Source organism: Bordetella petrii (assembly GCF_017356245.1).
Lineage (GTDB): Bacteria > Pseudomonadota > Gammaproteobacteria > Burkholderiales > Burkholderiaceae_B > Bordetella_A > Bordetella_A petrii_D.
In genome coordinates, this window is the sequence record NZ_JAFMZZ010000001.1 from 3,243,866 (window position 1) to 3,355,127 (window position 111,262).

The 111,262-nt window shown below is 69.1% G+C and carries 109 protein-coding genes and 1 pseudogene (2 of these 110 cut by a window edge); 61 read left to right on the top strand and 49 right to left on the bottom strand.

What is annotated here, in order from left to right:
- On the bottom strand, positions 1-341 hold the beginning of the coding sequence (locus J2P76_RS15550) for a UbiD family decarboxylase (protein WP_207408585.1). Its footprint begins 1,204 nt before the window's first position; the window shows 341 of its 1,545 coding nt (coding positions 1-341); it begins with the start codon at positions 339-341; the stop codon falls past the left edge of the window.
- 83 nt (positions 342-424) lie between these two features.
- On the opposite strand from J2P76_RS15550, the gene J2P76_RS15555 reads away from it, so the two are divergent.
- Positions 425-1,261: a lytic transglycosylase domain-containing protein gene (locus J2P76_RS15555; protein ID WP_207408586.1), complete on the top strand. Its 837-nt coding sequence runs from the start codon at positions 425-427 to the stop codon at positions 1,259-1,261.
- A gap of 601 nt (positions 1,262-1,862) precedes the next feature.
- Here the strand turns inward: J2P76_RS15555 and J2P76_RS15560 are convergent.
- Entirely contained in the window at positions 1,863-3,017 is a 1,155-nt protein-coding gene (locus J2P76_RS15560; RefSeq protein ID WP_207408587.1) for a pyridoxal phosphate-dependent aminotransferase, read from the bottom strand.
- Between the two features lie 31 nt (positions 3,018-3,048).
- Here J2P76_RS15560 and J2P76_RS15565 point away from each other — a divergent pair, with 31 nt between their 5' ends.
- From J2P76_RS15565 to J2P76_RS15580, 4 genes are all read left to right on the top strand, one after another.
- A complete protein-coding gene (locus J2P76_RS15565; protein WP_207408588.1) occupies positions 3,049-3,918 on the top strand; it encodes a hypothetical protein in 870 nt (289 codons plus the stop codon).
- Positions 3,919-4,186: 268 nt separating this feature from the next.
- Positions 4,187-6,475: an NADP-dependent malic enzyme gene (locus J2P76_RS15570; RefSeq protein ID WP_207408589.1), complete on the top strand. Its 2,289-nt coding sequence runs from the start codon at positions 4,187-4,189 to the stop codon at positions 6,473-6,475.
- Entirely contained in the window at positions 6,456-7,685 is a 1,230-nt protein-coding gene (locus J2P76_RS15575) for a patatin-like phospholipase family protein (RefSeq protein ID WP_207408590.1), read from the top strand. Before J2P76_RS15570 ends, J2P76_RS15575 begins: the two co-directional genes overlap by 20 nt.
- The gene (locus J2P76_RS15580; RefSeq protein WP_207408591.1) at positions 7,682-8,146 is read left to right on the top strand and encodes a barstar family protein; all 465 of its coding nucleotides are present in this window, start codon (positions 7,682-7,684) and stop codon (positions 8,144-8,146) included. Before J2P76_RS15575 ends, J2P76_RS15580 begins: the two co-directional genes overlap by 4 nt.
- 125 nt (positions 8,147-8,271) lie before the next feature.
- On the opposite strand, the gene J2P76_RS15585 is transcribed toward J2P76_RS15580, so the two are convergent.
- Entirely contained in the window at positions 8,272-9,003 is a 732-nt protein-coding gene (locus J2P76_RS15585) for a 16S rRNA (uracil(1498)-N(3))-methyltransferase (RefSeq protein ID WP_207409229.1), read from the bottom strand.
- 191 nt (positions 9,004-9,194) lie between these two features.
- Here J2P76_RS15585 and tkt point away from each other — a divergent pair, with 191 nt between their 5' ends.
- From tkt to J2P76_RS15600, 3 genes are read left to right on the top strand one after another with little or no spacing between them, the layout of a single operon-like run.
- Positions 9,195-11,231, top strand: coding sequence for a transketolase (tkt, locus tag J2P76_RS15590; protein ID WP_207408592.1), 2,037 nt, complete (start codon positions 9,195-9,197; stop codon positions 11,229-11,231).
- A 14-nt stretch (positions 11,232-11,245) separates the two neighbouring features.
- Positions 11,246-12,256: a type I glyceraldehyde-3-phosphate dehydrogenase gene (gene gap / locus J2P76_RS15595; protein WP_207408593.1), complete on the top strand. Its 1,011-nt coding sequence runs from the start codon at positions 11,246-11,248 to the stop codon at positions 12,254-12,256.
- Positions 12,257-12,261: 5 nt separating this feature from the next.
- A complete protein-coding gene (locus J2P76_RS15600) occupies positions 12,262-13,455 on the top strand; it encodes a phosphoglycerate kinase (RefSeq protein ID WP_207408594.1) in 1,194 nt (397 codons plus the stop codon).
- Between the two features lie 223 nt (positions 13,456-13,678).
- Here J2P76_RS15600 and J2P76_RS15605 read toward each other — a convergent pair whose 3' ends face one another.
- The 6 genes from J2P76_RS15605 to J2P76_RS15630 all read right to left on the bottom strand — a co-directional run bounded on the left by J2P76_RS15605 (position 13,679) and on the right by J2P76_RS15630 (position 18,701).
- The gene (locus J2P76_RS15605) at positions 13,679-15,937 is read right to left on the bottom strand and encodes a DUF3141 domain-containing protein (protein WP_207408595.1); all 2,259 of its coding nucleotides are present in this window, start codon (positions 15,935-15,937) and stop codon (positions 13,679-13,681) included.
- A 169-nt stretch (positions 15,938-16,106) separates the two neighbouring features.
- Positions 16,107-16,532, bottom strand: a complete 426-nt coding sequence (locus J2P76_RS15610) for a VOC family protein (RefSeq protein ID WP_207408596.1) — start codon at positions 16,530-16,532, stop codon at positions 16,107-16,109.
- On the bottom strand, positions 16,532-17,185 hold the full coding sequence (gene yfcF / locus J2P76_RS15615) for a glutathione transferase (RefSeq protein WP_207408597.1): 654 nt from the start codon (positions 17,183-17,185) through the stop codon (positions 16,532-16,534). The genes J2P76_RS15610 and yfcF overlap by 1 nt, the downstream gene beginning before the upstream one ends.
- Positions 17,186-17,282: 97 nt before the next feature.
- The gene (locus J2P76_RS15620; protein WP_207408598.1) at positions 17,283-17,612 is read right to left on the bottom strand and encodes a DHCW motif cupin fold protein; all 330 of its coding nucleotides are present in this window, start codon (positions 17,610-17,612) and stop codon (positions 17,283-17,285) included.
- Positions 17,609-18,178, bottom strand: a complete 570-nt coding sequence (locus J2P76_RS15625) for a DinB family protein (RefSeq protein WP_207408599.1) — start codon at positions 18,176-18,178, stop codon at positions 17,609-17,611. Before J2P76_RS15625 ends, J2P76_RS15620 begins: the two co-directional genes overlap by 4 nt.
- Before the next feature lie 37 nt (positions 18,179-18,215).
- Complete coding sequence (locus J2P76_RS15630; RefSeq protein ID WP_207408600.1) at positions 18,216-18,701, bottom strand: GNAT family N-acetyltransferase; 486 nt, start codon at positions 18,699-18,701, stop codon at positions 18,216-18,218.
- Between the two features lie 124 nt (positions 18,702-18,825).
- Here J2P76_RS15630 and J2P76_RS15635 point away from each other — a divergent pair, with 124 nt between their 5' ends.
- Together J2P76_RS15635 and J2P76_RS15640 are read left to right on the top strand one after the other, a co-directional pair.
- Complete coding sequence (locus J2P76_RS15635; RefSeq protein ID WP_207408601.1) at positions 18,826-19,545, top strand: AzlC family ABC transporter permease; 720 nt, start codon at positions 18,826-18,828, stop codon at positions 19,543-19,545.
- Entirely contained in the window at positions 19,542-19,892 is a 351-nt protein-coding gene (locus J2P76_RS15640; protein WP_207408602.1) for an AzlD domain-containing protein, read from the top strand. Before J2P76_RS15635 ends, J2P76_RS15640 begins: the two co-directional genes overlap by 4 nt.
- A 213-nt stretch (positions 19,893-20,105) precedes the next feature.
- Here the strand turns inward: J2P76_RS15640 and J2P76_RS15645 are convergent, their stop codons facing one another.
- Positions 20,106-21,584 carry an inorganic phosphate transporter gene (locus tag J2P76_RS15645; RefSeq protein WP_207408603.1) on the bottom strand — a complete coding sequence of 493 codons (1,479 nt, stop codon included), beginning with the start codon at positions 21,582-21,584 and terminating at the stop codon, positions 20,106-20,108.
- A gap of 359 nt (positions 21,585-21,943) precedes the next feature.
- On the opposite strand from J2P76_RS15645, the gene mog reads away from it, so the two are divergent.
- The 3 genes from mog to J2P76_RS15660 are packed head-to-tail and all read left to right on the top strand — an operon-like array spanning position 21,944 to position 23,844.
- Entirely contained in the window at positions 21,944-22,579 is a 636-nt protein-coding gene (gene mog / locus J2P76_RS15650) for a molybdopterin adenylyltransferase (RefSeq protein ID WP_207408604.1), read from the top strand.
- A gap of 57 nt (positions 22,580-22,636) precedes the next feature.
- Entirely contained in the window at positions 22,637-22,975 is a 339-nt protein-coding gene (locus J2P76_RS15655) for a hypothetical protein (protein WP_207408605.1), read from the top strand.
- A gap of 23 nt (positions 22,976-22,998) precedes the next feature.
- A complete protein-coding gene (locus J2P76_RS15660) occupies positions 22,999-23,844 on the top strand; it encodes a M23 family metallopeptidase (RefSeq protein ID WP_207409230.1) in 846 nt (281 codons plus the stop codon).
- On the opposite strand, the gene J2P76_RS15665 is transcribed toward J2P76_RS15660, so the two are convergent.
- Positions 23,831-24,724 (bottom strand): LysR substrate-binding domain-containing protein, encoded by an 894-nt coding sequence (locus tag J2P76_RS15665; RefSeq protein ID WP_207408606.1) that lies wholly within the window; start codon positions 24,722-24,724, stop codon positions 23,831-23,833. The two genes, J2P76_RS15660 and J2P76_RS15665, sit on opposite strands and share 14 nt — an antisense overlap.
- 95 nt (positions 24,725-24,819) lie before the next feature.
- On the opposite strand from J2P76_RS15665, the gene J2P76_RS15670 reads away from it, so the two are divergent.
- Genes J2P76_RS15670 through J2P76_RS15680 form a run of 3 tightly spaced genes read left to right on the top strand, consistent with a single transcriptional unit; the run spans position 24,820 to position 27,318 of the window.
- Positions 24,820-25,821: a Bug family tripartite tricarboxylate transporter substrate binding protein gene (locus tag J2P76_RS15670; protein WP_207408607.1), complete on the top strand. Its 1,002-nt coding sequence runs from the start codon at positions 24,820-24,822 to the stop codon at positions 25,819-25,821.
- 55 nt (positions 25,822-25,876) lie between these two features.
- Positions 25,877-26,596: a PIG-L deacetylase family protein gene (locus J2P76_RS15675; protein WP_207408608.1), complete on the top strand. Its 720-nt coding sequence runs from the start codon at positions 25,877-25,879 to the stop codon at positions 26,594-26,596.
- A complete protein-coding gene (locus tag J2P76_RS15680) occupies positions 26,593-27,318 on the top strand; it encodes a 4-carboxy-4-hydroxy-2-oxoadipate aldolase/oxaloacetate decarboxylase (RefSeq protein ID WP_207408609.1) in 726 nt (241 codons plus the stop codon). The genes J2P76_RS15675 and J2P76_RS15680 overlap by 4 nt, the downstream gene beginning before the upstream one ends.
- A 22-nt stretch (positions 27,319-27,340) precedes the next feature.
- On the opposite strand, the gene J2P76_RS15685 is transcribed toward J2P76_RS15680, so the two are convergent.
- Both J2P76_RS15685 and infA read right to left on the bottom strand, forming a co-directional pair.
- Positions 27,341-27,616, bottom strand: coding sequence for a hypothetical protein (locus tag J2P76_RS15685; RefSeq protein WP_207408610.1), 276 nt, complete (start codon positions 27,614-27,616; stop codon positions 27,341-27,343).
- Positions 27,617-27,660: 44 nt separating this feature from the next.
- Positions 27,661-27,924 carry a translation initiation factor IF-1 gene (gene infA / locus J2P76_RS15690; RefSeq protein WP_207408611.1) on the bottom strand — a complete coding sequence of 88 codons (264 nt, stop codon included), beginning with the start codon at positions 27,922-27,924 and terminating at the stop codon, positions 27,661-27,663.
- A 431-nt stretch (positions 27,925-28,355) separates the two neighbouring features.
- Between infA and J2P76_RS15695 the strand changes: the two are divergent.
- A pseudogene (locus J2P76_RS15695) lies at positions 28,356-28,709 on the top strand (YciI family protein); the annotation flags it as partial.
- Positions 28,710-28,751: 42 nt separating this feature from the next.
- Here the strand turns inward: J2P76_RS15695 and J2P76_RS15700 are convergent.
- Positions 28,752-29,159 carry a GFA family protein gene (locus J2P76_RS15700; RefSeq protein ID WP_207408613.1) on the bottom strand — a complete coding sequence of 136 codons (408 nt, stop codon included), beginning with the start codon at positions 29,157-29,159 and terminating at the stop codon, positions 28,752-28,754.
- A 183-nt stretch (positions 29,160-29,342) separates the two neighbouring features.
- Here J2P76_RS15700 and phnC point away from each other — a divergent pair, with 183 nt between their 5' ends.
- The 3 genes from phnC (at position 29,343) to phnE (ending at position 32,067) form a co-directional block, all read left to right on the top strand.
- On the top strand, positions 29,343-30,185 hold the full coding sequence (gene phnC, locus J2P76_RS15705; RefSeq protein WP_207408614.1) for a phosphonate ABC transporter ATP-binding protein: 843 nt from the start codon (positions 29,343-29,345) through the stop codon (positions 30,183-30,185).
- 36 nt (positions 30,186-30,221) lie between these two features.
- On the top strand, positions 30,222-31,205 hold the full coding sequence (gene phnD / locus J2P76_RS15710; RefSeq protein ID WP_207408615.1) for a phosphonate ABC transporter substrate-binding protein: 984 nt from the start codon (positions 30,222-30,224) through the stop codon (positions 31,203-31,205).
- A gap of 67 nt (positions 31,206-31,272) precedes the next feature.
- Positions 31,273-32,067: a phosphonate ABC transporter, permease protein PhnE gene (phnE, locus tag J2P76_RS15715; protein WP_207408616.1), complete on the top strand. Its 795-nt coding sequence runs from the start codon at positions 31,273-31,275 to the stop codon at positions 32,065-32,067.
- A 109-nt stretch (positions 32,068-32,176) separates the two neighbouring features.
- On the opposite strand, the gene phnN is transcribed toward phnE, so the two are convergent.
- The 4 genes from phnN to phnF form a co-directional block, all read right to left on the bottom strand.
- Complete coding sequence (gene phnN / locus J2P76_RS15720; RefSeq protein WP_207408617.1) at positions 32,177-32,788, bottom strand: phosphonate metabolism protein/1,5-bisphosphokinase (PRPP-forming) PhnN; 612 nt, start codon at positions 32,786-32,788, stop codon at positions 32,177-32,179.
- Positions 32,785-33,519: a DUF1045 domain-containing protein gene (locus tag J2P76_RS15725; protein ID WP_207408618.1), complete on the bottom strand. Its 735-nt coding sequence runs from the start codon at positions 33,517-33,519 to the stop codon at positions 32,785-32,787. Before J2P76_RS15725 ends, phnN begins: the two co-directional genes overlap by 4 nt.
- A gap of 6 nt (positions 33,520-33,525) precedes the next feature.
- Positions 33,526-34,719, bottom strand: a complete 1,194-nt coding sequence (locus J2P76_RS15730) for an alpha-D-ribose 1-methylphosphonate 5-triphosphate diphosphatase (RefSeq protein ID WP_207408619.1) — start codon at positions 34,717-34,719, stop codon at positions 33,526-33,528.
- Positions 34,720-34,798: 79 nt separating this feature from the next.
- On the bottom strand, positions 34,799-35,524 hold the full coding sequence (phnF, locus tag J2P76_RS15735) for a phosphonate metabolism transcriptional regulator PhnF (RefSeq protein ID WP_207408620.1): 726 nt from the start codon (positions 35,522-35,524) through the stop codon (positions 34,799-34,801).
- A gap of 187 nt (positions 35,525-35,711) precedes the next feature.
- On the opposite strand from phnF, the gene phnG reads away from it, so the two are divergent.
- The 9 genes from phnG to fba all read left to right on the top strand — a co-directional run bounded on the left by phnG (position 35,712) and on the right by fba (position 43,307).
- Positions 35,712-36,176, top strand: coding sequence for a phosphonate C-P lyase system protein PhnG (gene phnG / locus J2P76_RS15740; RefSeq protein ID WP_207408621.1), 465 nt, complete (start codon positions 35,712-35,714; stop codon positions 36,174-36,176).
- Position 36,177: 1 nt separating this feature from the next.
- Complete coding sequence (phnH, locus tag J2P76_RS15745; protein WP_207408622.1) at positions 36,178-36,789, top strand: phosphonate C-P lyase system protein PhnH; 612 nt, start codon at positions 36,178-36,180, stop codon at positions 36,787-36,789.
- A 1-nt stretch (position 36,790) separates the two neighbouring features.
- Positions 36,791-37,954 (top strand): carbon-phosphorus lyase complex subunit PhnI, encoded by a 1,164-nt coding sequence (locus J2P76_RS15750; protein ID WP_207408623.1) that lies wholly within the window; start codon positions 36,791-36,793, stop codon positions 37,952-37,954.
- Positions 37,951-38,841 (top strand): alpha-D-ribose 1-methylphosphonate 5-phosphate C-P-lyase PhnJ, encoded by an 891-nt coding sequence (locus J2P76_RS15755; RefSeq protein WP_207408624.1) that lies wholly within the window; start codon positions 37,951-37,953, stop codon positions 38,839-38,841. The genes J2P76_RS15750 and J2P76_RS15755 overlap by 4 nt, the downstream gene beginning before the upstream one ends.
- Positions 38,838-39,614 (top strand): phosphonate C-P lyase system protein PhnK, encoded by a 777-nt coding sequence (phnK, locus tag J2P76_RS15760; RefSeq protein ID WP_207408625.1) that lies wholly within the window; start codon positions 38,838-38,840, stop codon positions 39,612-39,614. The genes J2P76_RS15755 and phnK overlap by 4 nt, the downstream gene beginning before the upstream one ends.
- A gap of 5 nt (positions 39,615-39,619) precedes the next feature.
- Positions 39,620-40,336: a phosphonate C-P lyase system protein PhnL gene (phnL, locus tag J2P76_RS15765; protein WP_207408626.1), complete on the top strand. Its 717-nt coding sequence runs from the start codon at positions 39,620-39,622 to the stop codon at positions 40,334-40,336.
- Between the two features lie 2 nt (positions 40,337-40,338).
- Entirely contained in the window at positions 40,339-41,526 is a 1,188-nt protein-coding gene (locus J2P76_RS15770; protein ID WP_207408627.1) for an alpha-D-ribose 1-methylphosphonate 5-triphosphate diphosphatase, read from the top strand.
- A gap of 113 nt (positions 41,527-41,639) precedes the next feature.
- Entirely contained in the window at positions 41,640-42,074 is a 435-nt protein-coding gene (locus J2P76_RS15775; RefSeq protein ID WP_207408628.1) for a hypothetical protein, read from the top strand.
- A 168-nt stretch (positions 42,075-42,242) separates the two neighbouring features.
- Positions 42,243-43,307 (top strand): class II fructose-bisphosphate aldolase, encoded by a 1,065-nt coding sequence (gene fba / locus J2P76_RS15780; RefSeq protein WP_207408629.1) that lies wholly within the window; start codon positions 42,243-42,245, stop codon positions 43,305-43,307.
- 57 nt (positions 43,308-43,364) lie between these two features.
- Here the strand turns inward: fba and J2P76_RS15785 are convergent, their stop codons facing one another.
- Positions 43,365-43,793, bottom strand: coding sequence for a GFA family protein (locus J2P76_RS15785; RefSeq protein WP_207408630.1), 429 nt, complete (start codon positions 43,791-43,793; stop codon positions 43,365-43,367).
- Positions 43,794-44,176: 383 nt separating this feature from the next.
- Here J2P76_RS15785 and J2P76_RS15790 point away from each other — a divergent pair, with 383 nt between their 5' ends.
- The 7 genes from J2P76_RS15790 to J2P76_RS15820 all read left to right on the top strand — a co-directional run bounded on the left by J2P76_RS15790 (position 44,177) and on the right by J2P76_RS15820 (position 50,169).
- The gene (locus J2P76_RS15790; protein ID WP_207408631.1) at positions 44,177-45,058 is read left to right on the top strand and encodes a phosphoribosylaminoimidazolesuccinocarboxamide synthase; all 882 of its coding nucleotides are present in this window, start codon (positions 44,177-44,179) and stop codon (positions 45,056-45,058) included.
- Positions 45,059-45,189: 131 nt separating this feature from the next.
- Positions 45,190-45,342: a DUF5993 family protein gene (locus tag J2P76_RS15795; protein ID WP_207409263.1), complete on the top strand. Its 153-nt coding sequence runs from the start codon at positions 45,190-45,192 to the stop codon at positions 45,340-45,342.
- Positions 45,343-45,360: 18 nt separating this feature from the next.
- Complete coding sequence (locus J2P76_RS15800) at positions 45,361-45,933, top strand: disulfide bond formation protein B (RefSeq protein WP_207409231.1); 573 nt, start codon at positions 45,361-45,363, stop codon at positions 45,931-45,933.
- Positions 45,934-46,036: 103 nt separating this feature from the next.
- Positions 46,037-46,558, top strand: a complete 522-nt coding sequence (gene purE, locus J2P76_RS15805; RefSeq protein WP_207408632.1) for a 5-(carboxyamino)imidazole ribonucleotide mutase — start codon at positions 46,037-46,039, stop codon at positions 46,556-46,558.
- A 38-nt stretch (positions 46,559-46,596) separates the two neighbouring features.
- Complete coding sequence (locus tag J2P76_RS15810; RefSeq protein WP_207408633.1) at positions 46,597-47,787, top strand: 5-(carboxyamino)imidazole ribonucleotide synthase; 1,191 nt, start codon at positions 46,597-46,599, stop codon at positions 47,785-47,787.
- A 5-nt stretch (positions 47,788-47,792) separates the two neighbouring features.
- Positions 47,793-48,851, top strand: a complete 1,059-nt coding sequence (locus tag J2P76_RS15815; RefSeq protein WP_207408634.1) for an L-threonylcarbamoyladenylate synthase — start codon at positions 47,793-47,795, stop codon at positions 48,849-48,851.
- Positions 48,852-49,146: 295 nt separating this feature from the next.
- Positions 49,147-50,169 (top strand): amino acid ABC transporter substrate-binding protein, encoded by a 1,023-nt coding sequence (locus J2P76_RS15820; RefSeq protein ID WP_207408635.1) that lies wholly within the window; start codon positions 49,147-49,149, stop codon positions 50,167-50,169.
- A gap of 11 nt (positions 50,170-50,180) precedes the next feature.
- Here the strand turns inward: J2P76_RS15820 and J2P76_RS15825 are convergent, their stop codons facing one another.
- The 5 genes from J2P76_RS15825 to J2P76_RS15845 form a co-directional block, all read right to left on the bottom strand.
- Positions 50,181-51,008 carry an IclR family transcriptional regulator domain-containing protein gene (locus J2P76_RS15825; RefSeq protein WP_207408636.1) on the bottom strand — a complete coding sequence of 276 codons (828 nt, stop codon included), beginning with the start codon at positions 51,006-51,008 and terminating at the stop codon, positions 50,181-50,183.
- Entirely contained in the window at positions 51,008-51,664 is a 657-nt protein-coding gene (locus J2P76_RS15830; protein ID WP_207408637.1) for a 3-oxoacid CoA-transferase subunit B, read from the bottom strand. The genes J2P76_RS15825 and J2P76_RS15830 overlap by 1 nt, the downstream gene beginning before the upstream one ends.
- Positions 51,665-51,670: 6 nt before the next feature.
- Positions 51,671-52,351, bottom strand: coding sequence for a 3-oxoacid CoA-transferase subunit A (locus tag J2P76_RS15835; RefSeq protein WP_207408638.1), 681 nt, complete (start codon positions 52,349-52,351; stop codon positions 51,671-51,673).
- Between the two features lie 24 nt (positions 52,352-52,375).
- Entirely contained in the window at positions 52,376-53,386 is a 1,011-nt protein-coding gene (locus J2P76_RS15840; RefSeq protein WP_207408639.1) for a Bug family tripartite tricarboxylate transporter substrate binding protein, read from the bottom strand.
- 178 nt (positions 53,387-53,564) lie between these two features.
- Complete coding sequence (locus J2P76_RS15845; RefSeq protein WP_207408640.1) at positions 53,565-54,482, bottom strand: LysR family transcriptional regulator; 918 nt, start codon at positions 54,480-54,482, stop codon at positions 53,565-53,567.
- 122 nt (positions 54,483-54,604) lie between these two features.
- On the opposite strand from J2P76_RS15845, the gene J2P76_RS15850 reads away from it, so the two are divergent.
- Complete coding sequence (locus tag J2P76_RS15850; protein ID WP_207408641.1) at positions 54,605-55,888, top strand: MFS transporter; 1,284 nt, start codon at positions 54,605-54,607, stop codon at positions 55,886-55,888.
- A gap of 146 nt (positions 55,889-56,034) precedes the next feature.
- A complete protein-coding gene (locus J2P76_RS15855; RefSeq protein WP_207408642.1) occupies positions 56,035-57,594 on the top strand; it encodes an acetolactate synthase large subunit in 1,560 nt (519 codons plus the stop codon).
- A 154-nt stretch (positions 57,595-57,748) separates the two neighbouring features.
- Here the strand turns inward: J2P76_RS15855 and J2P76_RS15860 are convergent, their stop codons facing one another.
- The 4 genes from J2P76_RS15860 to J2P76_RS15875 are packed head-to-tail and all read right to left on the bottom strand — an operon-like array spanning position 57,749 to position 62,309.
- The gene (locus tag J2P76_RS15860; RefSeq protein ID WP_242697385.1) at positions 57,749-58,222 is read right to left on the bottom strand and encodes a LysR family transcriptional regulator; all 474 of its coding nucleotides are present in this window, start codon (positions 58,220-58,222) and stop codon (positions 57,749-57,751) included.
- Positions 58,219-59,274, bottom strand: coding sequence for an HlyD family secretion protein (locus J2P76_RS15865; protein ID WP_207408643.1), 1,056 nt, complete (start codon positions 59,272-59,274; stop codon positions 58,219-58,221). The genes J2P76_RS15860 and J2P76_RS15865 overlap by 4 nt, the downstream gene beginning before the upstream one ends.
- Positions 59,275-59,283: 9 nt before the next feature.
- Complete coding sequence (locus J2P76_RS15870) at positions 59,284-60,822, bottom strand: MFS transporter (protein ID WP_347565324.1); 1,539 nt, start codon at positions 60,820-60,822, stop codon at positions 59,284-59,286.
- Positions 60,819-62,309 (bottom strand): efflux transporter outer membrane subunit, encoded by a 1,491-nt coding sequence (locus tag J2P76_RS15875; protein WP_207408644.1) that lies wholly within the window; start codon positions 62,307-62,309, stop codon positions 60,819-60,821. Before J2P76_RS15875 ends, J2P76_RS15870 begins: the two co-directional genes overlap by 4 nt.
- 88 nt (positions 62,310-62,397) lie before the next feature.
- Between J2P76_RS15875 and J2P76_RS15880 the strand changes: the two genes are divergently transcribed.
- Positions 62,398-63,054 (top strand): TetR/AcrR family transcriptional regulator, encoded by a 657-nt coding sequence (locus J2P76_RS15880; RefSeq protein ID WP_207408645.1) that lies wholly within the window; start codon positions 62,398-62,400, stop codon positions 63,052-63,054.
- Positions 63,055-63,076: 22 nt separating this feature from the next.
- Here the strand turns inward: J2P76_RS15880 and J2P76_RS15885 are convergent, their stop codons facing one another.
- Genes J2P76_RS15885 through J2P76_RS15925 form a run of 9 tightly spaced genes read right to left on the bottom strand, consistent with a single transcriptional unit; the run spans position 63,077 to position 72,177 of the window.
- A complete protein-coding gene (locus tag J2P76_RS15885) occupies positions 63,077-63,787 on the bottom strand; it encodes an ABC transporter ATP-binding protein (protein WP_207408646.1) in 711 nt (236 codons plus the stop codon).
- Entirely contained in the window at positions 63,775-64,533 is a 759-nt protein-coding gene (locus J2P76_RS15890; RefSeq protein ID WP_207408647.1) for an ABC transporter ATP-binding protein, read from the bottom strand. The genes J2P76_RS15885 and J2P76_RS15890 overlap by 13 nt, the downstream gene beginning before the upstream one ends.
- Positions 64,526-65,581 carry a branched-chain amino acid ABC transporter permease gene (locus tag J2P76_RS15895; protein WP_207408648.1) on the bottom strand — a complete coding sequence of 352 codons (1,056 nt, stop codon included), beginning with the start codon at positions 65,579-65,581 and terminating at the stop codon, positions 64,526-64,528. Before J2P76_RS15895 ends, J2P76_RS15890 begins: the two co-directional genes overlap by 8 nt.
- Before the next feature lie 4 nt (positions 65,582-65,585).
- Positions 65,586-66,467 carry a branched-chain amino acid ABC transporter permease gene (locus J2P76_RS15900; RefSeq protein WP_207408649.1) on the bottom strand — a complete coding sequence of 294 codons (882 nt, stop codon included), beginning with the start codon at positions 66,465-66,467 and terminating at the stop codon, positions 65,586-65,588.
- A 22-nt stretch (positions 66,468-66,489) separates the two neighbouring features.
- A complete protein-coding gene (locus J2P76_RS15905; protein WP_207408650.1) occupies positions 66,490-67,653 on the bottom strand; it encodes an ABC transporter substrate-binding protein in 1,164 nt (387 codons plus the stop codon).
- Positions 67,654-67,689: 36 nt separating this feature from the next.
- Positions 67,690-68,526, bottom strand: a complete 837-nt coding sequence (locus J2P76_RS15910) for an alpha/beta fold hydrolase (RefSeq protein ID WP_207408651.1) — start codon at positions 68,524-68,526, stop codon at positions 67,690-67,692.
- The gene (locus J2P76_RS15915) at positions 68,523-70,082 is read right to left on the bottom strand and encodes a benzoate-CoA ligase family protein (RefSeq protein WP_207408652.1); all 1,560 of its coding nucleotides are present in this window, start codon (positions 70,080-70,082) and stop codon (positions 68,523-68,525) included. Before J2P76_RS15915 ends, J2P76_RS15910 begins: the two co-directional genes overlap by 4 nt.
- Positions 70,083-70,121: 39 nt before the next feature.
- Complete coding sequence (locus tag J2P76_RS15920; protein WP_207408653.1) at positions 70,122-71,684, bottom strand: 3,4-dehydroadipyl-CoA semialdehyde dehydrogenase; 1,563 nt, start codon at positions 71,682-71,684, stop codon at positions 70,122-70,124.
- 22 nt (positions 71,685-71,706) lie between these two features.
- Positions 71,707-72,177, bottom strand: coding sequence for a DUF4863 family protein (locus J2P76_RS15925; RefSeq protein ID WP_207408654.1), 471 nt, complete (start codon positions 72,175-72,177; stop codon positions 71,707-71,709).
- A gap of 183 nt (positions 72,178-72,360) precedes the next feature.
- Here J2P76_RS15925 and J2P76_RS15930 point away from each other — a divergent pair, with 183 nt between their 5' ends.
- On the top strand, positions 72,361-73,269 hold the full coding sequence (locus J2P76_RS15930) for a helix-turn-helix transcriptional regulator (protein ID WP_207408655.1): 909 nt from the start codon (positions 72,361-72,363) through the stop codon (positions 73,267-73,269).
- Between the two features lie 187 nt (positions 73,270-73,456).
- Here the strand turns inward: J2P76_RS15930 and argH are convergent, their stop codons facing one another.
- The gene (gene argH / locus J2P76_RS15935) at positions 73,457-74,872 is read right to left on the bottom strand and encodes an argininosuccinate lyase (RefSeq protein ID WP_207408656.1); all 1,416 of its coding nucleotides are present in this window, start codon (positions 74,870-74,872) and stop codon (positions 73,457-73,459) included.
- Between the two features lie 108 nt (positions 74,873-74,980).
- On the opposite strand from argH, the gene J2P76_RS15940 reads away from it, so the two are divergent.
- From J2P76_RS15940 to J2P76_RS15950, 3 genes are read left to right on the top strand one after another with little or no spacing between them, the layout of a single operon-like run.
- Positions 74,981-76,324, top strand: coding sequence for a mechanosensitive ion channel family protein (locus J2P76_RS15940; protein ID WP_207408657.1), 1,344 nt, complete (start codon positions 74,981-74,983; stop codon positions 76,322-76,324).
- 38 nt (positions 76,325-76,362) lie between these two features.
- Complete coding sequence (locus J2P76_RS15945; protein ID WP_207408658.1) at positions 76,363-77,997, top strand: NAD+ synthase; 1,635 nt, start codon at positions 76,363-76,365, stop codon at positions 77,995-77,997.
- A gap of 42 nt (positions 77,998-78,039) precedes the next feature.
- Positions 78,040-78,378: a P-II family nitrogen regulator gene (locus J2P76_RS15950; protein ID WP_012249775.1), complete on the top strand. Its 339-nt coding sequence runs from the start codon at positions 78,040-78,042 to the stop codon at positions 78,376-78,378.
- A 152-nt stretch (positions 78,379-78,530) separates the two neighbouring features.
- On the opposite strand, the gene gspF is transcribed toward J2P76_RS15950, so the two are convergent.
- Positions 78,531-79,736 carry a type II secretion system inner membrane protein GspF gene (gene gspF / locus J2P76_RS15955; protein WP_207408659.1) on the bottom strand — a complete coding sequence of 402 codons (1,206 nt, stop codon included), beginning with the start codon at positions 79,734-79,736 and terminating at the stop codon, positions 78,531-78,533.
- Between the two features lie 124 nt (positions 79,737-79,860).
- On the opposite strand from gspF, the gene gspD reads away from it, so the two are divergent.
- Together gspD and gspE are read left to right on the top strand one after the other, a co-directional pair.
- A complete protein-coding gene (gene gspD / locus J2P76_RS15960; protein WP_207408660.1) occupies positions 79,861-82,470 on the top strand; it encodes a type II secretion system secretin GspD in 2,610 nt (869 codons plus the stop codon).
- Positions 82,467-83,897 (top strand): type II secretion system ATPase GspE, encoded by a 1,431-nt coding sequence (gene gspE / locus J2P76_RS15965; RefSeq protein WP_207408661.1) that lies wholly within the window; start codon positions 82,467-82,469, stop codon positions 83,895-83,897. Before gspD ends, gspE begins: the two co-directional genes overlap by 4 nt.
- Positions 83,898-84,029: 132 nt before the next feature.
- Here gspE and gspN read toward each other — a convergent pair whose 3' ends face one another.
- The 9 genes from gspN to J2P76_RS16010 all read right to left on the bottom strand — a co-directional run bounded on the left by gspN (position 84,030) and on the right by J2P76_RS16010 (position 89,799).
- Complete coding sequence (gene gspN / locus J2P76_RS15970) at positions 84,030-84,779, bottom strand: type II secretion system protein N (RefSeq protein WP_242697386.1); 750 nt, start codon at positions 84,777-84,779, stop codon at positions 84,030-84,032.
- The gene (gene gspM, locus J2P76_RS15975) at positions 84,779-85,390 is read right to left on the bottom strand and encodes a type II secretion system protein GspM (RefSeq protein WP_207408662.1); all 612 of its coding nucleotides are present in this window, start codon (positions 85,388-85,390) and stop codon (positions 84,779-84,781) included. Before gspM ends, gspN begins: the two co-directional genes overlap by 1 nt.
- The gene (locus J2P76_RS15980; protein ID WP_207408663.1) at positions 85,387-86,469 is read right to left on the bottom strand and encodes a GspL/Epsl periplasmic domain-containing protein; all 1,083 of its coding nucleotides are present in this window, start codon (positions 86,467-86,469) and stop codon (positions 85,387-85,389) included. Before J2P76_RS15980 ends, gspM begins: the two co-directional genes overlap by 4 nt.
- Positions 86,448-87,386 (bottom strand): type II secretion system minor pseudopilin GspK, encoded by a 939-nt coding sequence (gene gspK, locus J2P76_RS15985; RefSeq protein ID WP_207408664.1) that lies wholly within the window; start codon positions 87,384-87,386, stop codon positions 86,448-86,450. The genes J2P76_RS15980 and gspK overlap by 22 nt, the downstream gene beginning before the upstream one ends.
- A complete protein-coding gene (locus tag J2P76_RS15990) occupies positions 87,383-87,982 on the bottom strand; it encodes a PulJ/GspJ family protein (RefSeq protein WP_207408665.1) in 600 nt (199 codons plus the stop codon). The genes gspK and J2P76_RS15990 overlap by 4 nt, the downstream gene beginning before the upstream one ends.
- Positions 87,982-88,377, bottom strand: coding sequence for a type II secretion system minor pseudopilin GspI (gene gspI, locus J2P76_RS15995; protein ID WP_207408666.1), 396 nt, complete (start codon positions 88,375-88,377; stop codon positions 87,982-87,984). Before gspI ends, J2P76_RS15990 begins: the two co-directional genes overlap by 1 nt.
- Complete coding sequence (gspH, locus tag J2P76_RS16000) at positions 88,364-88,855, bottom strand: type II secretion system minor pseudopilin GspH (protein ID WP_207408667.1); 492 nt, start codon at positions 88,853-88,855, stop codon at positions 88,364-88,366. Before gspH ends, gspI begins: the two co-directional genes overlap by 14 nt.
- Positions 88,827-89,255, bottom strand: coding sequence for a type II secretion system major pseudopilin GspG (gspG, locus tag J2P76_RS16005; RefSeq protein WP_347565325.1), 429 nt, complete (start codon positions 89,253-89,255; stop codon positions 88,827-88,829). Before gspG ends, gspH begins: the two co-directional genes overlap by 29 nt.
- Before the next feature lie 73 nt (positions 89,256-89,328).
- Complete coding sequence (locus tag J2P76_RS16010; RefSeq protein WP_242697387.1) at positions 89,329-89,799, bottom strand: type II secretion system protein N; 471 nt, start codon at positions 89,797-89,799, stop codon at positions 89,329-89,331.
- 196 nt (positions 89,800-89,995) lie between these two features.
- On the opposite strand from J2P76_RS16010, the gene J2P76_RS16015 reads away from it, so the two are divergent.
- Positions 89,996-90,145, top strand: coding sequence for a hypothetical protein (locus tag J2P76_RS16015; protein WP_207408669.1), 150 nt, complete (start codon positions 89,996-89,998; stop codon positions 90,143-90,145).
- 38 nt (positions 90,146-90,183) lie between these two features.
- Entirely contained in the window at positions 90,184-92,358 is a 2,175-nt protein-coding gene (locus J2P76_RS16020) for a phosphocholine-specific phospholipase C (RefSeq protein ID WP_207408670.1), read from the top strand.
- Between the two features lie 137 nt (positions 92,359-92,495).
- Here J2P76_RS16020 and J2P76_RS16025 read toward each other — a convergent pair whose 3' ends face one another.
- A complete protein-coding gene (locus J2P76_RS16025) occupies positions 92,496-93,398 on the bottom strand; it encodes a LysR substrate-binding domain-containing protein (protein WP_207408671.1) in 903 nt (300 codons plus the stop codon).
- A gap of 111 nt (positions 93,399-93,509) precedes the next feature.
- Between J2P76_RS16025 and ggt the strand changes: the two genes are divergently transcribed.
- The 14 genes from ggt to eno all read left to right on the top strand — a co-directional run.
- Positions 93,510-95,138 (top strand): gamma-glutamyltransferase, encoded by a 1,629-nt coding sequence (gene ggt, locus J2P76_RS16030; RefSeq protein WP_207408672.1) that lies wholly within the window; start codon positions 93,510-93,512, stop codon positions 95,136-95,138.
- Positions 95,139-95,219: 81 nt separating this feature from the next.
- The gene (locus tag J2P76_RS16035) at positions 95,220-96,734 is read left to right on the top strand and encodes an ABC transporter substrate-binding protein (RefSeq protein WP_207408673.1); all 1,515 of its coding nucleotides are present in this window, start codon (positions 95,220-95,222) and stop codon (positions 96,732-96,734) included.
- A gap of 88 nt (positions 96,735-96,822) precedes the next feature.
- A complete protein-coding gene (locus tag J2P76_RS16040; RefSeq protein WP_207408674.1) occupies positions 96,823-97,767 on the top strand; it encodes an ABC transporter permease in 945 nt (314 codons plus the stop codon).
- Positions 97,764-98,642: an ABC transporter permease gene (locus J2P76_RS16045; RefSeq protein WP_207408675.1), complete on the top strand. Its 879-nt coding sequence runs from the start codon at positions 97,764-97,766 to the stop codon at positions 98,640-98,642. The genes J2P76_RS16040 and J2P76_RS16045 overlap by 4 nt, the downstream gene beginning before the upstream one ends.
- Entirely contained in the window at positions 98,639-100,504 is a 1,866-nt protein-coding gene (locus J2P76_RS16050; protein WP_242697388.1) for a dipeptide ABC transporter ATP-binding protein, read from the top strand. Before J2P76_RS16045 ends, J2P76_RS16050 begins: the two co-directional genes overlap by 4 nt.
- Before the next feature lie 36 nt (positions 100,505-100,540).
- A complete protein-coding gene (gsiB, locus tag J2P76_RS16055; protein ID WP_207408676.1) occupies positions 100,541-102,103 on the top strand; it encodes a glutathione ABC transporter substrate-binding protein GsiB in 1,563 nt (520 codons plus the stop codon).
- A 78-nt stretch (positions 102,104-102,181) separates the two neighbouring features.
- Positions 102,182-103,102, top strand: coding sequence for a glutathione ABC transporter permease GsiC (gsiC, locus tag J2P76_RS16060; protein ID WP_207408677.1), 921 nt, complete (start codon positions 102,182-102,184; stop codon positions 103,100-103,102).
- A gap of 7 nt (positions 103,103-103,109) precedes the next feature.
- Positions 103,110-103,994: a glutathione ABC transporter permease GsiD gene (gene gsiD / locus J2P76_RS16065; protein ID WP_207408678.1), complete on the top strand. Its 885-nt coding sequence runs from the start codon at positions 103,110-103,112 to the stop codon at positions 103,992-103,994.
- A gap of 9 nt (positions 103,995-104,003) precedes the next feature.
- A complete protein-coding gene (locus tag J2P76_RS16070) occupies positions 104,004-105,083 on the top strand; it encodes a P1 family peptidase (RefSeq protein ID WP_207408679.1) in 1,080 nt (359 codons plus the stop codon).
- A 41-nt stretch (positions 105,084-105,124) separates the two neighbouring features.
- Positions 105,125-105,943 (top strand): M55 family metallopeptidase, encoded by an 819-nt coding sequence (locus J2P76_RS16075; protein WP_207408680.1) that lies wholly within the window; start codon positions 105,125-105,127, stop codon positions 105,941-105,943.
- A gap of 8 nt (positions 105,944-105,951) precedes the next feature.
- Positions 105,952-107,754, top strand: a complete 1,803-nt coding sequence (locus tag J2P76_RS16080; RefSeq protein WP_207408681.1) for an aminopeptidase P family protein — start codon at positions 105,952-105,954, stop codon at positions 107,752-107,754.
- A gap of 224 nt (positions 107,755-107,978) precedes the next feature.
- Complete coding sequence (locus J2P76_RS16085; protein ID WP_207408682.1) at positions 107,979-109,625, top strand: CTP synthase; 1,647 nt, start codon at positions 107,979-107,981, stop codon at positions 109,623-109,625.
- On the top strand, positions 109,626-110,480 hold the full coding sequence (gene kdsA / locus J2P76_RS16090) for a 3-deoxy-8-phosphooctulonate synthase (protein WP_207408683.1): 855 nt from the start codon (positions 109,626-109,628) through the stop codon (positions 110,478-110,480).
- Between the two features lie 50 nt (positions 110,481-110,530).
- A protein-coding gene (gene eno, locus J2P76_RS16095) for a phosphopyruvate hydratase (protein WP_207408684.1) crosses the window boundary here: on the top strand, positions 110,531-111,262 show its 5' portion. 555 nt of this gene lie beyond the right edge of the window; only the first 732 of its 1,287 coding nucleotides appear in the window; the start codon lies at positions 110,531-110,533; its stop codon lies beyond the right edge, outside the window.

Consider the following 111,262-nt stretch of genomic DNA (forward strand, 5'->3'; position numbering starts at 1 on the left):
ATGGCCACTTTGCCCAGCGCATCGCGCAGCCCGCGCGGCGCTTCGGGCTCGCGCAGCGAGGCCAGCAGCTCGCCCGTGTCGCGCAGCGCGCTGACGTCGTCGGCCCCCATGCCCCAGGCTACCCGCTGCGGCGTGCCGAACAGATTGGTCAGTACCGGCATGGCCGCCCGCGCGCCGTTGTGCGTGGCGTGCTCGAACAGCAGGGCGGGGCCCTGGGCGCGCAGCACGCGGTCGGACAGCTCGGTCATTTCCAGGTGTGTCGAGACAGGCGCGGTAATGCGCTTGAGCTGGCCGCGCAGCTCCAGTTGCTGCAAGAAGTCTCTAAGGTCGCGGTATTTCACTACAGATCCCGGTCAATTCGTTACATTTTTGGGGTTGAACAGAGGTTAACATCCAGACCTTCTTTTCCACGCAGGAGGTCTCCATGCCCGATGCGTCAGTGGCAGGCCTGTTCCGTCAGACCGCCCAAGGAGTGCACCACCATCTTGCCGAATGGCTGCGCATCTGCTGTACCTACCTGGGTATCGCGGTGATCGTCACGGTAAGCATGGGCTTCGCCATGCCTGGTTTGCGCGACCAGGCCCTGCAGGTGCACAAAGCCTTGTTGACCGCCTTAGCGCCTACATCTGTGTCTTCCGGTCCGTTTGCCGACTCGGGATACGACCCCGCCTATGACACCCCTTCCGCGGTAGCCATGGCGATTCCGGCTGCGCCGTCCAGTAATGCCACCGGCTTCCTGGGCCCGCTGCGCAGCGACCTGCCGCCCGCCCCGCCCAGGAAAAAGGCGCGCAGCACCGTATCCGGGCCGCAGATCGAGGCGCTGCGCAACTATATCTCGCGCAAGTACCGCGTGGCTTATGACGCGACCGCCGTGCTCGTGAACACGGTGTACAAAGTCGCGCGCGAAAAAGAGCTGGATCCGCTGCTGCTGCTGGCGGTGATTGCCATTGAATCGCGCTACAACCCGTTCGCCGAAAGCTCGGTGGGCGCGCAGGGCCTGATGCAGGTCATGACGCGCGTGCACCAGGACAAGTTCGACAAGCTGGGCGACGGCATGAACAATCCGCTGGATCCGATCGCCAATATCCGCGTCGGCACCACCATCCTGCGCGACTGCATCGACCGCCGCGGCTCGATCGACGGCGGCCTGGCCTGCTACGTGGGGGCCACCGGCCCCAGCGACGGCGGGTACGGGGCGAAAGTGCAGGCCGAGAGGCGGCGACTGGCGTTGGCGGCTGGGATCGCGTTGGCGCGAGAGTGATTCGCGGGGTGTTGCAGTTCATTCTTCTGGCGTCGAATCCGGCTTGCCGCGCCGCTGGGGCGAATCGAGTCCTTAAGTGCTTGGCCGCGACCTTTTGAGAAGAAAAAATCGTACGGAGCCGGCCATCCACGCCGCCCTGCGCGGCGCGGATGGCCATTCGGCCGATGGCACGCGTATGCCGGGTACTGCAGGTGTCTATTCCAGGTGTCTGGCTCCCGTCAGGGTGCCAGACACCGTGGAACGGAGACAGTCGTTGCACGTAGCGGTGTCAGGCACCTGCGGAGCCTGACACCTGGGCGAATTACCGAACCACGCATGCTGCCGAGCGAATGGCTGTTCAAGCCGCGCTGGGCGGCTTGAACAGCCGGCCCTGCAAGATTTTTTTCCTTTCCAGGGGCGCGGCCAAGCATTCAAGAACTCAGCCGGTCCCGGCGATGCCGGATATTGCATCCATCGCGAGCCGGCGTGGCGTGGCGTGAGTGCCGCGGCGCCTCGGAGCCGGACCCGGGCGCGCGGGGCGCCCGGACGGCTTCGTGAAGCCAAGGCGCTCACGCCACGCCGGCGCCAGAAGAAAGACCAGAGCAACAACCCCCCCTCCGTTCTACAGCACCGCCCCCATCCTCCGCACCGCTTCTTCAAGCCGATCCAGCCCCGTCGCATACGACACCCGCAGTGTGTGGTGGCCGTGCGCGGGGCCGAAGTCCAGGCCGGGGACGGCGGCGACGCCGGCTTCGTGCAGCAGGCGGTGCGACAGCGTGGCGCTGTCCATGCCCAGCGCGGCGATGTCGGCGTAGATGTAGAACGCGCCGTCCGGCCTGACCGGCACATGCAGCCCCAGGCGCTCGAACTCGGGCAGCAGGTAGTCGCGGCGCTGTTTGAAGGCGTCGCGGCGGTGTTCGTAGATTTTCAGCGTGTCGGGCGCGAAGCAGGCCAGCGCGGCATGCTGCGCCAGGGTGGGGGCGCAGATGGCCAGGCTGGCCGCCATTTTCTCGATGAGGCCGGCCAGCCGCTGCGGCACGATCATCCAGCCCAGCCGCCAGCCGGTCATGTGGAAGTATTTGGAAAAACTGTTGATGACGATGATGTCGTCGTCCAGCGTCAGGGCCGAGCGCGGCTGGCCTTCGTAGCTCAGGCCCAGGTAGATTTCGTCGACGATGGCGAAGCCCTGGCGTTCGCGCACCGCGTGCAGCAGCGCGGCCAGTTCGTCGCGCGCGATGGACGTGCCGGTGGGATTGCTGGGCGAAGCCACCAGCACGCCGCGGGTGGCGTCGGTCCAGTGGTCGCGCACGTCTTGCGCCGACAGCTGGAAGCGCTGCGCGGCGCTGCTTGGAATCAGGCGCGGGCGGCCGCCGGCGGCCAGGATGAAATTGCTGTTGGCCGGATAGGATGGGTCGGGCATCAGCACTTCGGCGCCGGGGTCGACCAGCGCCGCGCAGGCCAGCGACAGCGCGCCCGAGGCCCCGGCGGTAACGATGACCCGCGCCGGATCGACGGCGGCGCCGAATTCGGTTGCGTAGAATCTGGCGATGGCCTCGCGCAGCCCGGCCAGGCCGGCCGGGGCGCTGTAGCCGCTGAGCCCGGCCTGCGCGGCGCGTTCCAGTGCTTCCACCACCTGTGGGGGCGCGGTAAAGTCCGGTTCGCCGATGCCCAGGCTGATGATGTCCCGGCCCGCCGCCTGCAGCGCCTGCGCTTCTTTGAAGAGTTCGACGACGTGGAAGGTCAGGAAGTCCTGGGCGCGTGAGGCAAGGCGCGGCATGATGGTTCTCGAAACGAAAAAGGAATTGTAGATGCAGCCATCGCGGCGCGCATTTTTGTTCGGCCGGCGCCTGCCCCGCACGCCGTGGGACACCTTCCGGCAGCGCCTGGAGCGCGCGGCGCAGGGCCAGGTCCACGAGCTCGAAGCCGGCCCGCCGGGCCGCGCCCGCCTGGTGCCGGCGCGCGCCGAAGACGTGCGGCATGCGCGCGCCCTGTGCGTGGAGTACGGCGTGGCCCTGCTGCTGGACGGCATGGACCAAACCAACGACGAGCTGGCCGGCCGCCCGGTGCTGCAGGTCGACCCGTCCGGCCTGGCCGGCCTGGAGCCCGGCCCCCAGCCGCGCCAGTGGCTGGCCGGGCCCGGCTGCCCGGTGGGAGCGCTGGCCGAGGTGGGGCTGGAACAATTCCGCGATGCGCCGGCCGCCATCACGCTGGCGGCCTGGCTGGCCGGCCCCCACGCCTGGCCGCCGGGCGCCACGGCCGCCAGCGGGGTGCTGGGGGCCGACGTGCTGCTGTGCGACGGCACGGCCGAGACCCTGGGGCCTTTCGGCCAGGGCGACCTGCGCCCGCTGCGCTCGGCCACCGTGCAGCGGCTGGTGCCGGCGCTGTTCCAGGTGTCGGCCTCGGCCGATGCCGCCGCCTGCCGCGCGCACGCAGACTGGCCGTGCCGATACCGGCTGGATGCATTGCTGCCGGCCGCGCCGGCCGACGTGAATCTGGCGCAACTGCTGCTGGGCCACGGCGGCACGCTGGCGTGGGTGGAACAGGTGCTGATCGGCCCCGGCGCGCCGCCGCCGGCCGCGCCCGCCGCGCCGCCGCCGGCAGAACTGGCCGGCCCGGCGCGCCGGATTGAGGTGCGCGTGAAAGACGCCTTCGATCCGCTCGACCTGTATGCGCCCTGAGGCAGCCGCCCAGGCGTCAGGCTGCGCAAGGCGCCTGGCACCGCAGTGTGCCCTGGCTGTCTCAGTCGTACGGTGTCCGGCACCCTGCGGGAGCCAGACACCCGCGGCCCTGCGGGCGCCGGCCGGCCAGCGCGCCGCAACACCTTGATCGCTCAATTGTTTCGCCGGCCTGCCGCGTGGCGGACTGTAAGTAAGGCCGGAGTAAGATAGGCGCCTCGCTAAGCTAGAATCCGCACTTTCGTGTACCTACCCGAGTAGCCAAGCCCTTATGGATGCCAACCTTCGCAAAGCCGCGCTTGAATATCACGAGTCCGGCCGTCCCGGCAAAATCTCTGTCACGCCGACCAAGCAGCTGTCCAATCAGCGCGACCTGGCGCTGGCCTACTCGCCGGGCGTGGCCGCGGCCTGCGAAGAGATCGTCAACGACCCGGGCAATGCGGTGCGCTACACCGCGCGCGGCAACCTGGTGGGGGTGATCACCAACGGCACCGCCGTGCTGGGCCTGGGCAACATCGGCGCGCTGGCCTCCAAGCCGGTCATGGAAGGCAAGGCCGTGCTGTTCAAGAAGTTCGCCGGCCTGGACGTGTTCGACATCGAGATCAACGAAACCGATCCCGACAAGCTGGTCGAGATCATCGCCGGCCTGGAAGCCACCTTCGGCGGCATCAACCTCGAAGACATCAAGGCGCCCGAGTGCTTCATCGTCGAGCGCAAGCTGCGCGAGCGCATGAAGATCCCGGTGTTTCACGACGACCAGCACGGCACTGCCATCTGCGTGTCGGCCGCCTTCATCAACGGCCTGAAAGTGGTGGGCAAGTCGCTCGACCAGATCAAGGTGGTGACCTCGGGCGCGGGCGCCGCGGCGCTGGCCTGCCTGGACCTGATCGTCGACCTGGGCGTGCCGGTGGAAAACATCTGGGTCACCGACATCGAGGGCGTGGTGTACGAGGGCCGCACCGTGCTGATGGACCCCGACAAGGCGCGCTTCGCCCAGAAAACCGACAAGCGCACCCTGGCCCAGGTCATCGAAGGCGCCGACGTGTTCCTGGGGCTGTCGGCCGGCGGCGTGCTCAAGCCCGAAATGGTGGCGTCGATGGCGGCCCGTCCGGTCATCCTGGCGCTGGCCAACCCCAATCCCGAAATCCTGCCCGAAGACGCGCATGCCGTGCGCGACGACGTGGTCATGGCCACCGGCCGTTCCGATTACCCGAACCAGGTCAACAACGTCCTGTGCTTCCCGTACATTTTCCGCGGCGCGCTCGACGTGGGCGCCACCACCATTACCCGCGAAATGGAAATGGCGGCGGTCCACGCCATTGCCAAGCTGGCCCAGGAAGAGCAGAACGAAGTCGTGGCCGCGGCCTATGGCACGTATGACATCAGCTTCGGCCCCGAATACCTGATTCCCAAGCCGTTCGACCCGCGCCTGATCACCCGCATCGCGCCGGCGGTGGCCAAGGCCGCCATGGACGGCGGCGTGGCGACCCGGCCGCTGGCCGACCTGCAGGCCTATACCGAGCAGCTGCAGCAGTTCGTGTACCACTCGGGCGCGTTCATGAAGCCGCTGTTCACCGCCGCCAAGACGTTCGTGCGCGACGGCGGCAAGGCCCGCGTGGTGTTCACCGAAGGCGAAGACGAGCGCGTGTTGCGCGCCGTGCAGGTGGTGGTCGACGAAGGCCTGGCCAAGCCCATCCTGGTGGGTCGTCCGGCCGTGCTGGCGGCCCGCATCGAAAAATACGGCCTGCGCCTGCGCCTGGGCCAGGATGTCGAGGTCACCAACCCCGAATACGACGAGCGCTTCCACCGCTACTGGACCACGTACTGGGAAATGATGTGCCGGCGCGGCATCACCAAGGAAATGGCGCGCGTGGAAATGCGCCGCCGCCTGACCCTGATCGGCGCCATGATGGTGCACCTGGGCGACGCCGACGGCATGATCTGCGGCACCGTCAGTTCGTACGCCGAGCACCTGCGCTTCGTCGACCAGGTCATCGGCCAGCGGCCCGGCTCGAAGGTGTACGCCGCGATGAACGTGCTGCTGCTCGACGAGCGCATGGTGGCGCTGGTCGACACCCACGTCAACGACGCCCCCACCGCCGAGCAGATCGCCGAATTCACCATTGCCGCCGCCGAAGAAATGACGCGCCTGAACCTGGTGCCCAAGGTGGCGCTGCTGTCGCGCTCGAATTTCGGCACCGGCAGCTCGTCGTCCGGCGCCAAGATGCGCGAGGCGCTCGAACTGGTGCGCGCCGCCGCGCCCCAGCTGGAAATCGACGGCGAAATGCACGGCGATTGCGCGCTCGATGAAGGGCTGCGCATGCGCATCCTGCCGTCGTCCACCCTGAAAGGCGAGGCCAACCTGCTGGTCTGCCCCAATGTCGACTCGGGCAACATCGCCTACAACCTGCTCAAGACCGCCGCCGGCGGCAATGTGGCGGTAGGTCCGTTCCTGCTGGGCGCCAATGCGCCGGTGCACATCCTGACGTCCAGCTCCACTGTCCGCCGCATCGTCAACATGACCGCCCTGGTCGTCGTCGATGCCAACGTCCCCAGGTAGCGTCCCGCCCGCTACCGGACAGGCCGGCCCGGTGACCGGGCTGGTCCTTACCGGCGGCGGCGCGCGCGCCGCCTACCAGGTGGGCGTGCTGGGCGCCGTTTTCCAGATACTGGACCCGGCCGAGCGGCCGGGCTTCCGCAATCCTTTTCCCATCATCTGCGGCACCTCGGCCGGCGCCATCAACGCCGCGGCTCTGGCCTGCCGCGCCGACCGCCCGCACCTGGCCGCGCGGCGCATCCGCCGCCTGTGGGAATCGCTGGGCACCGACATGGTGTACCGGGCCGACGCGCCCGGGCTGATCAAGACCGGGGTGCGCTGGCTGGGCCTGCTGGCGCTGGGCTGGATGTTCTCGGGGCTGGCGCGCAAGCGGCCCCAGTCGCTGCTGGACAACCGCCCGCTGGCCGACCTGCTGACCCGCGTGCTCGATTTCAAGCACCTGCAGGCCAACCTGCAGCGCGGCGAGCTGTCGTCGCTGGCCATTACCGCCTCGGGCTTCACCAGCGGCGAGCACCTGACGTTCTATCAGTCCAACCACAGCATCGAGCCGTGGCGCCGCTCGCTGCGGCGCGCCGTGCCGGCCCGCATCGGCGTCCAGCACCTGATGGCGTCGTCGTCGATCCCGTTCGTGTTTCCCGCCCAGGCGGTGGATGTGCATGGCCAGACGGAGTGGTGCGGCGACGGCTCGATGCGCCAGCTGGCACCTATCAGCCCGGCCATCCACCTGGGCGCCGACCGGGTGCTCGTCATCGGCACCGGCTACCGCGACGACACCCACCCCGAAAAACGCGAGCAGCAACCGCCGTACCCGTCGCTGGCGCAAGTGGGCGGGCATGTGCTGTCCAGTATCTTCCTGGACGGCCTGTCGATGGACGTGGAGCGCCTGGAACGCATCAACGAACTGGTCAGCCACGCCACCTACGATCCGGCCAACGGCACGGGTGTCCGGCGGGTGAACGTTCTGACATTGACCCCCAGCCAGTCGCTGGATTTGCTGGCGCTCGACTATCTGCAAGAAATGCCTCTCGAGGCCCGTACCCTTTTTCGCGTACTCGGTGTATCGTCCGACCCAGACCGTTCGGGTGGCGGCGCGCTGATGTCATATCTGCTGTTCGAAAGCGCTTACACGCGGCGATTGATCGAACTAGGTTATGCCGATACGATGCGGCGTATCGAAGAAGTGGTTGGCTTTTTCAAGGAGGGCCAGGCATGACGCGAAATGGCCAGTCTACGCTGCAGCGCCAATTGAACCGGGGCGGCGCGATCGAACACGACGGCTTGCAGAAAGAAGCTGTAGTCGAGGCAGCGCACGAGCTCGGGCTGGCGTTGCTGGTGGCCGATTGCGACCGGGCGCGCAGCCGTTCGGCCGTGCTGCGCGCCATTGCCAAGGCAGTGGATTTTCCCGAATATTTCGGCGGCAATCTCGACGCCCTTTACGATTGCCTGTGCGACACCGTGCTCGACCAGAAAACCGGCGTGGTGCTGTGGCTGTACAAGCTGCATTCGGGCGACCCGGCCCTGGAAGAAGACGCCGCCCAGATCGAAACCGTGTGCGCCGACGCCGCCGAATTCGCGCGCGAAAACGGCCGCGTGTTTTCCTTCGTGATCGAGCACGCCGGCAAGCACCCCGACCCCGAACCCGGCGTCGCCGCCGCGCCCTACGGCGAAGGCTAGCCTCAGGTGTCTGACTCCCGCAAGGGTGTCAGACACCTGCAAATTTCAAACCGGGGCGTCTGCCCGCAACAGTGTCAGGCACCTTCGGAGCCTGACACCTGGCAACACTTCCCGGCGCACTTTCTTCACCATCCCAGCAAGGCCGTTGCCGCGGCCATCAACGCCAGCCCCGCGGTTTCGGTACGCAGCACCCGCGGCCCGTAGCGCACCGCCTGCACGCCGTGCCGGGCGGCCAAGGCCAGTTCGGCGTCCGACCAGCCCCCTTCGGGCCCCACCAGCAGACTGAGCTGCCGCAGGCCGGGCTGCGCCGCCAGCGCCTCGCCCAGGCTGGGCCCGGCTTCCGGGTGGCACAGCAGCCGCAGCCCGTCGGCCGGCTGTTCCAGCCAGGCGCCCAGGGCGGCCGGCGCGTCTACCGCCATCAGGCGGTTGCGGCCGCATTGTTCCGACGCGGCCTGCGCAATGCGCGACCAGTGCGCCACGCGTTTTTCCAGGCGCGCGCCGGCCAGCTGCAGCACGCTGCGCTGCGCCGCGATCGGGCTGACCCGGCTGGCGCCCAGTTCGACGGCTTTTTCCACCACCCAGTCCATCTTGTCGCCCGACGGCAGGCCCTGCACCAGAATGATGCGTCCGGCCAGTTCTGCGTCGCGCGGATCGAAGAGGCCCAATTGGGCCCAGGCGTCTTTGCCGTCGATTTCGAGCGTGGCTGGGTACTCGCCGCCGGCGCCGTTGAACAGCACGATGGCGGCGCCCGCGCGCAGGCGCAATACACGCACGGCGTGGTGGGCCAGGGCCGCGGGCAGGGGCAGGCGGGCGCCGGGAGACAGCGGGATGTCGCAGAAAAAGCGCGGCAGGGGCATGGCGGGCAGGCAGGGCGCGGCAAGGCGCCGGGAACCGGTCAAGCGCGTAGCCTACCATCCGGCCGGCGGCCCGGGGGCCGCCCCGGCCATGGCGCGAGCCGGACATGGCCCGGATGCTAAAATCATGAGCTTCGCAACCCCTCTTAACTGGCCCCGTTTTCGGGCCGCCAGCGCCTACGAGCCATTTCCGCATGAGCCAATCCACCGCCCAACTCCCAGCCCTGGCGGATGCCATCCGCGTCCTTGCAATGGACGCCGTCCAACAAGCCAACTCGGGGCACCCCGGCGCGCCGATGGGCATGGCGGAAATCGCCCAGGCTCTGTGGCTGGGCCACCTGCGGCATAACCCGGCCGATCCGGCATGGGCCAACCGCGACCGCTTCGTGCTGTCCAACGGGCATGGCTCGATGCTGATCTACGCGCTGCTGCACCTCAGCGGCTACGACCTGCCCATCGAAGAACTCAAGCAGTTCCGCCAGCTGCATTCGCGCACCCCCGGCCACCCCGAAGTCGGCATCACCCCTGGCGTCGAGACCACCACCGGCCCGCTGGGCCAGGGCCTGGCCAACGCGGTCGGCATGGCGCTGGCCGAGGCGCTGCTGGCGGCCGAATTCAACAAGCCCGGCCTGCCCATCGTCGACCACCACACCTACGCCTTCACCGGCGACGGCTGCCTGATGGAAGGCATCTCGCACGAAGCCTGCTCGCTGGCCGGCACGCTCAAGCTGTCCAAGCTGGTGGTGCTGTACGACGACAACGGCATTTCCATCGACGGCCACGTCGAGCACTGGTTCGGCGAAGACACCGCCACCCGTTTCGAAGGCTACGGCTGGAACGTCATTCGCGGCGTCGACGGCCACGACGTGGCGGCGGTCGACGCGGCCATCGCCCAGGCGCGCGCGCAGTCCGACAAGCCCACCCTCATCGTGTGCCGCACCATCATCGGCAAGGGTTCGCCCGCCATGGCCGGCACCCACAACGTGCACGGCGCTCCGCTGGGCGCCGAAGAAGTCGCCGCCACGCGCGTGGCGCTGGGCTGGACGGGCGCGCCGTTCGAAATTCCGCAGGCCGTGCGCGAAGGCTGGGATGCCCGCCAGGCGGGCGCCCAGGCCCAGGCGGCCTGGCAGGCCGGCTTCGACGCCTACGCCGCCAAGTACCCGGCCGAAGCCGCCGAATTCACGCGCCGCATGAAAGGCGAGCTGCCGGCCGATTTCGCCGAGCAGCTGCAGGCCTTCATCCAGGCCACCGATCAAAAAGCCGAAACCGTCGCCACCCGCAAGGCTTCGCAGTTCGCCATCACGGCGCTGGCCGCGCTGCTGCCCGAGCTGCTGGGCGGCTCGGCCGACCTTACCGGCTCGAACTACACCGACTGGAAGGGCGTGGCGCCAGTGCGCGCCGGCGAACAGGGCATCCAGTTCGGCCGCCACATCAACTACGGCGTGCGCGAATTCGGCATGGCCGCCATCATGAACGGCATTGCGCTGCACGGCGGCTACCTGCCGTTCGGCGGCACCTTCCTGACGTTCTCCGACTACTCCCGCAACGCCATCCGCATGGCGGCGCTGATGAAACAGCGTGTGGTGCACGTTTTCACGCACGATTCCATCGGCCTGGGCGAAGACGGCCCCACCCACCAGTCCATCGAGCACGCCGCCAGCCTGCGGCTGATTCCCAACCTGTCGGTCTGGCGTCCCTGCGACACCGCCGAAACCGCGGCGGCCTGGGGCGCGGCCGTGTCGCGCCCCACCAGCATCGGCATGGACGTGCACGACGGCGGCCCCACCGCGCTGCTGCTGTCGCGCCAGAACCTGCCGTTCGTGCCGCGCGACGCCGCCACCCTGAAAGCGATTGTCCGCGGTGGTTACGTTCTGCGAGACGCCGAAGGCGCCCGCGCCGTTATCATCGCCACGGGTTCCGAAGTCGCCATCGCGCTGGCCGCGCAAGAACAGCTGGCCGGGCAGGGCATCGCCGTGCGGGTGGTGTCCATGCCCAGCACCGACGTGTTCGACCGCCAGGATGCCGACTGGAAGCGCGCCGTGCTGCCGCGCGGCCTGCCGCGCGTGGCCGTCGAGGCGGGCACCACCGGGCTGTGGCACAAGTACGTGGGGCTGGACGGCGCCGTGGTCGGCATCGACCGCTATGGCGAATCCGCGCCCGCCGGGGCCTTGTTCAAGTTCTTCGGTCTGACCGCCGACAAGGTGGCCGAGGCCGTCAAGCAAGTTTTGTAAAAGGAGCTCTAGTCATGACTATTCGCGTCGCCATCAACGGGTACGGCCGCATCGGCCGCAACATCCTGCGCGCCCACTACGAGGCCGGCAAAAAGCACGATATCGAAATCGTGGCCATCAACGATCTGGGCGATCCCAAGACCAACGCGCACCTCACGCGCTACGACACCGCCCACGGCAAGTTCCCGGGCACGGTCGAAGTCGATGGCGACTACATGGTGGTCAATGGCGACAAGATCCGCGTGCTGGCCAACCGCAATCCGGCCGAGCTGCCCTGGGGCGACCTGAAGGTCGACGTGGTGCTCGAATGCACGGGTTTCTTCACCTCGAAAGAAAAAGCCGGCGCCCACCTGAAGGGCGGCGCCAAGAAGGTCATCATCTCGGCGCCCGGCGGCAAAGACGTCGACGCCACCATCGTGTACGGCGTCAACCACGGCGTGCTGAAGGCCTCGGACACGGTCATTTCCAACGCCTCGTGCACCACCAACTGCCTGGCCCCCCTGGTCAAGCCCCTGCACGACAAGCTGGGCCTGGAAAGCGGCCTGATGACCACCGTGCACGCCTACACCAACGATCAGGTGCTGACCGACGTCTACCACGAAGACCTGCGCCGCGCCCGCTCGGCCACCATGAGCATGATTCCCACCAAGACCGGCGCCGCCGCCGCGGTGGGCCTGGTGCTGCCCGAACTGAACGGCAAGCTCGACGGCTTCGCCATCCGCGTGCCCACCATCAACGTGTCCATCGTCGACCTGTCGTTCGTGGCCAAGCGCGAAACCTCGGTTGACGAAGTCAACAGCATCCTGAAGGCCGCCTCCGAAGGCGAGCTCAAGGGCATCCTGAACTACAACACCGAACCCCTGGTGTCGGTCGACTTCAACCACAACCCGGCTTCCAGCACCTACGATTCCACGCTGACCAAGGTGTCGGGCAAGCTGGTCAAGGTGTCGTCGTGGTACGACAACGAGTGGGGCTTCTCGAACCGCATGCTCGACACCACCGTCGCGCTGATGTCGGCCAAGTAAGCAGCATGGCCAAGGTCAACACCCTGTCCGCGCTGGCCAAGGCCGGCGCGCTGCACGGCAAGCGCGTCTTCATCCGCGCCGACCTGAACGTGCCGTTCGGCGACGCCGGCCAGATCAGCGAAGACACGCGGATCCGCGCCTCGGTGCCGGGCATCCGCCTGGCGCTCGACGGCGGGGCTGCCGTCATGGTCACCTCGCACCTGGGCCGGCCCACCGAAGGCACGCTTACCGAGGCCGACTCGCTCGACCGCGTGGGCCAGCGCCTGTCGCAGTTGCTGGGCATGCCCGTGCAGCTGGTGAAAAACTGGGTCGACGGCGTCAACGTCGACCCGGGCCAGGTGGTGCTGCTGGAAAACTGCCGCGTCAATCCGGGTGAAAAGAAAAACGACGAAACGCTGTCGCGCAAGATGGCGGCGCTTTGCGACGTCTACGTCAACGACGCGTTCGGCACCGCGCACCGCGCCGAGGCCACCACGCACGGCATCGCGCGCTTCGCGCCCATCGCCTGCGCCGGCCCGCTGCTCGAGGCCGAACTGCAGGCCCTGGGCCGTGCGCTGCACGATCCCAAGCGCCCGCTGGTGGCCATCGTGGGCGGCTCGAAAGTGTCGACCAAGCTGTCCATCCTGCAGTCGCTGGCCGACAAGGTCGACCAGCTGGTGGTGGGCGGCGGCATCGCCAACACCTTCATGCTGGCGGCCGGGCTGTCCATCGGCAAGTCGCTGGCCGAGCCCGACCAGGTCGAGCAGGCCCGCGCCGTGATCGACATGATGAAGGCGCGCGGCGCCGACGTGCCCATTCCCACCGACGTGGTGTGCGCCAAGTCGTTCGCGGCCGACGCCCAGGCCACCGTCAAGGCGGCCGACGCGGTGGCCGACGACGACCTCATCCTGGACATCGGCCCGCAAACCGCGCAGCAGCTGGCCGGCATCCTGGGCAAGGCCGGCACCATCGTCTGGAACGGCCCGGTGGGCGTGTTCGAGTTCGAGGCTTTCTCGCACGGCACCGAAGTCCTGGCCAAGGCCATCGCCGAGTCGCCCGCCTTCTCCATCGCGGGCGGCGGCGACACCCTGGCGGCCATCGCCAAGTACGGCATCGCCGACAAGGTGGGCTACATCTCCACCGGCGGCGGGGCGTTCCTGGAATTCCTGGAAGGCAAGTCGCTGCCGGCGGTCGCCATCCTGGAAGAGCGCGCCGGCTGAATGCGGCGATAGCGGAAGCAGTGCCCAAAACCAGGCCCCACGGGGCCTGGTTTTTTTTGTGCATACGAGCCCGGCCGTGCCAGCCAGGTCCAGCCAGGTGTCTGACTCCCGCACGGCGGGTGTCAGACACCGACGTGTGCGGCGGCTATCTCAACAGGGCGGTGTCAGGCACCTGCGGAGCCTGACACCTGGTTATCTGTCGATCGAGGCCGGGCGCCGGGCTTCAGCGGTTTTGCTTGCGGGCGGCCTTGCGGGGCGCCGCGGGCTTGCCGGCTGCTGTTTTTTTCTCGCGCGCCAGGGCTTTTTGCGCGGCATCGCGGAAGATCTGTTCCATTTCTTCCAGATGCGCGCGCGCCCGCTCGTTCAGCGGCCCGGTGGCCTCGAGCACATGGCGCATCGTGCCGAACCCGTCGCGGATCTCGGCGGCCGACGCCTGCGCCAGCAGGGTCGGCATGGCCCGCAGGGCGGCCTCGCCATCCAGGCGCATCATCAGCGCCTGGTCGCGCGCCACGTTCTTGAATTCCTGCAGGGCCAGGCCCGAGTCGGTGTCGGCGCGCATCTTGCGCAGCATGGCGAAGCTGCGTTCGTCGATGCCGCCTTCCGCGCTGGCCACGTACAGCAGCATGCGCATCGCGGCCTCGCGCACGCCGCCCTGGTCCATCAGGGCGCGCAGCTCGTCGGCGCGGCTGGCCATGAAATGGCGGTGCTCGGGTGACACGCCGGGGTGCTTGCGCGGCGCTTCGGCCCTGGCGCTCAGGCCGGCCCAATCCTGCACCAGGGGCGAGCCGTAGACATTCATGAACAACTGCTCGCCAGCCGCGTCGCGCAGTTCCTGCCACATGTTCAGGCCGGCCTCGATGGTGTCCGACGCCATGCGTTCCAGCACGGCATAGGGGTTGTCCGGCGCCACCGGCTGGCGGTGCCGGCGGGCCTGGTCGGCCACTTGCGCCACGGGGGCCACCCACGGGTTGCGGTCGGAAATCAATTCGTAGGGCAGGCGCAGCGGGTGCATGCGCTGCATCCATTCAGCCGACTGCGGCGTGACGGCGGCGCGCACCCAGGGCTGCACGAAGCTGCGGTACAGGCCCAGGTTGATGTCGGAAATGCGTGCCACGGCGGCGAAGCGGCGGTCGTCTTCTTCGCGGCGCGCCACGATGGCGCGCACGTCGTCGACCTTGCGCCGCGCGAACGACAGCACGTAGTCGCCCGGCGCCAGGTCGGCATTGGGCGTGTCGGGCGTCTTGTCGGCGATCTCGGCCTGGTAGATGCCGGCGGGCAGCACGTCGATCAGATCGATGTTGGCGGTGAATTCCTGGTGTTCTTTGCGGGCCACGCTGCCCGACACGAAAATGCCCAGGTGGCCGATGCTTTCATGTACGGCGTACACGATGGTCTGGCCATGCGCCACCACTTCGGCGTCGTCCTGGTACAGGTCGGGAATCCAGCCCAGCGCCTGCGGCGGCGGGGTGATGTTGTCGCCCTTGGAGCAGAACACGATGATGGGCGAGCGGATATTGCGCAGGTCGATGCGGATGCCGTCCGAGGTCACCAGCCCGGCGGTGGCCAGCCGGTTGCCGATGAACAGGTTGTCGACGATGTACTGGATTTCCGGCGCGTTCAGGAACACATGCCCGCCCCACCATTTCTCGAAACTCAGGTAGCGCGACGCTTCGGTGTCCACGTTGGAGTACAGCTTGTACTGCTTGGCCCAGAGCGTGTTGGCGGGGTTCAGATTCTCGAAGTTCTGCACCAGCCACGCGCCGTCGAAGCGGCCGTTGCCGAGGTCGCTGGCCAGCTCGGTCAGCCAGCTGCCTCCGGTAAGCCCGCCGCTGTAGCGCATGGGGTTCATGCCGCGCCAGCCGGCCCAGTACGACAGCGGAGCGCCCGCCACCACGATGGGGCCGAACAGCTCGGGCCGCATGGCGGCCGTCATCATGATCTGCCAGCCGGCCTGGCAATTGCCCACTACCACCGGCTTGCCTTCGGATTCGGGATGGCGGGCGATGATCTCTTCCAGAAAGCGCGCCTCGGCGCGCATCACGTCTTCGACTGCCTGCGTGACAGTGGGCTGGGGCAGGAATGACGCGAAATAGCAGGGGTGGCCGGCCCGCACCGCCACGCCGATTTCGCTTTCGGGCTTGAAGCCGCCGATGCCCGGGCCGTGCCCGGCGCGCGGGTCCACCACCAGGAACGGGCGCTTCTGCGGATCCACCTCGACGTCCGGCGGCGGCACGATGCGCAGCAGGCCGTAATTGACGGGGCGGGCAAATTCGCGGCCGTCCAGCACCAGTTCGGATTTCATGCTGAGCACGTTGGGCGCGCGCTTGGCCATGTGGCTGTGGTACTGGTTGCCGCGCTGGCGCATGACATCGGCATACAGCACGCTGCGCTGCAGCGCGTCGACGGCATACTCGTAGGCGGCGGCCCAGGGGTTGGCGGGCTGGGCAGGCGGGGCGCTGCGGACAGAAGCGGGTGCGGCCACGGGGGACTCCGGTAGACGATGCCCGCCGCGCGAGGGGGCGGGTCTGGGAAAGCAGAATGATCGGCATCAACCACAGTGATGCCACCCATTACAGCGCAATAAATGTTGCAATGCAACATCCGTACGTGCCTGCTTTCCGGGCCATGGCCGGCCAGGCCCCGCTGTGCGGCTAGGCGCCGCCGCCCAGCGTGCCGGCGGCCGGGGCCGGCAGGTGGCACACCGCTTCCAGGCGGTTGCCGGCCGGGTCCGCGATAAACGCGGCGTAGTAGTGCGGGTGGTAGGCGGGGCGCAGGCCCGGCGCGCCCTCGTCGCGCCCGCCGTGCTGCAGGGCCGCGCGATGGAAAGCGTCGACCGCGGCCCGGCTGGCGGCTTTGAAGCACCAATGGCGCCGCGCGTCGGTATTGGGCGCCGCCGACAGGAACACCGACAGGTAGGTGTGCTGTGTTGCCGTGGCGCTGCAGCGTTCGCCGTAGCCCAGGGCATCGGGCCGGTCGTAGACCTTGGCCGCGCCCAGCGCCGCCATCGCGGCATCGTAGAACGGGCGCGCCGCGCCCAGGTCGGGCACGGCGATGGAAACGTGGTCGAGCAATTGCATCAGGCGCGCGCGTCGTGGTTGAACTGCAGCCAGGTCTGCACGGTGGGGCGCTGCCACTGCGCGTCGGCGTAGGCGCGCAGCCCGGCGGGCAGGTCGTCGGCGGGCCCTGCCAGCCGGCGCAGCATCAAGGCCAGTTCGGTGTCGGCAATGCACCAGGCATCGAACAGCTGCGGCCGGCCTTCGGGCAGCAGGGCCTGCGCCACGCGCACCAGTTTGGCGGCCGCCGCCTGGGCCGCATCGCCCAGCGGGGCGCCGGCCGCGCCATGGAACACCACTTCGGTGGGGCGTTCCGCGCGCAGCGCGGCCAGGTCGCTGCGCAGCCAGGCCTGGATCTGACGGGCGCGGGCCCGCTGCTGCGGCGCCGAGGGATACAGGGCGGGGTAGTCGGGCGCCGGAAAGACGTCTTCCAGGTATTCGATGATGGCGCTGGATTCGGTCAGGTGGAAGGCGTCGTGGGCCAGGGCCGGCACGCGGCAGGTGGGGGCGCGGCTGGTATAGGGCTGCATGCGCTGCTCGCCGGCCTGCAGGTCGACCAGCCGCAGTTCCACGGGCAGGCCTTTTTCGGCCAGGGCGATGTAGGCCGCCATGGCATAGGGGCTGAGCAGCAGCGCATCGACGTAAAGGGTCAGCGGCGAGGCAAGCGGCGCGGGCAAGGGATGGCTCCGTGTGGCGGTTGAATGCCGGCGGCCGGGCCACGCCGGCCGCCGCGCGCATGCCACAGCGTACCGCAATCGCGCCGCGGCGGCACGGTCAGTCGACGATGAACAGGCGCGCGCCGCCGGTGGTGGATGAGCGGTGCGCTTCGGCCTGGTCGGCCACCTGGTAGCTCATGCCCGGCGTCAGCACGAAGCGGCGGCCGTCTTCCAGTTCGGTATGCAGCTCGCCTTCGAGGCACAGCAGGATGTGGCCCTTGCTGCACCAGTGGTCGGCCAGGTAGCCGGGCGAATATTCGACCATGCGCACGCGGATGTCGCCGAACTGGCGCGTGCGCCAGTACGCCGTGCCGGTGTCGCCCGGGTGTTCGGTGGGTTCGATGGTTTGCCAGTCGGTGGTGCCGAAGGGGATGTCGCGCATGTTCATGCGGAGGGCTCGCTGGTGGGATGCGGGGGCGCGGCCGGCAGGTCGGGCACGTGCAGCAGCAGGTCGGTGGCGCCGATGTCGATGCCGGCCTGGCTGAGCAGCGTGGTGGCCTGCCCGCGGTGGTGGGTTTGATGATTGAAGAAATGCAGAATCACGCCGCCGAAGTCGCGCCGCGACGCGACGCCGCGCGAGCTGGTGTAGGCCAGCACATGCGCCAAGTCGGGGTCGGCCACCTGGCCGGCCCAGGCGACGATGGCCTGGTCGAGTTCGCGGCGCAGCGCGGCCAGGCCGGCCAGGTCGGGGCGCAGCAGGCGGTCCAGCCCCGCGGGCATGGGCAGCGCGGTAACGGGGGCCAGCGCCGTGTAGCCGGCCGGATGCGTGGCAAAGCGCTTGAGCCACAGGATATCGCCCACGGCGATGTGGTTCAGCGTGCCCAGCAGTGAGCCGAAAAACGCCCCGCGCGGCGCGGCGGCATCGGCGGCGGGCAGGGCGGCGGCCTGGTAGACGCGCTGGTTCATCCAGGCGTTGTAGCCGGCCAGCAGGCGTATGTCGGCAGCGGTGGGCATGACGGATTGGCGGTGGCAGTGGCGGGCGGCGCGCCGGCTAGGCGGCCAGCTTCTTTTGCCAGAACATGGCCTGGCCGGCGTCGCCCGCCAGTTCGTAGCCCTGGTAGCCGATCTTGCGGTACAGCGCCTTGGCGGGCTCGTTGCCCTGCAGCACTTCGAGCGTGATCTTGCAGCAGCCCCGGCGCGCGGCCGCGTCTTCCAGCGCCTGCAGCAGGCGCTGGGCGATGCCCTGGCGCCGGTAGCGGTCCGACACCATGAAGTCGTGCAGGTTCAACAGCGGCTTGCACGCGAAGGAAGAAAAACCTTCGAAGTAGATGGCCAGCCCGGCCGGCATGCCGTCGCACAGCGCGACCAGCGCGCCGGCGGTGGGGCGGCGCGCCAGCTCGGCGATCAGGTTGGCGCGCGAGTAGTCGGACAGGGGTTCGCCGCCGCCCATGGGGCCGCGGGCGTATTCGTCGAGCAGCGCCACGACCATGTCGCCATGGGCGGGGTTGTTGAAGTCGGCGTCGATGATGTCCAGCACGATCGGGTTCCGTGGTTGCGGCCGCCGCGCGGACGGCCTGGTAAAGGCGGGAAATTGATGGCTATTATGCCGCGCCATGCACGCCATGGGTAAACTGCCGGCAGTATCAACGCAGGGGTCATCCATGAACCGTCCGTCCTCGGCGCCGCACCTGGCCTTGCCGGGCGGGGCCGGCCTGGCAGGCCTGCGGGCCTGCCTGCCCGTGATGATCGGGTATTTCCCGGTAGCGGTCACCTTCGGCATTGCCGGGCTGGCCACCGGGCTGTCGCCGCTGCAGGTCGTGCTGATCTCGGTGCTGGTCTATGCCGGCGCCAGCCAGTTCCTGCTGCTGGCCTCGATCAAGGCCGGCACGCCCTGGCTGTGGGTGGTGGCGCTGTGCTCGCTGCTGAATGCGCGGCATCTGCTGTACGGGCCGCTGCTGTCGCGCATGCTGCCGCAGCGGCTGCGGTCGCGCCTGAAAATCGCCTTTCTGCTGACCGACGAGGTGTTCGCCACCGCGTTCAGCCGCATCGAGCAGGTGGCGCCGGCGCACCGCAATCGCTGGATGACGCTGCTGGGCCTGGGCGCCTGGCTGACCTGGATCGCCGGCACCGCGGTGGGCGTGTACGCCGGCGACGGCCTGGAGCGCCACTATCCGATGCTGTCGCAGGTTATGCGCTTCGCCCTGCCGGCGCTGTTCCTGGCGCTGGTGTGCCAAAGCACGACGCGTGCGCTGCGCTGGCCGGTGATGGCGGCGCTGGCGGTGGGGGCGGCGTTCGCCGCGTCCGGCCACACCACCCCGGCCATCCTGGCGGGGGCCGTGGCCGGCTGTGTCTGCCAGCGGCCCCGCAAGGAAACGACATGACCGGCAGCGGCCTGGAATTCTGGGTGGCGGTGATCGCCATGGCGGTCATTACCTACCTGACGCGCGCCTTGCCGTTCCTGTTGTCGGCGCGCAGCCGGCTGCTGCGGCGCATGGCCGAGGGCTCGTCGCTGGCGGCGCTGGGGCCGGCGCTGCTGGCGGGCATCGCCGCCGCGGTCATCGTGCCCGACATCATGGCTTTGCGGGGCTTGCCGCAATGGCTGCCTTATGCCGGCGGCCTGCTGGCCACCGCGCTGGCCGCCCGCCGCCTGGGCAACGCGGGCGTGGCGGTGATCGCGGGGGTGGCGGTGTACGGGGTGCTGCTGGCGCTGGCGCGCCACGCGGGGTAGCGTCGGCGAACCAGGTGTCTGACTCCCGCAGGGTGTCGGACACCGTACGACTGAGACGGCTGCGGCCTACAGCGGTGTCAGGCACCTGGCGGAGCCTGACACCTGGGCAAAGCGGGTGCGGCCCGAGCGGGGACGCAGCGGAGCTGGCTTTGCCAGTCCGCCAGCGTCGCCCCCTTTGAGGGGGGAACGCGTAGCGCTTCGGGGGTGGGACCTTCAGCCGATGATGGTGACGCCCAGCCAGAACAGCCCGGCGGCCAGCAGCATGGATGCGGGCAGGGTCAGCACCCAGGCCAGCAGGATGGTGCGCACGGTGCCGTGGTGCAGGCCGCTTTTGTTGGCGATCATGGTGCCGGCCACGCCGGACGACAGCACATGCGTGGTGGACACGGGCAGGCTGAATACGTTGGCCATGCCGATGGCGGCCACCGCGGTCAGCTGCGCCGACATGCCTTGCGCGTAGGTCATGCCCTGCTTGCCGATTTTTTCGCCCACCGTCAGCACCACGCGGCGCCAGCCCACCATGGTGCCGGCGCCCAGCGCCAGGGCCACGGCCACGATCACCCACAGGGGCGCGTATTCGGTGGTGGCGGTCAGGTCGGCGCGCAGCTGGTTGAGGTCGGCGCGGTCGCGGTCCTGCAGGCCGTCCAGGCTGGCCACTTTCTTGGCGGTGTCGTCCAGGCACAGCAGATAGCGGCGGATGTCGACGCGCTTGGCGGGCGGCAGGTCGCCATAGTGGGTGACGCCGCGCAGGTCTTCGAGCAGCGCGTCGATGGTGGCCAGCGTCAGCTGCGGATGGCAGCGGAAATGCTTGGGCAGTTCGGTGCCGTTATTGCGGCTTTTGGACAGCGCCAGGTAGTCGTCCAGCGTGGCCTGGTTGCGATGGTAGAAGGCCGACAGGTGTATGGCCGCATCGCGCGTGCGGTCGATCTGGTAGGTGGTGCTGGTTTCGTTCAGCACGAATTGCGCGGGCACGATGCCGATCAGCACCAGCATGATCAGGCCGATGCCTTTCTGGCCGTCGTTCGAGCCGTGCACGAAGCTCACGCCCATGGCCGACAGCACCAGCACCAGGCGGTTCCAGAAGGGCGGATGTTTTTTCGAATCGACTTCGCGGCGCTGTTCCGGCGTCTTGTGCATTTTGGAGGTCGGCCACCAGCGCTTGAACAGCAGCAGCAGGCAGCCCGCCACGATGCAGCCCGCCAGGGGCGAAACGACCAGCGACAGGCCGATGTCGATGGCCTTGTTCCAGTTGACGCCGTCGCCCAGCGGCAGGTCGGTCAGCAGCGCATTGGCCAGGCCCACGCCCAGGATAGAGCCGATCAGGGTGTGCGAACTGGAGGCCGGGATGCCGAAATACCAGGTGCCCAGGTTCCAGGCGATGGCCGCCGTCAGCATGGCGAATACCATCGCCAGCCCCTGTCCGGTATCGACGTTGATCAGCAGCTCGACCGGCAGCAGGTGCACGATGGCATAGGCCACGCCCACGCCGCCCAGCAGCACGCCCAGGAAATTGAACAGGCCCGACAGCATGACCGCCAGGTGCGGCGGCATGGCCTTGGTGTAGATGACGGTGGCCACCGCATTGGCGGTATCGTGGAAACCGTTGATGAATTCGAAGGCCAGCACGAAGGCCAGGGCTAGGACCAGGCTGACGCCGATCCAGAAGTCCAGGCCGGAGAAGAGATGGAACATGAGGGGGGGCGGGAAGGGGTGGGCGGTGTGAAGTAGGGGGGATTATTGCAGATTTGTGACGGGGGCTTCTTTGAGGGGAGTGGTCTTTTTCTGGCCTTTGGAGTCCATTCTTGCCCCGTCCCGCGGCGGCCGGACGGGCGGTGGCCGGCGCACGTGCGTCGGGCTCGGGCGCATGCAGGCGCCCTCGGCCCGCTGCGCGGGCTGCCCCGCCGCCCAACGCGCCGGCCACCGCCCGCCCGGCCGCCGCGGGACTGCGACAGGGTGGATTCGGACTTTCCGCAAGCAGATCCCGTATGGAGACAGGCCCCCCGCCATCCCATAATGCGATAGCATCAAATTTTCCTTTGCCGGTTACCGCCATGCCTACCGCTACGCAGCCTGTTGCCCGCCGCCATCCCGACGATCTCATCGTGGGGCTGGTGTCCATTTCCGATCGCGCGTCGTCGGGGGTGTATCAAGACCAGGGGCTGCCGGCGCTGCGCGACTGGCTGGGCGCGGCCCTGTCGTCGTCGTGGCAGGCGGTCGAGCGGCTGGTGCCGGACGAGGCCGCGGCGATTTCGGCGGCGCTGGTCGAACTCGTGGACACCTGCGGGTGCGACCTGGTGCTTACTACCGGCGGCACCGGGCCGGCGCGGCGCGATGTCACGCCCGAGGCCACGCTGGCCGTGGCCACCAAAGAAATGCCCGGCTTTGGCGAACAGATGCGCCAGGTCAGCCTGAAATTCGTGCCCACGGCCATCCTGTCGCGCCAGGTGGCCGTCATCCGCGAAACCGCCGGCCACGCCGCGCTGATCATCAACCTGCCCGGCCAGCCCAAGGCCATCCGCGAAACCCTGGAAGGGCTGCGCGACGACAGCGGCGCGGTGGCGGTGCAGGGCGTGTTCGCCGCCGTGCCCTATTGCATCGACCTGATCGGCGGGCCTTATGCCGAAACGCACGAGGCCGTGGTCAAGGCGTTCCGCCCCAAGTCGGCGCTGCGCAAGCCCGCGGGCTGAGGCCTCGGTGCGTTATAGTTGGCCGGGTCTTTTCGTCTGTTTCCGGGAAACCCTTCCATGAATTTACGATGCATCGCGGCGCTGGCATTGGCCGGCGCGCTGGCCGGTTGCGCAAGTGTCAAAGACATCCGCGAACGCGATCCGGTGTTCTTCGGCTCGACCGCGCGCAGCGCCGACCAATACGTCACCTGCGTGGAATCGGCCTGGCAGGGCAACGGTACCACCGCCGAGCGCCAGACGGTGCGCAACGGCTACGAGCTGATCGTGCCCGGCACGATGGGCGTCGAAGCCGTGCTGACCGCCACGACCTGGAAGGGCAAGACCGACGTGCGCCTGTCCACCCGCATTCCGCGCTACGGCACCGCGCTGGTCGAGGCGGCCAACCTGTGCATGTAGCCGGCCTGCCGCTGCGCCGGCGCCTGGCCCGCGCGGCCAGGCGGCTGGCCCTGCTGGCCGCGGCCTGCGGCATCGCCGCCGCGGCGCAGGCGCAGGGCTATATCAGCCGCAAGCTCGACGTGCCCGTGCCCGGCGGCGTGGCGGTGGTGGCGCTGGGCGCGGCCGAGCGCGCGCCGCAGGCCAGCTACGACGGCCACCGGGTCATGGTCATACGCGACAGCGACGGACAATGGATTGCCGTGGTGGGCATTGCGCTGGACGCCAAGCCCGGCCGCCACACGCTGCAAGTGCAGGGCGGCGCGCCGGTGGCCTTCCAGGTGGGCACTAAAGAATATGCCGCGCAGCACATCAAGCTGAAAAACCGCCGGCAGGTCACCCCCAACCCCGACGACCTCAAGCGCATCGAGCACGAGCTCGACCTGCAGCTGGCCGCCTACGCGGCTTTCCGCGAGGGCGTCATCCCCAGCAACGTCATGCTCGACCGGCCTGTCGACGGCCGCCTGTCCAGCCCGTTCGGGCTGCGGCGCTTTTTCAACGGGCAAGAGCGCAATCCGCATTCGGGCCTGGACTTCGCCGTGCCGGCCGGCACGCCGGTCAAGGCGCCGGCGGCCGGCCGCGTGGTGCTGGTGGGCAATTACTTCTTCAACGGCAATACGGTGTTCGTCGACCATGGCCAGGGCTTCATCAGCATGTTCTGCCATTTGTCGGCCATCGACGTGAAAGTGGGCGACGAAGTCGCGCGCGGCGCCGTGGTGGGCAAGGTGGGCAGCACCGGCCGCGCCACCGGGCCGCACCTGCACTGGAACATCAGCCTGAACGCCACGCGGGTGGATCCCGCCATTTTCATCGGCGCCGTCACGCGCCCTTGAGAGCCATTTCCCGGAAGCGCCGCAACAGCGGCGCGGCATCGTCGGCGCGGTAGGCCAGCAGCACGCGGCTGGCCGCGTCGCGCGTATCCAGCGCGCAGTACGCCACCCCGGGGATGCCGGTTTTCATGTAAGTGTCGGGCAGCACCGAGATGCCCATGCCCGCCGCGACCAGGCCGATGATGGTGGCGCCTTCGCGGGCCTCTTGCCGCACGTGCGGCGCGAAGCCGGCGCGGCTGGCCAGCACCGTGACGTGTTCGAACAGCCCGCAGCCCAGCCCGCGCGGGAACAGGATGAACGATTCGTCGGCCAGCGCCGCCATCGGCAGCGGCCCTGGCCGGCCGGCCAGGGGGTGGCCCGCCGGCAATACCGCCATCAGCCGGTCGGCCCACAGCTGCGCCACGGCAATGTTGGCCGGCGGCTCGAACAGGGGCGAGGGGCGCAGGAAGCCGATGTCCACGCTTTTGTCGGCCAGGGCGCGCAGCTGCTGGCCGGTGGACAGGTGGATCAGGTCGGCCCGGGCGCCTGGGTGGCGGCCGCGGAACGCCTGCACGATCTGCGGAAAGGCCTCGAACATGGGCACCGAGGCCGTGAACGAGATGCGTAGCTCGCCGGCTTCGCCGCGCGCGGCCTGGCGCACCACGTCGCCGGCGCGTTCCAGGTGGGCCAGGGCATGGCGCGCCTGTTCCAGGAACAGCGCGCCCGCTTCGGTAAGCGCCACCTTGCGGTTGCTGCGGTTCAGCAGTACCGAGCCCAGTTCTTCTTCCAGGGCCTTGACCTGCAGGCTGAGCGGCGGCTGGCTGACGTGCAGGCGGCGCGCGGCGCCGCTGAAGCTGAGTTCCTCGGCCACCGCGACGAAATAGCGAAGCTGGCGGAAATCCATGGTTATTTGGTTTTTAAATAAATAGAAGCAAAAAACGGTATTGGACGATATTAATCGCGCGGGCCATCATTTCCAAACCACAACAGGAGACTCCTATGGCAAACGCACGCCAGAAGAATACCTACATCAGCGCCTGGCGCGGCCTGGCCGCTGCCCTGGGGCTGGCCGGCGCCCTGGCGGCCCCGGCCGCCCATGCCGCTGACTTCCCGTCGCACCCGATCCGCATCGTGGTGCCCTATGCCGCCGGAGGCGGCGTCGACATCGTGACCCGGCTGGTCGGCGAAAAAATGGGCGAAGCGCTGGGCCAGCCCATTATTGTCGACAACCGCCCCGGCGCCGCCACCAATATCGGCATGGGCGCGGTGGCCCAGGCCGACCCCGACGGCTATACGCTGCTGACCGCCTCGAACACCCTGGCCAGCAACGCGTCGCTGTTTTCCAAGCTGAACTTCGATCCCGCCCACGACTTCACCCCGGTGGGCAGCATCGGCTACGCGCCGCTGGTCGTGGTGGTGCCGCAGCCGTCGCCGGCCAAGACCCTGAAAGACCTGGTCGCCTATGGCAAGGCCCACCCCGGCAAGCTGACGTATGCGTCGGCCGGCAACGGCAGCTCGGGCCACCTGGCCAGCGAACTGCTGAAGGCCGAAGGCGGCTTCGACGCGCTGCACGTGCCATACAAGGGCGGCGCGCCCGCCATTACCGACCTCTTGGGCCAGCGCATCGATTTCATGTCGATCAACCCGCTGGAAGTGATTTCGCACATCCAGGCCGGCAAGCTGCGCGCGCTGGCGGTGCTGAACGCCCAGCCGGCGGCGCTGCTGCCCGACGTGCCCACCACGGCGTCGCTGGGCCTGCCGCAGGCGGTGGCCACGGTGTGGTGGGGCCTGATCGGCCCGCGCGGCCTGCCCGAGCCGGTGGTGCAGCGCCTGAACGGCGCCCTGCAGCAGGCGCTGAACGACCCCGCGGTGCAGAAGCGCCTGGCGGAACTGGGCGCGGTGCCCACGCCCGGCAGCGCCGCGCAGTTCGGCACGTTCGTGGCGGGCGAGACCGCGAAATGGAGCAAGGTGATCAAGCAGGCCGGCATCAAGGCCGATTGAGCGGGCAACCCGAAGGCGGCGCCGCGCCGCCTTCGACTAGACGAGAGACTCTGTAATGCAAACATCGAAGCACGGCCTGGTGGTCAGCGCCCATTCGGCCGATTTTGTGTGGCGCGCCGGCGGCGCCATTGCCCTGTATGCCCGGCGCGGCTGGACCATGACCGTGGTGTGCCTGTCGTTCGGCGAGCGCGGCGAATCGGCCAAGCTGTGGCGCCAGCCCGGCATGACGCTGGAGCGCGTCAAGCAGGACCGCCGCGCCGAGGCCGAGCGCGCCGCCGAAGTGCTGGGCGCGCAAATCCGTTTCCTGGACCTGGGCGATTACCCCCTGCGCGTGTCCGATGAGGCCCTGTACCAATTGGCGGATATCTACCGCGAACTGCGGCCGGCCTTCGTGTTGACGCATTCGCAGCGCGATCCGTACAACTTCGACCACCCCCTGGCCACGCACGTGGCGCAGGAAGCCCGCGTCATTGCCCAGGCCCACGGCCATGCGCCGGGCCAGCCGGTGCTGGGCGCGCCGCCGGTGTTCCTGTTCGAGCCGCACCAGCCCGAGCAATGCGAGTGGAAGCCGCAAGTGCTGCTGGACATTACCGAGGTGTGGGACAAGAAGCGCCAGGCATTCGAGCTGATGGCGGCGCAGGAACATCTGTGGGAATACTACACGCGCGTGGCCTTGCAGCGCGGCGTGCAGGCATCGCGCAATTCGGATGCGAAGATCCGCTATGCCGAGGCCTACCAGCGGGTGTTTCCGCAAGTGACCGGAGAACTGGCATGAGCGGGGTGCCTGCGCGCCAGGTGGCCGTGCGGCACATCGAACGCGCCGACGCCGCCGTGGTGGCGCGCCTGGCCCAGGCTGGCGTGGCCACCGCGCACGAGGCGCAGGGCCGCGCCGGCCTGCTGCAGCCCGGCATGCGCCCCATCTACGCGGGCGCGGCCATCGCCGGCAGCGCGGTCACGGTGCTGGCGCACCCGGGCGACAACTGGATGCTGCATGTGGCGGCCGAGCTGTGCCAGCCCGGCGATGTGCTGGTGGTGGCCTGCAGCGCCGAGAACCGCGACGGCATGTTCGGTGAATTACTGGCCACGTCGCTGCGCGCGCGCGGCGTGGCCGGGCTGGTCATCGACGCGGGCTGCCGCGATGTGCAGGCGCTGACGGCCATGGCCTTTCCGGTGTGGTCGCGCGCGGTCTCGGCCAAGGGCACCATCAAGGCCACGCCGGGCTCGGTGAACCTGCCGGTGGTGTGCGCAGGCGCGTTGGTGCATGCGGGCGACGTGGTGGTGGCCGACGACGACGGCGTATGCGTGGTGCCGCGCGCTCAGGCCGCGGCAGTGGCCGATGCCTGCGATGCGCGGCTGCGCAAAGAGGCCGTCAACCGCGCGCGCCTGGCGGCGGGCGAACTGGGACTGGATATCTATGGCATGCGCCCGGCGCTGGAGCGGGCGGGCCTGGTCTATGTAGACCGGCTGTCCGACCTGGACGCCGCGCCGCGGCCGTAGCGGCGGGCGGGCCGCCGGCCCGTCAGGCGTCGGCGGTAGAAGGCGACAGGCTCTGGTAGCGCCGTTCGGCGTATTGCAGGTCGTGTACGGCCGCCTGGTGCAGGCGGCGCTGCTCTTCCAGGCAATTGTCGTATTTGATGCGAGCCTGGGCGTAGGTCAGGCCGGTGGCGCGCAGGCTGTGGATGAACGCAGCGCGCGATTGCCGCAGCAGGCGCAGGCCCTGTTCGCCCTGTTCGACCACGCGCTGGGCCTGGGCCACGCGCTGGGCGGCGGCCTGGGGCGATTCGGGCGTATCCATGGCAATGCAATAGGCGTGCGCGGCGCGCCGTGCCCGGCGGCGCTTTAGCGGCGGCGCTGCGGCGGACGCGAGGTGCTGGGCGCGCGTTCGTCTTTGTGGCGGAAGTTGATGCGGCCCTTGGTCAGGTCGTAGGGCGACATTTCCAGGGTGACGCGGTCGCCCGCCAGGATGCGGATGCGGTGCTTGCGGATGCGGCCCGAGGCGTAGGCGCCCACTTCGATGCCGTTGTCCAGGGTGACGCGGTAGCGGCTGTCGGGCAGCACTTCGTCAACGATGCCATCGAGTTCGATCAGTTCTTCTTTTGCCATATATGACTCTCCTTGGTCGTTGCGCGCGCGCACCGTCGTGGCACGGTGCGCGTGCCGCCGGCAGGCGGCATGCGCGGGACCCAAGCGGGCTTGGGCCAGCGGTGGAACGTAAAACGTCCCGGCTGGTGGATGGGTACACGGCCAGGGAACCTGGGCGGGTACTCACGCCGCTGGGGCGATATGCGCGCTGGGCGCGGCTTGGTCGCGGCACTACGCCAGGCGCAACACCGGAAGAAGCGGGAAGGGCCGTGCCGATAGAGCAAAACTTATGCACGGAACAATCAAAGATAGTACTCCAATCGCGCTTATTTGACCAGGGTTTTCCCGGATTTTGGTTTTTTTACCGGGATTCGTGTCGATTTTGCCCGGATTCGGCCGTCGTGGCTATAGAAAGGCCGATTGGCCTCTCATCAACTCCTGGGAGAACAACCATGCGTGTAATGGTCATCGTGAAGGCAACGGAAGATAGCGAAGCCGGCGTCCCGCCCTCGGCCGAACTGCTGCAGGCCATGGGACAGTACAACGAAACCCTGATCAAGGCCGGGGTGATGCTCAACGGCGACGGCCTGCGCCCCTCGTCCCAGGGCAAGCGGGTGGCCTTCGACGGGGCCGACCGCCATGTCACGGACGGGCCGTTTGCCGAAACCCGCGAGCTGGTGGCGGGCTTCTGGGTGTGGCAGGTCAAGGACATGGACGAAGCCGTGCAATGGGTAAAGCGGTGCCCCAACCCCATGCCCGGGCCCAGCGATATCGAGATCCGCCCGCTGTACGAGGCCTCGGACTTCGCCTGATGGCGGCCCGGCGAGGGGTGGGCGGGGCCCGCGCGCCTACTCGTGGCCAGGCCCCGCTTGCGGATACTGCGGCAGGTCGTCGGTGATGTCGTACCACGGCGCCTTGTTGGCCACGTGCACGTGGCAGGCGGCCTTGATGCCGGGGTTGTCGTCCAGGGCGCCCAGCGGCAGGCCGTAGGTGTCGGGGGTCTGGTCGAAGCGCGACAGCAGCGGCGTGCCGCAGGCGCCGCAAAAACCGCGGTAATTGCCGGGCGACGAGCTGTACCACGTGACGTGGTTCTCGCCGCGCGTCCAGGCGAAATCTTTCGACTGCACGGTGGCGCGCGTGCGGAAGGCCGCGCCATGAGCCTTGCGGCACATCACGCAATGGCAATTCATCGCCTGGGTCAGCGGGCCCGAGATCTCGTAGGCCACGCGGCTGCACAGGCAGGAACCTCTCAGCATGTCGTGCTCCGGGGTCAGAGAAAACCCCAATATATACCGGCGCCGTCCGGCCGGTTTGTGACGATTCGGTTGCAGGACATCCGCCCGTCACCATTTCGCCGGGCAAGGGCGGCGCGCGCCGGTCATCACCCTGTCACCCCCCTTCCACAGAATGCCGTTCATGGTTCGTCAAGGGGATAATTCATGACCAACGCAATCGAGGTGCGCGGCCTCAGCAAGTCCTTCCGCGCCGGCGCCAAGGCGCTGGACGACGTGAACCTGGCGGTGGCGCCGGGCGAAATGGTGGCGCTGCTGGGCGCGTCGGGGTCGGGCAAGTCGACGCTGCTGCGCCACCTGGCCGGCTTCATCGCGGCCGATCCGGGCAGCAGCAGCGTCATGGTGAACGGCCAGCCCATCCAGCGCGACGGCCGCATCAGCCCGCGGGTGCGCGGCGCGCGCGCCGGCATCGGCTTTGTATTCCAGCAATTCAACCTGGTGGGCCGCCTGCCCGTCATTACCAATGTGCTGACCGGCCTGCTGCCCCGCGTGCCGCTGTGGCGCAGCCTGCTGCGCTATTTCCGCCGCGCCGAGGTGCAGCTCGGCCTGGACGCCTTGGCTCAGGTTGGTATAGACGACTATGCATTTCAGCGCGCCTCGACCCTGTCGGGCGGGCAGCAGCAGCGCGCCGCCATCGCACGCACGCTGGTGCAGAACGCCCGCGTGATCCTGGCCGATGAGCCGATCGCTTCGCTGGACCCGGAATCGTCGCGCCGCGTGATGGATACGCTGGCGCACATCAACCGCAGCCGCAAAGTGGCCGTGGTGGTGTCGCTGCACCAGGTCGACGTGGCGCTGCGCTATTGCGCGCGCGTGGTGGCCCTGCGCCACGGCCGGGTGGTGTACGACGGCCCGGCCGCCGAGCTGACCGAATCGATGCTGCGCGATCTGTATGGCGCCGACGTCGCCGAGCTGCTGCCGCACGACGGCGGGCGCGCCGCGCAGCCATCGACCCTGATCGAGCCGCGGCCGCTGGCCGCCGCGGCCTGAACCCCGAACCCCGATTTCCCCACGGAGTGTCCACTTATGCTACGCAGAACTTTTTGTGCCCTGGCCGCCGCGACGGTCCTGTCTTCCGCCGCCTGGGCGCAGGATGCCAAACCGTTGAATTTCGGCATCATTTCCACGGAGTCGTCCACCAACCTGAAGCAGGCCTGGCAGCCGCTGATCGATGACCTGAGCAAGGCGGTGGGCGTGCCCGTCAAGCCGTTCTTCGCCTCGGACTACGCCGGCATCATCGAAGGCATGCGCTTCAACAAGGTGCAGCTGGGCTGGTTCGGCAACAAGTCGGCCATGGAAGCCGTGGACCGCGCCAAGGGCGAAGTGTTCGCCTCGGTAATCGACAAGGACGGCAACCCCGGCTACTGGTCGGTGCTGCTGGTCAACAAGGACAGCAACCTGAAGACGCTGGACGACGTGCTGAAGAACGGCAAGCAGCTGAGCTACGGCGCGGGCGACCCCAATTCGACCTCGGGCACGCTGGTGCCCGGCTACTTCCTGTGGGGCGCGCACCGCATCGACCCCAAGACCTTCTTCAAGACCGTGCGCGCGTCCAACCATGAAAGCAACCTGCTGTCGGTGATCAACAAGCAGGTGGACGTGGCCATCAACAACACCGAAATGCTGGAGCGCTACCGCGTGAACACCGGCAAGGATGCCACCGAATCGGTGCGCATCCTGTGGAAGTCGCCGCTGATCCCGGCCGACCCGATGGTGGTGCGCAGCGACCTGCCGGCCGACGTGAAGCAGCGCATCCAGGCGTTCTTCGTGAACTACGGCAAGGGCGCCGACGCCGAGCGCCAGCAGAAAGTGCTGGCCGGCCTGACCTACAAGGGTTTCCGCGCTTCCAGCAACGCGCAGCTGGTGCCGATCCGCCAGATGGAACTGGCCAAGACCAAGATCCACGTCGAAACCGACACCACGCTGAGCGCCGCCGACAAGAAGGCGAAGCTGGCCGAGCTGGATCGCCAACTGGCCGAGCTGGACAAGCTGGCGGCCAAGCCGCAGTAAGCCGCGGCGCCGGCCCGCATGGCGCGGGCCGGCGCGCGTTTCTTTGCCTTTCGCACGGATTTTCCCCATGAGCACTGTTCTTACGCCTGCCCGCCATCCCGCCGCGGCGCGATCTTCTCTGCCCGGCCTGCTGGTATGGGGCGTGGTGCTGGCGTTGCTGATGCTGTCGTGGCGCGGCGCCGACATGCGCCCGCTGGATCTGGTGACCGAGTCCGGCAACATGGCCGCCTACGCGGCCGATTTTTTTCCGCCGAATTTCCGCGACTGGCGCATGTACATGGACGAGATGCTGGTGACGGTGCAGATCGCCATCTGGGGCACGTTCCTGGCCATTGCCATGGCGGTGCCGTTCGGGCTGCTGTGCTCGGCCAATATCGTGCCACCCTGGGTGTACCAGCCGATGCGCCGCCTGATGGATGCCTGCCGCGCCATCAATGAAATGGTGTTCGCCATGCTGTTTATCGTGGCGGTGGGGCTGGGGCCGTTCGCGGGCGTGCTGGCGCTGTGGGTGCACACCACCGGGGTGCTGGCCAAGCTGTTCGCCGAGGCGGTCGAGGCCATCGACCCGCGCCCGGTGGAAGGAGTGCGTGCCACGGGCGCGAACGCGGTCGAGGAAGTGGTCTACGGGGTGATTCCCCAGGTGCTGCCGCTGTGGATCTCGTTTTCGCTGTACCGGTTCGAATCGAACGTGCGGTCGGCTTCGGTGGTGGGCATTGTGGGCGCGGGCGGGATCGGCACGGTGCTGTGGGAAATCATCCGCAGCTTCCAGTATGCCGAGACCTGCGCGGTGATGATCATCATCGTGGGGTTTGTGGTGGTGATCGATCTGTTGTCGGCGCGGATCCGCAAGGCCTTGATCTGAGGGCCTGCTTACGGTTGAACCTGTTCCGAGCCGATGCTTCTGGCGCCGCTCTGTGCGGCGCCGAAAACCATTCAGGGCGGCGTGCGCGAGATCGCGGCAGGGCGAGACTTTAAAGGGCGTTGCAGCGGGACAGCTTGCTGCGCACCAGCGACAGCAGGCGTTGCGCCGCTTCTTCGGGCAGGCCGTTATTGGCCAGCTGCGTGACCTGGCAGCCGGCGGGGGCCAGGAAGGGGCGGGAGGCCCGTTGCAGGCGGGCGGCGATCTGTTCGGGGGTTTCGCGGCCGCGCGCGGCCAGGCGGCGGGCCAGGATGGCGGGGTCGGCCACGACTTCGATGGCGGCCAGGTCCGGGTAGCGGGCGCAGGCTTGCGCCAGGTGGGCGCGCGAGCCGTTGATCACGACGGCCGCGCCGCTGGCCAGCCAGGTGTCGATCTCGATGCCGATGCCGTACCGCAGGCCATGGCTGGCCCAGTGCAAGGCGAAGCAGCCCATGGCCGCGCGGCGTTCGAATTCGGCCTCGCTCAGGCTGACAGAGGCCTCGTCGGCGCCGCTGGGGCGGGTGATGTAGCGGTGCGCGACCAGCACGGGTTCCTGCGGCTGCAAGGCCGTGCGCAGGCAGCGCAGCAGGGTGTCCTTGCCGCTGCCCGAAGCGCCCATCAGGTAGACCAACCGCGTTCCGGGCGGGTGTATGGCGGAGTCTTCGGGGCGGCCCGGCGGGCTCATGACGCGCCGCCGTCCAGGAAGCGCGCGCCGGCGCCGTCGCGGCAGGCGCCGTCGAAACCGTAATGGCGCGCCACGATGAAGTCGGCGCCCGGCGCGGGCTCGACATACAGGCTGATGGCGCGCACCGGCATGGGGGCTTGCAGCGCGGGGGCGTCCAGCGCGTCGAGCCGGGCATCGGCCGCGTCCAGGTCGGCGTTGTCCAGATGCCCGGTCAGGGTGATGTGAAACGTGAACGTATCGAAGACGTAGGGGTAGCCCCAGCGCTCCAGCATCTGGCGCTGCGCGGGGGTCAGCGCCTGCGGCTGGCGGCGCGCCAGCTCGGCCGCCGAGGGCGGGGCGCGGAAAATATCCAGCCCGGCGACCGACGCGCCGGCCAGCGCATTCATGCGGGCCAGCGCGCGTGAGTCGTCGATGCGCCAGGCCAGGAAGCCGCGCAGGCGCTCGCGCCGCAGCGGTATGCCGAACGCCTGGCGGCCGGCGGCCAGCGCGCGCACGGCCTGGTCCAGGCCGGCCGGCTGCGTGCCGGCGCGCAATTGGAAGGGCGGCTTGAGCGTGGCATGCAGGCCGTAGCGGCGCGGCGCGCGGGTCCAGGCATCCTGCCGGGCATCGGCGCCGGCCGCGCGGGGCAGGGCAGCGCCCGTTTCCTCGCAGCGGCCCAGCCACTGCCGGCCCAGGTCGCGCCAGGCGCCCACCGGCGCCAGGTACAGTGCGTAGCGGTAGGCTTGCGGCATGGCGTGCTATGCGGCGATGCGCTGGGCGTGATGGGTCTCGAAGCTGCGCGTGGCATGGCGCAGCACGCCGCCGACAATGGCGGCGCACACGCGCGGCAGGCCGGGTACGCTGTCGTCGACCACGATGGCATCGGCGGCCTGGCCCGCCGCCAGCGTGCCGCGGTCGGCCAGGCCGGCGGCGCGGGCCGGATTGGCCGATACCAGGCGCCAGGCCTGCGCCAGCGGCAGCACGCCCTGGTCGGCCAGCCGCAACGCGGCCGCCAGCGGGGCCGGGTAGTAATAGTCCGAGGTCAGGATGTCGCACAGCCCGGCGCGCACCATGTCGGTGGCGTTGGGCGCATTGGTGTGGCTGCGCCCGCGCACTACGTTGGGGGCGCCGAACACCACGGCATCGCCCAGGTCGCGCGCCACGCGGGCCGCGTCGGGCGTCAGGGGGAATTCGGCCACACGGCAGCCCAGCTGGTGGTAGTAGCGGCGGGTGGCGGCGTCCGGGTCGTCGTGCGAGGCCACGCTCAGGCCGGCCTCGCGCGCGCTGCGGGTCAGTTCGCGCATGGCGTCGCCCACCGCGTCGGCGGCTGCCATGGCCTGGCGGATACGGCCCTGGAACGTGTCCAGGTCGCACTCGGCGCGGTCGGCGTATTGCAGCAGCTTGCGGTCGTCGCCCAGGCGGCGCGCCATCGAGGGCAGGTGGTCGTTCAGGGCCAGGAACTGCACGCGGCCGGCGCGTATCCATTGCTGGGCGGTCTCTACCCCGCCGACGTGATGGGTCTCGAAGCGCAGGTGCACGTGGTGGCGCGCGCCCAGCGCGCCGCGCATGCGCGACAGCGATTCGAACATGCGCTCGGCGTACGGCTCGCCGCGCAGCCCGCCTTCCCACGACAGCGTCACGCCATGGAATTCGGTGGTAATGCCGTTGGCCAGCAGCTGGCGGTCGACGTCGTGCAGCGCGGCGTCGTACGGAAACGTGACGCCCGGGCGCGGCATGACGGCGCGCTCGAACGCGTCGCCGTGCAGGTCGACAATGCCCGGCAGCACCAGCAGGTCGCCCGCGTCCAGCCAGGCCGCGCCCGGCGCGGCGGCGCCGTCGCCGATGCGGCCGTCGCGAAAGGCCAGCTGGCCGGCGCCCAGCCCGGCGGGAGTCAGCAGGCGCCGTCCGGCGATGCCGGCCAGTGCAGCAGAAGAAGAGGATTCAGGATTCATGGATCGCCACCTTATCGGACTTCTGTGACAGCTGGATGTCTAGACGAATTGGCGCGAGCGCCCGGCGCCCGCGCATGGATCAGGGCGCGTCGTCGGACACGACCAGTTGCACCAGGTCGCCCACAAAGCGGGTCACGCTGTATTGCAGCGGCGCGCCGTCGCGGTCGACGTTCAGGGCCTCGACCTGCAGAATGGGGCGGGTCTTGGGCTGGCCCAGCAGACGGGCCACTTCGGGGGTGGGCAGGGCCGCGGTAATGCGCGACCACTTGCGCGCGTAGTCGGTGACGCCGTAGTGCGCATAGGCGCGCGAAATCGAGCGCAGCTTGCGCAGGCTGTCGGCGAAGTCCGGAAAGCGCTTCTCGTCCAGGTAGTGCTCGGATACGTCGATGCAGCGGTTCTCGGCCTTGCCCAGCGCCTGCACGCGCAGCAGCGGCGCGGTGCGGGCCAGGCCCAGGTGGCGGGCGATCTCGGCCGAGCGCAGGCTCTGGCTGCCCATGATCTCGATATAGCCCAGCATGCCCTGGCTGAGCAGGTTTTCTGAAAAGCGGGTGCGCCGGCCAATAGCGTAATCAATGGCGTGTTCTTGCACGAAGGTGCCGCGGCCTTGTTCGATGCGCACCAGGCCGCTTTGCTCGAGTTCGCCCATGGCGCGCCGGATGGTGTGGCGGTTGACCGAGAACTTGGCCGCCAGTTCGGGTTCGGGCGGCAGGCGTTCGCCTGGCGCATAGAGCTTGTTGCGGATCTCGTCCGCCAGCAGTTCGCCGATTTGTCGCCACACTGCGACGCCCGAGCCTCGTTCGACCATGGTGATAATCCGTTTCCGTAATGGCAGCTTCATGATGGACGGCCATGATTGTGCATCAGCCGTCGGCCCGTGGCGGCGCCTGCGCGGCGCGATGCCGCGGTGTCATGAAAAATTCATGCGGCGGTGTTGTACTGGCGCCAGTTCCGTATCATACTGCATCTAGTCGTCTAGACGTTTAGAGGAAATTATGCAAACCGACACGACTTCCCCGGCCGCCGGGCGGCGCGCCGCCTGGATGCGGGTGCTGGCGCTGGCCGAGCCGGCCGCGCTGGACCGGGCCGTGCAGGCCCTGGGCCCGCTGCCGCCGCACAGCACGCTGCGGCCGGCGGAAAGCGGCATGGCCATGGTGCGCGCCCGCAGCGGCGGTACCGGCGCGCAGTTCAATCTGGGCGAAATGAGCATCACCCGCTGCGCCGTCACCCTGGAAGGCGGCACGATGGGCGTGGGCTATGTGCCCGGCCGCGCGCGCCGCCATGCCGAACACGCCGCCGTGCTCGACGCGCTGCTGCAGCGCGATGAGTGGCACGACCGCATCCAGGCCGGCGTCATCGAGCCGCTGGCGCAGGCGCATGCCGAGCGCGCGCGCCGGCAATCATGCGTGGCCGCGCAGACGCAAGTTGAATTCTTCACAATGGTACGAGGCGAAGACTGAAATGATTTCTGTGCAGACAACGCCATCCGGCGCGCCGCCGGCCCCGGGCTTTGGCGATGCGGTTACCCAGTCGCAGCAGACGTTCCGCGCCGCGCTGCAGGCCCTGGCGCACCCCGGCAGCATCCAGGAAATCGCCGCCGGCTGCGGTGTGCCGCCGGGGCTGTCGCCCGCCATGACGGCCATGCTGCTGGCCTTGGCCGATGTCGATGCGCCGGTGTGGCTGCCGGCCGGCGTGCCCGAGGCAGTGCGCCAGTTCCTGCGTTTTCATTGCGGCTGCCCGCTGGTCGACGAGCCCTCGCAGGCGCGCTTCGCCGCCGTGCCGGCCGGCCATGCCGCGCCCGAACTCGGCCGCTGCCACCCGGGCGACCCGGCCTATCCCGATACCTCTACCACGCTGCTGCTGGAAGTCGAATCGCTGCAGGGCGTCGCGGCCGTGACCCTGGCCGGGCCGGGCATCGCCACGCGGCGCGAGTTGCGGGCGGCCGGCCTGCCGGCCGGATTCTGGGCGCAGTGGCGGGCCAACCGCCAGATATTTCCCCTGGGCGTGGATGTGTTCCTGATCCAGGGCCACCGGCTGTGCGGCTTGCCCCGCACGGTGCAAGCGGAGGACTGACATGTACGTGGCCGTCAAAGGTGGCGAACGCGCCATCCTGAATTCTTACCGCATGCTCGACGCCTACCGGCGCGGCGATGCGCAGGTGCCCGAGCTGACGCTGGCGCAGATCCGCCAGCAGATGCCGCTGGCCGTATCGCGCGTGATGGCCGAGGGCGCGCTGTACGACCCGCAGCTGGCCGCGCTGGCCATCAAACAGGCCGCCGGCGACGTGATCGAGGCGGTGTTCTTGCTGCGGGCCTACCGCACCACGCTGCCGCGCTTCGGCTATACGCAGCCGGTGGACACGGCGCGCATGCGCCTGTCGCGCCGCATTTCGTCGACGTTCAAGGATGTGCCCGGCGGGCAGATCCTGGGGCCCACTTACGACTATACGCAGCGGCTGCTGGATTTCTCGCTGGAAGCCGAGGGCGAGGCCGCCGAGCCCCTGCCGCCGGCCGCCGAACCGCTGCCCGCGTCCATGCCGCGCGTGACCGACCTGCTGCAGCACGACGACCTGATCGACCAGGAAGCCATGCCGCCCGGCGACCCGGCGCCGTTCGACCTGACGCGCCAGCCGCTGGCCTTTCCGGCCGGGCGCGATGCGCGCCTGCAGAACCTGGCCCGCGCCGACGAAGGCTTTCTGCTGTCGATGGGCTATTCCACGCAGCGCGGCTACGGCAATACGCATCCGTTCGCCGCCGAGATCCGCTACGGGTCGCTGGAAGTGGACATGTTTATCGAAGAGCTGGGCTTCGCCGTGACGGTGGGCGAGATCGAGCTGACCGAATGCCAGATGGTCAGCCAGTTCGCCGGCAGCGCGCACGAGGCGCCCAAGTTCACGCGCGGCTACGGGCTGACCTTCGGCTATGGCGAACGCAAGGCCATGTCGATGGCGCTGGTCGACCGCGCCCTGAAGGCGCACGAACTGGGCGAGGCCGGCGACGCGCCCGCCAACGACCACGAGTTCGTGCTGTACCACAGCGACAACGTCGAGGCCTCGGGCTTCGTGCAGCACTTGAAGCTGCCGCACTATGTGGACTTCCAGGCCAACCTGGAACTGCTGCGCCGGCTGCGCCAGGAACAGGCCGCCGCCCGGGCGCCGGCCGCCGCCGCATCTACCGCATTTGCCGCCGCGCCCAGCGCGGCGCCCGCCGCCATTGCCGACGAGGCCCTGTCGTCATGAACTCCGCACTAGCCACGGTCGCGCGCGACGACCACTACAACTTCGCGTACCTGGACGAATCCACCAAGCGCATGCTGCGCCGGGCCCTGCTGAAGGCGGTGGCCATTCCCGGCTACCAGGTGCCGTTCGGCAGCCGCGAAATGCCGCTGCCCTATGGCTGGGGCACGGGCGGCATCCAGGTTACCGCCGCCATCATCGGCCAGGCCGATGTGCTGAAGGTGATCGACCAGGGGTCGGACGACACCACCAACGCCATCAACATCCGCCGCTTTTTCGGCCGCGTGACCGGGGTGCGCACCACCGAATCCACGCGCGAGGCCACCATTGTGCAGACGCGCCACCGCATTCCCGAAACCCCGCTGCGCGAAGGGCAGATCATGGTCTACCAGGTGCCCATTCCCGAGCCGCTGCGCTGGCTGGAACCCAGCGAAACCGAGACCCGCACCATGCACGCCCTGGCCGAGTACGGCGGCATGCACGTGAAGCTGTACGAAGACATCGCGCAGCACGGGCACATTGCCACCACCTACGACTATCCGGTCATCGTCAATGGCCGCTACATGATGCGCCCCTCGCCCATTCCGAAATTCGACAATCCCAAGCTGGACGGCAACCCCGCGCTGATGCTGTTCGGCGCCGGCCGCGAAAAGCGCGTATACGCCGTGCCGCCGTACACGCGGGTCAAGAGCCTGGACTTCGAAGACCATCCGTTTTGCGTCGAGCAGTGGGACCACTGCTGCGAACTGTGCGGGTCGGACCACAGCTACCTGGACGAGATCATTCTGGACGACCAGGGCACGCGCCGCTTCGTGTGCTCGGACACCGAGTACTGCGCCGGCCGCCAGGCCGCCGGGCACACCGGCGCCGCCGCGGAGGCCGCGGCATGAACAACCAGGCCCTGCTTTCCGTGCGCGACATGACCTGCACCTGGGACGGCGTGCACGGCTGCCGCGACATCAGTTTCGACCTGCACCCCGGCGAAGTGCTGTGCGTGGTGGGCGAATCCGGCTCGGGCAAGAGCACGCTGCTGCAGGCGGTGTCGTGGCAGGCGCGGCCCGAGTCGGGCAGCGTGTGGTACGACACGCGCGACCGCGGTTTTGTCGACCTGGCGTCTTTGTCGTCGGCCCACCTGCGGCTGCTGGCGCGCACCGACTGGGGCTTCGTGCGCCAGAACGCGCGCGACGGGCTGCGCATGCAGGTCAGCGCCGGCGCCAATATCGCCGAGCGCCTGATGGCCGTGGGCCAGCGCCACTACGGCGAACTGCGCCGCGTGGCGGGCAGCTGGCTGCAGAAGATGGAAATCGACACGGGCCGGCTCGACGACCAGCCGGCCGCGTTTTCCGGCGGCATGCAGCAGCGCCTGCAGATCGCCCGCAACCTGGTTACCCACCCGCGCGTGGTGTTCATGGACGAGCCCACCGCGTCGCTGGACGTGTCGGTGCAGGCGCGCCTGCTCGACCTGCTGCGCCAGCTGGTGGCCGACCTGAAACTGGCCGCCATCGTGGTTACCCACGACCTGGCCGTGGCGCGGCTGCTGGCGCACCGCACGCTGGTCATGCGCGGCGGCCGCGTGGTCGAAAGCGGCCTGACCGACCAGATCCTGGACGACCCGCAGCACCCCTACACGCAGTTGCTGGTGTCGTCCATTTTGCAGAGCTGAATCTCATGAATGCCTCTACTTCCCTGATCCAGGTGCGCGGCCTGGGCAAGATGTTCACCCTGCACAACCAGGGCGGCATCCGCTTGCCGGTGCTGCGCGACGTGAACTTCGACGCCGGCCCGGGCGACTGCCTGGTGCTGGCCGGCCCCTCGGGCACCGGCAAGAGCACGTTGCTGCGCTGCCTTTACGGCAACTACCTGGCCACCGAGGGCAGCATCCGCGTACGCGACGGCGGCGAGTGGGTCGAACTGACCGGCGCGCCCGAGCAGCGCATTCTGCGCCTGCGGCGCGACGTCATCGGCTACGTCAGCCAGTTCTTGCGGGTGATTCCGCGCGTCAGCACCCTGGAGGTGGTGGCCGAGCCCCTGCGCGAACGCGGCGTGGATGCCGCGGCCGCGCGCGGGCAGGCGGCCGCGCTGCTGGCCCGGCTGAACGTGCCGCAGCGCCTGTGGGGCTTGCCGCCCGCCACGTTTTCGGGCGGCGAGCAGCAGCGCGTGAACATCGCGCGCGGCTTCATCGGCGGCCATCCGGTGCTGCTGCTGGACGAGCCCACCGCCTCGCTGGATGCCGACAACCGCGCGGTGGTGGTGGCCCTGATCCGCGAGGCCGTGGCCGCCGGCCGCTGCCTGATCGGCATTTTTCATGACGAAGCCGTGCGCGACGAGGTCGCCACGCGCATCCTGCCCATCCAGCCGGCGATTCCGGCCGGCGCCCTGGAGTAGCCATGCCCGCCCTGTACCTGACCCACGCCCGCATTGTCCTGCCGGACGCCGTGCTGTCCAACAGCGCCGTCCTGATCGAAGACGGCATCATTGCCGCCATCGACCCCGACGGCGCGGGCGCCGCGCAGGAAATCGACCTGGAAGGCCAGACGCTGCTGCCCGGCCTGATCGACCTGCATTGCGACGCCATCGAAAAAGAAGCCGAGCCGCGCTCGCGCGTGCTGTTTCCGCTGGATTTCGCGGTGGCCCAGGTCGACCGGCGCAATGCCGCGGCCGGCATCACCACGCCGTTCCATGCGCTGTCGTTTGCCAATAATGAATGGGGCGTGCGCAACAACCAGACCGCGTCGCAGGTGGCGCGCACGCTGCATGCCTTCCGCGCCCACAGCCTGGTGGACAACCGGGTGCACTGCCGCTACGAAATCACCGACGCGACCGCCATGCCGGTGCTGCAGGCGCTGCTGGACGAGGGCGTGGTCGACCTGCTGTCGGTAATGGACCATTCGCCGGGGCAGGGCCAGTTCAAGACGCTGGAAGCCTATCTGCAATACATGATGGGCAACCATGCCATGAGCCGCGACGAGGCCGAGGAAGCGGCGCGCGCCAAGCTGCAGGCCCGCGACGGCGCCGCGCTGCGGGTCGAGACCCTGCTGGCGCATGCGCGCCGCCTGGGCGTGCCCACCGCCAGCCACGACGACGATTCGGTGCAGCGCATTGCCACCATGCGCAACCTGGGCGTGTCGATGAGCGAGTTTCCCATCAACCTGGACACCGCGACGGCGGCGGTGTCGTGCGGCCTGCCCACCATCCTGGGCGCGCCCAACGTGCTGCGCGGGCAGAGCCAGAGCGGTTCGATGCGCGCCATCGACGCGGTGCGCGCCGGCGTGGCCAGCTGCCTGTGCTCGGACTACCAGCCATCCACCCTGATCGCCGCGGCGTTCGCCGTGGCGGCGCAAAGCGACCTGACGCTGTCGCAGGCGGTGGCGCTGGTGACCGCCAACCCGGCCGATGCCTGCGGCCTGGGCGACCGCGGCCGCATTGCCGCGGGCCTGCGCGCCGACCTGGTCGCGGTGGCGCTGGTGGGGGATTTGCCCCTGGTCAGCCACGCCTGGTCGGCGGGCCGGCTGGTGTTCGCGGCGCACTACCACGCGGCCTCGCGCCGCGCCCCGCGCGAGGCCGTGGCGGCCTGACGGCCCCCGCGCGCGCCGCGCCGGCTGGCGCCGGGCGCCGGCCTTCTGGTTAAATGGACCATATCTGCCGGCCCGCGCGACGGGCCGGCGCGTCATGGCCGGAGGCCCGCATCATGGCAATGCTGAATTTCGTGCAAGATCCCGAAGCCCCCGATCTGTGGGCCGCCGAGAATGTGCCGGCCGGCCCCGGGCGCCCGCCCATCCACGTCATGATCCAGACCGACGGCCAGGCGCCCGACCCCTCGGCGTCGCGCGTGGTGCGCGACCTGGTGGCCCGGCTCGACGAACAGATCCTGGCGGCGGCCGATTTCCTGCTGGACCATTATTCGCCCGAACAATGGCTGAAGCAGGGCATCGACCCGGCCCGCTGGCTGCCCGAGCAGACCGCCGAGGCCATGGCCGGCTGCGCGGTATTGCGGGCCGTGTGGCTGTTCGACGAAACCGGCGATGGTTATGAAATGTGGTTCACCGTGCCCTGGGACGCCGAGCATACCTACGACGTCGAATTCGACGACGGCGAGCCGGTGGGCTGCGAGGTGAACGACTGAGCCGCCGACGGCAGGGCGCGGCCGGGATTTTCGCCCGGACCAGAAGATTTACATACCGTCATGTCCTGACAACCCGTCGCCGGGAGTCCGGCTCCAATCCCGGCTAAAATCCCGTTATTCAGCAAGGCTCCAACCAATCATTCCATTGCCATTCAGGAGGACCACCCCATGGCCCTAGTTTCCATGCGCCAGTTGCTCGACCACGCCGCCGAGCACGGCTACGGCATTCCCGCGTTCAACGTCAACAACCTGGAACAGGTTCAGGCCATCATGGAAGCCGCCGCTGAAACCGACAGCCCGGTGATCATGCAGGCCTCGGCCGGCGCGCGCAAATACGCGGGCGAAGGCTTCCTGAAATACCTGATCCAGGCCGCGGTGGAATCCTATCCGCACATTCCGGTGGTCATGCACCAGGACCACGGCCAGTCGCCCAAGGTGTGCCAGGGCGCCATCGACCTGGGCTTCTCCAGCGTCATGATGGACGGCTCGCTGGAAGAAGACGGCAAGACCATCGCCGACTACGAGTACAACGTCGACGTCACCAAGAAAGTGGTCGACATCGCCCACAAGCTGGGCGTCACCGTCGAAGGCGAGCTGGGCTGCCTGGGCTCGCTGGAAACCATGAAGGGCGACAAGGAAGACGGCCACGGCGCCGAAGGCACCATGACCCGCGAACAGCTGCTCACCGACCCCGAGCAGGCCGCCGATTTCGTCCGCAAGACCCAGCTCGACGCGCTGGCCATCGCCATCGGCACCAGCCACGGCGCCTACAAGTTCACCCGCAAGCCCACCGGCGACATCCTGTCGATCTCGCGCATCAAGGAAATCCACGCCCGCCTGCCCAACACCCACCTGGTGATGCACGGCAGCTCCAGCGTGCCGCAAGACCTGCTGGCCGAGATCCGCGAATTCGGCGGCGACATGAAAGAAACCTACGGCGTGCCCGTGGAAGAAATCCAGGAAGCCATCAAGTTCGGCGTGCGCAAGGTCAACATCGACACCGACATCCGCCTGGCCATGACCGGCGCCATCCGCCGCTTTTTTGCCGAAAACCCCGGCAAATTCGACCCGCGCGAATACCTGAAGCCGGCGCGCGCCGCCGCCAAGGCCATTTGCGTGCAGCGCTACACCCAGTTCGGCACCGCCGGCAACGCCAGCAAGATCAAGCCGCTGCCGCTGTCCGAGATGGCGCAGCAGTACGCCGCCGGCAAGCTGACCCAGGTCGTGCAGTAAACCCTGCCGCGGTGAAAAGGCGCCGCCCCGCGCGGGCGGCGCCGGGCGGCCGGCCCCTCAGCCCGGCGCGTTACGCGCAAAGCCCGGTATCGTGGTGTCGATGTGATGCCACGAGGGCGCGGAATCCGTCCACAACGCCAGGCGGGCCCGGAATTGCTCCGGGTCGTCCAGCGATCCGGCTTTCACGATTGCATAGCCGGCGCCCTCGGTGCCCCCGAACAGCGGCGTGCCGCAATCGCGGCAGAAGCTGCGCATGACCGTGTTCCCCGAATCGCCCCGATAGACGTGTTCGTGCGCCCGGCCCCGCAACACCTGCAGCGCGGCCGGCGCCACCAGCAACGCATGCGCCGGCGCGCCGCCGCTCGCATACTGGCAGTCGCGGCAATGACAAGTCGCCGCGGCCATGGGTTCGGCCGTAATGGCATAACGGACGGCGCCGCATTGGCAGCCGCCGGTCAGGGGGGAGAACTCGCGTTGCGGGGGCATGGAATGGGCTCCTGGCGTGTGCGGGATGGATAAGCCTAACCCATGCCGCCGTCGGTCTTTTCGTTTGCGTTCTCGGGGCGCCGGGCGCTATGGCCGGGTGTCTGGCACCTGGCAATATCCGTCTGCATTTTTGAGTCCCCAGGCTATGGCCGGTGGCTCGAATTTATACACTCGCAGTCCCGCGGCGTTCGGGCAGGCGGGGGCGGCGCGTTTGGCCGGCGGGGCAGCCCGCGCAGCGGGCCGAGGGCGCCTGGATGCGCCCGAGCCCGACGGACGTGCGCCGCCCCCGCCTGCCCGAACGCCGCGGGACGGGGCAAGAACTCAAGCCACCCACCAGCGCCATTTGCAGTAACCTATGCGCATTTTTCCGATTAGGCCGATTCGTGACTTCCGCCCTGCACCAATCCAGCATCAAGTCCCTGCCGCTACTGGGTCGCGGCAAAGTGCGCGACATGTACGCCGTGGGCGACGACAAGCTCTTGATCGTCGCTTCCGACCGCATTTCCGCATTCGACGTGATTCTCGACGACCCCATCCCCGGCAAGGGCCAGGTGCTGACCGAGCTGACCGAATTCTGGCTTGGCAAGCTGGCGCACATTCTGCCCAACCATTCCACCGGCGTGCGGCCCGAAGACGTGGTGGCGCCCGATGAACTGGACCAGGTGCGCGGCCGCGCCGTGGTGGTCAAGCGCCTGAAGCCGGTGCTGGTCGAGGCCGTGGCGCGCGGCTACCTGATTGGCTCGGGCTGGAAAGACTACCAGGCCACCGGCGCGGTGTGCGGCATCCAGCTGCCGGCCGGCCTGCAGCAGGCCAGCAAGCTGCCCCAGCCCATTTTCACGCCGGCGGCCAAGGCCGAATTCGGCATGCACGACGAAAACGTCGACTTCGCCCACGTGGTCAACGAAGTCGGCCAGGACATGGCCGAGCGCATCCGCGACGTCACCCTGCGCCTGTACACCGAGGCGGCCCAGTTCGCGGCCACCAAGGGCATCATCATTGCCGACACCAAGTTCGAATTCGGCCTGGACGACGACGGCACGCTGCACCTGATGGACGAGGTGCTGACCCCCGATTCGTCGCGCTTCTGGCCGGCCGACGGCTATCGCGTGGGCATCAGCCCCCCGTCGTTCGACAAGCAGTTCGTGCGCGACTGGCTGGAAACCCAGACCTGGGACAAGACCCCGCCGGCCCCGCGCCTACCGCAGGAAGTGCTGGAGAAAACCGCGGCCAAGTACCGCGAGGCGCTCGACCGCCTGGTAGCCTGACCCGCCCCGGCCGGCGCGTGCCGCCGGCCAATTGCATGAAATAGGGCGCTTTGGCCGCCTTGTTTGCCGGCCAGCGCTACGCAATATTTCGTATCGTAACGATCGACCTCCGGAGGATCGATCGCATGATCATGATGTTGCCCTTTCTGACCAGCGCCCTGGCGGTGTGGTACGGCATGCTCGGCAAGCGCCGCCCCTGCTTCACCCTGTGGCTGGCGACGCTGCTGATTTTCGTGGCCGGCGCCCGCCTGCACCTGGCCGAGCCATTCGTGCTGGCCCTGTAGCGCCCGCGCTGGATGAGCGTGATCTTTTCGCTGAACCCCGCCCGGGGCTCGCGCATCGTCAATACCCTGGCGCTGCTGGGCATCAGCATCCTGCTGTATGTGGCGTTCGTCTGGCAGCTGCTGTTCGATGCCGCCCCATGCCCGCTGTGCCTGCTGCAGCGCGCGGCGTTCGTCATGGCCGGGGTGGGGCTGCTGCTGAATATCCGGCTGGGCCCGTCGCCCCTGCACTACGCCATGGTGATCGCGGCCTCGCTGGGCGGCCTGGTGGCGGCCGGCAACCAGCTGCTGGCGCAGGCCGGCGCGCAAGCGCTGCCCGGCGGCCCGCCGCTGCTGGGCATGCACATTTATTCGTGGGCGTTCCTGGCTTTCTGCACGCTGCTGGTGTTCTGCGTGCTGATGCTGGCGGCCGACCGCAAATGGGGCGACAACGCCCTGAAAAAACCCGTGGCGCTGCCGGCCCTGATCGTGATGGGGCTGTTCCTGCTGGCGATCCTGGCCAATGTGGCCGTTACCTCGCTGGAATGCGGGCTGGGCGAATGCCCGGGCAGCCCCGGCGCGCCCGCCGCGGCGCCGGCCGGCGGCGGTTCGTAGGCGCGCCGGGCCGCTTCGCGGTCGGGGCGGGTAAAATACCGGGTTTTCCGCCTGCCGCGCCACGGTGCGGCGCCTGCCCGCCTTCCGCCTTGCCGACTCTGCCATGACAACGACTTCTTCCGCATCCGCGCCGGCCACTCCCGTGGTGGGCGTGATCATGGGTTCTTCCAGCGACTGGGACATCATGAAGCACGCCGTGGCCATGCTGGAAGAATTCGGCGTGCCGCACGAAACCCGCGTCATCTCGGCCCACCGCATGCCGCAGGACATGGCCGACTACGGCGCCGCGGCCCGCGCGCGCGGCCTGCGCGGCATCATCGCCGGCGCCGGCGGCGCGGCCCACCTGCCCGGCATGATGGCCGCCCTGACCGAAGTGCCGGTGTTCGGGGTGCCGGTTCCCTCGCGCTACCTGCGCGGCGAAGACTCGCTGCTGTCCATCGTGCAGATGCCCAAGGGCGTGCCGGTGGCCACCTTCGCCATCGGCGAGGCCGGCGCGGCCAACGCGGCGCTGCACGTCATCGCCACGCTGGCGGCCACCGACGATGCGCTGCATCGCCAACTGCTGGCGTTCCGCGCGCGCCAGACCGAGACGGCCCGCAACATGGCGGTGCCCCCGCAGCCCTGACCTTCTGCCGCGCGCCCGCCACCGGGCGCGCCATCCGTATGACTTCATCCACAGACTCCTTCACGATCGCGCCCGGCGGCTGGCTGGGCTTGCTGGGCGGCGGCCAGCTGGGCCGCATGTTCTGCCATGCCGCGCAAAGCCTGGGCTATCGCGTCGCCGTGCTCGACCCGGCCGCCGACGGCCCGGCCGCCATGGTGGCCGACCGCCACATCCAGGCCGCCTACGACGACCCGGCCGGCCTGGCCCAGCTGGCGCAAATCTGCCGGGCCGTGACCACCGAATTCGAGAACGTGCCGGCCGACAGCCTGCGCGCGCTGGCCGCGCAGTGCCGGGTCAGCCCGGCCGCCGACGCGGTGGCCATCGTGCAGGATCGCATCGCCGAAAAAACCTTCATCGCCGCGCAGGGCATCCCGGTGGCGCCGCATGCCGCCATCCGCGCGCCGCAAGACCTGCAGGCCGCGCCCGACGCGCTGTTTCCCGGCATTCTGAAAGTGGCCCGGCTGGGCTACGACGGCAAGGGCCAGGCGCGCGTGGCCACGCGCGCCGAGGCGCAGGCCGCCTTTGCCGATTTCGGCGGCGTGCCGTGCGTGCTGGAAGCCCTGATGCCGCTCGACTACGAAATCTCGGTGGTGCTGGCGCGCGGCTTCGACGGCGCCGACGTGGTGTTTCCGGTGGCGCGCAACCTGCATCGCGACGGCATCCTGGCGGTGTCGACGGTGGCGGCCACCGATGGCGACGCCGCCCATGCGCAACGGCAGGCGCTGGCCACCGACGCGGCGCGCGCCATCGCGCGCGGGCTGGGCTACCACGGGGTGCTGTGCGTGGAATTCTTCGTGCTGACCGACGGCAGCCTGGTGGTCAACGAGATCGCCCCGCGGCCGCACAACAGCGGCCACTACACCATCGACGCCTGTGCCACCAGCCAGTTCGAACAGCAGGCGCGCGCCATGGCCGGCCTGCCGCTGGGCAGCACGGCGCTGCTGGCGCCGGCCGTGATGCTGAACATCCTGGGCGACATCTGGTTCGAACCGGGCGCCACGGCCGCGCGCGAGCCCGACTGGGCGGCCGCCCTGGCCGTGCCGTCGGCCAAGCTGCATTTGTACGGCAAGCACGAGCCGCGGCGCGGCCGCAAAATGGGCCACGTCACGGTGGTGGCCGCCACGCTGCAGCAGGCCCGCGCCGACGCCGCGCGCGTCGCGGCGGCGCTGGGCATGGCCGCCCCCGAATAAGCGCCATGCCGCAACCCGACTCCACCTTGCCCGACGCGGCCGCCATCGCCCGCGCGGCCGAACGCCTGCTGGCCGGCGAACTGGTCGCGTTTCCCACCGAAACCGTGTACGGCCTGGGCGCCGACGCGCAGAACCCCGAGGCGGTGGCGCACATCTACGCCGCCAAGGGCCGGCCGTCGAACCATCCGGTGATCGTGCACGTGGCCCCGCAAGCCGACCTGGGCTACTGGGCCCGCGGCATTTCCAGCCAGGCCCGCCAGCTGATCGACGCCTTCTGGCCCGGTCCGCTGACGCTGATCGTGCCGCGCGCGCCGCATGCGGGCGCCGCGGTCAGCGGCGGGCAGGACAGCATCGGCCTGCGCTGCCCGTCGCACCCGGTGGCGCAGGCGCTGCTGCGCGCGTTCGCGGCCGGCAAGCCGGGCGGGCACGGCGGGGTGGCGGCGCCGTCGGCCAACAAGTTCGGGCACGTGTCGCCCACGCGGGCCGAGCACGTGCGCGGCGAGTTTCCGCAAGAAGTGGCGCGGGGCATGCCGGTGCTGGACGGCGGGCCGGCGCAGGTGGGCATCGAGTCCACCATCATCGACCTGTCGCGCCTGGAGCAGGGCGTGGGGCCGGTGCTGCTGCGCCCCGGCCACGTTACGCCGGCCCAGATCGAGGCGGTGCTGGGCGTGCCGGTGGCCATGCCCGACGCCGCCGCGCCGCGCGCCTCGGGCACGCTGAAGGCGCACTACGCGCCGCACACGCCGCTGGAACTGGTGGGGCCGCAGGCCCTGGCGGGCGCGGCGCGCGGCCAGGGCCTGCCCGCCGGCCGCGTGGCCATCGCGGCCTTCGGCGCGGCCCCCGCGGGCCTGGACGCGCGGATCACCTGGCACCAGGTGCCCGACGACGCCGGCCACTACGCCCAGGCCCTGTATACCCTGCTGCGGGAACTCGACGGCGGAGACTACGCGCGGATCCTGGTGCAGGCGCCGCCGGCCAACGACGCCTGGCGGGCCGTGAACGACCGCATCGGCAGGGCGGCGGCGGCTTTCACCCTGGACACGACGGGTCTGCCGGGAACCTGACTGCATCGATATCCGAATGCCATAGACGGCCGCGCTGGGCGGCCGTCTATGGCGGCCCCGCACGATTTTCCTCTTTCCAACAACAACGACCCTACGAAGCTCAAGAACCCCCCTGGCGCCAACAATGCCAGAAGAACCAATTCCCCCCTGCCATATACGGCCCGCCACCTATCTTCCCCCCCCGAAGTTGTCGTAATCTCCTTCACCCGGGCCCGCCCGGATCCAACCTTATGCGTCTCCCGTGGCCCACAAGGCCCGCCGGGGGCGCGCTGACACTCTCAAAGGAGCAGCAATCATGAAGCGGCAACTCGCCTCGATGGCCGGCGCCATCGCGCTGGCATGTGCATCCCAGGCGGCCCTGGCCGGCCCCACCCTGGATGCGGTCAAGAGCAAAGGATTCGTGCAGTGCGGCCTGTCCGATGGCGTATCGGGCTTCAGCGCCACCAATAGCAAGGGCGAATGGGAAGGCATGGATGTCGACATCTGCCGCGCCGTGGCGGCGGCGGTGTTCGGCGATGCCGGCAAATACAAGGGCACGGCGCTGTCCACCCAGCAGCGCTTCACGGCGCTGCAATCGGGCGAAGTCGACGTGCTGATGCGCACCGTCACCTTGACCCAGACGCGCGATACCTCGCTGGGCCTGGCCGCGGTGGCCGCTACCTTCTATGACGGGCAGGGCATCATGGTGCGCAAAGACCTGGGCGTGAAAAGCGCCAAGGAACTCGACGGCGCCACCGTGTGCGTGCAGCCGGGCACCACCACCGAACTCAACCTGGCCGACTGGTTCCGCGCCCGCGGCATCAAGTTCAAGCCCGTGGTCATCGACAAGGTCACCGAAGTCGTGCGCGCCTTCGAGTCCGGCCGCTGCGACGCCTTTACCGACGACGCCTCGCAACTGGCGGCGGTGCGCGCCACCCAGGTGGCCAATCCGGGCGATTACGAAATCCTGCCGGAACGCTTCTCGAAAGAACCGCTGGGCCTGATGGTGCGCCAGGGCGACGAGAACTGGCTGGGCATCGTGCGCTGGACGCTGTTCGCGCTGATGGAAGCCGAGGAATACGGCATCACCCAGAAGAACGTCGACGAAATGGCCAAAAGCACCAATCCCAATGTGCTGCGCATCCTGGGCGTGACGCCGGGCATGGGCAAGAACATGGGCCTGGACGAAAAATGGGCCTATAACGCCATCAAGGCGGTCGGCAACTACGGCGAGATCTTCGAACGCAATCTCGGCAAGGGCAGCAAGCTGGGGCTGGAACGCGGCACCAATGCGCTGTGGAGCCAGGGCGGGGCCATGTATCCCTGGCCGATCCGCTAGGCCGGCCCCCGCTATAGCACCAGGAACTGTCCCAGCTTGTCGGCGGCGGCCTGCATGGGCGCCAGGAACTCGCTGGTGAACCGCGCCAGCGGCAGGCGTGGCGACTTGACGCTGACGTTCAGGCCGCCGCAGGCCCGCCCGCTGGCCGCGCGCACCGGCACCCCGATGGCGCGCACGTTCAGGTCGAGTTCCTGGTCCACCACCGCGTAGCCCTGCTCGCGCACCCGGGCGATGATCTCGCGCAACCGCGCGGGCGAGGTTTCGGTGAACTCGGTGTAGGGCGCCAGTTCCACCGTTTCAAAATAACGGTCCAGCGCGGCCGGCGGCAATTGCGCCAGCATCACGCGCCCGATGGTGGTGCAGTAGGCCGGCAGGCGGCTGCCCAGGCCCAGCGTGGTGGCCAGGATGCGGTGCACCTCCGAGCGCGCCAGGTACAGCACCTCGTTGCCTTCCATGATGGCCAGCGCGCAGGTTTCGTTCACGGTTGCGCTCAGTTCTTCCAGCACCGGCTGCGCCAGCGACACAAACGGCGTGGACGAGAAATACGCGTGGCCCAGGCTGAGTATCAGCGGCGTCAGCACGTAGTGGCGGCCCTGCTGCTCGGCAAAGCCCAGGCGGATCAGCGTGTGCAGGCAGCGCTGCGTGACGGCGCGCGGCAGGCCGGCGCGGCGGCTCAGGTCGGCGGCGGTCTGCGGGTAGCGGCGTTCGCCGAAGGCGCGGATCACGCGCAGCCCGCGCGACAGCGTCAGCATGAAGTCGGGGTCGCCGCGGAAGCGGTCGGGGTGCTCGTCGGCGGGCAGCGGGGCGGCGTAATCGGGCGGAGGCGGCGGGTTGCGCATCAGGCGGCGCGCAGCGGCGCACCGGTGCGCGACTGCAGCGTTTGCAGGGTGAGGCCGTCGATCATATCCCGAACCACCAGTCCGTCGGGCGTGACGTCGATGACCGCCAGGTCGGTGTAGACGCGGCTGACCACGCCCGCGCCGGTCAGGGGCAGGGTGCAGCGCTGCACGATCTTGGGCGCGCCGTTCTTGGCGTTGTGTTCCATCATGATGTAGACGCGGCGAGCACCCACCGCCAGGTCCATGGCGCCGCCCACGGCGGGCGGTTCGCCGGTACGGCCCAGCGACCAGTTGGCCAGGTCGCCCGCGGCCGACACCTGCATGCCGCCCATGACGCAGAAGTCCAGGTGGCCGCCGCGCATCATGGCGAACGAATCGGCATGATGGAAGAACGCGCCGCCCGGCAGCAGCGTAACAGGCTGCTTGCCGGCGTTGATCAGGTCGCGGTCGGCGGCCTGGGGCGCCGGCGGCGGCCCCATGCCCAGGATGCCGTTTTCGCTGTGCAGCACGATCTCGCGGCCGGGCGGCAGGTGGGCCGCGATCAGCACCGGCATGCCGATGCCCAGGTTGACGTAGCTGCCGTCGGGAATGTCGCGCGCCACGCGCCGCGCCAGCTGCTCGCGGGTCAGGGGCTGGAATGTCTGCTGTGCGCTCATGGCCGTTCAACTGGAAAAGCCGGGCTCGGCCACCACGGCCACCCGCTGCACGAAGATGCCGGGCGTGACGATGGCCTCGGGCGGCAGTTCGCCCAGTTCGGCGCGCTGGCGCACCTGCACGATGGTGGTGGCGGCGGCCATGCACATTACCGGGCCGAAGTTGCGCGCGCTCATGCGGTAGGTCAGGTTGCCCCAGCGGTCGGCGCGGTCGGCCTGCACCAGGGCGAAATCGCCGTGCAGGGGTTCTTCGAATACGTAATGCCGGCCGTCGATCTGGCGGGTTTCCTTGCCGGCGGCCAGCTCGGTGCCGTAGGCCGTGGGCGTGTAGAAGCCGCCCAGGCCGGCGCCGGCGGCGCGCAGGCGTTCGGCGATGGTACCTTGCGGCACGCATTCGAGTTCGATGCGGCCGCGCCGGTACAGGTCGTCGAACACCCATGAGTGCGACGCCTTGGGAAACGAGCAGATCATCTTGCGCACGCGTCCCGCCTTGATCAGCGCGGCCAGGCCGGTTTCGTGGTTGCCGGCGTTGTTGTTGACGACTGTGAGTTCGCGCGCACCCTGTTCGATCAGGGCATCGATCAGGTCGGTGGGCATGCCGGCCCCGCCGAACCCGCCGATCAGCAGCGTGGCGCCATCATGGATGCCGGCCACGGCCTGGGCGGTCGAGGCCACGAATTTATCGATCATGGTGCGCGCGTCCTGGGGCAGGGTTCAATTCACGGTGATGTGGGCTTCCTTGATGATCTTCGCGTAGCGTTCGGAGTCGGCGCGCATCAGCTCGGCGAATTCCGCCGGCGTGCTGCCGGTGGGCAGGAAGCCCGCATCCATGAACTTCTTGGTAACGTCGGGCTCATGCACGATCTCGCTAATTTCGCGGGCCATGCGTTCGATGACGGGCTTGGGCGTGCCGGTGGGCGCCAGCAACCCGGCCCATGAGCCCGTCACGAAGCCCGGAAAGCCGGCTTCTTCCATGGTGGGCACATCGGGCTCGTTGGGCCAGCGCTTCTTGCCCGTGAACGCCAGCACCTTCAGCTTGTCTTGCTTGACGTATTGCATGGGCACCAGCACCGGGTCGAACACCATCGACACCCGGCCGGCCAGCAGGTCGGTCAGGATGGGCGCGCTGCCCTTGTAGGCCACGTGCGTCATCTTGATCTTGGCCTGCAGCGCGAAATCGGCGCCGGTGAGATGGGCGCTGGAGCCCGTGCCGCTGGACGCATAGGTAAGGGTGTCGGGATGCTTGCGGCCGTATTCGACCAGTTCGCCCAGCGTTTTCACCGGCAGGTCTTTGCTCACGAACAGGAACAGCGGCAGGTCGGCCATGTGCACCACGGGTTCCAGCTGCGACGGCGAATACGACAGCTTGTACAGGTGGGTGTTGATCACATACGCGGGCAGCATGCTCAGGAAAGTGTAGCCGTCGGGGTCGGCCTTGGCCGCGATGGCGGCGCCCAGTGTGCTGTTGGCGCCCGGCTTGTTCTCGATGATGATGTTCTGGCCCAGCCGCGCCGACAGTTTGTCCATGACGATGCGGGTCACGGTGTCGGTGGCGCCGCCGGGGGTGTAGGGCACGATCACCTTGATGGGCCGGTCGGGCCAGGCATCGGCGGCCTGGGCCTGGGCGCCGGGCAGGGCAATGCCGGCCACGGCGCTTGCCAGCAGGGCGGCCAGGGCGGCGCGGCGGCTCGACCGGACTGCGGATCGGGAAATGGAATAGGGCATGGATTTGTCTCCGCCTGATGGGCATGAGCCGGGCTTGCCTGGCGCTGGGCCGCGGCGCTTCCGGATCTGCCGGTTGGTCTTGTTGAGCGAACAATGTCGCCGGAAAAGTATGCGCGACTTGGCCGCCGCCTTCGAGAACGGGCGCGGTTTTTGTGTTCGGTGACTGAACTTCGGCCGGCTATACCAGGCCGGAGGCGCCGCCCAGCGCGCGGATCAGCTCATCGCGCAGCAGGGCGACCGGGGCGGCCAGCGGGCCCAGCGTGGGCAGGTGGACCAGTTCGGCGCGCAGCCCGGTGGTGAAGGCCGGCACGTTGAGGATGGCCAGCGCCTCGCGATGGCGGCTGCGGGCCAGCGCGCCGGGCGTGACCAGCCCGATGCCCACGCCGCGCGCCGCCAGCGACAGCTGCAGTTCGGCGCCGTAGGCTTCTACCGCGATGCGGAACGGCAGCCGCGCGGCGTCGAAGGCCGTGCGTATGGCGGTGCGCAGGCCGCAGCCGTCCTGGTTCAGCACCCACGGATGGGCGGCCAGGGCGTCGAGCGGCACGGCGCCGCTGCTGTCGCGGGCGATGGCCAGCGCGGGCGAGGCCACGATCACCACCGCCGAGCGCGCCAGCGGCAGGGCGCACAAGTGGGCCGGCAGCGCCTGGTTGTCGGGCATCATGATGGCCGCGGCATCCAGGGCGCCGTTTTCCACCATGGCCACCAGGCTGGGCGACCAGGCCGCGGTGACGTTCAGGCGCAGGCCGGGATAGCGCCCGCGCAAGACGTCCAGCGGATCGGCCAGCGCCTGTTCGGCCAGGAAGGGCGGCACGCCTACCCGGAATTCGCCGCACGGCTCGACGTCGGGGGCGGCGCCCTGGCGCAGGGCCTCTACCGCCGCCAGCACGCCGCGGCCCAGTTCGTAGATGCGCAGCCCGGCGGCGCTGGGCTTCAGCGGCTTGGACTGCCGGTCTACCAGTTCCACCCCCAGCAAGTCTTCCAGGTTGCGCAGTCGCCGGCTGACGCCTGGCTGCGTCAGGTGCAGCCGCCCCGATGCGCCGCCCAGGCTGCCGGTTTCCACCACCGCCACGAAGGCTTCGATGTCACGTGTGTTCATGGTGTATGCAAACAAGTACGCATAATAAAGAAAATTATATTTCAATAGACGCAATACGGTGCAATTCCTAGACTGGCTGCCCAGGCTTGGCCTGGCCGATGTTTTGTCTACGGAGAGCCGTCATGTCTTTTGCTGAATCCCGCCTGCCCGCCCATGCCGCGCCCTGTGCCGCGCTGGCGCCGCCCGGCGGCGCGCCCGCCGGGCTGGGCGCGGGCCGCACGCTGCTGTTCGCCACGGCAGTGGCGGTAATGGTCATGAACCTGTTCGCCGTGCAGACCGTGGCGCCGGCGATCGCCGCGTCGCTGGGCCTGGGGCTGGACAGCGTGGGCGTGCTGGCGATGCTGCCGCAGCTGGGCTACGCGCTGGGCCTGGTGCTGCTGGTGCCGCTGGCCGACCGCCTGGAAAACCGCCGGCTGATCGGCGCCACGCTGGCGGTGTGCACGCTATGCATGCTGGCGGCCGCGTTCGCGCCCGGCGGCGCTGTGTTTATGGCCGCCGTGTTTGCCGGCGGCGCGTCGACCTGCGCGATACAGATGCTGGTGCCCATGGCCGCGTTCATGACGGCGCCCGAACGGCGCGGCGCCACGGTGGGCAACGTGATGAGCGGGCTGATGGTGGGCGTGCTGCTGTCGCGCCCGCTGTCGAACCTGGTGGTGGACGCCTGGGGCTGGCGCACGCTGTACCTGGTTTTCGCGGGCGGCATGGCGGCCACCGGGGTGGCGCTGATCTGCCTGCTGCCGCGCCGCCGTCCGCAGGCGGGGCCCGGCTATCCGGCGCTGATCGCGTCGCTGGCCGCGCTGCTGCGGCACGAGCCCGTGCTGCGCTGGCGCGCGGCCACCGCGGCGCTGGGCATGGCGGCCTACAGCCTGTTCTGGACGGCGGTTTCGCTGCGGCTGGCGCAGGCGCCGTTCCACCTGGGGGCGCGGGCGGTGGCCATGCTGGCGCTGTGCGGGGCGGTAGGCGTGGTGGTGGCGCCGCTGGCCGGGCGCGCGGGCGACGGCGGGCATACCCGCCGCGCCAGCATCGCGGCGCAGGCGGTGGTGGTGCTGGCGTGGCTGCTGGCCGGCTGGGCCGGCGGCGCGTGGCCCAGTGCCGGCCTCGGCGCCTTGCCGGTTGGCGCGGCGCTGGCGGTGCTGACGTTGGCGGCCATTCTGCTCGACGCCGGCGTCACGGGCGACCAGACCCTGGGGCGGCGCGCCGTGAACCTGGTGCGGCCCGAGGCGCGCGGCCGCATGAACGGGCTGTACGTGGGCCTGTTCTTCGTGGGCAGCGCGGCCGGCTCGTCGCTGGCCGGGCTGGCCTGGACCCACGGCGGCTGGGGCCTGGTCAGCACCGTGGGCGCGGCGGTGGGGCTGGCGATGCTGGCGGTGTATCTGGCCGCGCCGCGGCGGGCCGCCGACCGCTAGGCCGCCGCGTTGGCGCGCGGCGGCCAATGGTTCTATCCTTGGGGGCCGGAATGGACCTGTCCGCGGGCGGCTTCCATTCCTATGATGCCTTACCGACGCGCGGCCGGCCGGCCGCGTTTTTGCAACCCTGCTGAACGGAAACCCCCATGAACGGCGCCGATAGCCTTTGCGATACCCTGCTTGCCAACGATGTGGACGTTTGTTTTGCCAACCCCGGCACGTCCGAGATGCACTTCGTGGCCGCGCTGGATCGCAAGCCGCGCATGCGCTGCGTGCTGGGACTGTTCGAAGGCGTGGTCACCGGCGCGGCCGACGGCTATGCGCGCATGGCCGACAAGCCTGCCGCCACGCTGCTGCACCTGGGCCCGGGGCTGGGCAACGGGCTGGCCAACCTGCACAACGCCAAGCGCGCGCGCACGCCCATGGTGAACGTGGTGGGCGACCACGCCACTTATCACGTGCAGTACGACGCGCCGCTTACCAGCGACGTCGAAGGCGTGGCGCGCCCCATGTCGCACTGGGTACGCCGCACCCAGGCCGCCGGCGACCTGGCGGCCGATGCCGCCGAGGCGGTGCGCGTGGCGCGCCAGGCGCCGGGCAACATCGCCACCCTGATCCTGCCGGCCGACGCGGCCTGGGGCGAGCTGCCCGCCGATACCCCGGCGCCCCCCGTGGCGCAGCTGGCCGCGCCGCCGCAGACGACCCGGGAAGCCGTGCGCGCCGCGGCGCAGGCCATCCGCGCCGGCCAGGGCGCCGCCCTGATGCTGGGCGGCATGGCGCTGCGCGAGCCGGCGCTGGCGGTGGCCGGGCGCATCGCCCGGGCCACCGGCGTGCGCCTGCTGTCGCCGACTTCCAACCGCCGCACCGAGCGCGGCGCCAACCGCACCCCCGTGACCCGCGTGCCTTACCCCGTGGACCAGGCCGTGGCCCTGCTGAAAGACGTGCGGCAGCTGGTTCTGGTGGGCGCCAGCGCGCCGGTGGCGTTCTTTGCCTATCCGGGCAAGCCCAGCCTGCTGGCCCCGCAAGAACACGCGCCCATCGTGCTCGCCACGCCCGAACAAGACCTGCTGCAGGCCCTGCAATGGCTGGCCGACGAGCTGGGCATCGCCGCCGGCGCGCCCGGCCTGCTGCCGGTGGCGGCGTCGGCCGACATGCCGCGCTCGGGCGCGCTGACCGGCACGGCCGTCAACATCATCACGGCCCGCCTGCTGCCGGAAAACGCCATCGTCTGCGACGAATCGGTGACGCAGGGGCGCGAGTTCCCCGCCATCAGCGCCACCTCGGCGCCGCACGACTGGCTGCAGCTGACCGGCGGGGCCATCGGTATCGGCCTGCCGCTGGCCACAGGCGCCGCCGTGGCCTGCCCCGACCGCAAGGTCATCACGCTGCAGGCCGACGGCAGCGGCATGTACACCGTGCAGGCGCTCTGGACCCAGGCGCGCGAGCAGCTCGACTGCCTGACGATCATCCTGGCCAACCGTTCCTATGCCACGCTGCATGGCGAAATGAAGAACGTGGGCGTGCAGGCGCCCGGCCGCAATGCCAGGCGCATGCTCGACCTGCAAGAGCCCAGCCTGGACTGGGTCAGCCTGGCCGCCGGCATGGGCGTCGAGGCGGTGCGCGTCGATACGGTCGAGGCCTTCACCAAGGCCATGCAGGCCGCGCTGGCGCGCAAGGGGCCGTACCTGATCGAAGCGCTGATCTGACCGGAAGCCCGTGCCCGGTATTGCCAGGTGCCTGACACCGAAGTAAGCCGCAGCCGCCTCAGTTGTACGGTGTCCGACACCCTGCGGGAGTCGGACACCTGGCAGTACCAGGTGTCTGGCTCCGTGCCAGACACCGAAGTGCGCAAGGGCTGTCTCAACAGGACGGCATCCGGCACCCCGAGGGAGCCAGCCACCTGGTTCGGCTTATTTCATCCGGGCGGATCGCGCCGCGCGCCCAGGTGCCTGGCCAGCGCATCCAGGAAGATCCGCGCGCGCCGAATCGCAGCATCAGGTCCAGCCCCGGGCGATACAGCGCTGCCTGCGCCGTGCCGAGTTCGATGTCGTACGAGACATCCGGGTACTGCCGGTGCAGTTTGCCCAGAATGGCCGGCAGCAGCGCCGACAACCCCGGCAGCGCCGAAATCCGCAATTCGCCGGCGGTCAGCTCGATGCGCCGCGTCGATCGGTTGAACAGCTTCAGCCCCAGCTGCTGTTCCAGGGTGGATACGCGGCGCGAGATCGTGGCGATCGGCAGGCCGACCGATTCGGCCGCGGCGGTGAAGCCGCGCCGCTTGGCCACTTCCACAAAAATGAAAATGTCCTGCAGCGAAACGCTCGGCCGGGTCATTGCCGGGCCTGCCGCTCTGGCGCGCTAACGTCGACTTCGGGCTGCACCGACATGCCCACGCGCAGCCGGTCGGCGCCGTCCTGGCCCGGGTCCAGCGCGATGCGCACCGGCAGGCGCTGCACGATCTTGGTGAAGTTGCCGGTGGCATTGTGCGGGGCGATCGCCGAGTAGCTGACGCCGCTGGCCGGCCCCAGGCTTTGTACCGTGCCGGTGAATACCCGGCCCGGCAGGGCATCGACCGTCACGCGCACGGGCTGGCCCCGGCGCATGCGCGCCAGCTGTGTTTCGCGGAAATTGGCCTCGACATAAATGTCGGCCAGCGGCACCAGCGTCAGCAGCGGCTCGCCGGTGCGGGCGTAGTTGCCCACGCGCACCCGCTTGTGGCCGATGGTGCCGGCGATCGGCGCCTTGATCCGCGTGCGCGAAAGGTCCAGCCGGGCCTGCGCGAGCGCCGCCTCGGCCTGCTCGATCTCGGCCTGGGCGCGCAGCACGTCGGCCCGCAGGGTGTCCAGGCGCCCGGTCTGGGCCTGCAGAATGGCCTGGTCTTTGGCGTGTTGCGCCTGCTGCACCTGCAGGCGGGTCCTGGCTTGCTGGCGCGCCTGCACGGTGCCCGACCCATCGGCGGCCAGGCTCTTGTAGCGGCGGTAGTCCAGCCGCGCCAGTTCCTGGGTGGCCTGGTCGGCCTCGAGTGTCGAGCGGGCCTGCCTGATCACCGATTCCTGCACCGCGATCTGCGCATGGATGCCGTCGGCCGCGGCGCGCGCGTGCGCCAGCGCGGCGCTGGCGTTGCGCACCGCCAGCGCGTATTCGCGGTCGTCGATCTGCACCAGCAGCTGTCCCGCCCGCACCGGCTGGTTTTCTTCGACCGCCACTGCGTTGACCAGGCCGGTGATCTCGGGCGCCACCGAGGTGATCTCGGCCCGGATGTAGGCGTCGTCGGTCGATTGCGTGGCCGCCGCGCTTTCCGGGCGGTTGAAAAGGACGGCCAGCGCCACCGCGACAACGACCAGGATCGCGCTGCCCGCCAGTTTTGTTTTCTTGTTGAGTGCCATGATGGGCCTTTATTGCGTGGGGCCCGCCGCCGCGCGCGGCGAGGGGATGAATCGGAAGAAGTACGTCAGCGGGATGAGCGCCAGGGCCAGCAGCGCCAGCAGCAGGTACGCATCGGCGATCGACAGGACCGTCGATTCGCCGGCGATGCGGGCCGCCAGGTCGGCCGGAGGCGCCGCCTGCGCCCGCGCGGCATGGTCCAGCAGCATTTCGGCGTGAAAGCGCGTGCGCAGTTCGATGACGCGCGTGATCAGCGCCGACCCCAGCGGCGCGCCCAGCGCCCGCAGCAGGTTGACGATGCCGGACACATACGGGCCTTCCTGCGGCGCGACCATGCTGGTGGCCAGGAACAGCATGGCGACAATGGCCATCGGCTGCCCCACCGCCTGCAGGCCCTGCGCCAGCGTGAATTCGCCCCACATCCATTGGTTGGTGACCTGCGTGCCCAGCAGGCATGCCAGCGCCGTGATCGCCATGCCCGCCGCCATTACCCTGCGGGCGTCGATCCACTTCTGGTACAGCAGCATGGCCACGGCCGGGGCCACCACCAGCTGCGGCAGGCCGATCATCAGGCCGATGGGGGCGCTTTGGAGCGCGCGGTAGTGCCAGGCATGGCCGAGCAGCGTCGCGGGCAGCAGCGAACCCGACAGGAAGATCACCAGCAGGCACAGGAACAGCGAAAAGCCCAGCCACAGGTTGCGGCGTTCCAGCAGCTGCAGCTTGATGAAGGGAGAAGGGTGATGCCATTCGGTGAACAGATAGAACGCCAGCAGCAGGGCGCCCACCGACAGGCAGGTGCAGATCAGCGGCGAGGCAAACCATTCCAGCCGGTTGCCCTGTTCGATGCCGATGGCCAGCAGCAGCAGCCCGGCGCCGCCGAAGGCGATGCCCAGCCAGTTGGCCTGGCGGAAGCGTTCCGGCATGGCCGGGTCTTGCGGAATGCCCCACGCCACCAGCAGGCCCGCCACTAGATTGGCCGGCACGATCTGCCAGTACACCATGCGCAGGTCTACCAGCTGGTCGGTCCACAGCCCCGCCAGCCAGGTCGAGACGTTCGGCGCGAAGGTGGCTGTCATCGAATACAGCGCCAGCGCGAACAGCCGGATCGAGGGCGGAAAGAAGCGCAGGGCCGCCATCATCAGCAGCGGAATCAGCGCGCCGCTGGCCACCCCCTGCAGGCCGCGCAGCAGCAACAGCAGGTGCAGGTCGCGCACGAAGGGCAGCGCGCAGGCGATGGCCGCGCCCGCGGCCAGCATCTGCAGATGGAAGCGGCGCAGGCTCAGCGTGACGGCGAACCACGGCGCCAGGGGCATGGCAATCAGTTCGCCCGCGGTGTAGGCCGTGGTGATCCACGAGGCGTCATCCAGGCCGAAACCGCCCGCGCCGCGGATGTCGGCCAGGGCCAGCGCGCCCACGCGATTATTGATGCCCGCGGCCATCGCCGCGATGAAGATGCCCAGCAGGCCCGCGGCCAGGCGCGCGCTGAGCGCGGGCGGGGCATGCCCGGCGGCCGATGCCGGCGCGGGCAGCGGGGCCGCGGGCGCATTCACGATGCCACCCCGGGCGCGTGCCGCGCCTGTCGGCCGGGTTCGCCGTCCGGCGGGGGCGGGGCCCAGCCGCCGCCCAGCGCCTTGTACAGGTAGACCACGGCAAGCACGCTGCCGGTCGCCGCATCGCTCAGGTGCAGTTCGCTTTCCAGCACGCCGCGCTGCGCCGCCAGCACCGTGACATAGTCGGCCGCGCCCTGCTCATAAGACGACTGCGCCGCCCGCAGCGCGTCGCGGCTTTGCGTTATGGCGCGCCGCAGGGCCGCGCGGCGTTCCTGCTGGGCCACCAGGGCGTTGAACGCGTCGTCGACCTCGTGCCAGGCCCGCAGCACGGTCTGGCGGTAGGCAATGGCGGCCTCGCGCTGCTTCGCCTCGGTAAGTTCCAGCATGCGCACCAGGCGCCCGCCCTGGAAAACCGGCAGGTAGATGCGCGGGCCGATCGAGAACTCGGTCGAACTCCACAGGCCCAGGTCGCTGGATTCGAACGCGCTGGCGCCGAAGCCGCCCGCCAGCGAAATACGCGGATAGAAATCCGCCTTGGCCGCGCCGATCGCGGCCGTGGCCGCGTGCAGGCGGGCCGAAGCGCCCTGGATATCGGGCCGGCGCAGCGCCAGTTCGGACGGCAGGCCCACCGGCAGCTCGGGCTCGGCCTGGGGCAGGGGCCGCGGCTGCGACAGCTGCGCATCCAGGCTGCGCGGCGGTTCGCCCACCAGCAGCGCCAGCGCGTTCAGCAGGACATTCTGCTGGTCGCGCAGCGACGGGATCAGCGCGTCGATGCCGGCCTTCTGGGCGCGCGCGGAAGACAGGTCGAAGCGCGTGGCCACGCCGTTGCGCAGGCGCGTTTCGGTCAGCCGCACCAGGTGCGCCGCGATGGCCTGGTTGCGCGCGGCGATGTCCAGCCGGGTCTGCACGCCGCGCAGCGCTACATACTGCCGCGCGATTTCGGCCGACAACGCCACTTGCGCGCCGCGCTGTTCGTACAGGGTGGCTTCGAGCGAGGCCACCGCCCCTTCGCGCTGGCGCCGCAGCCTGCCCCACAGGTCGATTTCCCAATCGGCCTGGAACCCCGCCTGCCACAGGTCGGTGGCGGCGGTGCTGGCCCCTAGGGCCGCCATCGGGCCGTTTTCACTGATGGCCCCGCGGGTCAGGCGGGCATCCAGGCCCACGCGCGGAAACAGCCCGGCCAGCGCCACGCCGGCGCGGGCGCGGCTTTGCTCGACCCGGGCCGCGGCCGCCTGCAGGTCCAGGTTGCCGTCCCAGGCGCGGGCCACCAGCGCATCGAGTATCGGATCGTTCAGCAGGCGCCACCATTCGCGCGGCACCGGATCGGCGGACAGAGCCTGGCGGGGCTGGCCTTCTTTGGGCCGCAGCTGCATCCGGGCCGAATCCGCCCCGGGCGGGACGAAGTCCGGCCCCACGGCGCAGCCGCCCGCCGCGGCGAGCATGCCCAGCAATACGGCCCGGCGGGCCAGGGATCTGAGTGAGGACATGGCGGATGAACTGTACTAAACCTATCGGTACAGTATGATATCGTCGCTTCAGATCGCTGGTCAATCGTTTTTGAACCGAACGGTACAGATGAAAAAATCCGATACGACACCTTCTTCCGGCACGCGCCCGGAACCGCCCCCGCAGCCCACCGGCAAGGAACTGGCAGTGCTGACGGCCGCGCGCGAGGTCTTCCTGACCCACGGTTTCTCGGCGGCCACCACCGATATGATCCAGCGCGCCGCCGGGGTGTCCAAGGCCACGGTCTATGCCTATTACCCTACCAAGCAGGCGCTGTTCACAGCCGTCATCGAAGGCAAGTGCGCCGAGCACATGAAGGCCCTGCGCGCCCTGCGCTCGGTTCCCGGCGGAATCCACGCGGTGTTGTCCGAACTGGCCAGCGCCTACCTGGAGTTCGCCCTGGCCCCCGAGGGGCTGGCGCTGTTTCGCGTGTCCGCGGCCGAGGCGCCGCGCTTTCCGGAGCTGGCGCGCACGTTCTATGAAAACGGGCCCGAGGCGTATTGCGGCATCGTGGCCGAACACATCGAGCGGGGCGTGCAGAACCGCGAACTGGATCTGGGCGACGCCAGCGCGCACGAGGCCGCCCGCCTGTTCTTCAGCCTGGTGCGCGGCCAGGCCCAGATGGAAGGCGTGCTGCTGCCCGACCGCCGTCCCTCCCGGGCGCAGAAAAAACGCTGGGCCGACCTGGCGGTGGGCACGTTCTTCGCCGCTTTCGGCAAGGGTTGAACCATGCACACCAAGCGCGCGCCTACACCCCCAGGTAGCGCGCCAGCTGTTCCGGCCGGGCCGCCAGCGCCGGGCTGGCGCCCTGGTGCACGATGCGGCCTTTTTCCATGACCAGGCAGCGGTCGGTGTGCGCCAGCACGGCTCGGTAGTTGCGGTCGACGATCAGGGTCGACATGCCGGTGGCGCGGATCGCGGCCACGATCTTCCAGATTTCCGCCACGATCAAGGGCGCCAGGCCTTCGGTAGCCTCGTCCAGGATCAGCAGGTCGGGGTTGGTGGTCAGCGCGCGGCCGATCGCCAGCATCTGCTGCTCGCCGCCCGACAATTGCTGCCCGCCATGATCCAGCCGTTCGGCCAGGCGCGGAAAGGTGGCCAGCACGCGCTCGTACGTCCAGCCGGCCTGGCCGCGCGTGCCGGGGCGCGCGGCCACCAGCAGGTTCTCGCGCACGCTCAGGTTGGGAAAAACGCCGCGGCCCTCGGGCACGTAGGCCACGCCCAGGCGCGCGATGGCGTGCGGCTGGGCCCGCGTGCAGTCGCGCCCGGCCACCGCCAGGCGGCCCTGGCGGCTGCGCACATGGCCCATCAGGGTGCGGATCAGCGTGGTCTTGCCCATGCCGTTGCGGCCCACCAGACCCACCGATTCGCCGGGGGCGATGCGCAGGTCCACGCCGCGCAGCACGTGGCTGGCCCCGTAATAGCTGTGCAGGCCGCTGGCATCGATCAGTGCATGCATGGGCCTTCTCCCAGGTAAGCGTCCTGCACTTGCGGGTTGGCGCGGATCTGCGCCGGGGTGCCGCAGGCGATGGCGCTGCCGTTGACCATCACGGTGATGGTGTCGGCATTGCCGAACACCGCGTCCATGTCGTGTTCCACCAGCAGGATGGCGTGCTCGGCCTTCAGCGCCTGCAGCAGGGCCAGGATGCGCTCGGTTTCTTCCGGGCCCATGCCGGCCAGCGGCTCGTCCAGCAGCAGCACCCGCGGCTGGCCGGCCAGGCACATGGCGATTTCCAGCTGGCGCTTGTGGCCGTGCGGCAGCAGCCCGGCCGGCGTGGTCGCGCTGGCGGCCAGGCCGGTGCGTTCCAGCGCGTGGCGCGCCTGCTCGGCGCTGTGCGCGCAGTCGCCGGCATGGCGCCACCAGTGCCAGAAGCGCTGGCGGCCGGCCTGCGCCGCCAGGCGGCAGTTCTCGTACACGCTCAGGGTGGGGAAGATGGTCGAGCGCTGGTAGCTGCGGCCCAGGCCGCCGCGGGCGCGCTGCGGCTGCGGCCAGGCCGTGATGTCGCGGCCTTCCAGCAATACCTGGCCGGCGCTGGCCATCAGTTCGCCCGACAGGATGTTGATCAGGGTGGACTTGCCGGCGCCGTTGGTGCCGATCACCGCATGCACGGTGCCGCGCTGCAGGTCCAGCGATACGTCGTTGACGGCGACCAGGCCGCCGAAGCGGCAGGTGATGCCGCGCGCGGCCAGCATGGCTTCAGGCATGGGGCTCTCCGGACAGGGGCAGCGATGGCGGCGCGGCGGCCTCGGCCGTTTCGGCGCCGGCGGCGGCGGGGCGGCGCGCCGCCCGGCGCGCGCGCCACTGGGCCGGCAGCCCGGCCAGCCCGTCGGGCAGCAGCGCCACCAGCGCGATAATGGCCAGGCCCAGCGGCAGGTGCCAGTGCCTGGCGTAGTCGCCGAACAGCGCCTGCGACTGGAACAGTTCCTGCAGCAGGATCAGCGCGGCCGCGCCCAGCACGGCGCCGCCCAGCCGGCCCATGCCGCCCAGGATCACCATCAGCAGCACCAGGCCGGACTGCTCCCAGGCCAGCAGCTCGGGCGTTACGAAGCCGTCTTTCAGCGCGTACAAAAACCCGGCCAGCCCGGCCAGCGCCGCGCCCACTACATAGGCGGTCAGCTTGTAGGGAAAGGTGGAATAGCCGGCCGCGCGCATGCGCTGCTCGTTGATGCGGATGCCCGCCAGCGCCGCGCCGAACGGCGAACGCGCCAGCATGGCCAGAAAGCCCCACGTCAAGGCCAGGCAGGCCAGCACGAACAGGTAGTAGGTGCCGGGCTGGTCCAGGTCGAACGGGAGCCAGCCGCCCAGCGAAAGCTGCGGGCGGAAATACAGGTAGATGCCGTCGCTGCCGCCGCCCAGGTCGGTGTCGTGGAATACGTAGTACGCCATCTGCGAAAACGCCAGCGTGACCATGATGAAATACACGCCGCGCGTGCGCAGGGCCAGGGCGCCGGTCAGCAGGGCATAGGCGGCCGCGCCGAGCACGGCGGCGCCCAGCAGCCAGGCCAGTCCGGCGGCTTCGGCTTCGGGCGACAGCAGCGCCGCCGCATAGGCGCCGATGCCGAAGAAGGCGGCATGCCCCAGGCTGACCAGCCCCGCGCCGCCCACCAGCAATTGCAGGCTCAGCGCGAAAATGGCGTAGATCATCAGCTTGACGGCCAGCCCGGTGTAGTAATCGGCGCCCAGCCACGGAAACGCCGCCAGCGCCAGCAGCACGGCGGCGGGAATCAGTTTGCCTGCGTGGTTCAGGTTCATGCGCCTAGCCCTGTTTGAACAGCCCTTCGGGCTTGCACAGCAGAATGACGGCCATCAGCAGGTACACCAGCACCCCGGCCGCGGCCGGGAACAGCACCTGGCCGAAGGTCTCGACCGCGCCCACCAGCATGGCCGCCAGGAACGCGCCGCGGATGGAGCCGATGCCGCCTATCACCACCACCACGAAGCACACGATCAGCACGCCGTGCCCCATGCCCGGGTATACCGACGATACGGGCGCGGCGATGGTGCCGGCCAGCGCGGCCAGCGCCACGCCGGCCGCGAACACGATGCGGTACAGGCGGTTGATGTCGATCCCCAGCGAGCCGATCATCTCGCGGTTGCTGGCGCCGGCGCGCACCATCATGCCCAGGCGGGTGCGCGTAATGACCCAGTACAGCAGCAGCGCCACCCCGATGCCCACGGCCGAGATGAACAGCCGGTACACGGGGTAGGTCATCACGCCGCCCAGCGATACCGTGCCCGACAGCCAGGCGGGCATCGGCACGCCGTGCACGTCGTTGCCCACCAGCAGGCTGCGCACTTCCTCGAACACCAGGATCAGCCCGTACGTCATCAGCACCTGCTGCAGGTGGTTGCGGCGGTACAGGTAGCTGAAGAACGCGGCTTCCAGCAGGTAGCCCAGCAGGGCTGCCAGCAGCACGCACAGCAGCAGCGTGGCGGCAAAGCCGCCGCCCGTCCAGCGCTCGACCAGCGGCCCCAGCGCGAACGCCATGTAGGCGCCGATCATGTAGAAGCTGCCATGGGCCAGGTTGATGATGCCCATGATGCCGAAGATCAGCGTCAGGCCGCTGGCCACCAGGAACAGCAGCAGGCCGTGCTGCAGCGCGTTCAGGCACTGAATGAGGAAGATGCCGGCGTCCATGTCGGTGTCCGTGCTGCGCGGGTCAGAGCTTGCAGCCGCGCGCCGGGTCGGCCAGCTTCTGCACCGCCACGTCGACCATCTTGTTTTCCATGCCCACCACCTGGCGCAGGTAGATGTTCTGCACCGGGTTGCCGGCCGCCGACAGGGTGAACTTGCCGCGCGGGCTGTCGATGGTGGCGCCGCGCATCGCGTCGCGGAACTTGGCCTTATCTTCGATATTGCCCTGCACGGCCTGCAGGCCCACCTGCATCAGCTGCGCCGCGTCGTAGCCCTGCACCGCATAGACGTCGGGCTGCAGGTTGTCGTAGGCCTTGGCGTAGGCGGCGCGGAAAGCCTGGTCGCGCGGCGTATTCAGGCCGTCGGCATAGTGCAGCGTGGTCAGCAGGCCCTGCGCGGCCTCGCCCTGCGCCTTCAGCGTGCCGTCGGTCAGGAAGCCCGTGCCGTACAGCGGGATGCTCTTGCCCAGGCCCGAGGCGTGGTAATCCTGCACGAATTTCACCGCGCCGCCGCCCGCGAAAAAGGCGAACACCATGTCGGGCTTGATGGATGCGATTTCCGTCAGCAGCGACTGGAACTCCACATTGGGGAAGGGCAGCGTCAGGTCCTTGACGATCTTGCCGCCGGCCTTCTCGAAGCCTTCGCGAAAGCCGTTCATCTGCTCGTCGCCGGCCGCGTATTTCCAGGTGATGGTGACCGCGGTCTTGTGCCCCTTGGCGGCCGCCACGGGCCCCATGGCATAGCCCGGCTGCCAGTTCGAGAACGAGGTGCGGAAGATGCCCTGCCCGCACATCGGGCCGGTGATGGCGTCGGCCCCCGCGTTGGTGACGATGAGCGTGGTGTCGCTGCCCTTGGCGGCTTTGGCCAGCGCCATGGCCACGCCCGAGTGCACGGTGCCCACCAGCACGTCGACCTCGTCGCGCTTGATCAGGCGGTTGGCGTTTTCCGAGGCCTTGGCCGGGTTGGATTCATCGTCGACCTTGAAGTATTCCAGCTCGCGTCCGCCCAGCTTGCCGCCCTGTTCCGCCACATACAGTTTGAAGCCGTTCTCGATGGCGGTGCCCAGCGCGGCATAGGTGCCGCTATAAGGCAGCATGAAGCCTACTTTGATCTTGTCGGCCGCCGCGGCGCTGCCGGCGATGAGTGCCAGGGCGCCGGCGAGCAAGGCGCGATTCAGGGCGTGGTGCATGGTCTGTCTCCTGGTTATTGTCGGCAGGCGCGTGGCTCAGCCGGGCTTGTTCAGGCCGCCGACGAAATCGGCGACGGCCGCGATCACAACATCGGGCTGGTCTTTGTGGGGGGAATGGCCGCAGCCGGGAATTTCTAGCAGGCGCGTTTGCGGCGCCGCCCGGCGGATGCCGCGGATCTGCTCCAGCGTGCCGTACTCGTCGTCGAGCCCCTGCAGCGCCAGCACCGGGCAGCCGATGCGCGGCAGGTAGTCCCGGATGTTCCAGTCGCGGAACGCGGGGTCCAGCCAGATATCGTTCCAGCCCCAGAATGCCGAATCGGCATCGGCGTGGTAGCGGCCCAGCCGCGCGGGCAGGTCGGTATCCAGATAGGCGCGGCGCGCCTGCCCGATGCTTGTCACCGAGACGTCTTCGACGAAAATGTGCGGCGCCGCGGCCACCACGCCGGCCACGGCCCGCGGATGCATCGCCGCGTACAGCAGCGCGATCGAGCCGCCGTCGCTGTGGCCGACCAGCACCGGGCGGTCGCGCTCGGCGTCGATGCCCAGGGCCGTGAACAGCGCGGGCAGCACTTCGCGCGCGTGGTCGTGCATGAAACTCGCCGGCCATTTCTCGCCGGCCGGCCGGGGCGTGGACTGCCCGTAGCCGTAGCGCGAATACACCAGCCCGCGGCAGCCGGCCGCGTCGCAGGCGCGCTGCGGCCAGTCTTTCCACATGGCCACCGAGCCCAGCCCCTCGTGCAGAAACACCAGCAGCGGCGCGGCGCGCCGCCCGGGCGCGATCCAGCGGCATTCCAGGCGCATGTCGCGCCCCAGCGCGCGCACATCGGCCCAGGCGGGCGCCTGGGCGTCGGCCAGCGCGGCGGCGCGGCTCATAGCGAGGTCTCTTCCAGCTGCCGCAGCCGGAATCGCTGGATCTTGCCCGTGGCGGTCTTGGGCAGCTCGTCGGTGAAGTTGATCTGGCGCGGGTACTTGAACGGCGCCAGGTGCTGCTTCACATAGTGCTGCAGCGCCGCGCCGGTGTCGGCGTCGGGCTCGAAGCCCGGCCGCAGCACCACGTAGGCCTTGGTCTTGACCAGGCCGTCGTGGTCGGGCACGCCGATCACCGCGGCTTCCAGCACCGCTTCGTGCTGGATCAGCACGTTTTCCACTTCCACCGGCGACACATACTGGCCGCTGACCTTGATCATGTCGTCGCTGCGGCCGGCATAGGTGTAATAGCCGTCGGCATCGCACAAGTACTTGTCGCCGCTTTTCAGCCATTCGCCCTGGAAGCACTGGCGCGTCTTGTCGCGGTTGTTCCAGTACATCAGCGCCGCGCTGGGCCCCTTGATGTACAGGTCGCCGATCATGTCGGGCGGCACCGGCCGGCCTTCGTCGTCGCGCAGCTGCACTTCGTAGCCGGGCACCGGCTTGCCGGTGGTGCCGTAGCGCAGCTGGCCCGGCTGGTTCGACAGGAAAATGTGCAGCATCTCGGTCGAGCCGATGCCGTCCAGGATCTCGCAGCCGAAATGACGCGTGAAGCGCTCGCCGATGTCGCGCGGCAGGGCTTCGCCGGCCGAGGTACAGACGCGCATCGCCACCTGTTCGCGCGCCGGCAGGTCGGGGCTGGCCAGCATGCTGGCGTACAGGGTGGGCACGCCGTAGAACACCGTGGGGCGATGCCCGGTCAGGCGCCGGAACACGGCCTGCGGCGTGGGGCGCTCGCCCATTACCACCACGGTGGCGCCCACCGACAGCGGAAAGCTCAGGCCGTTGCCCAGCCCGTAGGCGAAGAACAGCTTGGCGGCCGAGAACACCACGTCGTCTTCGCGGATGCCCAGCACCGGCTTGGCATACAGCTCTACCGTGTGCCACAGGTTGCCGTGGGTATGCACCACGCCCTTGGGCTTGCCGGTGGAACCCGATGAATACAGCCAGAACGCGATCTCGTCGGCCAGGGTGCGCACCGCGGGCATCAACGGCGCGCCGGCCAGCAGGCTGTCGAACTCGCGCGCCTGCGCGGGCAGGGGGCCGGCGGGCTGCGCCACCACGATGTGCTCGATTTCGTGCGGGCCCCGGGCCAGCGCCGCCTGCAATGTGCCGGCCAGGCTGCCGGACACGATGGCGGCGCGCGCGCGGCTGTGGCCGGCAATATAGGCGTAGTCTTCCGGCGTCAGCAGGGTGTTGATGGCCACCGGCACCACGCCGGCATGCAGCGCGCCCAGGAAAGCCACCGGCCAGTCGACGCTGTCGTGCATCAACAGCAGCACGCGCTCTTCGCGGCGCAGGCCCATCTGGCGCAGCGCGCCCGCGCAGCGGGCCACGCGCTCGGCCAGCTCGCCGTAGGTCAGCCGGCGCGTGTCGTCGATATAGGCCAGCTTGGCGGCGCGCGGGGCATTCAGCGCGGCCAGGTGGCTGGCGAAATTCAGCTCGATGGGGCAGGGGGTCATGGTCTCTCTCCGATGTTCTATGTGCGGGGCCGGCCCGGTTCAGGCCGCCCCGGCGGCATCCGCCAGCGCCCGCAATCGCCCGGGGGCGCCCTGGATGGCGGCGCGGCGGTGGTACAGCGCCAGCGCCCGCAGGCCGCCCAGTTCTTCGCCGCCGCCCGCGCGCCCCGGGCCGCCGTGCAGCGACTGAGGCATCACGTTGCCGTGGCCGGTGTGCGTCTTGGCGGCCTCGGGGCTGACCAGGTGCACGCGCCCGTGGCTGTCGGCCAGTTCCAGCGCGCTGCCCGCCAGGAACGCCGTATCGTCGCTGTACACCGAGGCCACCAGCGAGCCCTGACCGCGCCGCGCCAGGGCATAGGCGTGGTCCGCGTCGCGGTACGGCATCAGGGTGGCGACCGGGCCGAACACTTCGCGGTCGTGCGCCAGCGGGTGGGCGTCGGGGTCGGGCGCGCCCAGCAGCCAGGGCGCCACGCAGGCCGCCACCGCCGGGTCGGCGTCCAGCAGCCCGACCCGGCCGCCGTCGAACAGCACCTGGCTGCCGGCGCGCAGCGCCTGAATGCCGGCCTGCACATCGTCATGCTGCGCGCGGCTGACCAGCGAGCCCATGCGCACGTCGGCATTGCGCGGGTCGCCCACCGTTACGGCGGCCAGCCGGTCCGCAATGGCGTCGGCCACGCGGGCATAGGCTTCTTGCGGCACCAGGATGCGGCGGATGGCGGTGCATTTCTGGCCCGATTTCACCGTCATTTCGCGCACGGCCTCGCGCACCAGCGCGTCGAACGCGGCGCCGCCCGCGGCGGCATCGGGGCCCAGCACGGCGCAGTTCAGGCTGTCGGTCTCGGCATTCATGCGCAGGCCGTCGCGCGCCACGCGCGGATGGGCGCGCAGCAGGGCGGCCGTATCCGACGACCCGGTGAACGACAGCACGTCGCCTGCTTGCAGCGCGTCCAGCAGGCCGGCGGACGAGCCGCACACCAGGCTCAGCGCGCCCTCGGGCAGCACTTTGGCCGCCAGCACGTCGGCCGCCATTTCATGGGCCAGCCAGGCCGTGGCGGTGGCCGGCTTGACCACAATGGGCACGCCCGACAGCAGCGCCGGCGCGGCCTTTTCCCACAGCCCCCATGACGGGAAATTGAAGGCATTGACCAGCAGCGCCAGGCCGCGCGCCGGCACGGCGATGTGCTGCACCGAATACGCATCGTCGCGGGCCAGGGACACGGGTTCGCCATCGGCGCGGCAGGCCTGCCCGGCCAGGCGCGCGCCCAGTTTGGCGTAGTAGGACAGGGTATAGATGCCGCCCTCGATGTCGACCGCCGAATCCTGCCGCACCGTGCCGGCATTGCGCAGCGCGATGTCGTAATACTTGTCGCGGTTGGCCTGCAGCACCTCGGCCACCTGCGCCAGCAGCGCGGCGCGTTCGGCGTACGACAGGGCGCGCAGCGCCGCGCCGCCCGCCCGGCGGGCCCAATCATAGGCGCCGGGCAGGTCCAGCCCGGCGCTGTCGGCGCGGGCCAGCGCCGCGCCCGATACCGGATCGCGCAGCACCGTGCCTGGGCCGGTGCCGGCCACCCAGCGGCCGGCGACGAAATTGGCAAGATCGAGCATGGCGGTGTTCCTTGGCGGCGCCTTATGCGCGCGTGAATTCGATGGCGCCGGCCGGCAGCAGGTACAGCACCAGCGCCTGGCCGCCGGTCACGGTGGGGTAGTGCGCGCTGCCCGGGCCGTATACCAGCCAGCCCGCGCCGTGGCCGTCAAAGCGCGCGGCCTCGTCCAGCGGCATGATCAGGTCGATTTCGCCCTGCGGATGCGCGTGGTGCGGGCCGGCCAGGCTGTCCATGTCCACCACGTCCACCGAAAACCCGTCCAGGCCCTCGTCCGGCTTGACCACCCGCCCGTAGCGGATGCCGCCGCCTTCCCGGGCGCACATCCAGCCCTCGGCCACGCCCTGCCGACAGGCGGCGAACACCTCGCGGTACAGCTCGCTGCCGGGTCCGGCCTGGCGGTTCAGCCGGTCTTGCAGGGCGGCATCGAGCGGCAGACCGGCGATCGGGGCTGTAATGCGGCGCATCAATTGCTGGAAGGATGCTGGCGTAGTCATGCTGGTCTCGTCCTTTACACTGTCGGCGCACTGGCTGCGGCGCATGCAATGCATTGCTTCTTTCAGTGGCATGCGCGGGTTTCAGGCCGCATGAACAGAAAAATAGTGCTTCACACTTTTAGCGTCAAGCACTATAGTGCATAAAACCGTGAAAATCAGGGTTTCCTCGGAGTTCGAACAGCAATGATCCAAGCACTAGACAAGGAATCGCCGGAATCGCGCCGGGAACCCTTCCTGGTGGCCCTGGGCGAGCGGGTGCGGCGCCTGCGCGCCATCCGCGGCATGACCCGCAAAAGCCTGTCGCAGGCCACCGGCGTATCCGAGCGCCACCTGGCCAATCTGGAACACGGCGTGGGCAATGCCTCCATCCTGGTGCTGTTGCAGATCGCCAAGGCATTCAACTGCGCGCTGGCCGAGCTGGTGGGCGACGTCACCACCGAATCGCCCGACTGGCTGCTGATCCGCGAGCTGCTCAGCGGCCGCACCGAATCCGACCTGCAGCGCGCGCGCGAGGCCCTGATCCAGCTGTTCGGCGTGGGCGGCGGGGCGCAGCGCCCCAACCGCTTCCAGCGGGTGGCCCTGATCGGCCTGCGCGGCGCGGGCAAGTCCACGCTGGGGCAGATGCTGGCCGACGACCTGGGCTATCCCTTTGTCGAACTCAACCGCGAAATCGAGCGGGTGGCCGGCTGCAGCATTCTCGAAATCCACAACCTGTATGGCCCCAATGCGTACCGGCGCTACGAACGCCGGGCCCTGGAAGAGGCAGTGCAGATCTACCCCGAAATGGTGCTGGCCACGCCGGGCGGGCTGGTGTCCGAACCGGCCACGCTGAACCTGCTGCTTACCCACTGCTACACCGTATGGCTGCGCGCCACACCTGATGAGCACATGGCGCGCGTCATGGCACAGGGCGATTTCCGGCCCATGTCGGGCAACAACGAAGCCATGGCCGACCTGAAACGCATCCTGGCCGGGCGCGAGGCGTTCTATGCCAAGGCCGACCTCACCTGGGAAACCAGCGATCTCAGCCTGCAGGAAAGCTTCGGCGGCCTGCGGGCGCGCGTGCGCAAGGCCTGCGGGTTGCCGCTGTAGCGGGCCTGATCAGGTCGCTTCATGCGCCTGTGGATTATTTATTGCGTGTTGGGGGTTGCGTTCTAGCCCCGTCCCGCGTCGTCCGGCCGGGCGGTGTCGGCGCACGTGCGTCGGGCTCGGGCGCATGCGGGCGCCCTCGGCCTGCTGCGCAGGCTGCCNCCACTGCACCTCAGGCCAAAACCACGAGTCAGGCCGTCTCCTGGAGTACGCGCTGCGCCTCTTCCCGGACGCGCTCGGGCGCCGTCCCACCGATGTGCTTGCGGGCCGCCACCGAGCCTTCCAGTGTCAGCACCGAATGCACATCGTCGCCGATGCCCGGGTGGTAGGCCTTCAGGTCGGCCAGAGGCAGGTCGGCAAGATCGCAGCCGCGCTGTTCGCAGTCGCGCACGGCGTGGGCCACCACCTCGTGGGCGTCGCGGAACGGCACGCCCTGCTTGACCAGGTAGTCGGCCAGGTCGGTGGCGGTGGCAAAGCCCTGCAGCGCCGCGGCGCGCATGTTGTCGGCCTTGACCTTGATGCCGCCGGCCATGTCGGCGAAGATGGTCAGCGTGTCGCGCAGGGTGTCCACCGTGTCGAACAGGCCTTCCTTGTCTTCCTGGTTGTCTTTGTTGTAGGCCAGCGGCTGGCCTTTCATCAGGGTCAGCAGGGCCATCAGGTGGCCGTTGACGCGGCCGGTCTTGCCGCGCGCCAGCTCGGGCACGTCGGGGTTCTTTTTCTGGGGCATGATCGAGCTGCCGGTGCAGAAGCGGTCGGCCAGGTCGATGAAGCCCACGCGCGGGCTGATCCACAGCACCAGCTCTTCGGACAGGCGCGAAACGTGCGTCATGACCAGGGCGGCGGCGGCGCAGAATTCAATGGCGAAGTCGCGGTCGGACACGGCGTCCAGCGAATTGCGGCACACGCCGTCGAAACCCAGGGTCTTGGCCACGCGTTCGCGGTCGATGGGGAAGCTGGTGCCGGCCAGCGCGGCCGCGCCCAGGGGCAGGCGGTTGACGCGCCGGCGGCAGTCGGCCAGGCGCTCGGCGTCGCGGCCGAACATCTCGGCGTAGGCCAGCAGATGGTGGCCGAACGTGACGGGCTGGGCCACCTGCAGGTGAGTGAAGCCCGGCATGATGGTGGCGGCGTTTTCCAGCGCCACGGTGGCCAGGGCATGGCGCAACTGGCGCAGCAGGCCGGTCAGTGTGTCGATTTCGGCGCGCAGCCACAGGCGGATGTCAGTCGCCACCTGGTCGTTGCGCGAGCGCCCGGTGTGCAGGCGCTTGCCGGCGTCGCCCACCAGCTCGACCAGGCGTTTTTCGATGTTCAGGTGCACGTCTTCGAGGTCGAGCAGCCACTGGAAGGTGCCGGCGTCGATTTCCGCCAGGATCTGGGCCATGCCGCGCTGGATGTCGGCCAGGTCTTGCGCCGGGATGATGCCCTGCGCGGCCAGCATTTCAGCGTGCGCCAGCGAACCCTGGATATCGTGGCGCGCCAGGCGCTGGTCGAAATCCACAGACGCCGTGTAGCGCTTGACGAGTTCGGAAACCGGTTCGGAGAACCGGGCGGACCAGGCTTGCGCCTTGTTGGCGAACTGGTTTTGGTCGGAAGAGGGTGTTTTTGCCATGATGGGCGGAATTATAGGGCCAGGCCCGGCGCCGCGCGCCGGGCCGCCGGCCGCGGGCGACTTGTTGGATAATTCGTGCAGGCCATACAAAGGAGTCCGGCTTTGGCTATGGAATGGGATCGGCTGGTGGTGCGCCTGGGGGAATACGTGCCCACCCAGGCCTGGGCGCAGACGCTGGTCGGCGTCGGCGCCCTGGTGCTGGTGGCGCTGGTGGCGCAATGGGTGGGCGCGCGCATCGTGCTGGCCTGCGCGCACCGGCTGCTGGTGCTGACCGACCGCGAAAACTGGGACAAGGCCCTGCGCCGCCGGCGGGCCTATCACAACTTCTGGTACGCCGTGCCGTTCGCGGTGGTGTCGGTGGGCATCGGCCTGGTGCCGCACGCCGAGCGCGCCGTCGAGGTAGTGGGGCGCCTGGCCCATGCCGGGGCCTGGATCTGCATTTTCATGGCGGTCAGCGGCGGGCTCAGCGCCTGGCAGGACACCTATTCGGCCACCACGCGCGCGCAAACCCGCTCCATCAAGGGCTACATCCAGATCGGCAAGCTGATGCTGATCGCCATCTGCACGGTGCTGGTGCTGTCCATCCTGCTCGACCGCTCGCCGCTGTGGATGATTTCCGGCCTGGGCGCGCTGTCGGCGGTATTGCTGCTGGTATTCAAAGACACGCTGCTGTCGCTGGTGGCAAGCACCCAGCTCACCTCGAACGACATGCTGCGCATCGGCGACTGGATCGAAATGCCGCAGTCCAATGCCGACGGCTTCGTGCGCGACATCGCGCTGCACACTGTCAAGGTGCAGAACTGGGACAACACCGTCACCACGGTGCCCACCTACAAGCTGTTTTCCGAAAGCTACCGCAACTATCGCCACATGTTCGAATCCGGCGGCCGGCGCATCAAGCGCACCGTGCGCGTCGACGCCACCAGCGTGCGCTTCCTGGCCGACGACGAGGCCGAGCGCCTGATGCGTTTCCGGCTGCTGCACGACTACCTGGCGGCCAAGCGGTCCGATCTGCTGCAGGCCAACAGCGAGCTGGGCGCGGATCTGGCCCAATTGCCGGCCAACCGGCGCCGGCTCACGAACATCGGCACCTTCCGGGCCTATGCGCTGGCCTACCTGAAGCGGCACCCCGAAATCCGGCAGGACATGTCCATGATGGTGCGCATGATGGAGCCGCAGTCCGACGGCATCCCCATCGAGGTCTATTGCTTTACCGCGCTGACCGCCTGGGTGGAATACGAGCGCATCCAGGGCGACGTGTTCGACCATCTGCTGGCCATCCTGCCCGAACTGGGCCTGCGGCTGTACCAGCAGCCGTCCGGCGCCGATATCGGCGCCATGGGCCAGGGGCTGGGCGAGGCGCTGCGGCGCGACATGGCGCGCGAGCGGGCGCTGGACGGCGAGGGCGCCCGCCTGGGGGCCGGCGCCGGCGCGGGCGCCGGCGTGCGATAATTTTCTCTCTGTATTCAACCGATCTGGAACCGTCGTCCATGAGCGCTGCCCGGGTTGCAATTGCGCAAATCAACGCCTGTGTAGGCGATATCAAGGGCAACGCCGCCCGCGTCCTGAAGGCCGCCCGTTCCGCCCACGAGCAGGGCGCCGACGTGCTGGTCACGCCCGAGCTGGTGCTGACCGGCTATCCGCCCGAAGACTTGCTGCTGCGGCCGCACTTCGTCGAAAGCCAGGAAGCCGCGCTGGAGCAGCTGCGCCGCGACACCGCCGGCCTGGCCGGGCTGCACCTGCTGGTGGGGCATGTGCTGGCGCGCGGCGGCAAGCTGTACAACGCCGCCACGGTATTGTGCGACGGCCGGGTGGTGGGCGTGTACTGCAAGCGCGAGCTGCCCAATTATTCGGTGTTCGACGAACAGCGCTACTTCGCCGCGGCCGACCAGCCGCTGGTATTCGAGGTCAAGGGCGTGCGCTTCGGCGTGAACATCTGCGAAGACATGTGGTTCGAGCGCGCCCCGCGCGCCGCGGCGCAGGCCGGCGCGCAGGTGCTGTTGGTGCCCAATGCCTCGCCCTACAACACCGGCAAGCAGGACGAGCGCCTGCAAGTGGCGCGCCGCTGCGCGCAGGACACCGGCTGCGCCGTCATCTACGCCAACCTGGTGGGCGGCCAGGACGAACTGGTCTTCGATGGCGCCTCGTTCGCGCTCGACGCGCAAGGCCGGCCGGCGGCGCGTCTGCCCGACTATGCCGAAGGCGTCAACGTGGTCGAAGCCGACAGCTCGGGCGCCATCCGCCCGGTATCGCGCCATGCCGACGTCGCGCCGTACTGCCTCGAAGAGCAGGTCTGGAACGCGCTGGTGCTGGCCGTGCGCGACTACCTGGGCAAGAACGGCTTTCCCGGCGCCATCATCGGGCTGTCCGGCGGCATCGATTCGGCCGTGGTGCTGGCGGTGGCGGTAGACGCCCTGGGCGCCGGCAACGTGCGCACGGTAATGATGCCGTCGCGCTATACAGCCGACATCTCGCAGACCGACGCGGGCGACATGGCGCGGCGGCTGGGCGTGCGCCACGACGATATCGCCATCGGCCCGGCGGTCGACGCCTTCGAGGCCATGCTGGCGCCGCAGTTCGCCGGCCTGCCGGTCGACGCTACCGAAGAAAACATCCAGGCGCGGGTGCGCGGCACGCTGCTGATGGCGCTGTCCAACAAAACCGGCCAGCTGGTGCTCACCACCGGCAACAAGTCCGAACTCACTACCGGCTACTGCACGCTGTACGGCGACATGGCCGGCGGCTTCGCGGTCATCAAAGACGTGCCCAAGACGCTGGTGTACCGCCTGGCCGAATGGCGCAACCGCGAACACGAAGTCATTCCGCGCCGCATCATCACGCGTCCGCCCTCGGCCGAGCTGCGCCCCGACCAGACCGACCAGGACAGCCTGCCGCCGTACGACATCCTCGACGGCATCATGGAACGCTACATGGAACGCAACCAGTCGGCCGCCGACATCGTGGCCGCGGGTTTTCCCCAGGCCGCGGTCGAGCAGGTAGTGCGCCTGATCCGCATCAACGAATACAAGCGCCGCCAGGCGCCGCCGGGGCCGCGCATCACGCCGCGCGCCTTTGGCCGGGATTGGCGCTATCCTGTCACCAACGGGTTCCGGGAAACCGTCTGAACACCTGCGCCGCCATTCGCTCATCTTCAGGACCACAACAACGTGAAACAAGTCACCGCCATCATCAAACCCTTCAAGCTCGACGAGGTGCGCGAGGCGCTGGCCGAAGTCGGCGTCAGCGGCCTGACGGTCACCGAAGTCAAGGGCTTCGGCCGCCAGAAAGGGCACACCGAGCTGTACCGCGGGGCCGAGTACGTGGTGGACTTCCTGCCCAAGATCCGGGTCGAGGTGGTGCTGGCCGACGACATGGTCGAACCCGCCATCGAAGCCGTCATCAAGGCGGCCCGCACCGGCAAGATCGGCGACGGCAAGATCTTCGTCACCCCGGTGGAACAGGCCATCCGCATCCGCACCGGCGAAAACGGCGAACAGGCGCTGTAGTTTCTTGATCGGTGTCAGGCGCCTGCGGAGCCTGCACCTGCGTGGCAGAAAATGGGTGCGGCCAAAGTGGGGACGCCGCGGAGCCGGCTTCGCCGGTCCGCCAGCGTCGCCCCCCTTGAAGGGGGGAAGCGCGCAGCGCTTCGGGGGGTGGGCTATCTAACCAGCTGGTTCATCTCCAGAATCGGCATCATCACCGCCAGCACGATCAGCAGCACGAAGCCGCCCATCAGCAGGATGAGCAGCGGCTCCAGCAGCGCGGTCATGGCCATGGCGCGCCGTTCGAGATCGCGCGACAGGTTCTGCGCGCCGCGCTCCAGCAGTTCGGGCAGTCGGCCGGTCTTCTCGCCGCTGGCGATCAGGTGAATCAATAACGACGGGAACACCTTCTGCGCCGCCAGCGCCGAAGCCAGCGGCGCGCCTTCGCGCACGCGTTCGGCGGCCTCGTCCACCGCGCGGCGCAGCCGGTCGTTGCCCAGCGTGCGGCGCGCCGCGTTCAAGGCGCCCAGCAGGCTGACGCCGCTGCCGCTCAGGATCGCCAGGGTAGAGGCAAAGCGCGCGGCGTCCACGCCCAGAACGAAACGCCCGATCAGCGGCAGGCGCAGCAGGCGGGCATGCCAGGCCTCGCGCCGCGCCGGCGCGCGCAGCGCGGCGCGCCACAGCGCGAACGCCGCCGCGGCGCCGAAGGCCGTGGCCCAGCCCCATTGGCGCACGAAGTCGCTCAGCGCCAGCATGACGCGAGTCAGCAGCGGCAGCTGTTGATGCGCGTGGTCGAACGCGGTGATGACCTGCGGCACCACATAGCCCAGCAGGAACGCCACGATCACCACCGATACGCACGCCACCACCGCGGGATAGATGAATGCCGTCATGACCTTGCTGCGCAGCGCATTGCGTTCTTCGATGTAGCCCGCCAGTTTTTCCATGACTTGCGCCAGGTCGCCCGATTCTTCGCCGGCCGCGACCAGCGCGCGGTAGATCTCGGGAAAATCGCGCGGCCGCGTGGCCAGCGCGTCGGCCAGGCGATAGCCGGCCCGCACCTCGTCGCGCACGCCAGCCAGCGCGCCGGCCACGTGGCGGCTTTCGGCCTGCTCCAGCGTGGCGTTCAACGCGGCGTCCAGCGGCAGGCGCGCGGCCAGCAGGCTGGCCAGCTGGCGCGTCAGCCATGCCAGCTCGGTGTCCGACAGGCGGCGCTGCGGCAGCCCCGAGCCCCCCTGGCGCGATGCCGCCGGCATGGTCGACAGCGGCAGCAGCCCGCGCGCGCGCAGCTGGTTGCGCGCGCTGCGCTCGGTCTCGGCATCGAGCGTGCCATGGACGATTTTTCCCACCAGGTCGGTGGCTTCATAGCGGAACGACGGCATGCGAAAAAACTCGTGATTTCAGGGGTTTTCAGGCCGTCACATTGAGCGCGAATTATGACCGTAGTGTTGCAGGGGTACCCCGTATACTCGGCCGCAATTTCACTGCTTTTGCTGTCGAGAACTCATGCGCCGCCTTAGAAAAAACACCCTGGCCGTCCTGCTTGCCGCCGCGTGCGCGGCAGTGTCGCCGTTGCCCGTGCTGGCGCAGGCACAGCCTTCCGAGCAGCGCGTCAGCCTGAACTTCGTCGACACCGATATCCCGGCCGTGCTGCGCGCGCTGTCGCTGTTCACGCAGCGCAACTACCTGGTGGATCCGCGCGTCAAGGGCAAGCTGACGCTGGTGTCGGAACGACCGGTCGACCGCGACACGGCCTTGACGATGCTGGCCGGCGCGCTGCGCATGCAGGGCTTTGCCATTGTCGAAGTCGACGGCGTGACGCGCGTGGTGCCCGAAGCGGATGCCAAGCTGCAGGGCAGCGCGGTGGTGGCCGACACGCCGCGCCGCACCGGCGCGCCGGCCCCGGTGCCGATGGCGGATTTCGCGCGCGATGCGCGCGGCAGCGAAGTGGTGACGCGGGTGTTTTCGCTGAAGTACGAGAACGCCGCCAACCTGCTGCCGGTGCTGCGGCCGCTGGTGCCCCCAAATAATCCCATCAATGCCTATCCCGGCAACAACACGCTGGTGGTCACCGACTATGCCGACAACCTGGAACGCATCGCCCGCGTGATCGCCAAGGTGGATGTGCCCACCGCCATCGATACCGACGTCGTGCCCGTGAAATACGGCGTGGCCAGTGACCTGGCCTCGCTGGCCACGCAGCTGCTCGACGCACAGAACGGCGACGCCAGCCAGCGCATTGCCATGGTGGCCGACCCGCGCACCAACAGCGTGCTGGTGCGCGCCGGCAGCCCGGCCCGCACCCGCCTGGCGCGCGACCTGATCCAGAAGCTGGATTCCGAGCAGGCGCGGCCCGGCAACCTGCACGTGGTGTACTTGCGCAACGCACAGGCATCGCGCATGGCCGAGGTGCTGGGCGGCCTGCTGGCCAGCCAGGCCCTGAACGGCGCGGGCCGCGATGCCGGCGGCGCGGCCGGCGGCGGCGCCGGCACGGGCGCGGCAGGCACGGGCCGGGCCGGCGGCCGCACGTCGGCTTCGCGTGCGTCGAGCACTCAGGTGGGCATGTCCAGCGGCAGTTCGGGCGGGCTGGGCGGCAGCGGCTCGTTCAACCAGCAGCCTATCGAGCGCGACGACGGCGGCGCGGGCGAGGCGGTGTCGTATTCGGGCGGCGGCGCCACCGTGCAGGCCGACCCGTCCACCAACACGCTGATCATCTCGGCGCCCGAGCCGCTGTACCGCAGCCTGCGCGAGGTGATCGACCAGCTCGACCAGCGCCGCGCGCAAGTTCTGGTGGAAAGCCTGATCGTCGAGGTCAGCCAGGAAAAGGCGGCCGAGTTCGGCATCCAGTGGATGACGGGCGCCGGCAGCCTGGACGGCAGCGGCTTTGTCGGCGGCACCAACCTGGGCGGCAGCGGCATCGGCAGCGCCGGCACGGGGGCCACTACGCTGGACGCGCTGGGGCGCGGCCTGACGCTGGGGCTGGTCAAGGGCACGGTCGACGTGCTGGGCAACCAGGTGCTCAATTTGAATGTGCTGGCGCGGGCCCTGCAGAACAGCGGCGAAGCCAACATCCTGTCCACGCCCAACCTGCTGACGCTCGACAACGAGCCCGCCAGCATCCTGGTGGGCAAGACCGTGCCCTTCGTCACTGGCCAGTATGTCACGTCCGGCAGCGCCGGCAGCACCAACCCGTTCCAGACGATCGAGCGCGAAGATATCGGCCTGAAGCTGAATATCCGCCCGCAGATTTCGGAAGGCGGCGCGGTCAAGCTGGACATCTACCAGGAAGTCAGCAGCATCGACGAAGCCAGCTCCAGCGAGACCACCGGCCTGGTGACCAACAAGCGCGCCATCGACACCAGCGTGCTGGTCGACGACGGCCAGATCATCGTGCTGGGCGGCTTGCTGGAAGACCGGGTGACGTCCACCACCAACGCCGTGCCCGGCCTGAGTTCGATTCCGCTGCTGGGCGCCTTGTTCCGCTACGACACGCGCCAGCGCACCAAGAGCAACCTGATGGTGTTCCTGCGGCCGTTCGTGGTGCGCGACGCGCGCGACAGCGCCAATGTGACCCTGAACCGCTACGACTACATGCGCCGCGCGCAAAGCCAGGCGCAGCCGGGCAAGCACTGGCTGCTGCCGGACGTGCAGGCGCCGCTGCTGCCGCCGGCGCGCGTGCAGGCCGTGGGCAGCGCCGACTATGACATGCGTCCCGGGGCGGCGGCCGCCACGATGCGGCGCAAGCCGCCGACCACGACACAGACTTTCCAGGTGCGCCAGCTGCCGGCGCCGCCGGGCGGGTCGGACCCGGGCAGCCCGATACGCGCCAACCTGCCGCTGGGCGTCAGCATCGCCACCGATCCGTCGGCCCTGTATGCCGAGACGCGCCAGGACACCACCATTCTGCAGGTGGCCATGGTGGCCGACCAGGCCGAGGCCGACCGCATCGCGAAGCGGGTCCGCATCAGCGGCCTGAGCGCCTATGTGCAGGTCGGCCCGGGCGGGCAGGGCTATGTGGTGCGCTCGGACGTGGCGCGCGACGCCACCACCGTTGACACGGCGGTGGCCCTGCTCAAAGAGCTGGGCTATCGCGCCGAGCTGGTGACGCACCTGTGAACGCCTACCCCTTGCCCTACAGCTGGGCGCGCGCGCAGCGCGCGGTGCTGCTGCTGCGGCCGGGCGCGTCGCAGCTGACCACCAGCGCGCGCACGCCGGCCTGGGCGGTGCGGGAGATCCTGCGCTGCCACGGCGACGTGCCGGTGGCCGAGGTGTCGGACGATGCGCTGGAGACCCTGCTCAACGCCGCCTATAGCGACACGGCCGATGCGGCCTCGGTGATGGGCGTGGCCGAAAACGAAATCGACCTGGACCGGCTGCTGCAGGATATTCCCGAAGTGGCCGACCTGCTCGAAACGCAGGACGACGCGCCGGTGATCCGCATGATCAACGCGCTGTTCACGCAGGCGGCGCGCGACGGCGCCAGCGACATGCACATCGAGCCCTACGAAAGCCATTCGGTGGTGCGCTATCGCGTCGACGGCGTGCTGCGCGACGTGGTCAGCCCGCGCAAGGCGCTGCATTCGGCGCTGATATCGCGCATCAAGATCATGGCCAACCTCGACATTGCCGAGAAGCGCCTGCCGCAGGACGGCCGCATCGCGCTGCGGGTGGGCGGGCGGCCCATCGACGTGCGGGTGTCCACGCTGCCCACAGGCCATGGCGAGCGCGCGGTCCTGCGCCTGCTCGACAAGGAAGCCGGGCGGCTGCAGCTCGAGAAGCTGGGTATGAGCCCGCAGGTGCTGGCGCAGCTGGACGGGCTGATCCGCCAGCCGCACGGCATCGTGCTGGTCACCGGCCCGACCGGCAGCGGCAAGACCACTACCCTGTATGCGGCGCTGGCGCGGCTGGATGCGTCCACCACCAATATCCTGACGGTGGAAGACCCCATCGAATACGACTTGCCGGGCATCAGCCAGACCCAGGTCAACGCCAAGATCGACATGACCTTCGCGCTGGCGCTGCGGGCCATTCTGCGGCAAGACCCGGATGTGATCATGATCGGCGAGATCCGCGACCTGGAAACCGCGCAGATCGCCGTGCAGGCCTCACTGACCGGCCACCTGGTGCTGGCCACGCTGCACACCAACGACGCCACCTCGGCGGTGACGCGTCTGGTCGACATGGGGGTCGAACCTTTCCTGCTGGCTTCGTCGCTGCTGGGGGTGCTGGCGCAGCGGCTGGTGCGCCGCCTGTGCCAGCAGTGCCGCCGGCCGGATACCCTGCCCGACGGGCGGCTGGTATATCGGCCGGTGGGGTGCGAAGCGTGCAACCACACGGGCTACAGCGGACGCTCGGGGATCCACGAGCTGTTCGCGGTGGACGACGACGTGCGCCACCTGATCCATGAAGGACGCGACGAACAGGCGCTGCGGGCCCAGGCGCTGCGGGGCGGCATGCGTACCCTGCGCGACGACGGCCAGCGCTGGGTCGAAGCCGGCGTGACCGCGCCGGAAGAAATCCTGCGCGTGACCCGCGAAGCGTGACCCTGGCGGTATAGGGGTGTGACACAGGTGTCTGGCTTCGTGGGTGCCAGACACCGAAGTGCGCAGCGACTGTCTCAACAGTACGGTGTCAGGCACCTGCGGAGCCTGACACCTGATAAGCCTGCACCTTGATCACTGCGGCGTGCCGAAATGGCTTTTGCCGTTCGACACCGGGCCCAGCGCGCTCAACAGGCCGGTCAGGGCGGCACGTTGGGCGGGGGTGGCATTGTCGGCGGGGGCGGCTTCGCCGCGGAAATGCAGGCGGCCGCGCTGCAGGCGGCCCTGCCCGGTGACTGACAGCACGCCGGAGTCGGTGCTCAGCGCCAGGCGCAGCGCGCCATTGTCGGCGGTGACGCGCAGGGTGTAGTCGCCCAGGGGGCGCACATGCGACAGGGCCGAACCGGCATTGGTCCAGTGGCCGGTGGCCAGGGTGCCGCTGGCGGGCAGGCGGCTCGGCGAGAAAGATCGCCATTCGATCTCGACCTGTCCGGCGGGGGCCACGGTGTTCAGCGGCGCCCCGAAGGCGGCCAGCGCCGCGGCGGGCAGGCGCAGGTTCTGGCCGGACACCGTGATGCCGGACCAACCTGGCTGTACGCGCACGGGGCCGCGCAGCCAGGCATGCGAGATTTCCACCGCGCCGTCGCGCCACTGCCAGCGCAGCGGTTCGGACAGCAGGTGGCGGCCGCCCGGCGGGCCCAGCGCCAGCCGGGCGCTGCCGTGCCAGATCGTACCGTCGGCATCGGCCAGCGTGGCCATGGCGTCGTCGGGCAGGGCCAGCAGCAGCCAGCGCGCCGGCAAGACCGGCAGCGCGGCCAGCAGGGCGCAGCACAGCGCCAGGGCCGCCAGCGGCGGCGAGAAGCTTGCGGGCAGGGGTAAACGCATCAGGGCAGGGCGGGAAGCAGGGTCAGGGTGCCGCTCAGGCGGCCAGGCAGGCGCCGGCCGGCGGGATTCGTCGCGCGGACGAGTTCGGCATCCGCCACCGACAGGCGCCAGTCGCGCGCCGTGGTGTCCAGCCAGCGGAACAAGGCCGCTGCGGGCGCGTCGCGCAGGGTCAGCGCGATGGCGGGCGAGGGCGCCGGCGTTTTCGAATCCGCCGGCGCCGGCCTGGCCGCCGCCTCGGCCAGCGACCAGCTGGCTTGCGGCAGGCCTTCGCGGCGCAGGCTGGCGGCCAGTTCGGCGATGGCGGGCGCCGCGCTTGCCGCGCCGGCGTCCTGGCGCCGCAGGGCGCGCACCTGGGCGGTCAGTTCGGCCACCGTGGCGGCCTGGGCGCGCAGGCCGGGCAGTTCCCGCCTGGCCTGTTTCACGGTCGACCAGGCCGGTTCGATCAAGACCAGGAACACGAATGCGGCGGCCATCAACGCGCCGGCCCCGGCCAGCAGCTGCTGCTCGCGGCGCGCCCGCTGCGCATACCAGGACACGGCGCGCCGGCGCCAGGCTGCGGCGCGCGCGGTCCAGGGGGCGAGGCGGTCGCGCAAGGAAGCGATAAGGGTCATGGCTGGGCTCGCAGGATGCGCCAGGCGCCGCTGTCGTCGCGTTCCACGCGCGCGCCCAGCGCCGCGGCGCGTTGCAGAATGGCGGCCGTGTCGGCCAGGCGGTCGGCGGCCGCGCCGGCGGCAGCCGATGGCGTGGCCGCCCCGGCGGCGGGCGCACTGCCCGGCGCCGCATCGGCATGCCCGTCATGCAGGCGCAGCGTCAGCACCTCGTCGCGATAGGCCAGCCGGTCGACGGCGTCGGCCGCGAACGGCAGCACCTGCGCGGCCACGCGGGCCAGCGACAGGAAATCGTTGCCCGCGGCCTTGCCCTGGCCGGCCCGCAGCGCATCGCGGGCCTGCTGCGCCTGGCGCAAGGGGTCCAGCACGACCGGGATATCCGGAAACGCGTCGCGCACGTCCTGCTCCATGCGCTGGCGCAGCCGCCCGGCTTCGTCGCCAAGCTGCACGGCATACAGGTTCAGGCCCAGGATCCACACCGCCGCGGCGGCCGCCAGCCAGGCCCACGCGCCGCGCCAGCGCGAAGGCTGCCTGGGCGCCAATTGCGGCAGCGCCAGCGACCAGCCCGGCCCGGGCGCCTGCCAGCGCGCATCGTGAATACCATCCAGCGCCGCGGGCCGCGCCTGTTCGGGCGCATCGGACCAGACCTGCAGGGGATAAAACGCCTGCACGGCCAGCCCCGCGGCCGACAGCCGCTGCCAGGCCGCGCGCAGGGCGTCGCGCGCCATCCAGGCGGCCAGCACCGTGCCATCGGCGGCGCGGCCGCCGTGCCCCACGGCCAGCGCCTCGAGATCGCCGAGCACCAGGCCTTCCAGCGTGCCGCGCACGGCGGCCGCGTGGCGGCTGGCCGGCACGGCCGGCACGCTGACGGCGGCGACGATCACGTCGTCGGGATGCAGAATGGCCTGCACGCGCGCCTGGGGAAAGGCGGCGGCCAGCGCGGCGGCCGCCAATCTGCCGCCGCGTGCGGCGCGGCCCTGGCGGTCCAGCCAGGCGTAGGCCAGCGGGGTCGTGTCCGACCAGGCCGCCAGCGGCGGCAGGGCCACGCGCAGGATGTTCTTTACGGTGTTTCTCTTATCCATACGGTTTCAGGAGCGCGCTGCCCGGAAATCGCCAGCAGGGCCTGCATGCTGACGCGGGCGCGTTGATAGGCCACGGTGCCGTCGGCCAGGAACCATTCGCTGGTCGTGGCCACCGCCGGTACTTGCAGGGGTTTTCCGCCCGCGGCCAGGCGGTTGGCAAAGTCGCCGCTGTCGTTGAACCAGCGGCCCCGGTCGCGCTCGCCCATCACCGAGCGGGCCTGCGCCAGGCTCAGGTCAGGCACCAGCGCGGCGATCACTTCCGGCTCGGCGGTGTTGACATTGACCAGGGTGGCGGCCGGCAGCAGCGTCATGGTGCGGCGCATGGCCCGCCGGCCCGCGTCGTCCACGCCCAGCTGCGCGGCCAGGTCGTCGATGCCGCGCGGCTGCGGCGCCTGGGCGCCGGCCTGCGTGCCGGCCGACGAGGCCGGCGCGGTGTCGGGCACACGGCTCTGCGTCAGGGCGACCTGCGCGGCCAGTTGCGGCGCCAGTGTGGCGGGCAGGCCCACCAGGTCCAGCAGGCGCGCCAGCACATCGACCTGGGACGGGTCCACCACGCCGCGCCTGGCCAGGTTGTACAAGTTGTATTTGCCCTGTTCGTCCTGGATGCCGCCGGAAAACACCGCGGCGCGCCCGCTGTCGTCGCCTTCGATGCGGGTGTCGAGCACCGGCGTCGACCATAGCTGGTCACGCCTGACGGTGGCCTCCTGGCGGGCATTGTCGCGCAGCAGCAGGCGCGCCCAGTCGATGCCGCCCAGCAGCAGCCAGCGCGCCTGCACGCGCGCCTGTTCGTTCTCGATCTGCCGGATGGCCGAAGTCTGGCGCAGGAACAGGCCGCTGGTCAGGGCCGCGACGATGGCGACCACGATCAGCGCGCTGACCACCGCCATGCCCTGCTGCCTTGGCGCGCGCGGGGTCATGGCAGCACCACGATGCGGGTATAGCGTTCGGGCTGGCCGCGGCCGCGGCGTTCGATGGCCACTTCCAGCCCGGTGGCGCGCTCGGTCTCGGGCTGAAGCGGATCGCGCCAGCCGCGGCCGGGCACCCAGGCGCGCACGCCCAGCCCGCTGGCGCCGGGCATCACCAGCACGCCCTCGGCCGGCTCGGGCAGCGGATAGCGCGCCGCGGGCACGCCGCTGTAGCGCCACAGGCCGTCGGGCCGCAGGCGCCACGTGATGCGCTGCCACAAGCCGCCGTCCGGCGTAGCGCGCACGATGTTCAGCAGCGCCGCGCCGGCCGACTGCGCCACCTGTATGCCGGGCGGCAGCAGGGTGGCGGCGCCGGCCTGGGCCGGCGTGCCTGCATAGGCGCGGTTCAGGTCGCGTTCGACCTGCCCCAGCGTGCGCAACACCACGGCCTGGTCCTGCGCCTGTTCACCCAGCCAGTCGCGCGCCGCCGACACGTGTTCCAGGCCCTGCCACGACAGCAGGCTCACGACCGCCATCAGCGCAATGGCGATCAGCACTTCGATCAGCGTGAAGCCTTGCTGGCGGGCGGGGCGGCGGCGCGGGCGCATCAACGGATCTGCGACAGCAGGCCGGTCAGTTCGGCCAGCGTGGCGTCGTTGCGCTCGGGGTCGTGCACGCGCACGGTGACCTGGCGGAAATTGCGGTTCAGCGAATTGCGTATTTCCAGTTCGCAGCGCAAGGCCCGCGTGCCCTGAGGGCAGGGCGCGGTCTGCGTGCCGGCGCGCGGAAAGGCCTGTTCCAGCCGCAATTGGGCCAGGGCATTGTCGGCCGCCAGCAGCGCCAGCGTCTTGTCGCGAATGGCGCGGCTGTTGTCCAGCATGACCTGGGTCGCGCGCATCGCGGCGCCCATGGCTACCGCGATGATGGCCAGCGCCACCAGCACTTCGATCAGCGTGAAGCCGCGCTGCGCGGCGCCGCCGCGGCGCTGCCTACCGGATGGCATAGCCGCCTGCCGCGTCGCGTTCGATGCGCACGCTGTCGCCCCGCGAGGCCAGTTCCAGCACCAGCGGGTCGGCGATCCATTCGGTGCCGAACACGACCGGGCGGTCCGGCGCGCGCCGCAGGCTGACGGGCGGCGCGCTCCAGGCCTGCGCGTGCAGAACCTGGTCGTTGGTGAAGCGGTCGGGGGTCTGCGGGCCGTCGTCCTGCGCCGACAGGCGCGCCGGCCTGCCGCGCCGCTCGAACGACCAGCCGCGCTCGTCGGCGCGCCACTGGATGGCCCGCCCGTCGCTGCGCGCCTCGCTCTGCGCCACCGCAAAAGCATCGACCAGGCGTTCGGCGTCGGCGCGCAGCGAGCGCTCTGAAGAAGATGCCACCGACAGGCTCACCATCGACGCGGCGATGGCGATGATCGCCACCACCACCAGCATTTCAATCAGCGTGAAGCCGCGCTCAGAGATCCCACGAGCCGATGTCCGCATCGTCCTGCTCTCCGCCCGCTTTGCTGTCGGGCCCGAACGTGAATACGTCGATCTCGCCTTTGACGCCGGGGTTCAGGTACTGATAGGGGTGGCCCCAGGGGTCGTTGGGCAGGCGGTCCAGGTAGGGCCGCCAGTTGCGCGCGCCGTCGGGGCGCTGCACCAGCGCCTGCAGCCCCTGGGCGGCGGACGGATAGCGGCCGTTGTCCAGGCGGTACAGCTTCAAGGCCTGCATCAGGCCGCTGATGTCCTGGCGCGCGGCCACGCGCCGCGCCTGGTCGGGGCGGTCCAGCACGCGGGGAACGACCAGCGCGGCCAGGATCCCCATGATCACGATCACCACCATGATCTCGATCAGTGTGAAGCCCTGCTGCCGGGCTCGCGGGCGCTGGAATTGACGCACGAAGACTCTCCGCTCATTCATGGAAAGCGGGCATGATGCGTCAAAAATATGACAGTAATACTGTTGCCGCGCTTCAGGGCGCGGGCACGATCCCGGCCGGCGCGGCGGCGCGCGCGGGGGCCGCCGCGCGCACCAGCGCGCCGTTGCGGTCCAGCTCGACGCCGGTCGGCGATACGGCGGCCAGCGCCAGGCCCGGCGCGATCTCCGCGCCCACACGATAGGCGCGGGCCGGGCCGCCGTCCACGCTCAGCACGGCCGAGCCCTGCGCGCCGGCCGCGATCAGTCCCAGCACCGTGATTTGCGTATCGATGGCGCCATCCGCGCCGAACAGCATGGCCACGGCCTGCGTATCGGATGCCGGCGCCGACGCGGCGGCCAGCGCCGGCGGCAGCTCGGCCGGCCCGGGCGCCAGCAGGATGGCGCACCACAGGCCGACGCCGGCGGCCGTGGCCGCGATGGCCAGCACGCGCAGCGCGCGCGGGGCGGGGGGCAGGGCGAATGGCGGGCGCAGGCGCATGCGGGCAGGGCGGTAGTGGGTGAACAAGGCCCCGACGCTAACCGATCGACATGACAGCCATATGAGCGGCCGGCGCCGCCGTGCCGGCCGGCGCGCCCGCCGCGGTCGGGCAATTGTCATTGTTGATCCCTAGCATCGTCGTGCGGCCCGTGCGCCGCGCAAGTCCCCGCCCCGGCGGGGTTCTTTTTGTTTTTTCCATTGCCTGAAAAAGGAACAGAACACCATGAGCGTAATGACCTGGCGCCGCCTGGGAATGGCGGCGCTGCTGTGTGCCCTGCTGGCGGCCTGCGGCAGCGGCGATTCGGACGATGACGACAGCGGCCAGCCGAATCCCCCCACGGCCTCCGAGCCCGTGCTGCGCTGCGCGCCGTGAGGCGCGTTTCCCGACACTTTCCAGGACATCTCCCTTCCATGTCGCAACATCGACCCGCTTCACCGGCCAAGCGCCGGTTCCTGCGCAACAGCGCCATCGCCGCGTCCGGCGTGGCCGCCCTGTCGGCATTTCCCCCCAGCATCCGGCGCGCGCTGGCGATTCCGGCCAACCATCGCACCGGCACGATCCAGGACGTCGAGCACGTGGTGATCCTGATGCAGGAAAACCGCTCTTTCGACAATTACTTCGGCACTTTCAAGGGCGTGCGCGGCTTCGGCGACCGCCTCACCATCCCCCTGCCCGACGGCCGCTCGGTGTGGGAACAGTCCAACGGCGCGCGCCTGGTGCTGCCCTACCACCTGGATGCCAGCCAGGGCAACGCGCAGCGCGTGGCGGGCACGCCGCACGACTACCCCGATGCGCAGGCCGCCTGGGACGGCGGGCGCATGGACCAGTGGCCGCTGCACAAGCGCGACCATTCCATGGGGTACTACGGCGCCGCCGAGCTCGAGTTCCAGTTCGCGCTGGCCGAGGCATTCACGCTTTGCGATGCCTACCATTGCGCCACGCATGGCGGCACCAACACCAACCGGCTGTTCCTGTGGACCGGCACCAACGATCCCACCGGCGCGGGCAACGGGCCCTCGACGCGCAACCAGTGGGACGGCCTGGAAGCCTCTGCCGAAGGCTGGAACTGGACCACCTATCCCGAACGCCTGCAGCAGGCCGGCGTAAGCTGGAAGGTCTACCAGAACCTGCCCGACAATTTCACCGACAATTCCCTGGCGGGTTTCCAGCAGTTCCGCCGCGCCAACGAGCAGGCCGGCAACGGCCCCGACGGCGCGCCGTATCCGGCCTGGACGCCGGCCGTCGACGGCGCCAATCCGCTGTACAAGGGCGTGGCCAATACCATGCCCGATGGCGGCATGCTGCAGGCCCTGCGCGACGACGCCGCCAACGGCAGCCTGCCGCAGGTGTCGTGGATCGTGGCGCCGGCCGAATACTCCGAACATCCCGGGCCGTCCAGCCCGGTGCAGGGCGCCTGGTACATCCAGGAAGTGCTGGACGCGCTTACCGCGAATCCCGAGATCTGGAGCAAGACCGTGCTGCTGGTCAACTTCGACGAGAACGACGGCTTTTTCGACCATATGCCATCGCCGGCCGCGCCGTCGCTGAACCCCGACGGCTCGATGGCGGGCGATTCCACGGTGGATACCGCAGCCGAGCGCCATACCGTGGCCTCGCGCCAGGACCCGGCCGACCGGCGCGTGTACGGCCCGGGCCCGCGCGTGCCCATGTACGTGGTGTCGCCCTGGAGCCGCGGCGGCTGGGTGAATTCGCAAGTGTTCGACCACACCTCGGTGCTGCGCTTCCTGGAAGCCCGCTTCGGCGTGGCCGAGGCCAACATCAGCCCGTGGCGCCGCGCCGTGATGGGCGACCTGGTGTCGGCGTTCGATTTCGCCGCGCCCAACAGCGAACCCCTGCCCGACCTGAAGCTGCTCAGCAAGGCGCAGGCCGACGCGATCCGGGCCGAGCAGGAAGCGCTGGGTCCGGTGCCGGTGCCCACGGTCGACGGCCAGGCCGTGCCGGCACAGGCGCGCGGTGTGCGGTTCTCGCGCGCGCTGCCTTACGAACTGCATACCAGCGCGCGCGCCGACGCCGCCGGCGGCGCCATGCAGCTGCTGTTCGCCAATACCGGCACCGCCGCCGCCGTGTTCCATGTGTACGACCGCCTGCACCTGGACCGCCTGCCGCGCCGCTACACGCTCGAGGCCGGCACCGAGCTGGACGGCCGCTGGGACGCCACGGCCGACGCCGGCGCCTATGACCTGTGGGTGCTGGGTCCGAACGGCTATCACCGCCATTTCAAGGGCAGCCTGGCAGGCATCGGCCCGCTGTCGGCCGATTCGGAAATCCGCGTCTGCTACGAGATCACCCGCGGCGATGTGTATGTGTCGTTCCTGAACCGCGGCGCGGCCCCGTGCACGTTCCAGGTGCAGCCCAACGCCTACTATCCGGGCGGCCAGAGCTGGTCGTTCGAGGTGGCGGCGGGGGGCGAGGTCGAGCAGCACTGGGCGCTGGCCGACAGCGGCGGCTGGTACGACTTCAGCGTCACCCTGGCGGGCGACGGCGGCTACCTGCGCCGCTATGCCGGCCGCGTGGAAACCGGCAAGCCGTCCATCAGCGACCCGGCCATGGGGGCGGGCGCGTAGCAGGCCATCGCTGGCAGGTGTCTGGCTCCAAAGGTGCCAGACACCGTACTGCCGAGACAGTCTCCGCACACCTCGGTGTCTGGCACCTTCGGAGCCAGACACCTGCAGCCCCCCAGACGAGCACGCGCCCGCGCCATTCAGCCCGGCAAAGGCTGCGTCCGCAGCCGGAATATCGCCAGGCTTTGCGCGCAGATCTCGCGCGTGATGTCCTGGCGCGCGTGGTCGCGCCGTTCCAGCATGCCCAGGCTGCGGGCCGGATGGCCAGCCTCTTCGGGCAGCGGCAGGATGCGCAGGTCGGCGCTGGACTGCCAGTTCGAGCCGTTGAGCAGCGGCAGCAGGCTCACGCCCACTTCCTGGCGCACCAGTTCCACCAGGGTTTCGATGGCGTTGAGCTCCAGGAACTCGCTGACCGGCACGCCCAGGCGGCGCAGCACCCGGTCGATCTGGCGGCCGGTGCGCTGGGTGCGGTCGAAGCGCAGGAAAGGGTTGGCGGCCAGCACCGCCTGGGCGGTCTGGCCCGTGGCCGAAGGCGGCGCCACCACCACCAGCGGCTCTTCGTACAAAGGGGTCCAGTGCGTGCTGGCCATCTTGCGGCTGCTTTCCACCAGGAAGGCGGCATCGAGTTCGCCTGCCTCGACCTTGCCGGCCAGCTCGCTGGCCTTGCCCGACAGCACGCGCACATCCAGCCCCGGGTGCTCCCGCTTCAGGCTGGACACCACCTTGGAAAGCGTGCCCATGCAGGACACCACCGCGCCGATCGACACGGCGCCGGCCAGCGCGCCCGGGGTGTTGCGCGGCAGTTTCAGGCGGTCGTACAGGTCGACCAGCTGCTTCACGTCGGGCAGCAATTCGCGTCCGGCGGCGTTCAGGATGGCCAGGCGGCCGCTGCGGTCGAACAGTTCGCGGCCCAGTTCGGCTTCCAGCGAGCGCATCTGGAAGCTGATGGCCGCCTGGGTCAGGGCGACTTGCTCGGCTGCTTCTGAAAATGAACCGTGGTGGGCCACGGCCAGGAAGCTGCGCAGAAAGCGGATGCTACTCATAAAATAATTTTGTACGTTAAATCAATTATTCAAATTGATTTAATTAGAGCACAAGAGTAATTTCGATTGTCTTTTCTCCGTCTTTCTTTCTTACTTCGAGCTTCAGCGTCCATGAAAACCTTCGACTGGAACAATCCTTATCCCACGGCGCGGATTCCCCTGTTCGCCCGCAACGTGGTGTCCACCTCGCATCCGTTGGCGGCGCAGGCCGGCCTGCGCATGATGCTCAAGGGGGGCAATGCGGTGGATGCGGCCATTGCCGCGGCGGCCACCATCGTGCTGGTCGAGCCAGTGTCCTGCGGCCTGGGCGGCGACTGCTTCGCCATCGTCTGGGACGGCAAGGAACTGCATGGCCTGAATTCCTCGGGCGTGGCCCCGGCCGCCTGGAACGTCGAGTACTTCAAGCGCAAATACGGCACCGGCCCCGACGGCTTGGCCAAGCAGCCCAAGCGCGGCTGGGATGCCGCCACGGTGCCGGGCGTGGTGGCCGGCTGGGCCGCGCTGCACGAAAAGCTGGGCAAGCTGCCGTTCGCGGACCTGTTCGAACCCGCCATCGAGATCGCCGAGCGCGGCTATGCCGTGCCGCCCGTGGTGGCCCACAAGTGGGCCGCCGCCGCCGACGAGCTGCGCGACCAGCCGGGCTATGCCCAGGCCTTCCTGCCCAACGGCCGCGCGCCGGCCGTCGGCGAGCATTTCCGCATTCCCGATGCGGCCTATACGCTGCGCCGCATCGCCGCAAGCGGCGGGCGCGACTTCTACGAAGGCGAGCTGGCCGAGAAAATCGCTGCGTTCAGCAAAGAATGCGGCGGCGCCATGACGCTCGACGACCTGCGCAACTACCGGCCCGAGTGGGTCAAGCCCATTTCCAAGTCGTACCGCGGCTATGAACTGCACGAAATCCCGCCCAACGGGCAGGGCATTGCCGCGCTGATGGCGCTGGGCATCTGCGAGCACTTCGACCTGGGCAGCATGCAGGTAGATTCGGTGCTGTCGCAGCACGTGCAGATCGAAGCCATGAAACTGGCCTTCGCCGACCTGTACCGCTACGTGTCCGACCCGCGCACCATGGACGTCACGCCGCAGCAGATGCTGTCGGACGCCTACCTGGAAAGCCGCGCCAAGCTCATCCGCCTGGACCGCGCCACGCAGTTCGAGGCCGGCCGGCCGCATGCCGGCGGCACCATCTACCTGAGCGCCGCCGACGAAAGCGGCATGATGATCTCGTTCATCCAGTCCAACTACATGGGCTTCGGTTCGGGCGTGGTGGTGCCGGGCACCGGCATCAGCCTGCAGAACCGCGGCGTGGGCTTTTCCATGGACCCGAAGTCGCCCAACGTGGTCGACGGCGGCAAGCGGCCGTTCCACACCATCATCCCGGGCTTCCTGACGCGCGGCGGCAAGCCCGTCATGAGCTTCGGCGTCATGGGCGGCGACATGCAGCCGCAGGGGCACCTGCAAACCGTGGTGCGCATGCTCGACTACCACCAGCAGCCGCAGGCCGCCTGCTGCGCGCCGCGCTGGAAGGTCAACCGCGACTTCTCGCTGGACATCGAGTCCACCATGAGCCGCGCCACCGTGGATGGCCTGCGGGCGCTCGGCCACACCATGAAGTCGGTGGACGACCCCTACATGGACTTCGGCGCCGGCCAGTTCATCTGGCGCCTGCACGAAAGCGACAACGAGCACGGCTATGTCGCCGCCAGCGACAGCCGCCGCGACGGCCAGGCAGTTGGTTTCTAGGCCGAACCATGGCATTCTGAACCGGCGCCGGGCTCGTGGCGCCGGTTCCATACTCACAACACTCATACAAGGGAAACACATATGAAGCTTTCGCACTTCAAGCTGGGGTTGTGCGCCGCGCTGCTGGCGGCTGCATCGGGGGCCGCGGTGGCGCAGGAAATGCGCATCGGCCTGCAAGAAGACCCCGATGTGCTCGATCCCCACCGCGCCCGCACCTATGTCGGCCGCATCGTCTTCACCTCGCTGTGCGACAAGCTGGTCGACGTCAACGAAAAGCTGCAGTTCGTGCCGCAACTGGCGCAGTCGTGGTCCTGGAACGCAGACAACACCGTGCTGACGTTCAAGCTGCGCACCGACGCGCTGTTCCACGACGGCAGCAAGTTCGACTCGGCGGCGGCCAAGGCCAATCTCGAACGCGCCATGACGCTGAAAGAAAGCATGCGCAAGGGCGAACTGGCCTCGATCGCCAAGATCGACACGCCCGACCCGCAAACCCTGGTGCTGACGCTCAAGCAGCCCGATGCCACGCTGCTGGCCGCGCTGTCCGACCGCGCCGGCATGATGCTGTCGCCCAAGATCTTTTCCGACGACATCGGCGCCGTGGGCCGCAAGCCCATCTGCTCGGGGCCGTACAAATTCGTCGAGCGGGTGCAGAACGACCGCATCGTGCTCGACAAGTTCGACCAGTACTACAACGCCAAAGACTTCGCGTTCAAGCGCGTCACTTTCCTGCCCATTCCCGACACCACCGTGCGCCTGTCCAACCTGCGCGCCGGCGGCCTCGACATCCTCGAGCGCATGAACCCGTCGGACGCCCAGCAGGTCAAGGCCGATCCCAGCCTGCAGTTCGCGCCCATCTCGGGCCTGGGCTACCAGCAGTTCTATTTCAACGTGGCCAACGGCGAACGAGCCAAGACCAATCCGTTTGCCGACGAGCGGGTGCGCCGCGCGTTCGAGCTCACCCTCGACCGCAACATCATCAACGAAGTGGTCGGCGGCGGCATCTTCGATCCTGCCAACCAGCCGTTCCCGCCCGCCAGCCCCTACCACAGCGACAAGTTCCCCATTCCCGCGCGCGACATCGCCAAGGCCAAGGCCCTGCTGAAAGAAGCCGGCAAAGAGCAGGTCAAGGCGGAACTGGCCTTCGGCAATAACACCACCACTTCGGCCATCGCCGAAATGGTGCAGGCCATGGCCGCCGAAGCCGGCTTCCAGCTCAGCCTGCGGCCCACCGAATACGCGGCGCTGCTCAACGAAGCGCAAAGCGGCAACTTCGAGCTGCTGATGCGCGGCTGGTCGGGCCGGGTCGACCCCGACGGCAATATCTACCAGTTCGTCACCTGCAAGGGCGCGCTCAACGACGGCCGCTATTGCAACCCGGAAGTCGACAAGCTGCTGGCCCAGGCCCGCACCGTTCCCGATGAAGCCAAGCGCAAGGCCATCTACGACCAGGCGCAAGAGATCCTGCAGGCCGATGCCCAGGCGGTGTATATCTATTACCAGCCCTGGCCCTTCGTGCTGGCCAAGAAGGTCAAGGGCTTCAATCCCTATCCCGACGGCATGATCCGCCTCAAGGGCGTGAGCTTCGCGCAGTAGCGGGGCCGAGCCGCGCGCCTGACCGCCGGGCCGTGCCGCAACGCACGGCCCGCGCGTTTGGCGCCAACCAGAATTTCAGGTTCCACCTATGTTCAAAATCATTTTGCGCCGCGTGCTGGTGGCGATCCCGACGCTGATCCTGGTGTCGATGATCGTCTTCATGCTGCAGAAAATCCTGCCTGGCGATCCGGTGCTGACGATGGCCGGCGAAGAGCGCGACCCCGCCGTGCTCGACTACCTGCGCGACAAGTACCGGCTCAACGACCCCTTGCCGGTGCAATACGGCGCCTGGGTGTCGCAGGTGCTGCAGGGCGACCTGGGCAAGTCGCTGCGCACCGATGTGCCGGTCACGCGCCTGATCGCCCAGAAGCTGCCGGTGACGCTGCAGCTGGCCGCCATGGCCATGTTCTTCGCCCTGATCATCGGCGTGCCCATGGGCATTGTGGCGGCCGTGCGCAAGGGCACGGCCACTGAAATGGGGGCCAACGTCGCGGCCCTGTCCGGCATGTCCATTCCCAACTTCTGGCTGGGCATCCTGCTGATCATGCTGGTGTCGGTGAAATGGCGGCTGCTGCCGGCGTCCGGCTATGTCTCGCCTTTCGACGATTTCTGGATGTCGATGAAAACCATGCTGATGCCGGCGCTGGTGCTGTCCTCGGCCATCGCGGCCTATCTGATGCGGCACACGCGTTCGGCCATGCTCGAGGCCCTCAGCGCCGACTACGTGCGCACCGCGCGCGCCAAGGGCGTGTCGCCGCGCCGCGTGGTGCTGCGCCACGCGCTGCGCAATGCGCTGATGCCCATCGTGACCCTGGTCACGCTGCTGTTCGGCGAACTGCTGGCCGGCGCCGTGCTCACCGAACAGGTATTCACCATTCCGGGCTTCGGCAAGCTGATCGTCGACGCGGTATTCACGCGCGACTACGCGGTAGTGCAGGGCGTCGTGCTGTGCGTGGCGGTCGGCTTCATCATCATGAATCTGCTGGCCGACATCCTGTATATCCTGGTCAATCCCCGCCTGAGGCACGCATGAGCGCACAACTCGCCACGGCCGCTGCCGTCACGCCGCCCCGCAGCCGCAACCGCGCCTGGGGCAAATTCAAACGCAATTACGTCGCGCTGCTGGGCGCGGCCATCGTGCTGGCCGTAGTGCTGCTGGCGCTGCTGGCGCCGCTGCTGGCCACGCACGATCCGCTGCAGACCAGCTTCATGGCCATCCGCAAGGCGCCTTCGGCCACTTTCTGGCTGGGCTCCGACGAGCTGGGCCGCGACATCTACAGCCGCATGCTGTACGGCGCGCGCGCCTCGCTCATGGCAGGCCTGGTGTCGGTGCTGATCGCGCTGGTCGCGGGTGTGCCGTTCGGCCTGGTGTCGGGCTATTTCGGCGGCTGGATCGACAGCGTGGTGTCGCGCTGCACCGAGGCGCTGCTGGCCATCCCGTTCCTGATCCTGGCCATTGCCCTGGCCGCCTTCCTGGGCCCCAGCCTGACCAACGCCATGATCGCCATCGGCGTATCGGCCGCGCCCAAGTTCATCCGGCTGGCGCGCGGGCAGGTGCTGGCCGTGAAAAACGAAGACTACGTACAAAGCGCGCGGGCGCTGGGGGCGTCGGATACGCGCATCATCCTGCGCCACATCCTGCCCAACATCATGCCGCCGCTGATCGTGCAGGCCACCATCACCATCGCCACCGCTATCATCGCCGAGGCCAGCCTGTCGTTCCTGGGGCTGGGCCTGCAGCCGCCCAATCCGTCGTGGGGCTCGATGCTGAACACGGCCAAGAACTTCATGACCCAGGCCCCCTGGATGTCGATCTTCCCCGGATCGGCGATTTTCCTGACGGTGCTGGGATTCAACCTGCTGGGCGACGGCCTGCGCGACGCACTGGACCCCAGGCAAGAGAAATGAACGCGATGACTAGCATGGATGCCAAAAGGGTGGTGCAGGTCGATGGCCTGACCGTACGCTTCAATACCCCCGAGCGCGTGGTCGAGGCCGTGCGCGATGTATCGTTCCACGTCGACCGCGGCGAAACGCTGGCCATCGTGGGCGAGTCCGGTTCCGGCAAATCGGTCACCTCGCTGGCGCTGATGCGTCTGGTGGAATACGGGGGCGGGCGCATCGTGCGCGGCGACATGCAGCTGCGCCGGCGCGGCGGCGAAGTCCTGGACCTGGCGCGCGCCGGCGAAAACGTGCTGCAGCGCGTGCGCGGCGCCGACGTGGCCATGATCTTCCAGGAACCCATGACCTCGCTGAACCCCAGCTTTACCGCGGGGTCGCAGATCGCCGAGGCGCTGCAGCTGCACCAGGGCCTGGACGCCGCAGCCGCGCGGGCCGAGACCCTGCGCATGCTCGAGCGGGTGCGCATTCCCGAGGCGCGCGCCATTCTCGATCGCTACCCGCACCAGCTGTCGGGCGGCATGCGCCAGCGGGTCATGATCGCCATGGCGCTGTCGTGCAAGCCGCAGCTGCTGATCGCCGACGAGCCCACCACGGCGCTGGACGTGACCATCCAGGCGCAGATCCTGCAACTGATCCGCCAGCTGCAGGAAGAAATGGACATGGGCGTGATCTTCATCACGCACGACATGGGCGTGGTGGCCGAAGTGGCCGACCGCGTGCTGGTGATGTATCGCGGCGACAAGGTCGAAGAGGGCGCTTCCGAACAGGTGTTCGGCCAGCCGCAGCACGCCTATACGCGCGCGCTGCTGTCGGCCGTGCCGCGCCTGGGGGCCATGGCCGGCACCGACCTGCCGGCCAAGTTTCCGCTGCTGCGCGTCGATGCCGGGCAGGCGCCCGAGCCGGACCGGCCCCACGATACCGTGCACGCCGACGCCCAGCCCATTCTGCGCGTCAAAGACCTGATCACCCGCTTCGATGTGCCCAGCGGCCTGTTCGGCCGCGTCAAGCGGCGCGTGCACGCGGTCGAGCGCGTCAGCTTCGACCTGTATCCCGGCGAGACGCTGGCGCTGGTGGGCGAATCGGGCTGCGGCAAATCGACCACGGGCCGCTCGCTGCTGCGCCTGGTCGAAAGCCAGAGCGGCGCCATCGAATTCGGCGGGCAGAACATCCGCGAGATGCCGTCCAGCACGCTGCAGCACCTGCGCCGCAATATCCAGTTCATTTTCCAGGATCCGTTCGCCTCGCTGGACCCGCGCGTCACAGTGGGCTTCTCGATCATGGAGCCGCTGCTGGTGCACGGCATCGCCAAAGGCGAGGCGGCGCGCCAGCGCGTGGCCTGGCTGCTGGAAAAAGTCGGGCTGCCGGCCGAGCACGCCAGCCGCTATCCGCACGAGTTTTCCGGCGGGCAGCGCCAGCGCATCGCCATCGCGCGCGCCCTGGCCCTGAACCCCAAGGTGGTGGTGGCCGACGAATCGGTGTCGGCGCTCGACGTTTCCATCCAGGCGCAGATCGTCAACCTGATGCTCGACCTGCAGCGCGAGCTGGGTGTGGCGTTCCTGTTCATTTCGCACGACATGGCGGTGGTCGAGCGCGTCAGCCACCGCGTGGCGGTGATGTACCTGGGGCAGATCGTCGAGATCGGCCCGCGCCGCGCCATTTTCGAGAATCCGCAGCATCCGTACACGCGCAAGCTGATGGACGCCGTGCCGATCGCCGATCCGGCGCGCCGGCACGCCAAGCGCGAACTGCTGTCCGATGAAATTCCCAGCCCGATCCGGGCCGTCGGCGACGAACCGTCGGTCCAGCCGCTGGTGCAGGTTGCACCGCGGCATTTTGTCGCCCGGCATCGCATTGCCGGTGCCTATTGATAAGCAAGCGACTGCATACCCCCAAGGAGCCTGTCCATGAATAAACGAGTCGATTCGCTGTTCCAGCGAAAAACCCTGGCGGCAAGCCTGCTGGCATTGTCGGCCCTGACCTGCGGCAGCGCCGCGTTCGCGGCCAAGGATGTCGTGCTGGCGCTGAGTTCGCAGGCCGAGACCCTGGATCCCTACAACACCAACACCACGCTGACCACGGCCGTCACCAAGTCGTTCTACGAAGGCCTGTTCGAGTTCGACAAAGATCTGAAGATCAAGCCGGTGCTGGCCGAAAGCTACGACGTCACGCCCGACGGCCTGACCTACACGTTCAAGCTGCGCCAGGGCGTGAAGTTTCATGACGGCACGGATTTCAACGCGGCGGCCGTCAAGGCCAACCTGGACCGCGTGCTGAACCGCGACAACCATCTGGCGCGCTACAACCAGTTCAACCGCATCGGCAAGGTCGAGGCGGTGGATGCCAGCACGCTGCGCATCACCCTGAAAGAGCCGTTCGCGCCGTTCATCAACTCGCTGGCGCACGCCTCGGCGGCCATCATCTCGCCGGCCGCGCTGGAAAAATACGGCAAGGACATCGCCTTCCACCCCGTAGGCACCGGCCCCTTCGTGTTCGACGGCTGGAAACAGACCGATTACGTGCGCGGCAAGAAGTTCGACGGCTACTGGAAGAAGGGCTATCCCAAGATCGACACCATTACCTGGAAGCCGGTGCTGGAAAACAGCACCCGCGCCGCCATGCTGCAGACCGGCGAGGCCGATTTCGCCTACACGCTGCCCTACGAGCAGGCCGCGCTGCTGAAAAAGAGCGACAAGCTGGACGTGCTGACCGGCGATTCCATCATCACGCGCTACATCAGCTTCAACGTGCAGCACAAGCCCTTCGACAACGTGAAGGTGCGCCAGGCCATCAACTATGCCATCAACCGCGAGGCGCTGGCCAAGGTGGCGTTCGCCGGCTACGCCTTCCCGGCCCAGGGCATCGTGCCGCAGGGCGTCACCTACGCCTACAAGATGGACCCGTGGCCGTACGATCCCAAGAAGGCCAAGCAGCTGCTGGCCGAGGCCGGCTATCCCAACGGCTTTGAATCGGTGCTGTGGGGCGGCTACAGCAACACCACCACCCAGAAGGTGCTGCAGTTCGTGCAGCAGCAGCTGCGCCAGGTCGGCGTGAAAGTCGAGGTGCGGGCCCTGGAAGTGGGCCAGCGCACCGAGCTGGTGCAATCCGCGCCGGACCCCGCCACCGCCCCCGTGCGCATGTACTACGCGGGCTGGTCGTCGTCCACCGGCGAGGCCGATTGGGCCCTGCGTCCGCTGCTGGCCTCGGAATCCTTCCCGCCCAAGCTGAACAACACGGCCTACTACAAGAACGAGGTGGTCGACGCCGACATCGCCAAGGCCCTGCGTTCGGTCGACGACAAGGAAAAGACCCAGCTCTACAAAGAAGCGCAAGAGCAGATCTGGAAGGATGCCCCGTGGGCGGCGCTGGTCACTGAAAAAGTGCTGTATGCCCGCAGCAAGAAGCTGGATGGTGTCTATGTGATGCCCGACGGCAACATCAATTCCGACGACATCTCGCTTTCCGAGTAAGCGGACCTCAACGGCCGCAACACGGCCGATGCGCGCGCCGGCAACCGCGGGCGCGCGCATCGCCGATCAGGTTGAAAAATGCTGAATTACTTCCTCAAGCGGTTACTGGGCCTGGCGCCCACCCTGCTGATCGTGGCGGTGCTGGTGTTCCTGTTCGTGCACATGCTGCCCGGCGATCCGGCGCGCCTGGCGGCGGGGCAGGATGCCGACCTCGAAACCGTCCAGCTGGTGCGCAAAGAGCTGGGGCTGGACAAGCCGCTGCCCGAACAGTTCGTACGGTTCTTCACCAATATCGTGCAGGGCGACCTGGGCACGTCGATCCGCACGCGCCGGCCGGTGTCGGTGGAGATTGGCGAGCGCTTCATGCCCACGCTGCTGCTGACGCTGGTCAGCATGGCCTGGTCGGTGGTGTTCGGCATGGCCATCGGCATTACCTCGGCGGTGTTCCGCAACCGCTGGCCCGACCGCCTGGGCATGACCCTGGCCGTCTCGGGCATTTCATTTCCGGCCTTTGCGCTGGGCATGCTGCTGATGCAGATATTTTCGGTGGACCTGGGCTGGCTGCCGACAGTGGGCGCCAATTCATGGCAGCACTACATCCTGCCTTCCATCACGCTGGGCGCGGCGGTGGCCGCGGTCATGGCGCGCTTCACCCGCGCCTCGTTCGTGGAAGTGATCCAGGAAGATTTCGTGCGCACCGCGCGCGCCAAGGGCCTGCGCGAGCGCATTGTCATCGTCAAGCACTGCCTGCGCAACGCGCTCATTCCGGTGGTGACCATGATGGGCCTGCAGTTCGGCTTCCTGCTGGGCGGCTCCATCGTGGTCGAGGCCGTGTTCAACTGGCCCGGCCTGGGCCGGCTGCTGGTCGATTCGGTGAACATGCGCGACTACCCTGTCATCCAGGCGCTGGTGCTGCTGTTCTCGCTGGAATTCATCCTGATCAACCTGGTGGTGGACATGCTTTACGGTTTCATCAACCCCACCATTCGCTACAAGTGAGGCGGCCATGACGCAAACGACCGCCGTGCAGACCGGCACCGACGTACGCACCCCCTGGGGCGAGTTCTGGCGCAAGTTCCGCAAGCAGCACGTGGGCATGGGCGCCCTGGTATTCGTGCTGCTGCTGGTGCTGATCGCCGTGCTGGCGCCCTGGATCAGCCCCTACGACGCCGAGAACTATTTCGACTACGACATGCTCAACACCGGGCCCTCGGCGGCCCACTGGTTCGGCGTCGACCCGCTGGGCCGCGACATCTTCAGCCGCATCCTGATGGGCGCGCGCATTTCGCTGGCGGCCGGCTTTCTGTCGGTGCTGCTGGGCGCGCTGGTGGGCTGCACGCTGGGCTTGCTGGCCGGCTACTACGAAGGCTGGTGGGACCGCATCACCATGCGCATTTCCGACGTGCTGTTCGCCTTCCCGGGCATCCTGCTGGCGCTGGGCGTGGTGGCCATCCTGGGCAGCAGCATGACCAACGTGGTGGTGGCGGTGTCGGTGTTCAGCGTGCCGGCCTTCGCGCGCCTGGTGCGCGGCAATACGCTGGCCCTGAAGCACCTGACCTACATCGAGGCCACCAAGAGCATCGGCGCGTCCGACCGGACCATCCTGCTGCGGCATATCCTGCCCGGCACGATCTCTTCCATCGTGGTGTATTTCACCATGCGCGTGGGCACGTCCATCATCACGGCGGCCAGCCTGTCGTTCCTGGGCATGGGCGCGCAGCCGCCCACGCCCGAATGGGGCGCCATGCTGAACGAGGCGCGCGCCGACATGGTCAATGCGCCGCACGTGGCGCTGTTTCCCAGCCTGGCCATTTTCCTGACCGTGCTGGCCTTCAATCTGCTGGGCGACGCCTTGCGCGATGCCCTGGATCCCAAGATAGACCGCCTGTAGTCTGCGCCGATGGATACCCATTCGATTCTTCCCCGCATCGGCGCGCTGCCGGCGGGGCCGCTGGACGCCATCAGCGACGTGCACGGCGTTACGGTGGGGCACCACACCCTGTCCCGGGGCTCGCTGCAGACCGGCGTCACCGTGGTGCGCCCGCATGCCGGCGACACCTACCGCGACAAAGTGCCGGCGGCCGCGGCGGTGCTCAACGGCTTCGGCAAAAGCGTCGGGCTGGTCCAGGTGCGCGAACTGGGCGTGCTGGAAACCCCGCTGGCCCTGACCAATACGTTCGGCGTGGGCGCGGTGGCCAATGCGCAGATCCGCGCCGCCGTGGCCGGCAACCCCGCCATCGGACGCGAATGGCCCACTGTCAATCCGCTGGTGTTCGAATGCAATGACGGCTACCTGAACGACATCCAGGCGCTGGCCGTGCAAGAAGCGCATTATGCGCAGGCCCTGGCCGCCGCCGATGCCCGCTTCGCGCAGGGTTCGGTGGGGGCGGGGCGCGGCATGTCGTCGTTCTCGCTCAAAGGCGGCATCGGCTCGGCATCGCGCATCGCCGGCATCCAGCCGGGCCTGCGCCATACCGTGGGTGCGCTGGTGCTGGCGAATTTCGGCCGCCTGCCCAGCCTGACCATTGCCGGCCGGCCGTTCGGCCGCGAACTGGCCCGCCAGCAAGACCAGAGCCAGGCCGCCGAGGCGGCGCGCCCCGAGCAGGGCTCGATCATCCTGCTGCTGGCCACCGACGCGCCGCTCGATGCCCGCCAGCTGCGCCGCCTGGCGCTGCGGGCCGGCGCCGGCCTGGCGCGCACCGGATCGGTGTTCGGCCACGGCAGCGGCGACATCGCCCTGGCGTTTTCCACGGCCTACACCATTCCCCATCTGGCCGAGCGCGGCATGCCGGCCGTGGCGCTGCTGCACGAGACCCGCATCGATCCGCTGTTCGAAGCCGCGGCCGAGGCGGCCGAACAGGCCATCGTGGCGGCGCTGTGGCATGCCGAATCGGTCAGCGGCCGCGACGGCCACCGCCGCATCTGCATCCGCGAAGCCGCGCCCCGCTGGCGCGAATGGCTGGCGCGCACTGAACTGTAGGCGGCCCGGCAGGCGGCCGCCGCAACCCTGGTGACACACTCATGAAGATCCTGATTTCCACTGACATCGAGGGCGTGGCCGGCGTGTTCCATGCCGAGCAGGTCCGGGCCGGCAACGGCGAGTACGAGCGGGCCCGCGCCTGGATGACCGGCGAGGCCAACGCCGCCATCCAGGGCGCCTTCGCCGGTGGCGCCGATGAAGTCCTGGTCAACGATTCGCACGGCGGCTTCCGCAACCTGCTGCCCGACGCGTTGGACCCGCGCGCCCGCCTGGTGCTGGGCAAGCCGCGCTACCTGGGCATGATGGGCGGCCTGGAAGAACCCTGCGACGCGGTCTGCCTGATCGGCTACCACGCGCGCTCGCAGGCGCGCGGCATCCTGGCCCACACGATCAACAGCTTTGCCTTCGCGCGCGTGTTCATCAACGGCGCCGAGCTGGGCGAGGCGGGGCTGTATGGGGCGCTGGCCGGCGAGCTCGGCGTGCCGGTCATCCTGGCCAGCGGCGATGATGTCTTCATTGCCGAGACCCGTCCGCTGTTTCCCCATGCGCAGTGGGTGCAGACCAAGGTGGCGCACGGGCAGGGCAGCGGGGCCACGCTGTCGCCGGCCGCCGCCCGCCAGGCCATCGCCGCCGCGGCCGAGGCCGCGGTGCGCGGCGCCGCCGGCGCGGTTCCCTTGCGCATCGCCGCGCCTATAGAATGCCGGTTGCAGACCCAGAGTTCGGCGCTGGCCGACCTGTTCTGCATGTGGCCCACGCTCGAACGCGTGGACGGCGTGACCCTGCGCTTTGCCGTAGACAGCATGCAGGCCGCCATCCGCACGCTCAACAGCCTGTCGGCCATGTCATCCATGCTGCGCTAAGGATACTCATGCCCCCCACCGATACCCGCATCGCCCAGCTGCGGCAGGCCATGCGCCGCCGCGGCCTGGACGCCTGCATCGTCCCGTCCGCCGACCCGCACCTGTCCGAATACCTGCCCGCCCGCTGGCAGGGCCGCCAGTGGCTCAGCGGCTTCACCGGCTCGGTGGGCACCCTGGTGGTCACCGCCGACTTCGCCGGCCTGTGGGTCGACAGCCGCTATTGGGTGCAGGCCGAGGCCCAGCTGGCCGGTACCTGCGTGCAGCTGATGAAAATCGCCGCGGCCAACACGCCGGGCCATATCGACTGGCTGGCGGCGCACATGCAGGCCGGGCAGCGAGTGGGCGTGGACGGCCAGGTGCTGGGACTGGCCGCCTTCCGGGCGCTGTCGGCAGCCCTGGCGCCGGCCGGGGCCAGCCTGGACATCCAGGCCGACCCGCTGTCCGAGATCTGGCCCGACCGCCCGGGCCTGCCCGACGCGCCCGTGTACGCGCATGAACCGCCCTACGCCTGCGCCTCGCGGGCCGACAAGCTGGCCCAGCTGCGCCAGGCCATGCGGGCGCACGGCGCCGACGTGCACCTGGTGTCCACCCTGGACGACATCGCCTGGCTGTTCAACCTGCGCGGCGCCGATGTGTCGTACAACCCGGTGTTCCTGGCGCACGCCCTGGTCGGCTCCGACCATGCCACGCTGTTCGTGGCCGACGGCAAAATAGGCGCCGCCCTGCGCGCGGCCCTGGCGGCCGATGGCGTCGACGTGGCGCCCTACGGGCTGGCCGCCGAGGCCCTGGGCTCGCTCGAACGCGACCAGACCCTGTTGATCGACCCGGCCCGCGTCACCTGCGGGGTGTTCCACGCCATGGATCCGTCGGTGCCGCGCGTCGAGGCCATCAATCCCAGCACGCTGTTCAAGTCGCGCAAGTCCGAGGCCGAGCTGGCCCATGTGCGCCAGACCATGGCGCACGACGGCGCCGCGCTGTGCGAATTCTTCGCCTGGTTCGAAGACGCCCTGGGCCGCGACACCGTCACCGAGCTGACCATCGACGAGCAGATCACGGCGGCGCGCGCGCGCCGCCCCGGCTATGTGTGCCCCAGCTTCGCCACCATCGCCGGCTTCAACGCCAATGGCGCCATGCCGCACTACCGGGCCACCGCCGAATCGCACGCCGTCATCGAAGGCGACGGGCTGCTGCTGATCGATTCCGGCGGCCAGTACCTGGGCGGCACCACCGACATCACCCGCGTGGTGGCCGTCGGCCGGCCCAGCGCCGACCAGAAGGTCGATTTCACGCTGGTACTCAAGGGCATGATTGCGCTGTCGCGCGCCGCCTTCCCGCGCGGCACGCCGTCGCCCATGCTCGACGCCATCGCCCGCGCGCCCATCTGGCAGGGCGGGGCCGAATACGGCCACGGCACCGGCCACGGGGTGGGGTATTTCCTGAACGTGCACGAAGGGCCGCAGGTCATTTCCTACCGGGCGGCGCCCGGCCCCCACACGGCCATGGAGCCGGGCATGATCACCTCGAACGAGCCCGGCATCTACCGCCCCGGGCGCTGGGGCGTGCGCATCGAGAACCTGGTGGCCAACCGCAGCTGGCTCGAGGGCGAACTGGGCGAGTTCCTGTGCTTCGAAACCCTGACCCTGTGCCCCATCGACACCCGCTGCATCGACGCCTCGCTGCTGCGGCCCGACGAGGCCGCCTGGCTGGACGACTACCATCGGACGGTCCGGGAACGGCTGTCGGGATTGGTGTCCGGGCGGGCGCTCGAGTGGCTACAGGAGAGGACGCGGCCGCTGCTGGGGGCTGAGTAGGGTTCTTGTGGCGCCGCGGCGCCCACGCCAGCCCGCCACGACTCGCCCCGGCCGGCCCGGACGCCAGAAGAACGAAAGAAAACCAACAGGCATCCAACCCGGCCCCCAACGGCAGCCCCGCACTGTTACCAGATCGGGCCTCAGGGAAAACCCCTGATCGGCCGAACGCCCGGCTATAATCCAAATTTCCCGCATGCGCTCGCTCGTCCCGGGCGCCTATTACGATGACCAAATACGTATTTGTCACCGGCGGTGTGGTGTCTTCCCTGGGCAAAGGGATCGCCGCCGCGTCCCTCGCCGCGATCCTCGAATCGCGCGGTCTGCAAGTCACCCTGCTCAAGCTCGATCCCTACATCAACGTCGACCCCGGCACCATGAGCCCGTTCCAGCACGGCGAGGTGTTCGTCACGGAAGACGGCGCCGAAACCGACCTGGACCTGGGCCACTACGAGCGCTTCATCTCGGCCAAGATGCACAAGGTGAACAACTTCACCACCGGCCAGATCTACGAATCGGTGCTGCGCAAAGAGCGCCGCGGCGATTACCTGGGCAAGACGGTGCAGGTCATTCCGCACATCACCAACGAAATCCAGGACTTCGTCGCGCGCGGCGCCGACGCCGCCTGGAACGGCGCCACCGACGTGGCCATCGTCGAAATCGGCGGCACGGTGGGCGACATCGAATCCCTGCCGTTCCTTGAAGCCGCCCGCCAGATGAGCCTGCGCCTGGGCCGCAACAACGCCGCCTTCGTGCACCTGACCCTGGTGCCCTTCATCGCCTCGGCCGGCGAACTCAAGACCAAGCCCACCCAGCACTCGGTGCAGAAGCTGCGCGAAATCGGCATCTATCCCAACCTGCTGCTGTGCCGCGCCGACCGCCCCATTCCCGACGACGAGCGCGCCAAGATCTCGATGTTCTCCAATGTGCCGCTGGACGCGGTCATTTCGGTCTGGGACGCCGATTCCATCTACAAGATTCCCGCCATGCTGCACAAGCAGGGCGTCGACAACATCGTCTGCGAAGCGCTGGGCCTGACGCCGCCGCCGGCCGACCTGTCCATGTGGGACAACCTGGTCGATGCCCTCGAGCATCCCAAGCACCAGCTCACCATCGGCATGGTGGGCAAGTACGTCGATCTCACCGAATCCTACAAGTCGCTGTCCGAAGCCCTGGTGCACGCCGGCATCCACACGCGCTCGAAGATCAACATCGAATACATCGATTCCGAAGACATCGAAACCCGCGGCACCGACCAGCTCAAGCACCTGGACGCCATCCTGGTGCCCGGCGGCTTCGGCAAGCGCGGCACCGAAGGCAAGATCGCCGCCATCCGCTACGCCCGTGAAAACGGCGTGCCGTACCTGGGCATTTGCCTGGGCATGCAGCTGGCCGTCATCGAGTTCGCGCGCCACGTCGCCGGCCTGGGCGGCGCCAACAGCACCGAATTCGACCCGTCCGCCCCGCATCCGGTGGTGGCGCTCATCACCGAATGGATGGACCGCGAAGGCAAGGTCGAAAAGCGCGACGCCAGCTCCGACCTGGGCGGCACCATGCGCAAGGGCGCGCAACGCTGCCCCGTCAAGCCGGGCACCCGCGCGCAGTCCATCTACGGCGACGACGTCAACGAACGCCACCGCCACCGCTACGAAGTCAACAACGTCTACGTGCCCCGCCTGGAAGAAGCGGGCATGGTCATCAGCGCGCGCACGCCCACTGAAAACCTGCCCGAAATGATGGAACTGCCCGACCATCCCTGGTTCGTGGGCGTGCAGTTCCACCCCGAATTCACTTCCACGCCGCGCGACGGCCATCCGCTGTTCTCCAGCTTCATCGAGGCGGCCATTGCCAATCACGCCCGCAAGGAGGCCTGAATGAAAGCCTGCGGTTTCGACATCGGCCTGGAGCATCCGTTTTTCCTGATAGCGGGTCCGTGCGTCATCGAGTCGCGCGAGCTGGCCTTCGATACCGCCGGCCGCCTGAAGGAAATCACCGGCAAGCTGGGCATTCCCTTCATCTACAAAAGCTCGTTCGACAAGGCCAACCGCAGCTCGGGCAAGTCGTTCCGCGGGCTGGGCATCGACGAAGGCCTGAAAATCCTGGCCGACGTGCGCGCCCAGGTGGGCGTGCCCGTCCTGACCGACGTGCACGAAACCGAACAGGTCGCCCCCGTGGCCGCCGTGGTCGACATGCTGCAGACGCCGGCCTTCCTGTGCCGGCAAACCGACTTCATCCGCGCCTGCGCTGCGTCGCTCAAGCCGGTCAACATCAAGAAGGGCCAGTTCCTGGCGCCGCACGACATGGTGCAGGTCGCCCAGAAGGCCCGCGACGCCGCCATCGAGGCCGGCGGCGACGGCAGCAACATCCTGGTCTGCGAGCGCGGCGCTTCTTTCGGATACAACAACTTAGTGTCCGACATGCGCTCGCTGGCTATCATGCGGGAAACGGGCTGTCCGGTCGTGTTCGACGCCACCCACTCGGTGCAGTTGCCGGGCGGGCAGGGCACGTCCTCGGGCGGGCAGCGCGAATTCGTGCCGGTGCTGGCGCGCGCCGCGGTGGCGGTCGGGGTGTCGGGCCTGTTCATGGAAACCCACCCCAACCCGGCCTGCGCCTTGTCCGACGGCCCCAATGCGGTGCCGCTGGACCTGATGCCCGCGCTGCTCGAGTCGCTGGTCGAGCTCGATCGCGTGACCAAACGCAACGGCTTCATCGAAAACCAGTTCGTCTGAACCGATGCCGCCGTCATGAATCTGTCTATCGTTCAGGGAATCAAAAAATCATGAGTGCAATCGTCGATATCATCGGCCGCGAAATTCTCGATTCGCGCGGCAATCCTACCGTCGAGTGCGACGTGCTGCTGGAATCCGGCGCCATGGGCCGCGCCGCCGTGCCGTCGGGCGCCTCCACGGGCCAGCGCGAAGCCATCGAGCTGCGCGACGGCGACAAGTCGCGCTATCTGGGCAAGGGTGTGCTGCGCGCGGTCGAGAACCTCAATACCGAGATCTCCGAGGCCCTGATGGGCCTGGACGCCCAGGAACAGACCTTCGTCGACCGCACCTTGATCGAGCTCGACGGTACCGATACCAAAGAACGCCTGGGCGCCAATGCCCTGCTGGCCGCCAGCATGGCGGTGGCGCGCGCCGCCGCCGACGAGTCCGGCCTGTCGCTGTACCGTTATTTCGGCGGCAGCGGCCCCATGAGCATGCCCGTGCCCATGATGAACGTCATCAACGGCGGGGCGCACGCCAACAACACGCTCGACCTGCAGGAACTAATGATCCTGCCGGTGGGCGCCACCAGCTTCCGCGAAGCCCTGCGCTGGGGCGCCGAAGTATTCCACGCCCTGAAAAAGCTCATCAACGGCCAGGGCATGTCCACGGCCGTGGGCGACGAAGGCGGTTTCGCGCCCAACGTGCCCAACCACGAAGCGGCCATCCAGCTCATCCTCAAGGCTATCGCCGAAGCCGGCTACGAGCCGGGCTCGCAGATCGCCCTGGGCCTCGATTGCGCC

Coding starts and splice junctions, on each gene's coding strand:
- J2P76_RS15750 (WP_207408623.1), top strand. CDS start 36,791: ATGTACGTGGCCGTCAAAGGTGGCGAACGCGCCATCCTGAATTCTTAC.
- J2P76_RS15850 (WP_207408641.1), top strand. CDS start 54,605: ATGTCTTTTGCTGAATCCCGCCTGCCCGCCCATGCCGCGCCCTGTGCC.
- J2P76_RS15840 (WP_207408639.1), bottom strand. CDS start 53,386: ATGCCCTATTCCATTTCCCGATCCGCAGTCCGGTCGAGCCGCCGCGCC.
- J2P76_RS15820 (WP_207408635.1), top strand. CDS start 49,147: ATGAAGCGGCAACTCGCCTCGATGGCCGGCGCCATCGCGCTGGCATGT.
- J2P76_RS15910 (WP_207408651.1), bottom strand. CDS start 68,526: ATGAGCCGCGCCGCCGCGCTGGCCGACGCCCAGGCGCCCGCCTGGGCC.
- gspK (WP_207408664.1), bottom strand. CDS start 87,386: ATGACCCCGCGCGCGCCAAGGCAGCAGGGCATGGCGGTGGTCAGCGCG.
- phnC (WP_207408614.1), top strand. CDS start 29,343: ATGACCAACGCAATCGAGGTGCGCGGCCTCAGCAAGTCCTTCCGCGCC.
- argH (WP_207408656.1), bottom strand. CDS start 74,872: ATGGCAAAAACACCCTCTTCCGACCAAAACCAGTTCGCCAACAAGGCG.
- J2P76_RS16080 (WP_207408681.1), top strand. CDS start 105,952: ATGCCCCCCACCGATACCCGCATCGCCCAGCTGCGGCAGGCCATGCGC.
- J2P76_RS15565 (WP_207408588.1), top strand. CDS start 3,049: ATGCAGCCATCGCGGCGCGCATTTTTGTTCGGCCGGCGCCTGCCCCGC.
- J2P76_RS15770 (WP_207408627.1), top strand. CDS start 40,339: ATGCCCGCCCTGTACCTGACCCACGCCCGCATTGTCCTGCCGGACGCC.
- fba (WP_207408629.1), top strand. CDS start 42,243: ATGGCCCTAGTTTCCATGCGCCAGTTGCTCGACCACGCCGCCGAGCAC.
- J2P76_RS15635 (WP_207408601.1), top strand. CDS start 18,826: ATGAACCGTCCGTCCTCGGCGCCGCACCTGGCCTTGCCGGGCGGGGCC.
- gspH (WP_207408667.1), bottom strand. CDS start 88,855: ATGCGGACATCGGCTCGTGGGATCTCTGAGCGCGGCTTCACGCTGATT.
- J2P76_RS15900 (WP_207408649.1), bottom strand. CDS start 66,467: ATGGACGCCGGCATCTTCCTCATTCAGTGCCTGAACGCGCTGCAGCAC.
- J2P76_RS15875 (WP_207408644.1), bottom strand. CDS start 62,309: ATGTCCTCACTCAGATCCCTGGCCCGCCGGGCCGTATTGCTGGGCATG.
- tkt (WP_207408592.1), top strand. CDS start 9,195: ATGAGCCAATCCACCGCCCAACTCCCAGCCCTGGCGGATGCCATCCGC.
- phnD (WP_207408615.1), top strand. CDS start 30,222: ATGCTACGCAGAACTTTTTGTGCCCTGGCCGCCGCGACGGTCCTGTCT.
- J2P76_RS15830 (WP_207408637.1), bottom strand. CDS start 51,664: ATGAGCGCACAGCAGACATTCCAGCCCCTGACCCGCGAGCAGCTGGCG.
- J2P76_RS16045 (WP_207408675.1), top strand. CDS start 97,764: ATGAGCGCACAACTCGCCACGGCCGCTGCCGTCACGCCGCCCCGCAGC.
- infA (WP_207408611.1), bottom strand. CDS start 27,924: ATGGCAAAAGAAGAACTGATCGAACTCGATGGCATCGTTGACGAAGTG.
- J2P76_RS15885 (WP_207408646.1), bottom strand. CDS start 63,787: ATGCATGCACTGATCGATGCCAGCGGCCTGCACAGCTATTACGGGGCC.
- J2P76_RS15945 (WP_207408658.1), top strand. CDS start 76,363: ATGAGCGCTGCCCGGGTTGCAATTGCGCAAATCAACGCCTGTGTAGGC.
- J2P76_RS15725 (WP_207408618.1), bottom strand. CDS start 33,519: ATGCCGCAAGCCTACCGCTACGCACTGTACCTGGCGCCGGTGGGCGCC.
- J2P76_RS16085 (WP_207408682.1), top strand. CDS start 107,979: ATGACCAAATACGTATTTGTCACCGGCGGTGTGGTGTCTTCCCTGGGC.
- mog (WP_207408604.1), top strand. CDS start 21,944: ATGCCTACCGCTACGCAGCCTGTTGCCCGCCGCCATCCCGACGATCTC.
- J2P76_RS15825 (WP_207408636.1), bottom strand. CDS start 51,008: ATGCGCAACCCGCCGCCTCCGCCCGATTACGCCGCCCCGCTGCCCGCC.
- J2P76_RS15580 (WP_207408591.1), top strand. CDS start 7,682: ATGACGCGAAATGGCCAGTCTACGCTGCAGCGCCAATTGAACCGGGGC.
- J2P76_RS15855 (WP_207408642.1), top strand. CDS start 56,035: ATGAACGGCGCCGATAGCCTTTGCGATACCCTGCTTGCCAACGATGTG.
- J2P76_RS15845 (WP_207408640.1), bottom strand. CDS start 54,482: ATGAACACACGTGACATCGAAGCCTTCGTGGCGGTGGTGGAAACCGGC.
- J2P76_RS15610 (WP_207408596.1), bottom strand. CDS start 16,532: ATGCAATTGCTCGACCACGTTTCCATCGCCGTGCCCGACCTGGGCGCG.
- J2P76_RS15925 (WP_207408654.1), bottom strand. CDS start 72,177: ATGACTACGCCAGCATCCTTCCAGCAATTGATGCGCCGCATTACAGCC.
- gspD (WP_207408660.1), top strand. CDS start 79,861: ATGCGCCGCCTTAGAAAAAACACCCTGGCCGTCCTGCTTGCCGCCGCG.
- J2P76_RS16035 (WP_207408673.1), top strand. CDS start 95,220: ATGAAGCTTTCGCACTTCAAGCTGGGGTTGTGCGCCGCGCTGCTGGCG.
- J2P76_RS15700 (WP_207408613.1), bottom strand. CDS start 29,159: ATGCTGAGAGGTTCCTGCCTGTGCAGCCGCGTGGCCTACGAGATCTCG.
- ggt (WP_207408672.1), top strand. CDS start 93,510: ATGAAAACCTTCGACTGGAACAATCCTTATCCCACGGCGCGGATTCCC.
- purE (WP_207408632.1), top strand. CDS start 46,037: ATGACAACGACTTCTTCCGCATCCGCGCCGGCCACTCCCGTGGTGGGC.
- J2P76_RS15555 (WP_207408586.1), top strand. CDS start 425: ATGCCCGATGCGTCAGTGGCAGGCCTGTTCCGTCAGACCGCCCAAGGA.
- J2P76_RS15880 (WP_207408645.1), top strand. CDS start 62,398: ATGAAAAAATCCGATACGACACCTTCTTCCGGCACGCGCCCGGAACCG.
- J2P76_RS15620 (WP_207408598.1), bottom strand. CDS start 17,612: ATGAACATGCGCGACATCCCCTTCGGCACCACCGACTGGCAAACCATC.
- J2P76_RS15930 (WP_207408655.1), top strand. CDS start 72,361: ATGATCCAAGCACTAGACAAGGAATCGCCGGAATCGCGCCGGGAACCC.
- J2P76_RS15920 (WP_207408653.1), bottom strand. CDS start 71,684: ATGCTCGATCTTGCCAATTTCGTCGCCGGCCGCTGGGTGGCCGGCACC.
- J2P76_RS15990 (WP_207408665.1), bottom strand. CDS start 87,982: ATGCGCCCGCGCCGCCGCCCCGCCCGCCAGCAAGGCTTCACGCTGATC.
- J2P76_RS16015 (WP_207408669.1), top strand. CDS start 89,996: ATGAGCGTAATGACCTGGCGCCGCCTGGGAATGGCGGCGCTGCTGTGT.
- J2P76_RS15645 (WP_207408603.1), bottom strand. CDS start 21,584: ATGTTCCATCTCTTCTCCGGCCTGGACTTCTGGATCGGCGTCAGCCTG.
- J2P76_RS15685 (WP_207408610.1), bottom strand. CDS start 27,616: ATGGATACGCCCGAATCGCCCCAGGCCGCCGCCCAGCGCGTGGCCCAG.
- J2P76_RS15570 (WP_207408589.1), top strand. CDS start 4,187: ATGGATGCCAACCTTCGCAAAGCCGCGCTTGAATATCACGAGTCCGGC.
- J2P76_RS15680 (WP_207408609.1), top strand. CDS start 26,593: ATGAGCGGGGTGCCTGCGCGCCAGGTGGCCGTGCGGCACATCGAACGC.
- J2P76_RS15755 (WP_207408624.1), top strand. CDS start 37,951: ATGAACTCCGCACTAGCCACGGTCGCGCGCGACGACCACTACAACTTC.
- kdsA (WP_207408683.1), top strand. CDS start 109,626: ATGAAAGCCTGCGGTTTCGACATCGGCCTGGAGCATCCGTTTTTCCTG.
- J2P76_RS15915 (WP_207408652.1), bottom strand. CDS start 70,082: ATGACCCCCTGCCCCATCGAGCTGAATTTCGCCAGCCACCTGGCCGCG.
- J2P76_RS15895 (WP_207408648.1), bottom strand. CDS start 65,581: ATGAACCTGAACCACGCAGGCAAACTGATTCCCGCCGCCGTGCTGCTG.
- gap (WP_207408593.1), top strand. CDS start 11,246: ATGACTATTCGCGTCGCCATCAACGGGTACGGCCGCATCGGCCGCAAC.
- gsiC (WP_207408677.1), top strand. CDS start 102,182: ATGCTGAATTACTTCCTCAAGCGGTTACTGGGCCTGGCGCCCACCCTG.
- J2P76_RS15785 (WP_207408630.1), bottom strand. CDS start 43,793: ATGCCCCCGCAACGCGAGTTCTCCCCCCTGACCGGCGGCTGCCAATGC.
- phnL (WP_207408626.1), top strand. CDS start 39,620: ATGAATGCCTCTACTTCCCTGATCCAGGTGCGCGGCCTGGGCAAGATG.
- J2P76_RS15560 (WP_207408587.1), bottom strand. CDS start 3,017: ATGCCGCGCCTTGCCTCACGCGCCCAGGACTTCCTGACCTTCCACGTC.
- J2P76_RS15815 (WP_207408634.1), top strand. CDS start 47,793: ATGCCGCAACCCGACTCCACCTTGCCCGACGCGGCCGCCATCGCCCGC.
- phnG (WP_207408621.1), top strand. CDS start 35,712: ATGCAAACCGACACGACTTCCCCGGCCGCCGGGCGGCGCGCCGCCTGG.
- J2P76_RS15905 (WP_207408650.1), bottom strand. CDS start 67,653: ATGCACCACGCCCTGAATCGCGCCTTGCTCGCCGGCGCCCTGGCACTC.
- J2P76_RS15675 (WP_207408608.1), top strand. CDS start 25,877: ATGCAAACATCGAAGCACGGCCTGGTGGTCAGCGCCCATTCGGCCGAT.
- phnE (WP_207408616.1), top strand. CDS start 31,273: ATGAGCACTGTTCTTACGCCTGCCCGCCATCCCGCCGCGGCGCGATCT.
- phnK (WP_207408625.1), top strand. CDS start 38,838: ATGAACAACCAGGCCCTGCTTTCCGTGCGCGACATGACCTGCACCTGG.
- gspN (WP_242697386.1), bottom strand. CDS start 84,779: ATGCGTTTACCCCTGCCCGCAAGCTTCTCGCCGCCGCTGGCGGCCCTG.
- J2P76_RS15835 (WP_207408638.1), bottom strand. CDS start 52,351: ATGATCGATAAATTCGTGGCCTCGACCGCCCAGGCCGTGGCCGGCATC.
- J2P76_RS15670 (WP_207408607.1), top strand. CDS start 24,820: ATGGCAAACGCACGCCAGAAGAATACCTACATCAGCGCCTGGCGCGGC.
- phnH (WP_207408622.1), top strand. CDS start 36,178: ATGATTTCTGTGCAGACAACGCCATCCGGCGCGCCGCCGGCCCCGGGC.
- J2P76_RS16025 (WP_207408671.1), bottom strand. CDS start 93,398: ATGAGTAGCATCCGCTTTCTGCGCAGCTTCCTGGCCGTGGCCCACCAC.
- gsiB (WP_207408676.1), top strand. CDS start 100,541: ATGAATAAACGAGTCGATTCGCTGTTCCAGCGAAAAACCCTGGCGGCA.
- J2P76_RS15655 (WP_207408605.1), top strand. CDS start 22,637: ATGAATTTACGATGCATCGCGGCGCTGGCATTGGCCGGCGCGCTGGCC.
- J2P76_RS15810 (WP_207408633.1), top strand. CDS start 46,597: ATGACTTCATCCACAGACTCCTTCACGATCGCGCCCGGCGGCTGGCTG.
- gspI (WP_207408666.1), bottom strand. CDS start 88,377: ATGCCATCCGGTAGGCAGCGCCGCGGCGGCGCCGCGCAGCGCGGCTTC.
- J2P76_RS15730 (WP_207408619.1), bottom strand. CDS start 34,719: ATGAATCCTGAATCCTCTTCTTCTGCTGCACTGGCCGGCATCGCCGGA.
- J2P76_RS15980 (WP_207408663.1), bottom strand. CDS start 86,469: ATGGATAAGAGAAACACCGTAAAGAACATCCTGCGCGTGGCCCTGCCG.
- gspM (WP_207408662.1), bottom strand. CDS start 85,390: ATGACCCTTATCGCTTCCTTGCGCGACCGCCTCGCCCCCTGGACCGCG.
- J2P76_RS15665 (WP_207408606.1), bottom strand. CDS start 24,724: ATGGATTTCCGCCAGCTTCGCTATTTCGTCGCGGTGGCCGAGGAACTC.
- J2P76_RS15640 (WP_207408602.1), top strand. CDS start 19,542: ATGACCGGCAGCGGCCTGGAATTCTGGGTGGCGGTGATCGCCATGGCG.
- J2P76_RS16040 (WP_207408674.1), top strand. CDS start 96,823: ATGTTCAAAATCATTTTGCGCCGCGTGCTGGTGGCGATCCCGACGCTG.
- J2P76_RS15575 (WP_207408590.1), top strand. CDS start 6,456: ATGCCAACGTCCCCAGGTAGCGTCCCGCCCGCTACCGGACAGGCCGGC.
- J2P76_RS16070 (WP_207408679.1), top strand. CDS start 104,004: ATGGATACCCATTCGATTCTTCCCCGCATCGGCGCGCTGCCGGCGGGG.
- J2P76_RS15625 (WP_207408599.1), bottom strand. CDS start 18,178: ATGCCCACCGCTGCCGACATACGCCTGCTGGCCGGCTACAACGCCTGG.
- J2P76_RS15865 (WP_207408643.1), bottom strand. CDS start 59,274: ATGGCACTCAACAAGAAAACAAAACTGGCGGGCAGCGCGATCCTGGTC.
- J2P76_RS15600 (WP_207408594.1), top strand. CDS start 12,262: ATGGCCAAGGTCAACACCCTGTCCGCGCTGGCCAAGGCCGGCGCGCTG.
- J2P76_RS15860 (WP_242697385.1), bottom strand. CDS start 58,222: ATGACCCGGCCGAGCGTTTCGCTGCAGGACATTTTCATTTTTGTGGAA.
- J2P76_RS16020 (WP_207408670.1), top strand. CDS start 90,184: ATGTCGCAACATCGACCCGCTTCACCGGCCAAGCGCCGGTTCCTGCGC.
- J2P76_RS15890 (WP_207408647.1), bottom strand. CDS start 64,533: ATGCCTGAAGCCATGCTGGCCGCGCGCGGCATCACCTGCCGCTTCGGC.
- J2P76_RS15585 (WP_207409229.1), bottom strand. CDS start 9,003: ATGCCCCTGCCGCGCTTTTTCTGCGACATCCCGCTGTCTCCCGGCGCC.
- J2P76_RS15940 (WP_207408657.1), top strand. CDS start 74,981: ATGGAATGGGATCGGCTGGTGGTGCGCCTGGGGGAATACGTGCCCACC.
- J2P76_RS16050 (WP_242697388.1), top strand. CDS start 98,639: ATGAACGCGATGACTAGCATGGATGCCAAAAGGGTGGTGCAGGTCGAT.
- J2P76_RS15775 (WP_207408628.1), top strand. CDS start 41,640: ATGGCAATGCTGAATTTCGTGCAAGATCCCGAAGCCCCCGATCTGTGG.
- J2P76_RS16075 (WP_207408680.1), top strand. CDS start 105,125: ATGAAGATCCTGATTTCCACTGACATCGAGGGCGTGGCCGGCGTGTTC.
- J2P76_RS15795 (WP_207409263.1), top strand. CDS start 45,190: ATGATGTTGCCCTTTCTGACCAGCGCCCTGGCGGTGTGGTACGGCATG.
- phnF (WP_207408620.1), bottom strand. CDS start 35,524: ATGGTCGAACGAGGCTCGGGCGTCGCAGTGTGGCGACAAATCGGCGAA.
- gspF (WP_207408659.1), bottom strand. CDS start 79,736: ATGCCGTCGTTCCGCTATGAAGCCACCGACCTGGTGGGAAAAATCGTC.
- gsiD (WP_207408678.1), top strand. CDS start 103,110: ATGACGCAAACGACCGCCGTGCAGACCGGCACCGACGTACGCACCCCC.
- phnN (WP_207408617.1), bottom strand. CDS start 32,788: ATGAGCCCGCCGGGCCGCCCCGAAGACTCCGCCATACACCCGCCCGGA.